This window comes from Actinomadura sp. NPDC023710, from assembly GCF_040639875.1.
GTDB classification, from domain to species: domain Bacteria; phylum Actinomycetota; class Actinomycetes; order Streptosporangiales; family Streptosporangiaceae; genus Spirillospora; species Spirillospora citrea.
Genome location: NZ_JBFAGB010000009.1, coordinates 115343 through 230685, shown reverse-complemented (window position 1 = coordinate 230685; position 115343 = coordinate 115343). Strand labels below are relative to the sequence as shown.

Genomic DNA, 115343 nt, shown 5'->3' with positions numbered 1-115343 from the left:
GTCAACGCGAGGCGGGCGCGCAGATCATCAAGGACCTCATCGGCCACATGGATCGGCGTGGGCTCCAAGGGGAAGTCGTGCGGGGCGGTCATAGCGTGTTTCCTCACTGATGGACGGAAGCAGTGCCGTTGGCCTGTTGGTGCTTGTTCAGCGACGCCGGCGGCACCGACAACATGCTGTCCCCGGCCCTTCACCTGCGCAACCAGGAGATGAGCCTGCGCGACATCGGCAAGCGCCCCGCCACCCGGTCGCGATCACAGCCCGCCGTTGGGCTGGGGCGCGTCCTCGTCCGAGCCGGGCCGGCCCTCGCCGGAAGTGACTCTGAGGATCAGTGCGGCGATGTTCCAGGCGTCGTCGACTCCGCTGTGGTGACGGCCCTCCAGGGGAAGGCCGGCGTGGTCCAGCGCCGCGCTCATGCCCAGCTTCCGGTTGAGGCCGAAGTAGTCGGTGAAGGCTTGTTTGGCGTTGGTGTGCCGCGAGCCGAACGGGTAGGAGACCCGCCCGCCCGAACACTGACGCTCGAACTGCTTGCGGTCGTAGTCACCCCAACTCGCCCAAGCGCGTGACCTCGACCGATGTTCCCGTTCCAGGAGGGCGCACGCCTCCCGGAATTCGACACCGCCCTCGACTTCCGCCTGGGTCAACCCGGTCAGCTCAGTGCAGAAGGCGCTGACCGCAGACCGGACGGGACGGACCAGGATGCGGTGCTTGGCCACCCGCCGCCGCGACTCCACGTCCACGACGCACAGCCCGATCTCGATGATCTCGCTGACCTGACCAGGCGGCGGCCGCCCGTCCCAGCAGGTCGCCTCCACATCGACGACATTGAGAAACCGCCCAAAACTCTCCATGACCAAGCGACGCTATAGGCGGCACCCGCGCCTGGCGACCGATTTCTCACCGCCCGGAACGCTGTGGCTCTGACGAACGCGTCCATCTGCCCCCGTGCTTATTCGCTGGAAGGCCCAGGGTCGGGCCAGGTAGCGTGAGCGGCATGGCACGAGGCATCTGGTCGCAGAAGGTCCGCAGCGCCCGCTGACGGCGGCGCCTTCTCCCTTTCTGAATCCGCGCTCGCCGTCCCGGTTCCCGCCGGGCGGCCGTTCGCCGCTGCCCGGCTCCACTGCGAGCTGCGGAGCACCTGTTGAGCCTCACCCCGATTCCCGAGAGCATGCCCCTGCCCGTCCCGGCGGGCGACAGCGCGCACATCCGCGCCCAGGACGTCGCGGTCACCCGCGGGTCGCGGCGTGTGCTGCACGACGTGTCGGTCACCGTCTCGGCCCGGTCCCGGATCGCCATCGTCGGCGAGAACGGCCGCGGCAAGACGACGCTGCTGCACGTCCTCGCCGGCCTGATCCAGCCCGATGAGGGCACCGTGCACCGCGCCGGCACGATCGGCCTGGCCCGCCAGGAGCTGGCGGCGCACGGCGGCGAGACCGTCGGCACCCTGACGTCCGCCGCGCTGGCCGCGCCGCTCGCGGCCCTCGCCGCGCTGGACGAGGCGACCGCGGCCGTGACCGCCGGTGATCCGACCGCCGACGACCGCTACGCCGCGGCGCTGGAGGCCGCCACCCGGCTCGACGCCTGGGACGCCGAACGCCGCGTCGACGTCGCCCTCGACGCCCTCGGCGCATGCACGGACCGCGACCGCCGGTTGACCACGCTGTCGGTCGGGCAGCGCTACCGGGTGCGGCTGGCCTGCCTGCTCGCCGCTCGGCACGACGTGCTGTTGCTCGACGAGCCGACCAACCACCTCGACGCCGGGGGGCTGGACTTCCTGACCCGCCGGCTCCGTGAGCACGACGGCGGCCTCGCCGTCGTCAGCCACGACCGGGCGCTGCTCCGCGACGTCGCCGACCGGTTCCTCGACCTCGACCCCAGCCGGGACGGCACGCCACGGCTGTACGCCGGCGGCTATGACGCCTGGCAGGACGCACGGCGCAGCGAGCGTGAGCGCTGGGAACAGGACTTCGAGCAGCAGCAGGCCGAGCACCAACGGCTGCACGACGCGGTGTCCAGGGCCCGCGACCGGTTGTCCACCGGCTGGCGGCCGGACAAGGGCACCGGCAAGCACCAGCGCCAGTCCCGCGCCCCGGGCGTCGTTCAGGCCCTGAACCGGCGGCAGGACGCCCTTGAGGCGCACCGCATCGACGTGCCGGAGCCGCCGCCGACCTTGCGATGGCCTGACCTCGGCATCCGAGCGCGAACACCACAACTGCGGGCCCATGACGTCACCGTCGAGGGGCGACTGGCCGCGCCGATCGACGTCACCCTCGACGGCGGCGACCGGCTGCTCGTCACCGGGCCCAACGGTGCCGGGAAATCCACGCTGCTCGCGGTGCTGGCCGGTTCCCTCCAACCCACGCACGGACGCCTCTGGAGAGCGAACGACACCCGAGTCGCCCTGATCTCGCAGGAGACCACCGAGCACGACCCTGAACTCACCGCCCGCGAGGTGTACGCCCACCATGTGGGGCGGCTGGTGGCCCGCGCCGCGCTGCGCGACGCCGACATCGTCCCGCTCGGGGCGCTCGGGCTCCTGGACTCCGCTGCGATGCGCACGCCGACCGCGCGGCTGTCGCAGGGCCAGCAGCGGCGCCTCGACCTGGCCCTCGCGCTGGCCGAGCGACCCGGCCTGATCCTGCTCGACGAACCGACCAACCACCTGTCGTCGGCGCTGGTCGACGAGCTGACCGACGCGATCCGCGCCACCAGCGCCGCCATCGTCGTCGCCACCCACGACCGGCAACTCCTGAGAGACCTCGCCGACTGGCCGCGCCTCGACATCGAACGCCCCGAAGGCCGATGAAGATCTTGCTGGGGTGGTGCGGCCGACCGGCCGCACCACCCCGCGGCCGACCGGCCGGCGGGATCGAGTGTCCAGGTACGCGTCGCTCAGATGGCCGATGGAAGTGCGTGGGGCCGGGTGATCGTCGGCGCGGGGTCACGGTTCGCGGACACCCCCGCCACTCCCACGAGCATCCAGATCGTCCCCGTCGGACCACGGACTCGCAGGTCGGGTTCGAGGCGGCGGCGGTTTTAGCCGGGGGCGCGGGCTTGGAGGCGGGTTTCGAGGCGGCGGAGGACACCGTTGCCCAAGGGCAGCTTGCGGAGCAGGGGGTCGACCAGGCGCATGCCGGGGATGCGGAGGGCTCCGACGAAGGCGACGCGGGTGCCCTCGTCCTCGGGCGCGGCGGCCATGCCCCCATGGAGGAATCTGCTCTGCATCCAGCACCATCCCGGGCGGAGGACGATATCGAACCTGGCGCGTTGTCCCAGGCGGCCGACGGCGATCGCCTCCAGGTGCTCGCCCTCGGCATGAGCGATGCGCATCGTCCGGACGTCGGCGAGCAGCATGGGCAACTCGGTCTCCAGGTCACCCGCGACCGCCCACACCTCGTCCACGGAATGGGCGAACACCTCCTCGGCGTAGGCGGCACCGGGGATGGAGCCGGCCATGATGCGCAGGCGCCTGACCGGGTCGAGATCGGCCGCGGGCCAACGGGGCTCGTTCATCCTTGCCATCCCTTCCGGAAGCTCTTGCGTGCTCGGTGGAGACGCGACTTCACCGTGCCCGTGGAGATGTGGAGCAGTTCGCTCACGGTTCGCTCGTCCAGGCGCTCCACGTCGCGCAGGACCAGGACGGCGCGGTGCTCGGGTGAGAGCCGGTCGAGGAGATCGCCGACCTCGGCGGCCAGGTGCGGATCATCCGGCCGGGGGACGGATTCGAGATCCAGCGGCTCTGCGGGCGCCCCGGCCCGTCGCGCGGTCCGGACGGCTTCGCGGATCGCGATGGCGCGGACCCAGCCGAACAGGGCGGCGGGCTCGCGCAGGCGGGAGATCCCGCGGAACACGGCGATCAGCGTCTCCTGCGCGGCGTCCGGGCCGTCCTGCAGGGCGATGGGCCCGCAGAGCCTGCCGACGTAGGGGGCCAGCAGGTCGAGCAGTTCCTGCATGGCCATGCTGTCGCCGCGCTGGGCGCCCCGGACCAGCGTGGCGATGTGCTCGGGATCGGCCGTCACCCAGCGTGCTCCCGCCTCGTCATATGCGCGTCTGCGCCGGGGCCGGCGCGCGGTCGGGCCGGCTCTGTGGAAGCGGCCTGTGCTGAGCGGTGGCCCCTGGGGTGGGGAAGAGCTCCCGGATGGTCGCGGCGACCAGTTCGGGTCGTTCGTCAGCAAGGTAGTGCCCGCCGGGGACGATTCGGGAGTCGAGCTCGTCGGCATGGTGGGCCCCGCCCGCCAGCATCTCCGGCACGAACGCGAAGTCATCGGCGCCGAGCAGGACCGTCGCGGGCACGGCGAGGCGCTCGCGGCGGAACCGGCCGGTGGCGAGGGCGGGGATGTCACGCAGCACGTACTGCCAGTGCAGGGCGCGCCCCGCATGGGCGCGAGCCCGCGAGCGCACCGATTCCACGAACTCCTCCATCTCCCCCGCGCGCCAGCAGGAGGGATCGGCGACGCCCCGGCGCAGGTGGAACCGCGTGAACCCCGGCCAGTGCCGGAGGATCGCGCCGCCGAGCAGGGGATACTCCCATAGCGCGGTGTGCCACATGCGCCAGGCGTTACGGCGGGTGGCGCCCTGGTCGGGCCAGGGGTGGACGATGTTGAGGGCGAGGAGCCGGGTGAACCGGTCGGGCGCGTCCAGACAGGCCCGGAAACCGGCCCAGGCGCCCCACTCATGCCCGACCAGGCCCGCCCGGTCGAGCGCGAGGGCGTCCATGAGAGCGAGCAGGTCGGCGGCCCGGGCCCGGGTGCCGTACCCCCGGTAGGGCGCGTCCGACCAGCCCGCCCCGCGCATGTCGGGCATCACCAGGCGGTACCGGTCGGCGAGCAGGGGGACCAGATGCCGCCACGCGTACCAGTGCTGCGGGAAGCCGTGCACCAGAAGCAACGGTGGCCCCTCCCCCGCTTCGGCGACGTGGAAGCGCATCCCTCGCGCCTCCACGAACCGGTGCTCGACGCCGTCCACCCGAGGCATCCGCCGAGGTGATCCCATGTACGCCTCCCCTGAGAAATCCGTCTGTCATAGATAGGGGAGGCGCCTGGAGCGCCGAACGTTCCACACGACTTTGGTTGATCTTGCAGGCCGCCCGCACGCGCTCCGCCACGCCCGGCGCTCGCGACCAGGTAGGTCTGTCAACGCACCGGAATGGAGTGTGGCGCGGGGGGCGTTGAAGCAGTGATGACCACCGCTGAGGAACGGCTGATGGCGGATCGTGCCGGCACGTTGAAGCTCATGGCGTCGCTGACCGGCGACTGGGAGGGTGTCGTCGAGGCGTCGGCGCAGACGGGGGTGGACGACGAGCACGATCCGGAGGGCGCCACCATCGCCTTCGAGCGCGCCCGGATCGAGGCGTCCCTGAGCCGGTCCCGCGCGCATCTGGCCGACATCGATGACGCACTGGGCCGGCTCCGCGACGGCACCTACGGCGTCTGCGAACGCTGCGGCGGCCCGGTCGGGGCGGAGCGCCTGGCCGCGCGGCCGGCCACCCGCATCTGCTTCGCCTGCGCCGACGCGTGAACCGTCCAGCGGAGCCCGAAGCAACCGGTGCTGTCGCCGACGCGGCGGCTCGCCCCTAAAGTCGTGTTAGTACGAGATGGTGCACGTATGACCGGTAGATGCCGGAATGGGGTGAGCATGATCAAGGTGCGCTCCTTTGCCGAGACCGACCGCGCGGAGCTGCGCGGGCTGTTCCGGCGCGCGGGCGAAGCGTCCCCGAGCGCCGCCCAGTGGGGTCACGAGGACTCCGAAGCGGCCATCTACCTGAACCCGTACATGGATTTGGCTCCGGACTCGCTCTTCGTCGCCGTGCTCGACGGAGCCCTGGTCGGTTACCTGACGGGGTGCCTCGACAGTGCGAAGTTCCCCAGTGAGAGCGAACGCGTCGGCCGGGCCATCCGGAAGTACCGACTGGCCTTCCGGCCCAGGACCGCCCCCTTCTTCGCGCGCGCGGCACTTGACGCGGCGTCGGTGGCGCTCCGGCGGGAACCCACCGCGCGGGAGTTCCACGACGCCCGGCGGCCGGCGCACCTGCACATCAACCTGACGCCGGAGGCCCGGGGGACGGGTGCCGCCGACGCGCTGATGAACCGTTGGTTCGACCGGCTCAAGGAGACCGGCTCGCCCGGATGCTTCCTGCAGACCCTGGTCGAGAACACCCGTGCCGTGCGGTTCTTCCAGCGCATGGGTTTCGTCGAGCACGGCCCGACTCCTCTCGTCCCCGGCTTCAGATACGGCGGCCGGCGGATGCACCAGCAGACGATGGTCTGGACCCCTTAGACGCCACCTCCTGCACTCCGACCTGTCCATTGGCGGTCACAGCGCGTGGCCGGTGAGCGCGGCGCCGTGAGCCTTGACTCGCGCACCGTCAGAACGGTCGGTCGCGAAGAACCACCGGGCCCGCTCGTCCCCTGATGCGCCGTCGGGTGTGAACGGCGGCGGGAAACCGCCTTCGGCCCGGGAGCGTCGAATCAGGTCTTGTCGGCCCTGCGATGGACGATTCCTGGTGGTGCACTGGTGTGGAGGAAGCGAACGGCGTGGCTGGGCGTCGCAGGCGGACTTCTGGTCGCCGTGGCCGGGCTGGCGGTGGCGAATCCGTTCCGCTGGACCGGGCTCGGGGACCGAACATGGCTCTGGACGTTCGTCGGGGCCGCCGGGCTCGGCACGCTGTGCGCGACGTGCGTGCGGCTCGCGGTCGCGGGACGCGGTCTGGCGCGCCTGACGTCGGCACTGGCGGCGGTCGGCCTGTGCCTGGCGGCGCTGGTCGCCGCCGGGGGCGGCCTGCTGGTCCTCGCCTTCCGGGACGGTGACCAGCGGGTCGTGGCCACGTCCCCCGACGGGCGGTTCGAGGTGGTCGTGCACGACACCAGCAACATCATCGACCCGGTGCAGGGGGCGTACGTGCAGACGACGAACGGACCGTTCAGCCGCCGTGCTTATCTCGGCTGCTTCAACTCCGAATCCGGTGCGTCGGTGGAGTCCGCCCGGTTCGTCGGTCCGGACACGGTCATCCTGGAGGGGACGAAGCGATGGGAGCTGCGCTTCGACTCCGTGAACGTCCGGAGCATCGAGACCGTCGAAGAAGGCGCCTGCACGCGCCAGCTCTATACCGGCTGATGGGGCGCGGGCACGATATAACGGCGGCATGGACTTCAAGCTTGAGCTGGTCGCGGTGCCCGTCTCGGACGTGGACCGTGCCAAAGCGTTCTATACCGAGAAGGCCGGATTCGATCTGGACCATGACCACCGGGTGAGCGAGGAGATCCGGTTCGTGCAGCTGACGCCGCCCGGATCGGCGTGCTCGATCGCCATCGGCAAGGGGCTCGTCGACACGGCGCCCGGGTCCGCGCAGGGGCTGCAACTGGTCGTCTCGGACGCCGATGCCGCCCGGGCGGAGCTCGCCGGACGGGGTGTCGAGGTCAGCGAGGTGCAGGAGTTCCCCTGGGGCCGGTTCGTCTACTTCCAGGACCCGGACGGGAACGGCTGGAGCGTCCAGCAGCTCGTGGCGCAGGGCTGAGCATCGCCCATCCCGCGCCGACCCCTGTGACGCAGGGCATAGGACCGCCTGTCACGGGGGTCGGATCGTCGGTGTCTGGTGTGTGACAGCCCGACATCGAAGGATGGGAACGACATCATGAGCAAGGTCTGGTTCATCACCGGTTCGTCGCGTGGTCTGGGCCGCAGTTTCGTCGAGGCCGCTCTGTCGCGCGGCGACAGGGTGGCCGCGACCGCTCGGAACACCGCAAGCCTGGATGAGCTGGTCGCCGCCTACGGCGAGGCGGTGCTCCCGCTCGCGTTGGACGTGACGGACAGGGGTGCCGCCTTCGAGGGCGTGCGGCGGGCCGCCGAGCACTTCGGCCGTCTCGACGTCATCGTGAACAACGCCGGTTACGCCCAGGTCGGTGCCATCGAGGAGCTGACCGAGCGGGAGCTGCGCGACCAGATGGAGACCAACCTGTTCGGCGCGGTGTGGGTCGTGCAGGCCGCGCTGCCCTACCTGCGAGAGCAGGGGTTCGGGCACATCGTCCAGCTGTCGTCGGCCGCCGGTCTCATCGCGATGCCGCTCGGCGGCGCCTACCACGCCTCCAAGTGGGCGCTGGAGGGCCTGAACGAAGCCCTCGCCCAGGAGGTCGCCGGCTTCGGAATCAAGGTGACCGTGATCGAGCCCGGCGGGTTCGCCACCCGGGCCGGCAAGAACCCCGACCCCCTCGACAACGGCCACATGGCCGACCCCGATCCGGCTTACGGCGCCCTCCGCCGACGCCTCGCCGAGGTCGCCGGGAAACAGCCGACCGGCGACCCGGCCGCCGCCGCCCAGACCCTCCTCAAGATCGTCGACTCCGACGCCCCGCCCCTGCGGGTCCTGTTCGGCCAGGGCTTCTACCCGATGATCCAGCAGGCCTACGCCGACCGGCTCAAGGTCTGGGACGACGGACAGGAGCTGTCGGCCGAGGCTCACGGCAACCTCGATCTCAAGACCCGGTGATCTCGGCGGCCGGCATCTGACGCGCCGAACACGCGCGCGGGTGGCCTCGAAGCGGCGATGGGGCGAGGTGCTGCGCACCCCCCGCGGCCCTTGGCCGGGCCAGATATTGCTTTGCGGGTGAAATGCGCGCCTGCCTAGGCTCCCGCGGGTGGGACGCACTGTCATCGTGGGCGACGTTCACGGCTGCTTCGACGAGCTGATCGAGCTGCTGGAGAAGGTCGGGCTTCGGCCGGACGACCTTCTGGTCAGCGTGGGCGATCTGGTCGACCGGGGGCCGGCGCCCGGAGAGGTCGTCGGCTTCTTCCGCGAGCGTCCGAACTCGGTCGTGGTCATGGGAAACCACGAGCGCAAGCACGTGCGGGGGATCTTCTCCTATGCGCAGGAGATCACGCGATTGCAGATGGGGGACGCCTACGCGGAGGCGGTCGCTTGGATGCGGACGCTTCCGTACTTCTTCGAGGACGAGCATGTGCGGGTCGTCCACGCCGCGCTGGTTCCCGGCGTCCCGCTCGCCGGCCAGCGGGAGGAGATCCTCTGCGGGGCGACCAGCGGCGAACGGCGGCTCGCCACACTTTTCCCGGACGGTCACTGGCACGACCGCTACACCGACGGCAAGCCGGTCGTGTTCGGTCACCACGTCGCCGGGCGGGAGCCGCTGATCCGGGACGGCAGGGTCTTCGGGCTCGACACCGGCGCCTGCCACGGCTGGAACCTGACCGCGCTGTGCGTTCCGGGCTTCACGGTCCACTCGGTGGAGGCGCACGCCGACCACTGGTCGGTGGCCAAGCGCCGATGGCAGTTGCCGGTACTGAAGACCAAGCCTTGGGGTGACTTCGCTTGGGAGGAGCTGAGCGAGAAGATCGCTCGGTTCTCCGGCACGTCCGACGCGGTTTCGCGGGAATGGCTCCGGGCGGTTGAGGAGTGGGCTGCGGGGGTGCGGGCACTGATTCCCGCTCTGGTCGACGCGGCGTGCCGGGCCGCGGGGGTGCTGACCGCGGACGAGATGCGACGGCACCCGGCCGCGTCCGTGCTGTTCCAGGCCCATGGCGGACGGCTCGGGCCGGGCGTCCTGGAGAAGCGGTGCACGACCCCGGGCCGCGTCCTGGAACTGGCGGCCGCGCTGGGGGTCGCCGCACCCGAACCTCCGGACGCCGCCGGGCGATCTCGTCAGGGATAATCTGCTCCTTCGGGACGGTGTCGAACAGCGGAGGGCGCGTGGCCCAGGAGGCGCACCGGGAGCGGATCGGCGGTCGTTACCGGCTCGTCGAGGTACTGGGGTCGGGCGGGTTCGGACGGGTGTGGCGGGCCCATGACGAGACGCTCGGCGTGGACGTCGCCGTCAAGGAGGTGCGGCTGCAGCCGACCGCGTCCGAGGAGGAGCGCGCGGAGTTCCTGACCCGGGCGAAGCGGGAGGCGCGCAACGCCGCCCGGCTGCGGGACCATCCCGGCATCGTCCCCGTGCACGACGTGGTGATCGAGGACGGCGTGCCGTGGATCGTCATGCGCCTCGTCGACGGGCAGTCCCTCCAGGACCGGCTCGACAAGGACGGGCGCGTCCCCGCCGGCGAGGCCGCCGGGATCGCGGCGGCGCTGCTGAGAGCCCTGGACGCGGCGCACAGGGCCGGGGTCGTGCACCGCGACATCAAGCCGGCGAACGTGATGCTGACCCGGGGCGGGGAGGTCCTGCTCACCGACTTCGGAATCGCGGTGCACCATGCGGACACGGCGATGACGGCGTCCGGCGCGCTCATCGGCTCTATGGCCTACCTCGCGCCCGAGCGGCTGCGCGGCCGGAACAACGGCACGGCCGGTGACCTGTTCTCCCTCGGCGTGACCCTCTACCGGTGCGTGGAGGGCGTGTCGCCGTTCCGCCGCGACACCCCGGCCGAGACGGTCACGGCGCTGCTGCGGGACGACCCGCCGCCGCCGAGGCACGCCGGGGCGCTCGCGCGGCTGATCGTCCGGCTGCTCGACAAGGACCCCGGGACGCGTCCCACCGCCGCCGAGGCCCTGCAGCTGATCGGCCCGGCGCCGGCTCCCCGGGGGGAGGCCGCGGCGACCCGGCGGCTGGACCGTGACGAGCCCGGGAAACGGCGGTGGCTCCACTTCGTCGTGGGCCGCCGGGGCCTGGCCCTGACCGCCGCCTCGGTGCTCGCGATCCCGCTGCTTCTGGGGATCGGCTACATCGGGGCCTACGGCGGCACCGCGTACGACGCCAAGGCCGACGAGTGCGTCCACCCGGACGGTCTGGACCTCGACGGGCTCGGCGGGTGGCGAACGCATCCCTGCTCCGTACCGCCGCCGGGAGCGAAGGGCTACCTCGTCACCTACCGCTACGGGTGGGAGACGGCCTGCGCCAGCAGCAACAAGATCCTTGTGCTGCCCGCGCGCAAGGAGAAGGGCACGACCACCCTGTGCCTCGTCCCCGCACGCTAGGCGCGGCGTTAACCATCGCCTTATCGCGGTTCTGCGGGAATGGCAGGATGCGGATACTCGTGGCCGAGGACGAGCGGTTTCTGGCCGATCTGGTGGCGGAGGGGCTGCGGAAGCGGACGATGGCGGTGGACGTCGCCTACGACGGGGCGGGCGCGCTGGAACGGCTCGCGGTCAACGAGTACGACGTCCTCGTCCTGGACCGGGACCTTCCCCTGGTGCACGGCGACGAGATCTGCCGGGAGCTGGCGCAGCGCGAGGAGGCGGTGCGCATCCTGATGCTGACCGCGTCGGGCGCGGTGCACGAGCGGGTGGACGGGCTGAACCTCGGGGCCGACGACTACCTGGCCAAGCCGTTCGCGTTCGACGAGCTGGTGGCGCGGATCCGCGCGCTCGCGCGGCGGAACGCGCCGCCGCTGCCGCCGGTGCTGGGGCGCCGCGGCGTCACGCTGGACACGGCGCGGCGGGAGGCGTCCCGGGACGGACGCCTGCTGGCCCTGTCCCCCAAGGAGTACGCCGTGCTGGAGGTGCTGATGCAGGCGCGGGGCGGCGTGGTGAGCGCCGAGGAGCTGCTGGAGCGGGCGTGGGACGAGAACACCGACCCGTTCACCACCGTCGTCAAGGTGACCGTGAGCAAGCTGCGGGCCAAGCTCGGCGAGCCGCCCGTCATCGTCACCGTCCCGGGAAGCGGGTACCGGCTGTGAGGCCGATGACGGTGCGGGCCCGGATGACGCTGCTGTACGGGGGCCTGTTCGCCGTGATCACGCTGGGCGTGCTCGGCGCCGTCCTGTGGATCCAGAGGAGGATCGTCAACGACCGCGTGCAGGACGTTCCGATGAAGTCCCGGTTCGACGTGGTTCCGTGCGGTCAGGGTCACGGCGTGCCGTGCCCGCCGCAGCGCCCGATCGAGTTCGCGGATCCCGGGCTCCGCGAAGGGCCCAAGGAGGGCGTCGGCCGGGAGCAGTTCCAGGAGAGCCTGGTCGGGTCGCAGCGGCTCGTCATGCTGGTCGCGATCGTGGTGATCGTGGTGCTGGCCTTCGCCGTGTGCTGGTGGCTGACCGGGCGGCTGCTGCGGCCGCTGCACCGCATCACGGCGACCGCGCGCCGGCTGTCGCTGTCCACCCTGGACGAGCGCATCGCGCTGGACGGCCCGCAGGACGAGCTCCGGGAGCTGGCCGACACCTTCGACGCCATGATCGACCGGCTGGAGAAGGCGGTGGACAGCCAGCGCCGCTTCGTCGCCAACGCGTCCCACGAGCTGCGCACGCCCCTGGCCATCCAGCGCACCGCCGTCGAGGTCGGCCTCGCGGACCCCTCGCCGGAGCGGCTCGCCGAGGTGCGGGAGGAGATGCTGCGCAACACCCGGCGGTCCGAGCGGCTGATCGAGGGGCTGCTCGTCCTCGCGCAGGGGGAGCGCGGGCTCGACGCCCGCGCTCCGGTGGACCTCGAAGCGGTGGTCGGCCAGGTCGTCGAGGACAACGCCGCGGACGCCGGGCGCGGCCGGATCAGCGTCGCCGCCGACACGCGGCCGGTCACCGTCGCCGGGGACGAGGTGCTGCTCACCCGGATGGTCGCCAACCTGGTGCAGAACGCGATCCGGCACAACCGTCCGGGCGGGGACGTCAGCGTGGGGCTGTCGGAGGAGGCGCTGGTCGTCCGCAACACCGGGCCGCGCGTCCCGGCCGAGAAGGTGGACGAGCTGTTCGAGCCGTTCCGCAGGCTGCACGCCGACCGGACCGGGTCGTCGCAGGGGGCGGGGCTCGGCCTGTCCATCGTGGCCGCGATCGCGCGCGCCCACGGCGGCCACGTGAGGGCCACGGCGAACCCGGACGGCGGGCTGTCGGTCACCGTGGCCCTCACGTGATCCGTCACTCGCTGCGCAGCACTGCGGCGGTGCGGATGGCGGCGGCCCGGACGGCGGGCGGCCAGGCGCCGAGGACGGCGACGACCAGCCCCGCGCACGCCGGGGGCAGCAGCAGCGTCCACGTGTAGACGTGAATCCAGGAGGTCGCCATCCCGCTGCCGAGCATCTCGCCGGTGAGCACCACCACGCCGTGGTGGGCGAGCACCCCGAGCGGCGCCCCGAGCGCGCCGCCGACGATGCCGAGCGCGGCCATCGAGATCACCATCATCGCGACGACCTGCCGCGGGGTCGTCCCGACGGCCTTGAGCACGCCGAGGTCCCGGCTGCGCTCCCGCGCGCTCAGCAGCACGCTGTTGAGGACGCCGAGCGCCGCCGCCCCGCAGATGATCAGTGAGAACAGCAGGAACAGCCCGTCGAAGACGGCGCCGTTGCCGAGGTCGGGCTCGACCGGCTCGGCGATCAGCCCGGAGGACGGCGCCGCGGCCAGGACACAGCGGGCGTAGTCGGCCGGGTCGGTCCCCGGGGTGAGGATCACCGAGAAGGGATGGGGCTCCTTCGCCTCCGAGACCGAGGCCGAGGGAGGCAGGCTCGCGGTGTCGAGCATCAGCCGGTCGCTGTCGGGGTGCGCGAACGCGCCCACGATCCGGACCGTGACCCGCGCCCCGGATGTCTGGAGGGCCAGGGTGTCGCCCACGTCCAGGTCGTGGAGCCGCAGGAAGGCCTCGGTCGGCACCGCCTCGCCCGGCCCCGAGAACCAGCGCCCGCGGACGAGGCTGTCACCGAGGAACGGGCGGTAGTCGCCGCTGTAGGTCTCGGCCGTGAGGCCGGACGTGAGCCCGGGGATCCGCACGGTCGCCGGGGAGGACGACATCACGTGGGCGGTGCCCGGCTGGGCCCGCAGAAGCGCGGCCAGCCGATCCTCGGTCATGCCGCCGGAGGCCCTCGGGTCGAGCCCCACGGTGACGGAGGTGTGCCCTTCGGTGTCCGCCGTCAGGATCTTCATGACCGTCTGCTGCATGCCGAGGCCCATGGTCACCGCGGTCACACCGAGGCACAGCCCCGCGAGGGTGAGCGCCGTCCTGGCGGGACGGGCGGCGGGCAGCCCGAGGCCCAGCCCGGCCGGGACGGGCAGCCGGGTGCGCAGCAGCCACCGCTGGAGGCGGCGCCCGCGGCCGCGGCGCGACACGGTCCCGGCGCTGATCGCCTGCACCGCCGGGAGACGTCCGGCCCGCAGCGCCGGGAGGACCGCGGCCAGCCCCACGAGGGCGAGGATCCCGGCGCCCCCGGCCAGGTCGAGCATGGGCGCCCCTCCCCCGGCCGACGGCAGGTCGAAGCCCTCCGCCACGCCCGCCGCCGTCCGCCCGGCGAGCAGGTGGCCCGCCACCAGGCCGACCGCGCAGCCGAGCAGCGCCGGGACGGTGACCATCACGACGTACACGGCGGTGACCTGCGCCGGGGTGAAACCGAGCGCCTTCATCACGCCGATGTGCCGGAACCCGGAGACCACCGCGCCGCTGACCACGTTGGCGATGATGAACACCGCCACCGCCATGGCGAGCGCCCCGAAGACGGTGACGAACGGGATCAGCTGGTCGAACTTCTCCTCGAACGACCGCCGGGCGGCGACGTGGGACTCGTAGCCGCGCGCCGGCACCCCCGCGGTCGCGGCCGCCACGCTCTGCCGGACCTCGGACACGCCGTCCGCGCGGTCGAACCGGTAGAGCATCTGCAGGCCGTCCGGCCGCAGCGCGGCGACCTGGGCGGGCGTCACCCAGCCCATGAGACCGTCCGTCGCGGAGTTGGCGAAGCCGACGATGGTGAGTTCGGGCAGGCCGGGAGGCGTCAGCCTGCCGCCCAGGCGGAAGGGTCCGCCGGGCCGGAAGCGGAGCACGATCTCACCGGGGCCGCGCACCCACCGGCCCTGCGTGAGGGTGAGCCTGTCGACGGGACCGCCGGGGTCGGCCCGTCCCGCCACCAGGAGTCCGTCGCCGCCAGGCCCCGCCGGGCCCGGTCCTCGCGGCAGCACCGCCGTCCGGAACGGGCCCGCGGCGGCGGTGACGCCGGACGCGTGGGCGGTGGCGGCGAGCCGTTCGGCGCTCACCCGCGCGGCGTCGAAGGAGACCGTCGCGTGCGCGCCGCGCGCCCGCGCGAAGGCGTCGTCGAAGAGGGATCCGGACGCGGCCAGCAGGCCGAGCCCGAACACGAGCGTCGCCGTGGCCAGCGCCACGACCACGGCGATGCTGACCGACTGCACCCGGCGCCGCCGCACCCCGGCCCGCGACGCCGCCCAGACCGCGCTCACCGGGCGGCCCACGACTCGTCCCTCTCCCGCGCGGACTCCCGGACGATCCGGCCGTCCCTGAACTCGACCAGGCGGGACGCGCACCGGTCGGCCAGGACCTGGTCGTGGGTGACCAGCAGCAGCGTCTGGCCCTTGCGGTTGAGGTCGAGCAGCAGGCCGCTGACCTGCTCGCCGGTCGCGCTGTCGAGCGCGCCGGTCGGCTCGTCCGCCAGCAGCAGCGCAGGACCGTTGACCAGCGCCCGCGCCACCCCGACGCGCTGGCGCTCGCCGCCGCTCAGCACCGCCGGGTAGGCGCCGCGGCGGTCGGCGATGCCGAGCTCGTCCAGCAGCTCCAGCGCCCGGGCCCGCGCCCTGCGCGCCGGGACGCCCGCCAGCCGGGCGGCCAGCGCCACGTTCTCCAGTACGGGCAGGTCGTCCAGCAGGTTGAAGAACTGGAAGATCATCCCGACCCGGCGGCGCCGGAAGCGGGCCAGGGCCGCCTCGCCCATCCCGGTGAGGTCGTCGCCGCCCACCGCCACGGAGCCGGACGTGGGGCGGTCCAGGCCCGCGACCATGTTGAGCAGCGTCGACTTCCCGCTGCCGGACGGCCCCATCACCGCGACGGACTCGCCGCGCCGGATCCCGAGGCTCACCCCGTCCAGCGCGGCGACGTCGCCGAATGCCTTGCGCACGGCTTCAAGCCGTACGACCGTTTCCTCGCGTGTGTTCACGGCCCCCAACGTGGCAGCCGGGAGGTTTCGGCACGGTGAGCGCGGGCGCGTCAGACTCCGAGGCCGCGGCCGATGATCTCCTTCATGATCTCGGTGGTGCCGCCGAAGATCGTCTGGATGCGGACGTCCTGGTAGGCCTTGGCGATCGGGTACTCGGTCATGTAGCCGTAGCCGCCGTAGAGCTGGACGCAGCGGTCCACGACCCGCTTGAGCAGCTCGGTGCTCCACCACTTGAGCATCGCGGCCTCGTCGGGGGTCAGCTCCCCCCTGCTCTCCTTGACGATGCACTCGTCGGTGAAGGACCGCGTGACGGTCAGCTCGGTCTTCATCTCGGCGAGCGTGAACCGGTTGTGCTGGAACTTGCCGATGGGACGGCCGAACGCCTCGCGGGTCTTGCAGTACTCCAGGGTCTGCTCGAAGGCGCTCTCGGCGGCGGCCTGCGCGGTGGCGCCGATGGACAGCCGCTCGCGGGCGAGGTTCTGCATGAGGTAGATGAAGCCCATGCCCTCCTCGCCGAGGAGGTTCTCCTTCGGGACGCGGACGTTGTCGAAGAACAGTTCGGCGGTGTCCTGGGCGTGCATGCCGACCTTGTCGAGGTTGCGGCCGCGCTCGAAGCCCTCCATGCCGCGCTCGACGGCGAGGAGGCTGACGCCCTTGGCCCCGGCGGACGGGTCGGTCTTGGCGACGACGATGACCAGGTCGGCGAGGATGCCGTTGGAGATGAACGTCTTCGACCCGTTCAGGACGTAGTGCTCGCCGTCCTTCACCGCCGTCGTCCTGATGCCCTGCAGGTCGGACCCGGCGGCGGGCTCGGTCATCGCGATCGCGGTGATGATCTCACCGGAGCAGTAGCCGGGGAACCAGCGCCGCTGCTGCTCCGGGCCGCACAGCTGCCGCAGGTAGCCGCCGTTGATGTCGTTGTGGACGGCGAAGCCGGGCCCGTGCACGCCGGCCTTCGCCAGCTCCTCGTTGAGGATCACGTAGTAGCGGTAGTCGGGGTCGCCGCCGCCCCCGAACTCCTCCGGCATGTCGATGCCGAGCAGGCCCGCGCGCCCCGCCGCCAGCCAGACCTCGCGCGAGACGATCCCGTCCTTCTCCCACTGCTCGTGGTGGGGCGCGACCTCCTTGGCGATGAAGGAGCGCACCATGTCGCGGAAGGCCTCGTGCTCCTCGGTGTAGATGTCGCGTCCCATCGGCCGGTCTCCCAACGTCGTGCGTGCCGGCACCCAGCGTGCGCCGGCAGGTAAGTGCCTGCTGATACACGATTAATGTAACACTGGCGCTGTCACATACAGGGAGGCGGCGTGGAGGAAGACGGCGCAGAAGAAGGCGGCGTGCAGGAGGGCGGCAGGGAACTGACCGTGGACGAGCTGGCCTCGCGCGCCGGGGTCACCGTCCGCACCGTGCGGTTCTACGCCGGGCGCGGACTGCTGCCTCCGCCGAGGCTGCGCGGCCGGACGGGCCTCTACGGCGCCGACCACCTCGCACGGCTCGAACTCGTCCGGGAGCTCCAGTCGCTCGGGCTCACGCTCGCCTCGATCGAGAAGCACCTCGCGCGGATCCCGCTGGACGCGCCGGCCGAGGACCTCGCCCTCCAGCGCGCCCTGCTGTCCCCCTGGGCGCCGGAACGTCCGGAGGACCTCGACCGGCACGAGCTGGACCGCCGGGCCGGGCGCCACCTCGACGACGAGACGATCAGGCGGCTGGAGGCCCTCGGGGTCGTCGAGCTGATCTCCGGCGGCCCGGCGGGCGAGGTGCGGGTCCTCAGCCCCGCGCTGCTCGGCGTCAGCGCCGAACTGGCGGCGCTCCCGCTGCCGCTGGACACGCTGATCGCCTCGTACCGGGCGGTGGACCGGCACACGACCGCGCTGGCGGCCGAGCTCCAGCAGGTCTTCCAGGACACCGTCGTCCGGCCGTACCGGGCGGGCGGTCGCGCCCCGCAGGAGCGCGAGCGGCTCATGGAGATGGCCGGGAAGCTCAAGCCCCTGATGATCCAGTCACTGGTCACCTCGTTCCAGCGGGCCGTCGACAAGGCGCTCCGCCGGTCGGTCCCCGACTAGCGTCCCCGGCCCCCGGTCAGGAGTTCTTCCACTCCTGGCCCTCGTACTCGACCAGGCGCGGGTGGACGAGGGTGTTGACGTCCACGTCGCGGCTCCGGCGGTCCTTGGGGAAGACCGCCGCCGCCTGGAGCACCGCCCCGTCGAGGAAGCGCAGGTCCGGAACGTCGCGCGGCAGTCCCAGTGCGGGCGGCCGCTTTCCCGGGGACGCCAGGACGAACCCCCAGTCGCCGAAGCTCGGGACGTCCACGTGGTACGGGGTGGTCGCGAGACCGGCGGCGGCGACGGACTTCTGGATGCTCCAGAACGACTTGGGTGCGAAGTAGGGCGACCCTGACTGCACGACCATCCGCCCGCCCGGCGCCAGGGCCCGCTTCACCATCCCGTAGAACTCGACCGAGTACAGCTTGGCGGTGGAGACATCGTCGGGGTCGGGCATGTCGACGACGACCGCGTCGAACTGCCGGTCCAGGCCGCGCAGCCAGGAGAACGCGTCCGCGTTGACGATCTGGGCGCGCGGGTCCTCGAACGAGCGGCGGTTGAGCGACTCCAGCGGCTCGTACGTCCGGGCCAGGTGGATCATCTCGGGGTCCAGTTCGACCAGTGTCGCGCTCTGGACGTCCTTGTAGCGCAGCACCTCGCGCAGCGCCAGGCCGTCCCCGCCGCCGAGGATCAGCACCCGCCCGTGCGGGCCCGACATCAGCGGGTGGACGAGCGACTCGTGGTACCGGTACTCGTCCACCGAGGAGAACTGGAGGTCGCCGTTCAGGAACAGCCGCAGGTCCGAGGGGCCGAGCCCGGCCTGCCGCGTGATGACGATCTCCTGGTACCTCGTGCGCTTCGAGACCGCGATCGGGGCGTCGTACAGCGCCTGGCGCGCCGACACCTCGAACCCGTCGGCGAGCGTGTACGTCACGCCGAGGACGGCGAGGACGGAGACCATGCCGAGGGCGAGCGCGATCCGGGCGACGCGGCCGACCTCGCGGCGGAACAGCCACATCACGACCGCCATCCCGGCGACGGCGTTCACGACGCCGACGAGCAGCGCGCCCTTGATGTGGCCGAACGTGGGCAGCAGCAGGAACGGGAACGCCAGCCCGCCGATCAGCGCGCCCACATAGTCGGCCGCGAACAGGTCGGCCACCGCCGACCCGGCGTCCTGCCTGCGGATCCGCTGGAGCAGCGTCATCAGCAGCGGGATCTCCGCGCCGATCAGCGCCCCGACCGCGAACGCCACTACGACCAGCGCCGGGACGTACAGGTCGAGCCACGCGAACGCCGCGTACAGCAGGAGGACGGACACGCCGCCGATCAGGGCGAGCACGCCCTCCACGACGGCGAACGCCACCACGGCGCGGCCCTGCAGCGGCTTGGCGGCCAGCGAGCCGACGCCCATCGCGAACACCATCACCGACAGGACGATCGACGCCTGCGTGACGGAGTTCCCGACGAGGTAGCTGCCGAGCGCGACGAGGGCCAGCTCGTACACCAGGCCGCACGCCGCGCACGCGAACACGGCGGCGAGGACCAGCGCGCGCGCCGCCCGCGCCGGGACGCGCAACCTCCCCGGGCCGTCCCGCTCGGGACGGGACGGCTCCGGGGAGGGATCGCCGGACGGCCGGACGGCCTGGTCCAGGTCGCGGGACGTCAGGAGACCGCCCCGGCCACGATCGCGGCGACCCCGAGGTCGGCGGCGGCGACGACCCAGCCCGCCGGGTGGATCGCGGCGCCCGTCCCGCCCGTGTCCACGAGCGTCGCGCCGAGCTTGCCGGGGGTGAGCACGTCCAGCAGGAAGAACGCGACGATCATCAGCACGATGCCGATCCCGCCGAACACGGCGGTGTCGACCAGGCCGTCGGTCAGGTCGCTGTCGCTGGTCACGATCGCGGTGGTGACGATCGCGGCGATGCCGAGGAGCTTGGCGGCCAGCAGGAGCGCGGCGCCCCGGTTGCCCTCGGTCCAGATCTGCCTGCCGAGCCTGCCGGGCGTCGTCACCTCCACGACCAGGTAGCCGAGCGCCATCAGGGCGATGCCGACCGCGCCGTAGGCGAAGGTGGCCCCGATCTCGTGAAGGATGTCGTCGTTCATGTGTCGCTCCTCATCTGCCCGGCCCCGTCATTTGCCCGACCCTGGTCCGCCGCCGCGGAACGACGCGGCGCCGCTCCTCGTCCATCCGTTGCTGCCCGGGCTGCTCCAGCGCCCGCTCACGTGCGAGTAGTGGCGGCTGTAGCCGCTGCGCGGGTTGTCGACCGTGATCCGGCTGCCCGTCCCGTTCGGCAGGACGCCCACGACGAGCTTCGGGTAGCGCATGAAGATGCCGCCGTTGGCACCCATGGTGACCATGTCGTCCACCCGGTCGATCGGCTTGAACTTGCGGCCGATCTCCGAGGCGACCGTCTGGGGGGCCTTCGGCGACCGGTAGGTGTCCGTCCCGGTCCTGGTGTACTTGCCGGCGATCCAGGACGACTGCGACTTCCCGCAGCCGCCGAGCGCCGTGGCGGTCAGGGCGGCGGCGACCACCGCGCCCGCCACCCGGTATCTGCTGTTCATGAGGGTCTCACCAGCCGGCTCCGCGTCATCACGATCTCCCGGGTCTGCGGGTAGGCGTGCCAGGTGCGCCATCCGAGCGCGCCCTCCTGCCCCGCCGTGTCCTCCAAGGCAAGGACGGTGACGGCATGCGGGGAACCGGGGAACGCCCCGGTCAGCGCGTCACCGCGGTCCGCGAGCCGGGCGCACACGGCCTCGACGGCGCGGGCGAACGCCGTCTCGTCGCTGTGCGCCGCGGTCGTCGCGGCGAAGTCGTACGCCCAGCCGGGCACGCTCGTCGTCGCGTGGCCCGGCAGCGGCTCGGCGCGTCCGGGCAGGCACGCCACCGTCTCGCTCAGCGGCCCGGCGATGACCTGGTGGGACGCGCCGAGCAGGCGCAGCTCCACGGTCAGGCCCGCGCGCTCCACCGGCAGGACGGCCAGGGCGTCCATCGGCGGCAGGCCGAGCGCGAACGACAGCCCGTCGGCGCGGGCGTCCTCGTAGGGGGTGTCGAGGGTGGCCTGCAAGATCAGCTACCGCCCGGGTAGATCGTCATCGATCCCGTCGGGACGCGCTCGCCGAGACCCGCCTCCCACTGGCCGCCGCCGTACTGCTCGAACGACAGGTACCTGCCGCGCGGGCCCTCGTAGTCGACGTACTCGACGCGGCCCTGCACGCCGACGCCCGTCGTGCCCTCGCTGGTGTAGTCGGCGGTACCGTGCTCGTCGCGCCGGTACTCGACGCCGTCCACGACGACGCTCTTCTCCCCGGGCCGCAGGTCGCCGATCTCGTACTCGGTCCACCAGACCACTTCGAGGTCGGGATCCTCCTCGACGGAGATCCACACCTTGGTGCCCTCGATCGTGTCGGCGTCCAGGAGGTGCTCGCTCCAGGTGAAGCCGCCCTCCTTCAACCGCAGCGAGCCGCGGACGAAGTAGCGGGTGCCGAGGTACTCCACCATGTCGCCGGCCTTGAGGGCGCGCGGGTCGCCGGCCACCTGGTCCTCGGCGGCGAACGGGTCGCGCGGGACGGCCGGGGCGGGCGCGGGCGCCGGCGCGCCCGAACGGCGCCGCAGCAGGACGACGATGAGCACGACCAAGGCGATCAGGATCAGTGCCAGCAGGATCACTATCGCCGCTTTGCCCACGGCACCTCCATCGTTTCGTCCGTTCTAGGGGGACAGACCTGCGGATCCTACCGACTGTGGCCTTTCAAGCCCATACCGCGATCAGACGTATCGAAGGAAGATGCGGTTTCGTCCGACAACACCGGATTCCGCCCGACGCCCGGACCAGAACCGGGCGGGCCCTGCGGGCACGCGCGCCGGGGCGGGTCAGAGGCGGGTGGTGGCGGCGGCCACGCGGGCGTCGGTGGCGGTGAAGGCGATGCGGACGTGGCGGGCGCCGCCCGGGCCGTAGAACTCGCCGGGGCCGACCAGGACGCCGAGGGACGCCAGGTGGGCGACGGTGTCCCAGCAGGGCTCGTCCCGCGTGGCCCACAGGTACAGGGACGCCTCGGAGTGCTCGATGCGGAAACCGTGCCTCTCGAACGCCTCGCGCAGGGCGGCGCGGCGCCGCGCGTACCGGGCCCGCTGCTCGTCGACGTGGGCGTCGTCGCCGTAGGCCACGGTCATCGCGGCCTGCACCGGAGCCGGGACGATCATCCCGGCGTGCTTGCGGACCTCCAGCAGCCGCTTCACCAGCGCGAGGTCTCCGGTGACGAACCCGGCGCGGTAGCCCGCCATGCTGGACCGCTTGGACAGCGAGTTCAGCGCGAGCAGCCCCTCGTGGGAGCCGTCGCAGACGTCCGGGTGCAGGATCGAGATCGGCGGGTTCCGCTCGTCCCAGCCGAACTCCAGGTAGCACTCGTCGCTGACGACGACCGCGCCGCGCCCGCGCGCCCACACCACGACCTTGCGCAGGTGCTCGGCGGGCAGCACCTTGCCGGTCGGGTTGGACGGCGAGTTCACCCACACGATCTTCGGGGCGACCGGGCCGAGGGACAGCAGGCCGTCCGTCGCGACGGGGTCGGCCCCGGCGAGCCGGGCGCCCACGTCGTAGGTCGGGTAGGCCAGCGCGGGGAAGACGACCTTGTCGCCGGGGCCGGCGCCGAGCAGCGTCGGCAGCCAGGCGACGAGCTCCTTGGTGCCGATGACGGGGAGCACCGCGTCCGGGTCGGCGCCCGTCACGCCCGCGCGGCGCCGGAGCCATCCGGCGACGGCCTCGCGCAGCTCCGGCGTCCCGTAGGTCTGCGGGTAGCCGGGCGCGTCGGACGCGGCGGCCAGCGACCGCCGGATCGGCTCGGGCGTCGGGTCCACGGGGGTTCCGACCGAGAGGTCGACGATGCCGTCCGGGTGCGCCAGCGCCCGCTCCTTGTACGGCGCGAGCCGATCCCACGGAAAGTCCGGCAGCGTGAACAACGCCCATACCTCCTTGGAGAAAACCGCCGGGCCGCGGTCGTCCACGACCACGGCCCGGTTCCCGGCGCAGGCGGGCCCTCGGAACGCGCCAATCGGAGCGCTCCGGACCCGCCCTAGATCAGTCGTCCTGGCTCTGCGGGGGCAGCGCGGCGACGATCGGGTGGTCCTTGTCGATCTTCCCGACCTTGGACGCGCCGCCGGGCGAGCCGAGGTCGTCGAAGAACTCCACGTTGGCCTTGTAGAAATCCTTCCACTGGTCAGGCGTGTCGTCCTCGTAGTAGATCGCCTCAACCGGGCAAACCGGCTCGCACGCACCGCAGTCGACGCACTCGTCCGGGTGGATGTAGAGCATGCGCTTGCCCTCGTAGATGCAGTCGACCGGGCACTCCTCGATGCATGCCTTGTCGAGCAGGTCCACGCAGGGCTGCGCAATGACGTAGGTCACGTCAGTGACTCCTCTCGGATTTCCGGCCCCGCCGCACGTCACGGCTCACCGCAAGCTCGCTGTGAATAGTATGGCCACCCCGCCGCCGTCCATTCGACATGGGGGTCCCTACATGTCCGGCCGCTTCGCCGCACGCCTGGTGGTGGCCATCAGTGGCGCGGACGTGGGTCAGCGGATCTCGCTGCGCCGCCGTCTGCCAACGGGAGAGTACAGCGACGTCGTGGGCGTACTCGAATCATGGTCCGGCGGGACGCTCGCGGTGCGCCGCCGGAACGGCGAGCTCGTCGAGGTCCCGGAGGGGACCATGGTCGCGGCGAAGGTCGTCCCGCCGCAGCCCCCGCCCCGGCGGCGCCCCCGCCGGGAGGAACCCGAAGACGACTAGCGAGGACTCGCCGGGACGGGCGGAGCGGGCGCCAAGCCGCTGGGCGACGGGCCGCTGGGCGCAGGACCGCTGGGCGCAGGGCCTCCGGAAGCCGGCCCGCCGGGAACCGGAGTGTTGGGCGCCGGGGCGGTGGGGGTCGTGCTCCCGGCCGGCGGGCCGGCGGACGATCCGGCAGGCGGCGGGCTCGCCGTGACCCGCGTGGGCGGCGGCGTCCGCTCGCTGTAGGAGGCGCCCGGCACGAGCCGCCGTCCGGTGAACAGCTCCGAGACGGTCACGAACGTGAACCCGCGTTCGCGCAGCCCGTCCACGACCTTGGGGATGGAGTCGACGCTCGGCTTGTGGATGTCGTGGAACAGGACGATGCCGCCGGTCTTCGGCTCCTTGACCCCGACGCGCGTGTCGCGGGCGGCGTCGCGGTAGCGCCAGTCGAGCGTGTCGACGCTCCAGAGCACCAGCGGCATCCCGATCGCGTGTTCGACGCGCTTGTTCGTGGACCCGTAGGGCGGCCGGACCAGCGTGGGCGCGACGCCGGAGGCGTCCTTGACGGCCTTCTGCGTGCGCTGGATCTCAGACCGCACCTCGGCGGACGACAGGGTGGTCAGATTCGGGTGCGACCAGCTGTGGTTGGCGACCTCCTGGCCCTCCAGGGCCATCCGGCGCACGATGTCGCGGTGGGCGCCGACGTTCTGGCCGAGCATGAAGAAGGTGGCGCGCGCGCCATGCTTCCTGAGCGTGTCGAGCAGTCGCGCCGTGTAGGGGCCGGGGCCGTCGTCGAACGTCAGCGCGACGCACTTCACCCGGTCGCAGTCGATCTTCCTGGGCGGGGGCGGCGTCGGGCTCGGCGGCCGCGTCGCCGGTGCCTTGCTCTTGATCGCGCCATGCTCCCCGGCGGTCCGCGCGTGCCGCTCCGCATGGCTGCATCCGGCCGCGAGCAGGATTCCGGCGACGATGACGGCACAATTCCTGATCCGCACCAGGCACCCCCGTAACGTGTCACCTCGGGCGGCTTAATACCCTCCGTAACCGATGCAACACGCCTCCCGATGGTCCGGAAAATCAAGATCGTCCTTGGGACGCACCGGGGGATTCCCCTCCATCACGCGACAGTCCGCTCCCCCCGCACGTCATCAGGCTCGCCACGCCCGGACGCCCCGCCGACGGCCCTGCGGCAGGCACCCCGGTGGCCGAAGGCGGCCATCGAGCGAGGGCGTCCGGACGCCTCCCGCCCCTCCTTCGCGAGCGCCGTCCTCAGCGGACGGGCCAGTCGGGGACTTCGGGCGGCAGGTCCTTGCTGACGCGCAGTGGGAAGGCGGCGTCGCGCTTCTCCAGGAAGGACGAGACGCCCTCGACGGCGTCGGCGGCGGCGCCGAGCGAGGCCATGAGGCGGGAGTCGGCGATGTGCGCGTCCCAGGGGGACGGTGCGGACAGGCCGGACCACATGAGGCGCCGGATCGCGGCGACCGAGACGGCGGAGGTGTTGTCGGCGATCTCGCGCGCCAGCGCGTACGCGGCGGGGAGGAGTTCGCCGGGCGCGTGGACGCGGGAGACGAGGCGGCCGGCGAGGGCCTCCTGCGCGTCGAAGATCCGGCCGGTGGCGGCCCACTCCATGGCCTGCGCGATGCCGACCAGGCGCGGCAGGAACCAGCTGGACGCGGCCTCGGTGACGATCCCGCGCCGCGCGAACACGAAGCCGAACCTGGCCTTCTCGCTGGCGAGCCGGACGTCCATCGGGAGGGTCATGGTCACGCCCACGCCGACGGCCGCGCCGTTGAACGCGCCGATGACGGGCTTGAGGCAGCGGGCGATGCGGAGCGCCACCGTCCCGCCGCCGTCGCGCGGGGTGCCGTCCTCCAGGACGTCGTCCTCCCCCGCGAACATGTCCTTGGACCTGTCCTTGTCGAAGGTGTCGCCGCCGCCGCTCAGGTCGGCGCCCGCGCAGAACGCGCGGCCCGCGCCGGTCACCACGACCGCGCGCACGTCGTCGTCGGCGTCGATCCGGTCGAAGACGTCGAGCATCTCGTTGCGCATCACGAACGTGTAGGCGTTCATCTTCTGCGGCCGGTTGAGCGTGACCGTGGCGATCCCGTCCCGAACCTCGTACTCGATCTCTGCGTACGGCACCCTGCGCACCCTTCTCCAGACCGGCTGTCAGAATCCGATTCTAGGAAGGGGCCCGTCAGGCGCGGGCTTCGGGGAACATCCGGAGCAGGACGTCCCGGCGCCACTCGGCGAGGTCGCGTCCCGGCGGCGGGACGGGCGCCAGCGTGCCGCCGTCCGCCGGTGTGAGACGGATCTCGACGCCGGGCGCCAGTGTGAGACGGATCTCCACTCCGGGCGCCGGTTCGTCCGGGATCTCCCCGGTGGCGGCGAGGCGCTGCGCGAGCGCGGCGAGGACGCGCGCCCAGCCCTGCCCCAGATAGGGCGGAAGCCCGTCGGCGCGCAGTTCCGGGAGGCCCCTGGCGGACAGGCCGGAAGTGCGCAGGGTCAGGCCGTCCGGGCGCTCGGCCCCGACGACGCGGATCTCGGACGTGACGTCCGCCACGGCAACCCCATCTCACCATCGGTCGATGTCCGATAAATTGTGACAGTGAACTGGGCCGTGACGACGTACGACTCCGCCTTCGGGTATGTGTCCGCGCACGGTGCGCCCCTCGTCGACCTCCTCGACCCGCAGCCCGGCGAGAGGGTCATCGACCTCGGGTGCGGCACCGGCTCGTTCAGCGCGGAGATCGCCGAGCGGGGCGCCGAGGTGCTGGGCATCGACGGCAGCCCCGAGATGGTCGCGCAGGCGACCGCCATGCACACCGGGCTGTCGTTCATCGTCGGCGACGCCCACGACTTCACCGTCACCGAGTCCTTCGACGCGGTCGCCTCGAACGCGGCCCTGCACTGGATGACCCGCGACCCCGACGCGGTGATCGGGCGCGTGCACGCGGCGCTGCGTCCCGGCGGCCGTTTCGTCGGCGAGCTCGGCGGCGCGGGCAACTGCGCCGAGCTGATCGTCGCGATGCAGACGGCGTGGCGGGTGTTCGGCCTCGGCGAGCCCGAGCTGCCCTGGTACTTCCCGTCGCCGGCCGCGTACGCGACCAAGCTGGAGGAGGCCGGGTTCACGCTGCGGCTGCTGGAGCACGCCGAGCGCCCGACGCGGATGACCGAAGGCCCGAACGGCGCCGCCGACTGGGTCCGCGCGTACGCCTCCCGCGCGCTGGCCGACGTCCCGCCGGAGCTGGTGGACCCGCTGCTCGACCGCGTGAACGACCTCGCCGCGCCCGCGCTGCGCCGCGAGTCGGGGTGGGTCGCCGACTACGTGCGGCTGCGGTTCGCGGCCGTCCGGCGGTCGGACGGGGCCGCGCCGACGCCGTTCGGGCCGATGGCCGCCGACCTCCCGCTGTAGGCGCCGCCCTAAGGTGGGAGGCATGCTGCGGCTCCACGACCATCGGACGGGACGGACGGAGGCGCTGCCCGCCGGGCGCGGGCTGCGCGTCCAGGTCGTGGACGGCGGGTACCGCCGCGCGGTCGTCGCCGACCTGCTGCGGCGGGTCGCCGGACGGTCCGGGCGCCACGTCCGGGTCGTGAGCACGCCGGGCGCCGCGACGGGCCTGGACGACTACGGCGTCCAGGAGTTCGAGGTGCTGGACGACGTCCTCCCGGACGCCGACGTGTACGTCTCGGAGACGGCCGACAGGGACGCGCTGTGCATGGCCGTCCCGCAGGAGACCGGGACGTCGCCGGATCCGTACACCGCGCGCCTGGCGATGCTGGAGACCCCGTACCGGGAGCCTCTGGAGCTGTCGGCGGAGAAGCTGTCGGCGGCCGCGGAGCGGCTGGACGCGTGGCGCGGCAAGGTCGCCCAGTGGGCGACGTCCCCGGGACGCCCGATGAACCGCGCGTACGCGGCCGAGGCCGAGGCCGCGCTGGCCGACGACCTCGGCAGCCCCGCCGCGCTGGCCGTCCTGGACCGGCTCGCCGCCGACCCGGACGTCCCGCCGGGCGCGAAGCTGGAGACGTTCATCCACCTCGACCTGGTGCTGGCGCTCGGGCTGGTCGCCGCGATCGGCCAGGCCTGATCCGGGGCGCGCTCAGGCGTCCGGGATCTCGACGAGGCCGCCGTCGGCGAGCAGGTCGGTGACCGGCCGCCGGAACACGTGCGCCGTCCCGCCGCCCGGCTGCCCGAACCACGGGACGGCCGTTCCGGTCAGGGTCTCCATAGGCCGCTGCAGCCGGTAGACGCGGTACGGGCGGTCCCGCCACTCGGGCGGCAGCGACCGCTGCGGATACGGCGTGCGCGCCGCGTACGTCACGTTGCCGTCCGGGGCGCCGTAGCGGTCCACCTCCGTTCCCGCGGCCAGCTCCACGACATGGCGGTCGCGCAGGAGCGAGAGCGGCGGCTCACCCTTGAGCGGCGCGAACGGCCCGTCCTCGACGGTGTGGCGGGGGTCGAGCAGCAGCCGCCCGAGCAGGTGCGCGGACGCCTGCTCGGCGTCGTCGAAGACGGCCTCCTTGCGGCGCTCCCCGTCGCGCATCCGGAACACCGACCAGCGGCCCTGCCTCGACACCAGGCACCAGACGCCCTCGGCCACGTCGTCGAGGCAGCGCGCGTTGATGCGGTAGGAGGCGCGGTCGACGCGGAGCTGGTCGAGGCGGTGCTGGAGCGTCGCCGTCCAATCGGGCTCGGCTTCGGCCGGAACGCGTTCGGGCGCGGCGCGCCCGGTGACGGCGGCGTTCGCGGCGTTCATGGTGTCGTCGTCGACTTCGGGGACGCGGAACCCGTTGGCGATGATGTGCGCGACGAGGTCGGGCTCCGGCGGGACGCCGTGCTCGCTCAGGTAGTAGGCCACCGCACCCGACCACACCCACGTCCCGTCGGTGTGGAAGGTCAGCGGCACCGCCGAGCCGCGCGACGGGTCGAGCCGGTCGGGGGCGTTCGAGCGCGCGGCCATGACGGCCGGGGCCTGCCGCAGGTACTCGGCCACGCGCCCGGCCTGGTCCGGCGGGACGGGCGGGCGCGACACGGCGGGACGGCTCCCGTCCGGGCCCGCGTGGTCGAAGATCTTGGCCCGGCGCAGCCCCGACCCCGGCGGGGGCGGCGGCGTGCCGGCCACCGCCATCGGCCGGGGGCGCGGTCCGAGCCGGCGCGCCATCCAGTCCGGGACGTCCTCGCGCGGGAACCGCTCCAGCTCGCGCCGGACGTCGTCGGCGGACGGCTCCTCGTCCCAGCGCGGCTCGTCGTCGTGGGCGAAGCTCGCGCGGCAGCGCACGGCCCCGTCCTCGTACAGGACCTCGAAGTCGATCCGCGACCAGGTGGATCCCTGGAACGCGTGCGTCCCGGCGCGGAGCCGGTCGAGCAGCACGGCGGCGGCGGCGGGCGCCTCCCGGGACGTCCGGGCGCCGTCGGCGTGGTGGCACGTCATCGCGGAGAGCTCGGCATGCCCGCCGACCGCCTGGTAGTGCCCGCAGACCCGCTCCCACAGCGCGGGCGCGTGGTCGGCGATCAGGATCGCGAACCGGTTCGACAGCAGCTCCGTCCGCTCGACCGGGTTCATCGGCTCCGGGGCGGACGCGGGCGGCGCGGCGGGCTCGCGGCCCTCCAGCCGGTCGCGCAGCCAGCCCGGCACGTTCTCGCCGTCCCGCGGCATCACGGTCTGGTCGCGCCGCCAGTACTCCACCGGGATCGGCGGGTCCCACAGCGGGTCGAACTCGTGGTTGTAGAGCGGGCGCACCGAACCCGGCTCGATGATCATGGTCATCGAGAACCAGCTGCCCCGCTCGGGCCGGCACTGCGCGCGGCGCAGGTCCATCAGCAGGCCGGTCAGCTCCTCCGGGACGTCCTCGGCCGCCACGATCCCGCCTTCGCCCGTCAGCACCGTCAGCGCGACGTCGCTCGCGGCGACCGTCGCGGCGCAGTGCAGGTCGAGCCGCCGCCAGCCGGGCGGGGCCAGCCGCCGCGCGAACTCGGCGACCCGGCTCTCGAACTCCGCGACGCGGTCGTCCTGGCCCGTCACCGCGCGTCCCTCCGTCCCGATGGCTCCCCCTATGGCACCTGATCGGCAGGTTAACCGCACTAATCAATGTATTGCGCACCGCCCCGGGCGCTGGCGACGCTCGCGGGAGGCTACTTTCGTATGTCGTGTCCACCGCTGCACCAGCGTCGTCCGTCCCGGCGTCCCCCGGCCCGCCGCACCCCCGGCGTCGCCGCCGTGCCCGCCCGCTGATGTCGGCGGTCGTCACGATCACCGCACTGCTGTGCGCGCTCGTCGGCGGGGTCGGCTGGTACTTCGCCGGCGTCGCCATCGAGGTCGACCACTCCGCCGAGTACCCGCTGACCATCGAGGACATGGGGAACGGCACCGTCACGCTGCCCCGCGAGCCGGGGACGGAGCGGCCCGGCGCGTGGGCCCTGGTCTGGAAGGGCGGGCGCGCCCTGCTCGGGCCCGTCGTCGGCGGGAACGACGAGCACGTCGTCCGGAAGGTGTCCCCCGTGGAGGGCGCCCTGGTGAAGGACGCCCCGGCGATGATCGACCACTGGATGTACGACGGCGACCCCAAGACGGCGCTCGGGCTGCCGTTCCAGGACGTCTCATATCCGTCCGAGGTCGGGCCCATGCCCGCATGGCTCGTCCCGGGGACGTCCCCCAAGAGCACCTGGGTCATCGGCGTCCACGGGCGCAACGCCGACAAGGCCGAGACGTTCCGCGTGATGCGCACCGTCCATGCGCTGGGCATGCCGATGCTGTCCATCGCCTACCGCAACGACGTGGGCGCACCCCCTTCGCAGGACCGCCGCAACCATCTGGGCGACAAGGAGTGGCACGACGTCGTCTCCGCCATGGGCTACGCACGCGCCCACGGCGCGACGGGCGTCGTCCTGTACGGATGGTCGATGGGCGGTGCGATGGCGATGACGACGTTGCAGCGGGACCCGTCGTTCGTGCGCGGGGTCGTGCTGGACTCCCCCGTCCTGGACTGGAACGCCACCCTGGACAAGCAGGCCGACGCCCGCCACCTGCCCGGCTTCATGACGGACATCGCCAAGCGCGTCCTGCAGTGGCGCATCGGCATCGACCTGACCGACTTCGACATGCGCCGGTTCGCGCCCCACCTGCGGACGCCGGTCCTCATGTTCACCACCGAGGACGACGCCACCGTCGCCAACGCCCCCGCCTTCGCCTTCGCCCGGAAGGCGCCGCCCGGCACGGTCACCCACATCCCCACGCCGGGCGACCACACCGAGTCCTGGAACGTCGACCCCGCCGCCTACGAGCGTTCGCTGGTCGCGTTCCTCAGGAGGGTGGGCTGACCTCCAGGAGCGTCTTGCCGACGGTCCCGCGCGACTCGATCGCGGCGTGCGCCCCGGCGGCGTCGTCGAGCGGGAAGCGCTGCCCGATCACCGGCTCGATCCGTCCGGCCGCCGCCTCGCGCAGCGCGTGCCGCGTGAACTCCCGCAACTCCTCCGGCGTGGCCGCGGGCCGGACGAGCGTGACGCCCCGCTCCCGGGCGTCCTCCTCGGGGATGCTCGCCCACTCCCCGCTCGCAAGCCCGAAGCTGACCATGCGGCCGCCCTGCCTGAGCAGGCCGAACGCCTCACGGGCCACGTCCCCGCCCACACCGTCGAACACGACGTCCACCGGCCCGGCCTTCTCCGCCCAGCCCGGCTCGCCGTAGTCGACGGCCTCGTCCGCCCCCAACCTCATGACCAGCTCGGTCTTCCGCGCACCTCGCGCGGCCGCGACGACCGTCGCCCCCTGCGCCTTCGCGAGCTGGACGAGGAGCGTCCCGACCCCACCGGCCGCCGCCTCCACCAGGACGCGTTCGCCTTCGCGGGGCCGGGCCGCGCGCGTCATCATCGTCGCGGTGCGCCCGTCGGCCAGCAGGGCGACCGCGTGGTCGAGCGCCAGGCCGTCCGGCACCTCGAACAGGCCCTCGGCGTCCACGGCGGCCTTCTCCGCGTAGCCGCCGGTGCCGCCGGTACTGCTGACGACACGCCGTCCGACGAGCGTCCCGTCCACCCCGTCCCCGACCGCCGTGACCACGCCGCCGACCCCGTTGCCCGGGATCACCGGCGGCTCCAGCCGCACCGGCATCGGACCGGTGCCCGACCGCATCTGCGTCTCCACGAACGTGATGTTGGCGAACTCGACCTCGACCAGCGCCCGGCCCCCACCCGGCACCGGATCGGGCGCGTCCCCCGCGACCAGCACCTCCGGCCCGCCGAACTTCCTCAACCACACAGCACGCATGTCCGACTCCTCCCATCAGCGCGTTCACCAGGAGCCTGGTACCTCAAGCAAGGTCGAGGTCAAGCGGTCGCAACGAATCCCTTTTCTCGCCCCACGCATCTCTGTAAGCTTTCGCGCGTATTCGGCCCGTTGTCTGCTGCCGCTCAGGGATGGCGATGCGCACCCGGTTGGTACGTTCCTCCCCTCTGGGGTCTCGCCGCGCCGCCTGCCTGTCGGCCGTCCTCGCCGTGTGCACGGCCGCCGGATGCGGCTCGTCCGGCGGCGGCGAACTGGCCCCCAACGGCCGGTTCGACACCGGCGGCACCCCGGCCGCCGCCGGCGTGCCCACCGCGATCCCGACGGAGCAGCTCTTCACGACGGTCCTTGCCCGCTACCGCGCCTATCAGGCCGCGTACCAGGCCGCCTACGAGAAGAACGACCCCGCCGGCCTCACCGACGTCGCCATGGACCCCCTCCTCACCGAGGTCACCGACGACGTCGAGGCCACCAAGGCCAAGGGCCAGATCTGGCGCTTCACGAAGACCCTGAACCCCCGGGTCTACGCGGCCTCCAAGGACCGCACGAAGGTCTACCTGATCGACTGCGTCAACACCGTCGCGGGCTACCGCTTCTCCGCCAAGACGGGCAAGCGGACGGGCGGAGGCAAGGGCGGCGCCTACCTCTACCGGTACACCGTCCAGTACGACGGCGGTTCCTGGAAGGTCGCCGCTTCCGTCCGGGACCGCACATGCTGACATCCCCCAGAGGACACGCGATGTCTCACACCCCCACACGGCACCGCGCGGCGTCAGGCATCACCGTGGCGGCGGCCCTCCTGTCCACCCTCGTGGCCCCGGCCCAGGCCCTCGCCGACGGATGCGGCGGCGCGAACAAGGGTCTCGACTGCAACCTGTCCGGCGTGACCGGCGGACGCGGAGGCGGGGGCGGAGGCGGGACGGGTGGAGGCGGGACGGGCGGCGTCAGCGGCCCGGTGGCTCCACCCGCCCCCGAAGGCCTGACCGACAACCAGGCCGTGGACGGCGTCGACGGCCCCGGAGGCAACGCGCCGCCCGCGGCCGCGCCGCCCGACACCTGGACGCTGGTGCAGCAGGCCAGGGCCTCGGCGCAGTTCCCCGTGCCGACCGTCCACACGGCCCCCAAGGGCAAGACCTTCGTCCGGCTGCGGACGTCCCTGTGGGTGGACGGCTTCGCCGTCGTCCAGACCCAGCCGATCACGGTGGGCGCCCAGACCGTCCAGGCGACGGCGAACCCGTCGTCCGTCACCTGGAACCTCGGCGAGACACAGATCGTCTGCCAGGACGCGGGCAGCAAGGACGGAAAGACCTGCGGCTACACCTACAGGCGCGCCTCGGCCGGCCAGCCGGGCGGCGCCTGGCAGATCACCGCCACCATCACCTGGAAGATCACCTGGACCTGCCAGGGCGCCGACTGCGACGCCGCCGGCGGCGCCCTCGACGACCAGACCATGACCTCCCAGCCGACCCCCCTGGTCGTCAGCGAGATCCAGACCAACACCGGCGGCTGACCCGCTCGCACCCGCTTCTCGGCTCCTTCTACTGGCGGCGGCGCCCTGTCTGCTCATGCTGCCGCTCACTGGAGCGGCCTGCTCGCTTCGCGACGGCGACCCCGACCCCGATCGCCGCGGCCACCGGCCATTCCACGACACCGAACGCCGCCAGGGCGCCCAGCCCCGCGTAGTAGGCCAGCCGGCCCGGCGGCGCGAAGAACGAGGTCACGGCCTTACCGGCCGTCATCATCTCGTCGCCGCTCACCGGAAGAGTCGGCGTCGGCACGTTGACCCTGTGGACGGTGACGTGCGGGGTGACAAGAGGAACGGCGACCGTCCGATGCGCCGTTCCGGTGCCCTCCTTCGACGTGGGGCGCTTCGTGGTGGAAGCTCGGCCCTTGGTCTGGGACCGCTCCTTTTGCGGGGCCCGGCCACGGGTGGTCGTGGGCCTGGTCTTGGTCTTTCCGGTCGCTGCCATATCGGCCTCCTGGAAAAGGGCTGGGCCTCTCATGGTCCGGAGATGGGGCTGCAGTCCGCGTGTCCGTTGAGGTCGGCTACCCGCGACACCAGCGCCGCAATCAGCACGTTGCGGTCCGTTTACGGGGGTTTAAGGATTCTTCTCCGTCGCGTCCAGCGGCCTCAACGGTGCCCAGGCCAAGCGGCCAGGTCCTCGGCGGCTGACGCTTCACCGGGATCCGGACGGCCTCGCCGGACCCGGCCCGGAAGCGGAAGGCAGCAGCCTTGGGGCGACGGCGGCCCCCAGGGTCGCGGCCGCCGCCGCGATCGTGACGATCGTCCAGGCTCCGGGGCCGAGAGGGGTGCAGCCGAAGAACTGGCTGATGCCCGGTGTTTCGACCACGGCGAACAGGGCTGCGGCCGAGACGGCGCAGGTGGCGAGGACCAGGGGTCTGTTCCAGCGGGAGATGAGCGTTTGGCCGAGTTGGGCGCAGACCAGGGCGGCCAGGCCCATGGTGGAGGCCCGGCGGCGTCCTCCGGGGATGAGGCCGGTGAGGCGGCCCGCCTGCCAGGAGGCCAGGGCCGCCGCTGCGGTGGCGGCGCCGCGCACGGCCAGCACCTGTTGCATGTCCTGGCCGGTGAACCCGCGTACCGGCGCGGCGCCGAGTGGTGCCCAGGGGTCGGGTCCGGGGTCGGCGGGGGTGATGGCGACGGCGAGCGACGGCAGCATGTCGGTGAACAGGTTCACCAGGAGCAGTTGCCGGGTGCTCAGCGGGGCGTTGCCGTCCAGCGCCGTCCCCAGGGTGGTGAAGGCCACTTCCCCGGCGTTGCCGCCCACCAGGATCGCGGCGGCGTCCCGGACGCTGTTCCACAGGGCGCGGCCCTCGCGCAGCGCGTCGAGGATGAGTGTGGTGTCGGGCGCGGTCAGGACGAGGTCCGCGGCGTTGCGGGCCGCGCCGGAGCCGCGCCCGGCGACGGCGATGCCGACGTCGGCGCGGCGGATGGCCGCGGCGTCGTTCGTCCCGTCGCCGGTCATCGCGACCACCCGCCCGGCTCGGCGCAGGTCCTTGATGATCCGTACCTTCTGGGCCGGGGTGACACGGGCGTAGACCGTCGCGCGCTGGACGGCCTCGACACGCTCGGCGGCGGACAGAGTGTCGAGTTCGGCACCGGTGACGACATCGTGTGCGTCGGGGATGCCGAGTTCGGCGGCGACGGCGACGGCGGTGTCCGGGTGGTCGCCGGTGATCATGGTGACCTGCACGCCCGCCTCACAGAGCCGCCGTACCGCCTCCTCGGCGGTGGGACGCGGAGTGTCGGCGATGCCGATGAAACCGAGCAGGGCGAGGTCCTCGACGTGCTCGGTGATCTCACCGCGCGCTCCGGCGGCGTCGGGGACGTTCCGTTCGGCGATGGCGAGCACGCGCAGGCCCTGTCCCGCCAGCCGGCGGACGGTCGCGGCGGCGGCGCGGCGCCGGGCGGCGGTGAGCGGCTTGTCCCGCCCACCCTTGGGCCCGCCGTGGACCCGGCTGCATTTGGCCAGGAGCACTTCGGGAGCGCCCTTGACGGCGATGACCGCTCGGTCGTCGTCGTGCCCGAGCGAGGCGGAGAACCCCCGGGTGGTCTCGAAGGGCAGTTCCTCTTCCAGGCGCCACCGGCTGTCGGGTGGCAGGTTCTCCGCGCGCTCCAGGACGGCCCGGTCGGTGGCGTGGGGGGCCTGCCCGCCGCCCGGCGGCGGGCAGGCCCGCGCGGCGACCCGCAGGATGCCCCGGCCGCCCTCCCCGGTCAGGGGCAGCGGACGGGTGGAACCGGACGCGCGGACCACGCGGAGCCGGCCCTCGGTGAGGGTGCCGGTCTTGTCGAAGCACAGGGTGTCCACCCGGCCGAGGGCCTCCAGCGCCCGGGTGGAGCGGACCAGCACCCCCAGGCGTGACAGCCGCCGCGCCGCGGCCAGCTGGGAGATGGTGGCGACCAGGGGCAGCCCCTCGGGGACGGCGGCCACGGCGACCGCGACGCCGGAGCCGAGGCCGCGGCGCAGGGGCCGGCCGCGCAGCATCCCGAGCAGGGTGACGGCCGCGCCGCCCAGAACCGTGGCGGGCAGGGCCCGGTGGGTGAGCTCGGCCAGGTGGGCCTGCATGCTGGAGGAGACGTCCGCGGCGCCGGCGAGGGCCGCGGCCCGTCCTGCCTCGGTGGCCTCGGCAGTGGCGACGACGACGGCCACCGCTTCGCCTGCCACAACGGTGGTGCCCTCGTAGACCATGCAGTGCCGGTCGGCGGGGTCGGGGCCCGGGGAAGGCTCGACGCTCTTGTCGACGGGCACCGACTCACCGGTGAGTGCGGCCTCGTCCACCTCCAGCGATTCGGCCCAGAGCAGCCGGGCGTCCGCGGGGACGACGTCCTCCGAACGCAGCAGGATCACGTCTCCGGTGTGCAGGCGGTCGGCCGTGACCCGGTCGCTCTCTGCGGTCCGCAGCCGCGCGAAGTCCCTCTCACCCGCCGTCTCCCCTGCTTGCCCCTCCACGACCGCCTGCGCGTCGACGCGCAGGCGGCGGGCGTGGATCCGTTGTGTCAGCAGCAGCTCGCCCAGAGCCTTCTCCGCCCGCATGCGCTGGGCGCCGCCGACGAGGGCGTTGCCCGCCACGACCCCGGCGACGAGCAGCGCGTCGACGCTGGAGCCGACCACCGCCGAAGCCGCCGCCCCGAGTGCGAGGACGGGAGTCAGCGGGTCGGCGAGTTCCTGCCGCACGGCCGCGGCGATACGCAACCCCGTGCCGGCGGGCCCGGCCACGGCCCGGCGCAGGAGCGGCACCTTCCCGAGTGCGGCCTGCGTTTCCGCGCCGTTCCCGGCTGCGCGCTCGGCGGCGATGCGCGACAGCCGCCGCCACGCCGCCTCGGCGGTGAGGGCGTGCCAGTCGTCCCGGACGATGGGCAGCGGCAGCGGGCGGTGGTTCAGCCGCCGGGCGCTCACCGCGTTGACCGCCATCGCCGACAACGAGGCCGCGTGCACGGGGGGCACGTCGTGCCAGGACCCGACCACGCGGCGCAGCCCCACTCGACCGGCGCGGCGCCGGCGCGGCCTCCCCGCGATCAGCAGCGCACCCAGCGCGGACGCGCTCAGCGACAACTGTGCGGCACGCTCACTGGCACGCCGCGCCGACCGGACCGCCACCAGCAGCCGCCACGCCTCCGCCAGGCCCGGACCGCACAGCAGGTCGGCGCGCCAGTCGATCGGACGATCATCGCGCAGCACACCGATCCCCACGTCGGCCGCATCGAGCGCCTGGTCCTGCCCGCATGCGACGGCCAGAACCCCATGGCCGTCGCGCTGCAGGTCACCCACGCACCGCACCAGCCGGTCCGCGGCCACCGCGGAGTCATCGCCCCAGGCCAACAGCTCACGGGTGCTGGCATGCTCGGTCAGGACCACCACGTCGGCCGCCTCATGCGCCGCCGAGAGCAGGGCCTCCGCCAGGGGGTCGAGCGAGGATCCGACCCACACCCGGCCGCACCGTCCTCGTTGCTCGTCGAGTAGGTCCAGCGTGACGCCGCACGGGTCGGCGGGGCCGCCGGACGGTGCGTCGGCCGCCCGCTCCAGCCGGCACCCCGCCGCCTCCCGACCGCCCTCGGGCCTCCCCCGCCACGGCCCGGGCCCTTCCAGGTCATCGCGACCGTACCCGGCCAGCAACGCGCTCGCGGCACGCCACACGCCCGCGTCGTCCAGCACGTCACCGGTGGCGACCGCCGACAGCAGCCGCAGCTCCCCATCGCACAGCACGGCGGAGTCGATCACCACCGCGCTGACCCGGTCCAGCCGCCGCAGCGCCCCCGGGTCCAGCTGCACCACGCCCCGCCGCGCAAGGTCATGTGCCAGCACCGCCGCGAACGCCTCCCGCCCGTGCCGTGCCGCCTTCGGCACGGTCGCCAGCAGCAGGTCGGCGACGGCGGACACATCGCGCGTGCCCACCAGAACCCCGGCAGCTCCGATGAGGTGACCCAGCGACGTACGGTCCGCGGCCTTCTCCACCGGCCCGTCCGGAAGCGGGCAAGGACGCTGGGCGCGGCGGCCCCAGTCTTGCGGCCGGCCGCCCGCCAGCCGCGGCTCGCGGGCATCCCACACCTGGCGTCGCGCCTGGATCTCGTAGAGCTGAAAGACCCGGTGGGCGGCGTCAACGGCCACCGGGACGAGCCCCTGCCCGGCCCCGTGCACGACGGCACTGGCCACACCGAGCAGAGCGTCGGCGCGCGGCGCGCCCAGCCGCCGCTCCAGGCCCGCCCGCACCCTGGGCATGGAGTCCGCCACCGACACCGCCGCCACCACCGGCCTCGGCACCGGCGGAAGGAACAGCAGCCGCCCGGCCAGCGCTCCAGCGGCGCCCGCGCAGTCGGCCGCCAGGGCGGACATCGCCGCCGTCCACGCCATCTCGTCGTCCGGTCGACGCGCGTGCGCGGCCTCGTCGAACCGGGCGGCCCCGTGCGCCTCCTCCACGTCCTCGACCGTCGACACCAGGGTGTCGAGGTCCACCGCGCCCTCCGCGTACGCCACCAGGACGTGACCGGTGACCGCGTTGACCTCCGCCAGGTCCACGCCTTCCAGACTCAGAAGCGCATCCCTCAGCGCCTTGGTGTATCGCCGTTGCCGCCTCCCGCCGCCCGCCAGGCCGTTGGCCCGGATGTGCGCCCGCCCACCCCGCGCCCACACCCGGCGGCCGGACTCCCCCGCGGCCAACGCGACCACCGCACCGGACACCCGGGTCGCACGGTCGAACCCCGCCTCCGCCACCGCTCGGACCGTAGAGGCCACGCCCGGCCGGCCGTCCTTCTGGTCCGGCGCTTCCCCGCTCTTTCGCCGGCCTTCAGCGGCTTTCCCGTCCTCGGCGCCCCCGCGCAGGACAGCCGCCCCCCGCCTCCCGACCTCATGGACGGTCCCCGTGGCGACGCGGGCGGTGGTCCCCACGCCGACCGCGGCCGCCCGTGTCCCCGCCACCGCACCGCTGACGGCCAGCGTCGAAGCCATGTCCACCGCCGCGAACGGCACGGCGAGCACCGCCTTGGCAACCGACATCCCCGCGATGCCCACCACACGCTCCCTCAGCCCTCGAAGAACCGGGACCGATCACCTCATCCGCCGCCTGCCGCCGAGTACCCGCAACAAGAGCCCACAAACAGCCAAAGCCCCTGCTCAGCCCGTTTCGGAGCCTCACCGGGCAACCGACTGACCATCCGGGCCGCCGACCGCCGGTCAGCACCGGAGCACGGCCGGGACGGGCCGCATGGTCATCCGCTCCTCGGTTTTCTCGCGGCGGCTCCCAGTCCCGTCATCGCCGCAGCGCACAGGCAGATCGTGGTGAACGACCAGAGGCCGGTAACGGTCGCGCCGACGATGGCGCCGATCATGTACAACAGCCAGACCAGGGCGAGCAGCCTCGAACCGCGTCGCCGATGGGAGTTCTCACTGCTTCCGGCGAACAACCGGGTCACCGTGCTGGTGACCACCGTGGTGGGGACCCCGTTGATGCCGAGCCGCATACCGTGCGTGCTTTGGACGCCCATCGCGGCCGCCGCCAACCCCACACGTGCCCAGTTCGGGCCGGGCACAGCCGCCGCGACCAGCAAGAGCGACTCGGCGCCCACGAGGGGCCATACTGCGGTCACGCGTCCGAGAATGCGTGAATCGAGCCATCCCGCGGCCGCCACGCCGACACAGAACGCCGCGAGTGACGTCAGCGGTTCGCTCACGCCGCGATTCGGGCCGGGCAGGGCGTCGTCGAGCGGGAGGCGTTCGGCGATCCCGATGGCCAGCAGCACGCAGTTGCCCGTTTGGTTGGCGACGAACACGCCGCCCAGCGCGAGGTAGGCGGCGGCGTCCACCAGCCCCGCCACAGTCGTCAGGACCAGGGCCAGTCCGACGGGGCCGATCTCCGGAAGACAACGCTTGCGACGCATGGGTTCAGTCTCACCACCGATCGATGGCCGACACGGGGTGTCGCAGCGAAGGTCCTGAGTCCGGCTGAGCCGGTCAGGTCCCGGGGGATCTCCGCTGGAGTCCGCGGTGGGAGCGCAGGGCCGAGACCGTGGTGCGGTCCAGGGCGATGATGCGGACGTACGAGGCGGTCTTCAAGCGGTGACACCAACGCGCCTTCCCCGCCGCTTCCGCATCGCGGCACGCGCTGCTCTCAGGACACCGCCGCGCCCCCATCGACCGCACCCTGGCCCAAGCGTTCGGCTTGGCGCCGCCAGCCGCGTTCTGCGGGCGGGTGACGCTCCGTCCGCGCCTACCCGGACTCGTTCCTTTGCCAAGCGGGACGGAAATGGGGGCTCGCCGTTCATCGCCGCTTCCAGGAGGCTCAGGGAAGACGAACGGATGAGAACGGGCCCTTTCGCCTGCCACATGCCATGGCTCAGCGAGATTTCCCAGGACGAGTAACGTTCGCGTAGAGAGACCAGTGCGTCGGCCTCGTTCATGACGTGCTTTCAGGGAGGAGCGCCCACACGGCCTTTCCGCCGCCTCCGAGTGGCTGCGTGCCCCATTCCTTGGCGAGGACGTCCAGCATCGCCAGCCCGCGTCCACCCTCACTCAGCAGGTTCGCCGAGCCCGCCACTGGCAGGGTGTTGGAAGAGTCGAACACCTCCACGACCGTTCCCTTGTCCGCCTGGACGACCCGCACGGTCGTGGTCGCGCTCCTGGTGTGCTGCAAGACGTTCGTCACCAGTTCCGACACCACGACCTTCGCCACATAGACGTCCTGTCCCCACGTCCCCAGGACGGCCTCGACCCAGTCCCGAGCCACCTTTACCGACTCGGCCCGAACCGGCACCACGATCTCCGCGGGGCACTCCATGAACGATCACCTCCGATTTCCGGTAACTCCCCGCACAGAATCCACTCCAAGGCGTAACGTCACTACGAAAGGACGACAACACACGCACGCCGGTTTCAGAGGGTGTGAGCCGGTACCAGGAGGTGTCTCACATGGCTGCACGCAAGCCGACCCGTCAGACGATCGCCTTCGGCCAGGAAGTCATCCGCCTTCGCCAGGAAAAGGGCCTATCCCGGCTCGAACTGGCAGAACGGGCTACGGTAAGCCGCAGTTACATCGCCCAGGTGGAGAACGGGACCACCCGGTGCCGCCGGGACTTCACCTTACGTCTCGACAACGCCCTCGGCACCGAGACCACCCTCACCGACACCTGGGACGACATACTCAAGTCCTCCGCTCACCCAAAATTCTTCACCGACTTTCCGAACGCAGAAGCTTCGGCCGCGTTTCTCCGAGCTTTCGAGAACACGCTTGTCTATGGGCTTCTCCAGAACGAGGCGTATGTCAGAGCGCTACTCGTCGACGATGCCGCAGTGACAGCACGCCTGCGCCGCCAGTCCATCTTGAGCGGTGATCGCTCACCCACCCTCTGTGTGGTGTTGGACGAAAGCGTGCTGTATCGGCTCGTCGGCAGCCCCGAAGTGATGCGCAGCCAGTGCGAACATCTTTCGGTCGTCTCCGATCTTGAGCACATCAAGCTCCAGATCGCGCCCATCGCCTACTACCCTGGCGTCCATGCACCCTTCACGCTGGCCACCCAGGAGAACGGTGATGAACTGGTGTATCTCTCGACTCTGAACGGAGGACATACTTCCAGCGATTCGGCCGATACACTCTACGCCAGCAAAGCTTTTGCCACCCTCCAGGCACATGCTCTCTCGGTGGCAGAATCTCGAAGCCTCATTCGAAAGGTCTTGAAGGAACGATGGAGCTGAGCTGGAGAAGGTCTAGCCACAGCGACAACCTCGGCGGCAACTGCGTGGAACTGGCGCTGCTCGGTGAGGACGTGGGCATCCGCGATTCCAAGGACCCGGAGGGACCGAAACTGGCCCTCGGCCCGACCGCGTTTCGTGCACTACTCAAGTATCTTAAGCAGCAGTAACGCGGTCTCGACGTCGTGGAGCCCCGGCCGCTCGCCGGGCTCCAGCACTTCACGTTTCAACATCACGTGCCTACGCTGAAGGCCAGAACCTGCGGTCACACGGAGGGACGTCCAGCAGTGGACCAGGCAATGTGGCGCAAGGCACAGCGAAGCAACGATCAAGGAGGGGCCTGCGTCGAACTCGCAGCCCTTCCGCAGGGCGTGGGCGTGCGGGACTCCCAGAACCCGAACGGACCGAAACTCCTCCTCGCCCCCGCGGCGTTCCGCGCACTGCTCACGGATCTCAAGCAGCGATAACGCGGCTCGACGTCTTGGAGCCCCGGGCGAGTGGCCGGGGCTCTAAGGCGTTCACAGTCGCCACCAGGCGCCCACGCCAGATGCCGGGATACCGTGCGTCCGGCAGTCGTCCGTGACACGGTCCCGCCGCCGCCCGCACCGGCTGAGCGGCGCCCTTCACCATCCAGGTGGGCGCGACGCCGCCGGGGACGGCCGTTCATCCCGAGATCCCCGTACGGCTCAGCGGGCAGAGGGCACCGGCAAGGCGCGCTCGAACAGCACGAGCGGTGCCGACCTCCAGCCTTCTGGCCGCGCTCGGCGTGACCCTAGGAGGGCGTAGGAGTCCTCTGGGTGCCCCTGCCCAGCCCTTCTCCGGGCCGCCTCACCGCCTGACCCTGTGGCGCGTCGCGACGTGTGCCGCTTCAGGCGATCGGTGGTTCTACGCCGCCGGGCGTAGCCGACATGACGCCCCTGAGGGGACGTGGCCCGCGGAACCAGCGAGCCACGATGACGGCCGAAAGGAGAAGTGATGAAGCGATTTGGACGGAATGCACAGGCGTCACTGCTACTGGCGGCCGGCATCGGAACCGCGGTCGCGGGCGCGCCCGCCGTGAGCGCCGCGCCCCGCACGGAGCCGGTCACCGAGCCGGTCACCGAGCCGGTCACCGAGTGGGTCGGGCACAACGCCGCGGCACTGGGCACCATCGACCCGGCGGGGCCCCTGGACGACCAGGCGCCGCTGCTGCGGTCGGTTCGCGGCGCCACCGTCGTCGGCCTCGGCGAGTCGGTGCACGGCACCCGCGAGGAGACGCGGCTCAAGCACCGCGCACTGCGGCTCCTGGTCGAGCGGCTCGGCTTCCGGTCCGTCGCCTGGGAGGAGAACTGGACGACGGGCGTCCAGATCGACCGGTACATCCGTACGGGCGAAGGGGATCTGGAGGCACTGATGCAGCAGATGCTTCCCCAGTACCAGACCGGCGAGGTCGCCGATGTGCTGCGCTGGCTCCACGACTTCAACGCGGGCCGGGCCGACAAGGTGCGCTTCGTCGGGGTGGAGTACTTCCTCACCGGCCCGTCGGCCTACGACGCCGTCCATGCCCATGTCGCCGCGACCGCTCCGGAGCGCCTGGCCGAACTCCGGGGCCACCTGCGGGTCCTTCGCCCACCGAGTGCGGACATGTGGAAGTACGTCACTGAATACATGCAGGTGGCGAACAAGCAGCCGTACATCCGCCACGCCCGCCGACTGCACGACCTGGTCGAAGGGCTGCCGCACCGGCCGGGAGACCGAGCGCACGCCCTGGCCGTGCACAACGCCCGGCAGATCCTGTGGTTCTACGAGCACTACGGCCTTCCCGAGGCCGACCAGCACGGCTACAGGGACGCCCGCGCGGCGCGGAACCTGCAATGGTGGCGCGGATTCAGCGGCGACAAGATCGCTTACTGGTCGGCCGGCGCGCACACCGCCGACGCCCCGCGGATGCGCATCGTCGGGCCTCCCGGCCCGGACATGCGCTTCGCCAGCGCCGGTTCGTATCTGCGCCGCTGGTACGGCCCGCGCTACCGGTCGATCGGCTTCACCTTCGACCACGGGACGGTGAGCCTGGGCGGCGGCAAGACCGTGCCCATGCCGCGTCCCGCTCCGAACTGGTTCGAGAACCCCTTCGGCGGCGTCCGCACCGCGCAGTTCACCCTTGACCTGCGCGCACCGGCGCCCCCGCCGGTCCGCACGTGGCTGGACGCTCCGGTCCAGACCCGGGGCCTCGCCCACACCGGCCCCGGCTCGTACATGACCGGCGGCACCCTGCGGCAGTGGTTCGACGTGATCGTCCACCGCCAGGAGGTCACCCCCGCCACAGCGATCACGTCATAGGCCCCGTACCGAATAGCCCCGGCACCGAGCCGGCACCCGGCGAGGGTCGGCACTTCTCGGCCTCGTCGGCGAGGACGCAGGCGACCGACCGCAGTCCGCCGTAACGCGGCGCAGGCAGCCTGGGCCGGCCCCGGACCGTCACGGAACGAAGACTTTCTCAGGGCCGGCTCAGGGTGGCGCGTCGTTTCGAGCGGACACGGCAGGAGGCTCCGACGCAGACCTGAGAGTGGCGGCTCCGGCTTCGGTGGCCGGTGTCGGTGATCATGCGTACCCTGGCCCGTCAAGATCGAGATGGGGAGGCTGCGGCGTACATGGGGTGGCGGATCGAGGCCGGCGGATACACGGCGGAGCTGACGGACGATCTGGAGATCGTCTACCGCAATCCCAGGGGGCGGAAGCTCAAGCAGCTTCCCGAACAGATGCAGGGCGCGCCGGGCCTGGCCGCGATGTTCCTGGTGCGGCGGTACCTGAAGCGCCACGAGGAGCAGTGCGACGAAGCGGCACGCTCGTGGGCGGCTCAGGGGGTGAGCGTTCCACGCGTGTTGGCGGATGCCGACCCGTTCTGGGCGGAGGCACTCGACGCGGCGGGTGTCACGCTCACCACCGAGCCGGTCGAAGGCGGGCTGTGCGCGCGGACCTACGTCGGCCCTGACGACCGCAGGCTCACCCAGGTGCTTCGCGAGCCGGCCGTCCGCTACCGCGACCTGCTGATGGCGGTGGACGGGTGGGAGCCGGAGGGCCTGTTCGAGACCGGCCTGCACGACCCCTACGGCGACGTGGTCCCCTTCCCCGAGCACATCATCGCGGAGCACCCCGACGCGGAGCGGCTCGCGGTGGAGAAGGTCCACACCCTGGAGGTCCGGACCGGTCGCTGGCGCTACTTCTACAAGCCGTCCGTGGAGGAGATCCTGGCGGGCCTGGAGGAGTCCGCGCCCGCGCTTTTGATCTCCCTCCTGGACGCGGTGGCCGATGCCGCCCTCGACCACGATGAGCCGGACCTGGCCTCCGCCTGGTTCGGCCGCGCACGCAAGCTCGAACGGACGCTGGCGCACCGTCCCGACCCGGAGTGGCTGGCCGGGCGCTACGAAGAGCACGCGCACGTGCTGTCCGCGACGGTCCTGCGGGCCTGGGCACGCGACCTGGGCGCCAGGGACGCGGCCACGCCGGAGGGCCTTGCCCGCTTCCGCGAGGTGGCGGTGTGGCGGGTCGAAGCCGGCGGCGGCGTCTATCCGCAGCTCGCCGCCGACCTCCGGAAGATCGCCAAGGCCGCCGGGCTGGACCCCGAGGAGGAGCTCGCGGCGTTCCTGCGGCCGGTCTTCGCGGCGGGCGAGGTGTTGCTGGGCGACGAGGCGTTCTGGACCGACGCGTTGAAGGGCCGTGCCATGGACCTGGTGTCCGGGCATGAGGCGGCGCGGCGGGTCCTGGACCTGCGTCCGAAATGGCCGACGCACGGACCGCTGTGGCTGAAGCTGCTCGACCGCAGCGGCGCCCTGGCGATGCTGACCGGGGACGCCCCCGGCCTCCAGCCCGGAGACGCCGCCGCCTGGCTGGTCGACTGCGTGCAGGGACACGATCACTGGAGGGACCCGGTCGGCGAGCTCTACGAGGTGGCCGAGCGGATCGGCCCGCGGCTCGCGGCCGACGGGGTGCCGGTGGCGTTCCGCTTCTGGCGGCTCGACGAGACCGGCCGCAGGAGGACGCCCCTGGACATGATCGACATGCTGCTGGAGCAGGGCGTCCCCGTCGCCGACCCGCCGGAGCGCCTCGGCCCCGCGTTCCTGCCCGACCTGGTGGTCGCCCGCCGCCCCGGACTGCGGCACGTCCTGGCGGACGAGCGGTTCGCGCGGGAACTGCGCGCCCGGGCGCGGGGCGACCTCGACATGACCGTCGGGGACAGCGCGTCCAACACCTGGTACGAGCCGCACGAGACCAAGGGGTGGGGCAGGCTCCCGGGGCCGTTCGACAACCCGATCGGCCACGAGGAGGTGCGCGCGTGGTGCGCCCGCGAGCGCGCCCGGCTGCGCGAGGGCGTCGACCTGTACGGGCTGCGGATGCTGCTCGCCCGGTTCGTGCACGTGGGCGCGGCGGTGGACCTGCTCCTCAAGGACGCCGAGGCGGCGCGCGAGTTCGCGGCGGTGGACGTCATGGCGCTGCTCATGGCCGACCTGCCGGACGAGTTCACCCGCGAGCGCGTCGACGGGCTGGTGAAGCTCCTGGTGCCCCACTACATCAACCGCTCGGTGTCGGGGCCGAACTTCGTGGCCCTCTCCGAGGCGCTGCCGGAGCTGAAGGAGCAGGACAGGGCCGCCTTCGACAGGGTCGCGTTCTCGCTGGTCACGGCGGTCAACTGCCGGGTGGGCCTGGAGCGCCTCGTCCGCCGCCTCACTCCGGGGGACGAACCGGAGGCCGAGCCCCGGACGCAGAGCGCCGACCCGGTCGTGCGGCAGTGCGGCTGGCTCATGGACCTGGCGGGCTCCGGCACGCCCGTCTGGGACGGTGACCTGAGCACACCGAGCGCCCGGCTGGACGGCAACGTGGTCGGCCTGGAGTTCCGGCAGAACCACGCCAACACCGCCGCGTACACCGGCGCCCTGTCAAGGTCGAGGCCGAGTCCGCACCAGATGCCGGCCGCCTACGCGACCTATCCCTTCGTGTCGGGCGAGCCGGGCCGCTGGCGGGTGGTGCGCTGCGAACTGCCCGAGGACACGGAGCGCGGCATGGTCTCCCCCGGGACGGCGTTCCGCACGGCCACGTCCGTCGCCCTGGTGGTGGGCGTCGACTATCAGGTGCCCCTCGAACGGGTGCTCCTGGAGTACGCCCCCGAAGGAGAGTTCGCCGAGGAGGGGCCGCTGGCGACGGCCGGGGCGGGCCTGCTCGACGCCTGCGTGCTGGAGCCGGTGCGCTCCGCCGACTGGTTCGCGCGGTTCGACGAACTCTGGCGCGAACGGGACCGTCCTCCGGTGACCCCTGAACTGGCGGCCGTGTTCGCGGAGAAGACGGGGCTGTCGGAGGCCGAGGCGGCCGTTGTCCTCCAGGGGGCGCTCCTGTCCGCGCCGTACCAACTGGCCCCGGACGATCCCGTCCGGCTCGTCCACCCCGGTTCCAGGCCGTCCCGCTGGACGCGGTGGAGCCCGGAGACGGACCGGGCGAGGGAGAGTCTCAGGGCCCTGCGACCGCCCGAGTTCTACACCAGGCTCTACGAACGCCTCCTGCCGGACGACCCGGAGGAGCTGTGGTCGTCGGGCCCGGCGGTGGACCGCGCGGCCGCGTGGTGCTCGCAGGAGGCGGGGGCCCCGTTCCCGCTGCCCAGCGGGCTCCTGCCCCGCGCGCTCAAGGAGATCACCCAGCCCAGGGGCGAGGCTCCGCTGCCACGCGCGCCCCGGGCGTCCCCCTGGGTGTGGCGAAGCGGCCGGCCGTCCCTGCGTCCGTGGGTGCTCATCGGCCGCGTCGCCGCCGGTGGGGACTGCCTCGCGGACGCCTCGGCCTTCTCCGGCGAGCCGGACCCGCTCGCCCTGCCGCGCGTCGCCGCCTGGCTCGCCTACCGGACCCCGGCCGGCGATCCGCTGCGTCCCGCGATCGGCGCCGCGATCTCCCGGCTGCGGGAGGCCGCGGGGCCGCGCACCCTGTTCTCGCTGCAGAGCAACCACCTGATGGGCGCCCCGCCGCCCACCGGCGTGCTCACCGGCCATCCGGCGGTGACGATCGTCGAGGACGACGACTTCAGCCTCAGCCACCTGCGGGTGGATCCGGCCGCGGTGAAGGGGCCGGACGACCCGCTGCTCGACACCCTCGACGACTACTACGACGCGACCCTGCCGTCCCAGGTGGTGCCCAGCGGCTCCGGGCTTCCCGCACTGGCGGACCTGCGTCTCCTGCTCAGCGACGACTTCGCCGCGCTCGGCGCGCACCTGGCCGCCGACGCGGACCTGGCGCCGGGCTGGGAGCAGCACCCGGCACGCTCGGTGCCGCACCTGGTGGAGGAATGCGCGGAGACCCACCGGCTGGGCGAGGACGCGGCGGCCCTCTACCTGATGCTTCTCGCCCTGCCCGACCCGTCCGACCGCAACGTGAAGGAATGGACCGGCTGGAAGCCCGCCCGGTTCAAGGCGGCGGTGGCCGAACTCGGCGGCTCGGGGCTCGTGCTGAACGCCACCCGGGCGCGTGCGGGACGCTCGCTGTTCGTGCACGGCGCGTGGCGGGAGTACAAGGCGCCGCGCCTGCCCATCGAGGTGCCGAAGATCCGCCTGCTGCCGCTGGCGGAGGAGCGCCGCTCCACGGCGAACATGGCCGTCGTCCCGTCCGGCCCCGTCCCCGTCCTCTTCGACCGCGCCTGGAAGAACGCGCGTCCCCACGGACTGCGGTAGACCCGCCCGCTCGCGTCGTGGGCCGGGTCAGCCGCCCGAGCCGGGGTCGGGTTCCGCGCCGGTGATGGCCTTCATCTCCTGGCCCATGACGTCCACCAGGGACCCGCCGTCGGAGTCGCGGTTGGTGAGGATGATGCCGACCCAGCCGCTGTAGGGGTAGATGCTCCAGTTGGCGCCGACACCGGGGTTGCCTCCGGCGCGCTGGTACATCCACTGGCCGTTGACGATGCTGATCGGGATCCCGTACGCGCCGAACGACGCCGGTCCGTGAGGGATCTTGGCCGAGGTGAGCACGTCGGCCCAGGGCCGGTCCAGCACCGTGCCGTCGCCCAGGGCGCGCGCGAACCGGACCAGATCCGGCGCGGTGGCGAAGCCGCCGTCCCCAGGGGCGTCGATGAAGGCGCGGCCCGGGTTCTTGCCGAGCACGTACGGGTTGGGGCTGCCCTTGTCCAGGTTGTGGAGGGCGTCCACCACGCTGCCGTCGGCCACCTTCATGTACGGGTGCGCGATGTGCCTGTCGGTCAGCCACTGCGGCCTGGTGTAGAAGCCCGAGCCGCTCATGCCGCAGCGCTCGAAGATGTTCTCCTGGACGTAGTCCCAGTACGCCATGCCGGCGACGGCCTCCACGATCAGCGCGGAGATGGTGACCTCCGGTTCCGCGTGGGCGGTGTTCGGAGTGCCCGGGACGCCCACCAGTTTCGCCTGCCGGGCGCGCTGCTCGTAGTAATCGTGCACCTCGTCGCGGCTCTGGAAGACGCGTTGCACGTCCTCATCCGGCCCGCCCAGTCCGGAGGTGCCGGACAGCAGGTGGTGGATGTTCACCTTCTCGGCGATGTCCTTGGCGAAGCCGGTCAGGTGGGCGCCCACCGTGTCCGTCAGGCGCAGCTTGCCCTGCTGGGCCAGTTGCAGCATGGCCACGGCGAAGAACGGCTTGCCCGCCGAGCTCAGGCTGAACGCCGTGCCCTCGTGGTTGCGGACCCCTTTCTCCTGGTCGGCCATGCCGTAGCTGCGGGACAGCACCGTCCGGCCCCGGTGCGACAGCAGCACCACACCGGAGAACTCGCCCGCGGCGGCCAACTGCGCCACGTACCGGTCGTAGGCTCCGCCGGGCCGGGTCTCCGGCGGGATCTCATCGCGCCCGGACGGACCGGCCGGGGGCGAGGCGGCGCGGCCGGTCCCGGCGCCCACCAGCGGCACACCGGCCGCCGCGCCGGCGGCGGCCAGGCCGCCCCAGGTGACCAGCCGCCGCCGGCCGATGCCACGTACAGAATCCGGGTCCATGCTCACGGTCCTTTCACCAGCTGATTCCGGCCGCTACCGGCAGGTGGTCGCTGCCGGTGGCGGGGAGCACCCACGAGCTTTCCGGCTTCACGCCGCGGACGAGGATCTGGTCGATCCGCGCCATCGGGAACGTCGCCGGCCAGCTGAAGCCGAAGCCGTCCCCGGCCTCGTCCTGGACCGAGCGAAGCCGCGAGGTGATGCCGGCGAGCGCGCGGTCGTCCTCGGTGCCGTTCAGGTCGCCGAGCAGCACCACCCGCTCGTTCCGTTCGGCGGCGACGGCCTCGGCGAGCGCCTGCGCGCCTCTGTCCCGGTGGGCCGTCCAGAAGCCCGCCCTGGGATTCACGCGCACGGACCCGAGGTGGGCCACGTACACCGCCAACGGCCCTTGTCCCGTGGCCACCGTCGTGCGAAACGCCCGGTTGTAGTGCATCTTGACTTCGGCCGGCTTGGACTCCCCCAGCGGCCCGGCGTCCGTCTTGATGTCGACCGGCCGGGTGCCCGACAGCGGCAGCCTGCTCCACAGCCCGACCGTGCCCTGCACCGTGTGGAACGGGTACGTCTTGGCCAGCTCCCTCTCGTACGTGCCCCTGACCTGCTCGGCCAGCTCCTCCAGTGCCAGCACGTCCGCGCCGGAGGCGGCCAGGTCGCGGGCGGTGCCGATCGGGTCGGGGTTGTCGGCACCGACGTTGTGACTGGCCAGGGTGAGGTCGCCGCCCGCGTGGGACTTGTCGCCGAGCAGCCCGCCGAAGAGGTTCAGCCACACCACGACCGGCAGCAGCAGCGCGGCCACCGCGGAGGCGGAGCGGCGCCACAGCGCCGCTGCCAGCAGCACCGGGACGAACAGGCCGAACCACGGCAGGAAGGTCTCCACCAGGCTGCCGAGGTTCCCGATCCGGTTCGGGATCTCCGCGTGCAGCAGCATGAGAAGGCCGAGCAGCAGCGCCGACGCGGCGAGCACCAGACCGCGCTTCCAGGGCCCCGGCCGGGAGCCGGCGCGGATCGCCCGGCGGACGCCCGCACGCCAGGTCCCGGCACCGGTGTGCCGGTGGTCGGTGCCGGCCTGTTCGGTCTCCACCGTGTCGACCTGCGCCACCGTCTGTGGTCGCTCACTACCGGTCACTGCTGCATCCTCGGACGGTCACGCCGTCGCATCGGGTTCGAGTCACACCGCCAGTCAAGGCGGCGCGGTGTTGCCGGCGCGTATGGGGTTTTCGATATGCGGACGATATGTAGCGGTTCGTAGCATCGAGAGCATGCGTGTGTGGATCGTCGAGCCCGTCCACCCCGGCGGCACTCGTGGATAGGCGCCCAGGGCTCAGCGCTCGGCTGAAGCTCACCCTCAGCTACGCCGGATTCGTCCTGCTGGGCGGCGCTCTCCTGCTGGCCGTGGTCTGGGTGTTCGTGCTGCGCTGGATGCGCGACATCGACCCCGGAGACATCCAGCGGAAGTACGGCATCGTGATCGTCGTCGGGCCCGACCGCTCCGACCTCCTGCAGGGCTTCTATCCCGCCGCGGCCGCGGCGATGGCCCTCCTCCTGGTGTTCGGCCTCCTGGGAGGGTGGTTCCTCGCCGGCCGGATGCTCGCGCCCCTCACCCGGATCGCGGACGCGGCAAGGACGGCCTCCAACGGATCGCTGTCCCACCGGATCCGGCTACGGGGCCGCAATGACGAGTTCCGCGAACTCGCCGACGTTTTCGACGCCATGCTCGAACAGCTCGAATCCCACGTCGACGAGCAGCAGAGGTTCGCCGCGAACGCCTCCCACGAGCTGCGCACCCCGCTGGCGATCTCCCAGACGCTCCTCGACGTGGCCCGCACCGACCCCACGCGGGACCAGGGCGAACTCATCGAACGCCTCCACAGCGTCAACACGCGGGCGATCGATCTCACCGAGGCCCTCCTGCTGCTCAGCCGCGGCGACCGCAGGAGCTTCGCCCGCGAGCCCGTCGACCTGTCCCTCATCGCCGAAGAAGCCGCCGAAACGCTGCTCCCCCTCGCCGAACAGCGCCGGATCACGCTGGACGTCACCGGTGAGAGGGCACCGGCCGTCGGCTCCGCGGCCCTCATCCTGCGGATGGTCACCAACCTCGTCCAGAACGCCGTCGTCCACAACCTCGCCGCCGGCGGCACCGTGACGGTCCACACCGAGTCGCGGCATGACGCGAGCGTGCTGCGGGTCGAGAACACCGGCCGGCCGGTCCCGCCGGAACTGGTCCCGACCCTCACCGAGCCCTTCCAGCGCGGAACGCAACGCATACGCGCCGACGAGCACGCCGGCGTCGGCCTCGGGCTGGCGATCGTGCACAGCATCGTCCGAGCACACGACGGAACCCTCGACCTCGTCCCCCGCCCCGCCGGCGGCCTCCTCGTCACGGTCCGACTGCCCGGGGGGCACGCGGAGGTGTCTCAGCAGGCGTCCTCCCCGGGCGGGGCTTGCAAGATCCGTTGATGGGGGCTCCGCCGGCCGGGTCCGCAACCTCACCCAGGTGGCGCGTTCGCCGAGGGGGGCTCGGCGAAGGCGCCGGCGGCCGCGGCCAGGGCGGCGGTTCTGGCCGCGTGGCCGGGGAGGGCCGGGTCGGGTGGGGTGCGCAGGAGCACCAGGTGGTGGTACAGCGGTGCGGTGGCGGCGATGAGAAGGCGCCGGGCGTCGGTGCGCGGCGGTAGTTCGCCGCGGTGGGCGGCCCGAGTGACGACGATCTCGCAGCGGGTGTAGCGGTCCTCCCAGAGCCGTTGCTGGGCGCGGGCGGCCTTCTCGGAGCGGAACGAGGCGGCGATCAGGGCCGCCATGATCGGCGGCTCGGCGGCCATGGCCGTCTGGATCTCCTGGTTCAGGGCCGCCAGGTCGCCCTCCAGCGAGCCGGTGTCCGGGGGTCCCCAGTCGTCGTCGCCGGCCGCGTCGAGGACGTCGGCGAGCAGGCCGCCGACGTCGTTCCAGCGCCGGTAGACCGTGGCCCGGTGCACACCGGCACGGGCGGCGACGGCCTCCATGGTGAGCCCGTCATAACCGTGTTCGCCGAGCTCCGCGAGGACCGCTTCGAGCACCCGCGCACGGGTGCGGGCGGTTCGGCCGCCGGGGCGGGGCCGGGGCGGTGGCGCGGGCCGGTCGCCCTCCGGTCGCGGCGTTCGGGGAGTCATCGCAGGTGGTCCGGTTGCTCCGGGGGACGGCGGCATGGCAGTATCTTAATGTAACAGTTGTCGCATTAGTGGAGTGATCGATGCTCTTCCGAAGCGTTCGCCCGGCCGCGCGGCCCCTGACGGCCGCCCAGTTCTCGAATGCTCGGGAGTGCTCGCATGCCTACACAGATCACCGCGCTCGGTGTCAGCAAGTCCTACGACGGCAGGCTCGTCCTTGACGAGGTGACCTGCTCCCTGGCCGCGGGCGAGCGCACCGGGATCGTCGGAGAGAACGGCTCCGGCAAGACCACCCTGCTGCGGCTGCTCGCCGGGCGCGAACGGCCTGACCAGGGCCGCGTCGTCGTCCAGGCCACCGGTGGCGTCGGCTATCTCGCCCAGGACGGGCGGCCGGCGCCGGACGCGACCGTCCAGCAGGTCATCGACCGGGCACTGAGCGAACTGCGCGCCGTCGAGGAGCGGATGCGCCGCCTGGAGGCGGCGATGGCCGGGGGCGAGGAGTCGGCCGCGGCCGAGTACGGGGACCTGATGACGGTCTTCGAGCTGCGCGGCGGCTATGACGCCGACGCGCGGGTGGAACGCGCCCTGCACGGGCTCGGGCTGGGTCTGGTCGACCGCGACCGCACCGTGGGCGGTCTCTCCGGCGGGGAACGGGTCAGGTTGCGGCTGGCGGCCGTCCTGGCGGCCGCGCCGGAGGTGCTGCTGCTGGACGAGCCGACCAACCACCTCGACGAAGGCGCCCTGAACTGGCTGGAGGAGCACCTGCGCGCCCGGCGGGGCACCACGGTGGCGGTCTCGCACGACCGGGCGTTCCTCGATCGCGTCGCCACCGGCCTGCTGGAGGTGGACGGCGACCGGCGCCGCGTCGTCCGGTACGGCGACGGATACGCCGGCTACCTCGCCGAGAAGGCGGCGGCCCGGCGGCGCTGGGTCCGGGCGCACGAGCAGTGGCAGGATGACGTCGACCGGCTCCGCCGGGCCGCCGCGACCACCGCCCGCCAGGTGGCCCCCGGCCGGGAGATGAAGGACCGCAACAAGATGGCCTACGACCGGGCGGGCGGGCGGGTGCAGCAGTCGCTGGCCGGCCGGGTGCGCAACGCCGAGGAACGGCTGCGCCGCCTGCTGGCCGACCCGGTCCCGGCTCCGCCGGAGCCGCTGCGCTTCACCCCGGTCCTGCGGGCCCGCCGGCTGCGGGGGGCGGTGATCGAGGCCGCCGGCATCGCCGTCGCCGGCCGGCTCGGCCGGACGAGCCTCACCGTCGCGGCGGGCGACCGCCTGCTGGTCACGGGGCCGAACGGAGCGGGCAAGAGCACCCTGCTGCGCGTCCTGGCCGGAGAACTCGCTCCCGACGGCGGAAGCGTCACCCGTCGCGGCCGGATCGCCTACCTGCCCCAGGAGCCGCGCCCCGGACGCCCGGACGAGACCCTGCTGGCCGCCTTCGCCCGCGGACGGCCGGGAGAGCCCGCCGAGCACGCCGAACGGCTGCTGGCCCTCGGCCTGTTCGAACCCGATCGGCTCACGGTGCCGACCGGCCGGCTGTCCACCGGGCAGCGGCAGCGGCTCGCCCTGGCGCGGATGCTCGGCGAGCCGGCCGATGTCCTGCTGCTGGACGAACCCGCCAACCACCTGTCACCCGCCCTGGTCGAGGACCTGGAGAACGCCCTGGCCGACTACGGCGGCACGCTCGTCATCGTCAGCCATGACCGGCTGCTGCGCCGGCGCTGGAAGGGCGGTCACCTCGCCCTGCAGGCCACCCCGGCGCCCGCCGTCTGACGCTCTCCACGCCAGCGACCACCTCTTCAGTAAGGAAACGATCGTCATGCCGCTTGTCCCCGCCGACCCGACCGTCGTGCATCCGATGCCCGACCAGCCGCGGGTGGTACTGCTGAAGCCGCTGGTCACCTCGCCGCTGATCGAGGTCGGGGAGTTCACCTACTACGACGACCCGGACGATCCGACCGCGTTCGAGACCCGCAACGTCCTGTACCACTACGGGCCGGAACGGCTGGTGATCGGGAAGTTCTGCGCGCTGGGCGAGGGCGTGCGATTCATCATGAACGGCGCCAACCACCGCATGGACGGGCCCTCGACCTTCCCCTTCCCCATCATGGGCGGCTCCTGGTCCGAACACTTCGACCTCATCACCGGCCTGCCCGGACGGGGCGACACCGTGGTCGGCCACGACGTCTGGTTCGGCTACCGGACCACGGTGATGCCCGGCGTCCGCATCGGCCACGGCGCGATCATCGCCTCCGGCTCCGTCGTCGTCGACGACGTCCCCGACTACGGCATCGCCGGCGGCAACCCGGCCAGGCTCATCCGCCGCCGCCACGGCGACGCCGACGTCGACCGCCTGCTGGCCCTGGCCTGGTGGGACTGGCCGCTCCAGCACATCACCGAGCACGTCCGCACGATCATGTCCGGCCGCATCGACGACCTGGAGGAAGCGGCGGCCCGCATGAAGTGAGGCACCCTCAGCCCGTTCGCCTTCCGACCCTGAATCGAGTCGTCAGCATGCCTGCTCCGTCCCACCACGTCTCGTTCGCCGACTGGCTCGGCGCCCACGCCGTCCCGCTCGCCCACCTCGACCGTGAAGCGCCGCTGGACGACCTGGAGCCGCTGCGCGGCATCATCGGCGACGCCCGTGTCGTCGCGATCGGCGAGAACTCGCACTTCATCACCGAGTTCTCGCTCCTGCGCCAGCGCATCCTGCGGTTCCTGGTCGAACGCTGCGGTTTCACCGTGCTGGCCTTCGAGTACGGCTTCAGCGAAGGCTTCCCGCTGGACGCCTGGGGCCGGGGAGAGGGGCCGGACGGTGATCTGTCCGCCCATCTCGCGGCGGCGATCCCGGTGGGGGTCGAAGAGCCACTGCGCTGGATGCGCGGGTACAACGCCACGAGCGGGATCCCGGTGCGCTTCGCCGGGATCGACATCCCGGCGGCGGGCGGGTCCCTGCTCCCCGCCCTGACCCCGGTCGCCGAGTACCTGCGCCAGGTCGACCCCGAGGTCCTCCCGTTGATCCAGGAGGCCATGCGGATCGCCGGGTCGTTCGCCGGCGCCTCGGCGGCCGCGGCCGCGCCGGCCTGGACACGCCTGGCCGCCGCCGAGCAGGACGCTCTCAGCGCGATCCTGACGCGCCTGCTCATCCGGTTCCGCGCCGTCGCACCGCTGTACCTGTCCCGTGGCGACCAGCACGGTTATGACGTCGCCCTGCGTCGCCTGGAAGCCGCCTGCCACGCCGACTACGGCTTCCGCGCCATGGCCGGCCTGTACGCCGGCAACGGCCTGACCGCCGACACCTCGGCCCGGGACGTCTTCATGGCCGGGTCGGTCCAGTGGCACCTGGACCACTACGGGCCCGGCACCCGCATCGTGCTGGCCGCCCACAACGCCCACATCCAGAAGACGCCGGTCTCCTTCAACGGCCACCTCACGGGGCTCCCCATGGGACAGCATCTGCACAACGCCCTGGACGACGACTATGTCGCCCTCGCCCTGACCAGCATCACCGGACACACCGCCGACATGCGCCCGGACGAGAACGCGCGCTTCGGCTTCGCCGTCGACGCCACCGCGCTGCGGCCGCCCGAGCCGGGCAGCATCGAGGCCGCCTTCGCCGACGCCGGGCTCGGACCGAGCATCGCCGATCTCCGCCCGGCCCGTGCGCACGCTTCCGGCGGCCCCGACCGCATCCGGATTCAGAGCGCCTACGTGGAGACTCCCGTCCTCCACGCTTTCGACGCCGTCGTCAGCACTCCGTCCTCCACCGTCGCCGACGGCCTTGAGAGCGCGTGAAAGCCGTCTCCGGGCTCAGGCACCGGAGCCGGTGGGTTCGACGTCTCGTTCGGGCCGGCTGATCTCGGCCCACACCTCGTCGAGGGAGAGTCCGAGGACGCAGGCGATCGCGGCGATGGTCGAGAAGGCGGGGGTGGCCACGCGTCCCGACTCGATCTTCCGGAGCGTCTCCGGCGAGACGCGTGCGTCGAGCGCGGTGGCGAGCATCGAGCGCTCTCCCCTGGCCCGGCGCAGGAGGGCGCCGAGGCGCTGCCCGCGTTCGACCTCCGCGGGAGTGAGCGGCAACCTGACCATGGCCCCTATTCTAGTACCGGTATAGTATGGCCGGTATAGTTATTGGTTGCATAAGATGGGCGCCGCATGATCGAGATCCTGAACCCCAGCGAACTGGCCCGAGCGAAGGACACCGGCGCCCTGGTCGCCGGCATCCTGCAGACGCTCAAGAGCCGCACCACGGTCGGCACGAGCCTTCTGGACATCGACCGGTGGACCGAGACCATGATCGTCGAGGCGGGGGCGCAGTCCTGCTACGTCGACTACGAGCCGTCCTTCGGACGCGGGCCGTTCGGCCACTACATCTGCACCGCCGTCAACGACGCCGTGCTCCACGGGCTGCCCCACGACTACGCGCTCGCCGACGGTGACCTGCTGACGCTCGACCTCGCCGTCTCCCTGGGAGGAGTCGCCGCGGACTCCGCCATCAGCTTCATCGTGGGCGAAGCACGGCCGCCGGAGAGCGTCGCGCTGATCAGCGCGACCGAACGCGCCCTGACCGCCGGGATAGCCGCCGCGGGACCCGGGGTTCGCATCGGGGACGTCTCCCATGCCATCGGCTCGGTCCTCCACGAGGCGGGCTACTCGATCAACACCGAGTTCGGAGGTCACGGCATCGGCTCCACGATGCACCAGGACCCCCACGTGTCGAACACCGGACGCCCCGGCCGCGGATACAAGCTGCGCCCCGGTCTGCTGCTCGCGCTGGAGCCGTGGATCATGGCGGACACCGCCGAACTCGTCACCGATGCCGACGGATGGACGCTGCGAAGCGCGACGGGCTGCCGGACGGCCCACAGCGAGCACACGATCGCCATCACCGACGACGGAGCCGAGATCCTCACCCTGCCGAGGTAGGCGCCGAACGCCTGCCTAGCCGGAGAATGTGCCCTTGCGAGCGTTCTGCCAGGATGCGCTGTCCAGCAAGTGGACGTCGTAACGCTCCTGTACCTGCGCGAGGACCTCGGGAGAGTCCTGCCCCTTGGCGACACGCTGCAGCATTCGGAAGTAGCCGAACCGCTGGACGCCCGGGGTGATCCCTATCAGCAGATCGGTGTCGAGGCCTCGTGCGGCCCCGAAGGCATGCGGCAGACCGGGCGGGATCACCAGGAAATCTCCCCGGCCGAGAGACTGGATGACGTCGCCGAGAAGGAACTCGGCCGTGCCGGCGAGGACGTAGAAGAACTCCGTCGAGCGCAGGTGGCGATGCGGCAGCGCACCGTCGGCTCCGTCGGCGAGGGTGAGACGGCTGGCGCTCAGGGCCGCGCCGGTCTCCTCGCTGTCGGTCAGAAGCCCGAACTCCCCGCCGCCGGGCAGGTCGAGGACCTCTCCGTCGCCGCCCCGGACGAGCAACGCGCTCTCGCCCGGCTGAGGTGTGCTGGTCATCGGAAGTCTCCAGGTACGGTCACCGGGCTTCGCTCAGGGCTTGATGCTGAACGGGCCGAGCGAGTTGTAGTCCAGCCGCAGCGACTCTGCCATCGCCCATGCGTTGGGCAGCGTGAACACGTCCGCACCGCCCAGGCGATCCAGCCACCTCGGAACGACCTCGTCGGCCGCCTGTGCGGCCACCGCGTCCAGGTAGGCGCGGAACACCGCCCAGCCGTTCTCGGTGTCGACGGGCCCCATGGTCGATTCGAGGTCAACGCTCGACAGCGCCGCCTCGGTGGTGGTGCGCAGGTCGTTCATGTACTCGATCTGGGTACGCACGTCCTCGGGCGTCCCGGGGCGGTTGACGTGGCCGCCGACCAACTGGTCGAAGTCGTATCCGAGGACCTTGTCGTACAGGGCGAACACCCCGGGCATGTCGGCCGACAGCGCCAGGTTCGAGAACGGCACCCAGCCGGGGAAGATGACGTCGACCAGCATCACGACCCGCTGGTTCGGGAGGTAGATCAGGCTGTTCCCCTCGGTGTGGTTGGGGCCGGGGTAGTCCAGGTGGACGATGTGGCCGCCGGCCTCGATGGTGAGGGTGTGGTCGAAGACCTCCGTGGGGAGAGGCCGATCCGGGTCGGCGAGCGCCTCCAGCCGCTGGGCGACGATGCTCTGGGCGTAGCGGGGGACGGAATCGGGGTAGATCGACATGCCGCCGACATGATCGCCGTGTTCGTGGCTGTAGATCACGTGCGAGATGGGCTTGTCGGTCACCCGCTTGATGGCACGCAGGATGTCGTGCCCGAGCGTCGGGGGCGCGTCGACCGCTATGACCCCTTCGTCATGGACCACGAACATGTTCCCGTACTGGCCGTCGCTGAGCCAGAAGACGCCGTCGGCGATCTCCTTCATGACATACCCGGCGTCCGGGATCTCAGGTCCCTTCGCGTTCTGCGGCAGCGGGGCCGTCGGACGTTCCCTCCTCCGCTGCGCCGATGCGGAGAAGTGAGACATCGTCGTCATGATCATCCCTTCGCTCGCCATCTCAGGGCCTTGTCGGCCCAGCCTTTCCGGTCACCGCGCACTGCCTAACCCAACGAAACTGAAAGTCGAGTAAATTCGGGCCCGGAATCAGTGCCTTCCATGGCCGCCGCGGTCACCGGCCCGGCAGGCGAGTGGTGATCTCCTGGAGGAACCAGGCGTTGCCGTCCGGATCGTCGAAGGAGGCGAACGAGCCGTAGCTCGTGCGCTCGGGGTCCGGCCCGGGGACCCGTCCCCCGGTCCCGGCGTGGTGGAAGACGCCACCGGCGTCGTGGAACACCTCGCCGACCTTCGCACCGCGCCCGACCAGTTCGGTTCGGGCGGCTTCGATGTCGTCCACCACCAGGTGCAGCCCATGCGCCGAGCCGGGCACGTCCGAGGTGACGCCGGTTCCGAAGATGACCGAGCACGCCGACCCCGGCGGCGTCATCTGCACCACCCGGAAATCCTCGCCGGTGGCGACGTCGGCGTCCTCGCGCCATCCGAGCGCCTGGTAGAAGTCCTTGGCGCGGTCGACGTCGGTGACGGGCACCACGACGACCTCGAGTCTCATGTCCACGTTGCCGCTTCCCCCTCCCACGCCACAACTGCCCTGATACCCACCGTCGCACCGAGAGTCGCCAAAGCTAATAAATCCGCTTTAAATAGCCACAAAGCCTCGACAATGGAAGTTTTGGTCCACTCCTGCGGGCGATGGTGACGGCGCCCGCCTTCCTTGCCACTGCCTCGTCCAGTCGGCTCCCGTGGTGCCGGACGGCGGGCTTGGAGCCGGAACCCGCGAGGTGCTGTGAGGTGGTGCGGTTGGCACGGCTGGTGGCGGTCAACGTCGGTATGCCCAAGGACGTCTCCTGGGAGGGGCGGACGGTGCGCACCGGAATCTGGAAGGAGCCGGTGCGCGGCCCGGTCATGGCACGTCGTCTGAATCTGGACGGGGACGGGCAGGGGGACCTGGCGGGCCATGGCGGTGAGCAGCGCGCCGTGATGGTCTACCAGGTGGACTCCTACCGGTACTGGGAACGGGTCCTCGAACGTGATGATCTGGTGCACGGGCACTTCGGGGAGAACTTCACCGTCGAGGGCCTACCCGATGATCAGGTGTGCATCGGGGACCGCTACCGGATCGGCGAGGCCGTCTTCGAGGTCACCCAGCCCAGGGTGACCTGCTACCGGGTCGGCCTGCGCCTGGGCGAACCGCAGATGGCGGCGCTGCTGGTCGCGCACCACCGTCCCGGCTTCTACATGAGAGTGATCACCGAGGGCGCGGTGGAGGCGGGGCAGGAGATCGTCAAGGTCGCCGACGGGCCGGGCGCGATGAGCGTCACCGAGGTCGACGGGCTGCTGTACCTGTCCGAGCATCCCCGTGACCGTCTGGAACGCGCGTTGCACGTCGAGGCGCTCAGCCCTGGCTGGCAGGACTCGTTCCGGGCCCTGCTACGGCGGGGCGACGACGGGCTCGGCGGGAATGTCGGATTGACGGCCGAAGCAACGGTGCCGCCGCCCGCCTGGGCGGGATTCCGGGCCCTGCGGGTGGCCCGCATCCAGCGGGAGAGCAGCAGCATCGTCTCCGTGTGGCTGGCCGCCGAGCAGGGCGGTCCGCTGCCGCCCGCACTGCCCGGCCAGTTCGTGACCGTCATGCTGGACGCCGACGCCCACGGACCCGCGCTGGTACGCGGCTACTCGTTGTCGGGCAGGCCCGGGGACCAGGAGTACAGGATCAGCGTCAAGGCCGAGCCGCACGGTGCCGCCAGCATGCGGCTGCACCGGTATCTGAAGGTCGGCGACATCCTCCAGGTGGCCGCGCCCCGTGGGACGTTCGTGCTCGCCGCCGGCGACGGCCCCGTGGTGCTGGTGTCGGCGGGAGTGGGCGCCACCCCGGTCCTGGCGATGCTGCAGGCTCTGGCCGAGTCGGGGACCACACGACCGGTGTGGTGGCTGCACGGTGCCCGGGACGGCTCCGAACACGCCTTCGCCGCCGAGGTTCGCTCCCTGCTGGCCAGGCTTCCCCACGCCCGCCTGCGTGTGTGCTACAGCCGCCCGCGCCCGCAGGACCGCCTCGGCACCGACTACACGGACCCGGGTCACTTGGACGCCGCCCTGCTGCACAGCGCCGGAGTGCCGGCCGACTCCGAAGCCTACGTCTGCGGCCCGCCTTCGTTCATGGCCGCGCAGACCGGTGCGCTCGCCGAGCAGGGACTAGCCACCGACCGCATCCGCACCGAGACCTTCGGCACCGTGGCCTCCATCACACCGGGCGTCACCGCCTCCACCGCCCGGCCGCCTCATCCGCCGGCGGGACCACCGGGCGCCGGACCGGCGGTGACGTTCGCCCGCAGCGGCATCCGGGCTCCCTGGGACGAGAGCGGGTCCAGCCTGCTGGAGTTCGCCGAGGCATGCGACGTCCCCGTCCGCTGGTCCTGCCGCACCGGCGTCTGCCACACCTGCGAGACGGCCATGCTGTCGGGCGAGGTGACCTACGACCCGGCCCCCATCGATCCTCCCGCCGACGGCAACGTCCTGATCTGCTGCTCCCGCCCGACAACGGAGATCGTCCTGGATCTGTGAGGAGGTGCGGAGGGACGGCCCGCCTGCATCGCGCTCCCGAGAGGAGGAGAACGTCATGGAGTACCTCGTCCAGTTCCAGGTCGACGTCCCCGCCGGGACCTCCGACGCCGAGATCGAGCGGCGCCGGGACGCGGAGGCGGCCGCGGCGGCCGACCTGGCGGCACAAGGGCACATCGCCCGCATCTGGGCCGTGCCCGGCACTTCCCCGATCATGGGGTTGTACCGCGCCGACGACCGGACCCAACTCGACGCCCTGCTCCGGGGTCTACCGCTGTACGACTGGATGCGCATCACCGTCACACCGCTCGGCCCCCACCCCAACGACCCCGCCCGCGCCGCCGCTCCCGGCCCCGCCGGCGGCCGCCTGCCCGAACCCCGGCTGACGCTGGTGTACCGGCTGGAAGCCGCTCTCGATGCGCCGCTGGACCTGGGCGAGGTCGCCGCGGGGCATCGGCGCATCGTCGCCCTGACCGGCGGAACCTTCACCGGACCCGACATCCGGGGGATCCTGCTGCCGGGGACCAGCGCCGACTGGCAGATCGCGCTGGCGGACGGTACCGCGCTGGGCGACATCCGCTACACCCTGCGAACCGACGCCGGCGACCTGCTCTACGTCCGGTCGCGGTCGGTGCGTCACGGGAGCGCGGAGGTGCTCGCCCGGCTCGGCCGCGGCGAGGACGTCGACCCGGGTGAGTACGTCTTCCGGGCGGCCACCGAGATCGAAACCGCCGCCCGCGGTCTCGACTGGCTGAACAAGGGCGTCTTCGTCACCGTCGGCGGACGCCGCTCCGCGGAGGTCGTCTACGAGACCTACCTCGCCGGATGACCGACCGGCTCCACGGCGCCGGTTCGTCGGGAGCTCTTCATGGCAGGTTGGTGACCATGGACATCAACTGCGTGATCGTCGACGCCGTCGACCCGGATCGGCTGGCGGCCTTCTGGAGCGAACTGCTCGACCGGCCGATCACCGGGCGTACCGGCCCGTACGTCTGGCTGGAGCGCAGGAACGGGCTGGGCGTGGGCTTCCAGCGCACCGACGGCTCCAAGTCCGCGAAGAACCGGCTGCACCTGGATCTGGAGTCGGAGGATCCGGCCGCCGAGCAGGCCAGAGTGGAGGCGCTGGGCGGACGGCGACTGACCGAGTACGACCCCGGGGGCTTCCTCGTCATGGCCGATCCCGAGGGCAACGAGTTCTGCATCATCCCGAAAGGCCCGTTCGAACTCGACGACGAAGGCCGGGCCGACTACCTGACGGCGGGCGCGCAGGCCACCTGATCCCAGGGCATGTGCCGGTGGTGCGGCCAGTCGGCATGGACGAGCAGCGGCACCGGCTACGCAGTGGTGGACCCCGATGGGTCATCGTGTACGACGCCTGCACCGCCGAGCCCTGACCCGCCGGGGGCCGCCGCCACCTGGCCGTCCACGGAGGGGCCGGGACTGCGCTGGTAGGCTCTCGGCCGATACGTGGGCGGCAGTGAGTGACGTAGTGGCCCGCCCCGGCGTGACGCCGCCGGTTCCGGACCGGCGCAGGATCCTGTCCGCCCGCACGTCCCACAGTTAGGTTCCCGGTGTCGTTCTCCCCTTCGACCGTCCGCCGCAACTGGCTGTTCTGCGCGGTGCTGCTCGTGGGCGTCGTGCTGCGGGTGCTCGCCATGGTGGGGTTCCGGGGCGTGCTGTGGTTCAACGACAGCTACGACTTCGTCCGGATCGCGGACGACCCGTTCCCGCACCCGCTGAGGCCGTCCGGGTACGGGCTCTTCCTGTGGGTGTTGAAGCCGTTCCACAGCCTGGCGCTGGTGACGGTTCTCCAGCACGCGGCGGTCCTCGGGCTGGCGGTGCTCGGGTACCGGATGCTGGTCCGCGACTTCGAGGTCCGGCGGACCTGGGCGGCGCTGGCGGTCGCGCCGATGCTGCTGGACGCCTTCCAGGTCGAGCTTGAGCATCTGCTGCTGTCGGACACCCTGTTCACCGCCCTGGTGTTCGGCGCGATGCTGCTGCTGGCGAAGCCGGGAGAGGCCGGGTGGCGGCGGGCCGCGCTGGTGGGCTCGCTGCTCGGCGTGGCGGCCGTCACGCGGTCCGTGGGGGTGCCGCTGTTCCTGATCGCCGTCCTCTACCTGCTGCTCAGGCGGACGCGGTGGCCGGTGTACGTGGCGCTCGCCGTGACGTTCGCGCTGCCCGTCGGGGCGTACGCGACGTGGTTCCAGCGGGACCATGGCCGGTTCCAGATGACCGGCGTGGACGGCGTCTTCCTGTGGGGGCGGACGGCGGCGTTCGCCGACTGCGACGCGTTCACGCCCCCTCCGGACCTGGCGAGGCTGTGCCCGTACGGCGCCAAGGGCGACCGGCCCGCCTCGTCCCACCAGATCTGGGAGGACAACTCGCCGACCGGCTGGTCCAACGGACGGGCGTTCGACCAGGAGACGAACGCGCGGGCGCAGCGGTTCGCGGTGTGGGCGATCAAGAACCAGCCGCTCGACTACCTGCGCGTGGTCTCCTACGACTTCTTCGTCCGGACGTTCTCGTGGCACCGGTCGCGTTACCCGACCGTGGGCACCGAGGCCAGGTACCACTTCCCCACGAAGCCCACGGCGCGCAAGCCGGAACTGCCCGTCTACGGGGGCGGCGCCCGGGGGGCGGTCGTGTACGAGTACTCGCACGGAACGGGCCGCACGCACGTCGTCGAGCCGTACGCCGGTGTGCTGCGCGGTTACCAGGAGCACGTGAGCGTGCCGGGGACGGTGCTCGGCGTGGTGCTGCTCGCGGGCGCGGCCGGGATCGTGTGGCGACGGGCGCGCGCGCGGACGGCGCTGTTCTGGACGTCCGGTGTCGCCCTCCTGGCCATCCCTCCGATCACAGTCGACTTCGACTACCGCTACATGCTGCCCGCCCTGCCGTTCGCGTGTTTCGCCGCCGCGATGGCGTGGGGCCGCCGCCGTCCGGTCCCGGCCGCGCCGGAGGCCGAGCCGGCCCCGGCCGCGCCCGAGGCGCAGCCGGCGGACGCCTGACACGGTGCCGGATGAGTACGAGAGCGGATACCGCCGCGTCGCGGCCGTCGGGATCATTGGGCGCATGCGCCGATACGTGATCCCGCTGGTCGTCCTGCTCGCCGCCGGCTGCGGGCAGGTGGGCCGGAGCCCGGAAAAGATCGCTGCGGCGGACGCGCGGAAGGCCGCCGAGCGGGCCGGGGACCGGGTCCACGACTCCCGGGTGCGGCCCGCGCAGGACGTGGGGCACCGGGCGGCGGACCTCGACGGCGTGGAGGTCATGCGGGTGACCGGTGTCTCGACCGCCGGGGACGGGGTGCGGCTCGTGCTCCGGACGTCCGGGACGGCGCCGGACGGCGGCTGGTTCGCGACCTCGACGATCACCGTGCGGAGATGCTTCGAGATGCGGTTCTCGACCACCACCGAATGGCAGCACTACGGGACCCGGCAGGTGGCGTGCCCGTCCGGGGGCCCGCTCACGTTCAAGCCGTGGCCGAAGTCGCCGGAGATCCCGTTCGAGCGGCTGCGCAAGGCGCTGCCCCGCGTCCCGAAGGGGGGCGGGGCGGACGAGGCGAAGGTCCGCGCGGCGGTCGCCTCGCTGCGGCTCGACCCGGCGATCCGACGCGAGTTCGCGACCGAGGGCGACGTGGTCGGCGTGGCCCTCATCGTGAGGCCCTACGGTTCGGACGCCTTCGACTGCGTCCTGGCCCGCGTCGCGCCGGGCCGCACCAGCGTGTGGACGCCGCCCCGCATGCAGCGGATGGCGGGCGAGGGCGGCTGCGGCGCCGGCAACGCCGTCGACCCGCTGCCGCCGCCGCACTGAGGCCGCACCGGTCGGCGTGGGAAGCCGGGGGGCGTCATCCGTCCTGAAGGCCGAGGCGGGCGGCGGCGACCTTCTTCGGGACGACCATCCGCCACGCGTCGATGACGAGCTCTTCCATCTCCGCCTCGTCCAGCGCCGCCGTCCAGGCGTGCACCCAGTTGAAGCGCATGTCGGATTCACCGGGCAGGTGGAACTTCTCCGGCTCCGATTCGACGAGGGAGAGCCGCTCCTCCTTGGGGAACGCGAAACCCATGACGGTCTCGTCCCGCGAGAAGGCGACGTAGACGATGGAGCCGACGCGGAACTTCACCCGGTCCCTGATCAGGTGCTCGGACGTGCGGGGCAGCGTCATCGCGAGGGCCCGCACCTGCTCGACGGTGATCATCATGTCCTCCTGTGGCCGCGCCGCCTCCGGTGCGGTCCTCCCAGCAAAGCACCCCACAACGCATGATCTTGTTAGGTTTGTCGGGTGAACGAACTGGTGCGCTGGCAGACCGAGAACGGGACCATCGTCGTGGAGACCGACGACCTGGAGCCGGGCTTCCAGTCGGTGTCCCGCACCGGCGATCTGATCTACGACGCGGCGGGCCGGCTGGAGGACGCGTTCCAGCACGTCCGGGAGGCGGCGCAGGCGGCGCTCGCGTCGCTGCGCGGAGGCGACCTGGACCCCGACGGCGTCGAGCTGGAGTTCGGCGTCAAGCTGAACGCGGCGGCCGGGGCCGTCATCGCGAAGACGACCGTCGAGGGCCACCTGAAGGTCAAGATGACGTGGGGGCAGCCGCCGCGCGCCGCGGAGGGGGCGTAGCCGCGACGTGGACGACTGGCAGTGGCGCGCCTGGGTCGGCCCGCCGTCCGGCGGCAAGTTCGGCGCGGCGTTCCTCGTCACCGCGACGCGGCTGCTGACCTGCGCCCACACCGTCCACGGCCGGGACGAGGTGCGCGTCGGGTTCCCCGGCCTGCTGGAGGACCTGCCCGCCAGGGTCGTGCGGCGCGGCGGCTGGAGGCGGCCGGGCGACCCCGGCGACGTCGCCGTCCTCGAACTGCGCGAGCCCGTCGCGCTGACCCCCGCCACGCTGGCCGCGCCGGACGGCCTGCACGCGGGGAGCCTCGGCGAGCGGACGTTCGGGGTGTGCGGGTTCCCGCGCCGTCCCGACCAGAACGAGCGGCACGCGTCCGTGACGACGTTCCCGCATCGCGGGATGCGGCACGAGTGGTGGGAGCTGAAGACCGGCCAGGGCGACTGGCTGGAGGAGGGGTACAGCGGGTCCGCCGTGTACGACACGGCGACGGGCGAGGTCATCGGCATGGTGACGAACGCCGAGCTGCGGGACGGAGGCCGGGCCGACCTCGGCTGGATGCTGCCCGTCGAGCACATCCGTACGCACTGGGAGGAACTGGACGACCTGCTGCCGCTCCGGTGGCTCACCCCCGAGGCCCGCCGCGAGCTGCGGGACCTCCTGGACGGCGTCCGCTACACCGACCCGCTCGCCGCCGACCTCGAACGGATCACGGGTCGGCGGGCCTTCGGCGGTTTCCGGTCGGCGTGGGGCTCGGTGCGCTACGTGGCCGAGGGCTGGGAGCCGGACCGGCTCGTCCGGTACGTGGCGGCGCTCGGGCCGCACCTGCCCGGCTCCGCCCGGCGGCGGCTCGCCGCGTGGTCCGCGCGGCACCTGCCCGGCGCCGCGCCCGCCGCCCCGCGCTCAGGACCCGCATCGGTGATCGTCCGGCTGGAGCGGGCCACGTTCGACAACGCCTTCGACGTGACCGTGCACACCTGGATCGACGGCGCCGAGGGGCCGGGACGGCCGACCGAGCGCGTCCCGGACCGGCGGGTGCGGCCGGTGGTCGAGGCGGGCGTGGCGGCGCTCGCGCCCGCGCTGTTCGGCCGCGAGTGGATGATCGAGTTCGCGGTGCCGGAGGGCTGGCTCGGCAAGCCGTTCGAGCAGTGGTACGTCGACCCGCGCAACAGGATCCCCATGCGCAAGTACCCGGTGGTGGTGCGGGACGTGGAGCGGCTGCGGCCCGACTCGATCCGCCGCGACCAGGCCCACCACCGCTGGCGGCTGCTGAACGAGCGCGGCCGCAGCGACCCGCGCCCCATCGCGTGCGACGCCCCGCGCAAGGGCAGCGACTTCCAGGACTGGCTGGAGGCCAACATCGACTTCTGCGTCCTGGTGTACGGGTCGCGTCCGGTGAAGAGCTGGCTGACGGCCGCGCTCAACAACGGCATCCCCGTCATGATGTGGACGCGCACCCCGTGCGACGCGTCCTCGCACGGGGACTGCCGGGGGCACCGCGTCCTCGACGAGCTGACCGCGGCGGTCGGCGACCGGCACCCGGGCGACCTGCCGCGGCTGGCGCTCGCGCTGCGCAAGGCCGCGCTCGTCGCCCCCAAGGACGCACCGCACTGCGGGCGCGACCTGACGCTGCTGTGGGACGATCCGTCCCGGCTGCCCGACCCCCCGCTCGCGATGGAGGTATAGGTGCCCGACTGGCTGCTCTACACAGGGAGCCGAAGCACGCACGACGGCATCGACCGCCTGCCCCCTCCGCCGCGCTGGCGCGCGTTCGACGGCGAGCCCGTCATGGAGACCCCTTCCGGCGGTTCCGGGAACGAACACCAGGCGACCACGTACCGTCCGTCCGACGATGCCGTGCAGCAGGTGAACGCCGCCCTGTACCTGCGCCGCCCGCTGCTGGTGACGGGGCCGCCCGGCACCGGGAAGTCCACGCTGGCCTACGCCGTCGCCCACGAACTGGGTCTCGGGCCCGTCCTGCACTGGCCCATCACCAGCCGGACCACGCTCCGCGACGGCCTCTACCAGTACGACCCGCTCACCCGCCTGTACGCGGCCGGACGGGGCGACGCGGCGGGACGGGACGACGCCGCCCGCGAGGAGGACATCGGCCGCTACATCCGCCTCGGCCCGCTCGGCACGGCGCTGCTGCCCTACCGGCGGCCGCGCGTCCTGCTGGTCGACGAGATCGACAAGAGCGACATCGACCTGCCCAACGACCTGCTCACCATCTTCGAGAAGGGCGAGTACGAGCTGCCCGAGCTGACCCGGCGGGCCGACCCGGTCGCCGAGGTCATGACCGCCGACGGGCCGGGCGGGCGGGTCACCGTCACCGCCGGGACGGTCCGCTGCCGCGCGTTCCCGCTGGTCGTGATGACCAGCAACGGCGAGCGCGAGTTCCCGCCCGCCTTCCTGCGGCGCTGCGTGACCGTGGAGCTGCGGCAGCCGTCGGACGAGGCCGAGCTGTCGGCGATCGTCCGCGAGCACCTCGGGTCGCTCGCCGACCAGAGCGACGACCTCGTCCGCCGCTTCTTCGAGCGCTCCGCGTCCGGCACGCTGGCCACCGACCAGCTCCTCAACGCCGTCTACCTGTGCCGCCACGCCGACACCGAGGACCGCCGCGCCCTGGCCGACCGGATCATGCCCTACCTGACCGGGCCCGTCGATGACGATTGACCGGCTCCGGGACGCCCTGTCGGCCATCGGGCCGCCGCCGGACGCCCGCGAGCTGAGCGAGATGCTCTGGCTCGCCTGCCACATCTCCCCGGCCGGGGAGCAGCCCTCCGCCGTTCCGCCGGTCCCACCTCCGGTCGTGGACGAGCCGGTGGACGCCCCTGCGCCGCCCAACCCGCCGGAGCCCCCGGCCCCGCGCCCGTCCGAACCGCTGACCGGGCTTCACCCGCGCCAGGACGCCGGAGCGGAGCCGGTGGGCCGCGCGTCCGAGGTGCTCGTCCCGACCGCGCCGATGCTGGCCGACCCGCTCGGCGTCCAGCGGGCGCTGCGCCCGTTGAAACGGCGCGTCCCGTCCCGGCACCGCGTCGAGGTGGACGAGGACGCCACCGCCGCGCGCATCGCCGACACACGGCTGTGGACGCCCGTCCTCGTCCCGTCCCCCGAGCGCTGGCTCGGCCTCGACCTGGTCGTCGACACCGGCCACACCATGCGGCTGTGGCGCCCCCTCGCCCGCGAGCTCGCCGAGACGCTGCTCCGCCAGGGCGCGTTCCAGGACGTCCACCTCAGCTACCTCGACGGGAAAGGCCGCGTCGCCTCCACGCCCGAGGCACCGCCCCAGGACCCGGGAACGCTCCTGGACGCCTCCGGGCGACGGGCCGTGCTCGTCCTCAGCGACTGCTCGGGGCCCCACTGGTGGAACGGACGCGCCGTGCAGGCCGTGCGCCGCTGGGCGCAGGCCGGACCGACCGCGATCGTCCAGCCCCTCGCCGAACGCCTCTGGCGCCGCACCGCCGCGCCGACCTCACCCGGCCTCGCCGTCCTCCCCCGCCCCGGCGCCCCGAACACCGACCTGCGCTTCGCCCCCTACGACGGCGCCGCCGGGCCCGGCGTGCCCGTCCCCGTCCTGGAGATCGCGCCGCGCTGGTTCGGCGCGTGGGCCCGGCTCGTCTCCGGCTCCGACCCGCAGCCCGCCGCCGTCGCGACGCTGCCGGCCCGCCCGTCGGGGGCGGCGCCGGTGCGGCGCGAGCAGGAACTGCCGGTCGCCGAGCGCGTCCGCCGCTTCCTCGCCACCGCGTCCCCGGCCGCCGCCGAACTGGCCGCCCACGTCGCGGTCTCCGTCCCGTCGCTGCCGGTGATGCGCCTGATCCAGCACCGGGTCCTCGGCGGCTCCGGCCCCGGGCAGCTCGCCGAGGTGCTGCTGAGCGGCCTGCTCCGCCCCGCCGACGGCGCGCGCTACGCGTTCGTCCCCGGCGCCCGCGAGGCCCTCCTCGACACCCTCCCGCGCCCCGAGGCCCTGCACACCCGGCACGTCCTGGAAGCGGTCTCCGCCGAGATCGAGCGCCGCGCCGGCACGACCGCCGAAACGTTCCGCGCCCTCCTCCCGGCCGACGGCGGCCCGGTCGTCCTCACCGCCGAAACCGACCACTTCGCCCTCCTCACCCCGCAGACCCGCTCCCACCTCGCCCCCGGCCCCGCCCCCGCTCCTGCGGCTTCTGCCCCCGACCTGCTGGAACTTCTCGACTCCCCGGTCGAGGAACTGATCGGGGACGGCTGGGACCGCGGCCCGCGCCCCACGGTGATCGGCGTGGACGGCGAGGACCTGGTGTCGGTCGACGTCCTGCACGGCAACCCCGACCTGCCGCACGGCCTGATCACCGGCCCTGAGGCGTTCCGGGAATCGCTGCTGCGGACCCTCGTCCTCAGCCTGGCGCTCGACCACTCCCCGAACATCGTCAACTTCGCGTTCGTCGACCACAGCCCGGCCACGTCCTTCCCCCTGGTGCATCTCCTTCCCCACGTCGCAATGGCCCTCCATACCCAGTGGACGGACCCGTCTGCGCTGGACCGGCTCCCAGAGGCCCTGGAGACCGAGCGAAAGCGCCGCGCGACCGTCCTCCAGGACGCCGGGGTCACCACCTGGGACGAGTACCAGGCGGCCGTCGCGGGCGGGCGGCCGCTCGATCCGCTGCCCGCCCTCGTCGTGATCATCGACGACACCGGGCCCATGCTGGACGCGCGGCCCGAACTCCTCGATCCCCTCGCCGCGCTCTGCGAGGAGGGACCGGCCCAAGGGATCAGGTTCGTCTTCTGCTCGCCGAACGACTCGCCCGCGCCGCCGGGCATCGCCGGGTTCGCGGGCTGGAACGTGGGCTCTCCGAGCCGCATGGGCGAACACCTCGCGTCCGTGCACATCTTCGCGCAGGAGGCCCGCCCGGCCTTCGAGCCCGCACACATCCCACTCGACGCGGTCGATCCGATTCTGGGGCTGATGGCGCGCCGCGGTCCGGAGGCGCGTCTCCTCTCCCGGCCCGAGGACCCCGCGAATCCCGAGCACGTGGAGCCGGTTGACCCCCTCCAGCTCACAGGCGAGCCCGAGCTCGACGTTCTGCGGTTGAACGGGGGCGGGTCGAGGGAGTTGTTGCACGAGACATGGGCACTGCCCGCCGACATGCCGCGCAGCCCGGCGATCGGTCACCGGCCGGACGGCCATCTCCTCAGCCTCTATCCGCTCGATCCCTCATCGGGCATTCCGCACGGTCTGGTCGTCGGCAGCCCGGAGGCCCGCCAGAAGGTCGTTCGCGCCGTCACCTTGGCCCTCGCCGCAGGGCACTCCCCGGCGGACCTGCAGTTCGTCTTCGCGGGGCTGGGCGAACATCCCCTGGGCGCGCCCATCGACCTTCCGCACGTCCGTTACTCGGAGGAAGAGCTGCTGGGCTCGCCGGAGAGACTCCGGCGGTTCTTCGAATTCCTGTCCGACGAGCTCGAATCACGGTTCCCGGCCCCGTCGCCGAACGTGCCGGCGGCTTCGAGTCTCGGCACCGGCCAGCTCACGGACGACGAGCTGCACCAGTTGTACGAGCGGTTCCGCCGGGACCCTCACTCGGTCAGCCAGGCCTGGTGGGACTTCTTCGAGGACTACCAGCCCGGCGAACAGCCCGTCGCCCCGCCGCCTTCGCCGGCCGAGACGCGGCCGCGCCTGCTGGTCGTGGCCGACCTGTCGCTCACGTTCCCGCCCGGCAGGCGCGAGGTGGGCGAGACGCTCATCTCACTGGCGCAACGGGGCAGGGCCCTCGACGTCCAACTGCTGCTCACCTCGTCCACCGTCGAGAACACCACGATCTGGGACCGCTTCCTGCCCCTCCTCGGCTGGCGCATCGCGGCGAGCCGCCTACCGCCCGACCAGCTCCAACGCGTCCTCGGACAGGCGGGTCTCCAGTTCCCGGACGAGCGAACGGCCTACCTCCTCGCCGGAGGCGGCTCCCCCCAACCGTTCACCGTGGCGCCGGAGCCTCCGCAGGAGGCCGTGGAGGACTTCGTCCGCCGAACGCGGCAGTCCTCGCCGGCCGTCCCGGCGGGCACCGCGCCGGAGAGCACCGGCCTGGAGGCCGTCAACCGCCTGCTCGGCGACCTGGACGAGTTGATCGGGATCGGCCTTTGGACGCGCGAGGGCGGACGCGTCGACCCCATGGCCGTGCGGGCCCTCCGGGACATCCTCCGAGCAGACGCGGAGACCGCGCGTTCGGGCGATCCCCTCACGCTTCGTCACCTGGTCTTCCCGACCGCCTACAGGCCGGAGATGATGGTGGCGGCGGAGCTTTACGTGGAGCAGCTCAACGAACTCGGGGTCCTGGCGCAGAGCGGCCCTCCCTTGTCCCAGGACGACGTGCCGATCCTCTGGTCCTTCGACTCCGTGGAACGGTGGCCGGACCTCCTCAGCGCCGTCCGGAGCCGCGTCCTCTTCCTCCATCTCGACGACCCGGGAGCGATGCCGCCGGACGACTCGTCGGTCCGGGCGCTCTTCACCCCCTTGCTGTCCGCGCTGCCCGAGGAACCGGAAGGCCCCCTGGTCGTCCTCTGCGGGGAGCCGGAGCAGTTCGAGAAGCTTCGCCGAGCCGTCCCCGAACTCGCCCGCCGCATCAGATGGATTCACACCTTCGACACCGCGGCCCCGGCGGGTGCCGCCCAGCCCTCGCGGAGTCGGACCGTGCGGCTCGGGAGCGACCCGGAGACGGGCGAGTCCGTGCTCCTGGACTTCGACGTCGATCGCCATCTGCTCATCAGCGGCCCGAGCGATACGGGTAAGTCGCCCCTGGTGCACATGATCGCCGAGAAGCTCGCCTCGGGCGGCACCGAGCGGGACCGCCTCGTCTACGTCCTGGACACCTACATGAGCCCGCATGACCTGGCGGACGCGGAGGCGCGGAGACAGGCCGGCGTACGGTACACGGCGTCGCCGGAGGAGTTCGGCGGGCTGCTGGACGAGGCCGTACGGAGCGCTGGGATTCCCCTCGGCGGCACGGGTCCCGAGGTGTACGTGCTCGTGGCGCACCGCCGGCGCCCGGTCACGGACGACCCGCTCGCGGCGGCCGTTCCCGTCCTGCGGACGATGCGCGAGCACGGCGTCCACCTCGTCCTCGCCCACCACCAGATCACGGCCGGGGAGCCGCTCGACCCCGTGGTCGCGCTGCTCCGGAGACTCGGCGCGCCCGCCCTGCTGACCGGCCGCGTGGGCGGCCAGGAAGCGGATCTCTGGGACGTGCCCACGACCTTGCAGGGCCCTCTGGAGCCGGGCGAGGCCCTGCTGGCGCATCCCGGGCGGCAGCGGCTCGTCCGGCTCGGCCACCCCACCGGATGATATTGGATCGAGCTGTCCATAACGTGTTACGGTGATCCCATGGCACGGCCGAGGAAGTTCGACGAGGGGCTGGCCGTGGAGGCGGCCATGCGGGCCTTCTGGGCGGACGGCTACGAGGCGACGTCGACGCAGGAGTTGTGCGCGGCGACCGGTCTCGGACGCAGCAGCATCTACAACACGTTCGCCAGCAAGCGCGACCTGTTCGTCAGAGCGCTGGCGCACTACATGGAGGTGCGGACCACCCGGCTCATCGACCACTTGCAGGGCGGCGAGGGCACGGTGCGCGAGCGTCTCCGGGCGGTCATGGACTGGGCCGCCGAACCGGACGGGGACGACCCGTCCGGCTGCCTGGTCGTGAACGCGACGGTGGAGCTCGGCCCGCACGATCCCGAGATCGCCGAGCGCCTCGAACGGGACCGGCGGCGGCGCTTCGCCACCCTCAAGGCGGCGATCGAGGGCGGGATGCGCGACGGCGAGATCGACGCCGCCAAGGACGCTGGCGCGCTGGCGCACTTCATGATCTCCACGATCAGCGGCATCCAGGTGGCCGCGCGCGGCGGTGCCGGTCCCGACACCCTCAGGTCCATCGCGGACACCGCGATGCTCTCCCTCTGACCCGGGCGGCCGGTGAGCCGCCCTTTTTCACGCCCGAATTTTGTACTGATCTATCCAATACACAGGAGGACAACGATGCCACTGGCCGTCTACGTGCTGGGCGTGGCCATCTTCGCGCAGGGCACGTCGGAGCTGATGCTGGCGGGGCTCCTGCCCGGCATGGCGCACGACCTCGGCGTGTCCGTGCCGACCGCCGGGTGGCTGATCTCGGCGTTCGCGATCGGGATGCTGGCCGGGGCGCCGCTGCTCGCCGTCCTGACGCTGCGCTGGCCGCACCGGCGGGCGATGCTGGCGTTCCTCGCGGTGTTCGCGCTGACGCACGTGGTCAGCGCGCTCACGCCGGGGTACTGGACGCTGTTCGCGATGCGGATCGTCGGCGCGTTCGTCTACGCGGGGTTCTGGGCGGTGGCGGCGGCGACCGCCGTGAGCCTCGTGCCGCGCGACGCGCGCGGGAAGGCGATGGGCGTCGTCGCGGGCGGCCTCACGGTCGCGGCGATCGTCGGGCTGCCCGCGGGGACGATGGTCGGGCAGCATCTCGGCTGGCGGGCGGCGTTCTGGGCGGTCGCGGCGATGTCGGCCGCCGCGATGGCGGGGGTGGCCGCGACGATCCCCGCCGCGCGTGCGGACGCCGCGCCGCCCCGGGTGCGGGACGAGGTGCGCGCGATGGCCGTCCCCCGCCTGTGGCTGCTGTACGGGACGACGGCCCTGGCCACGAGCGGGCTCCTCGCCGTCTTCGGCTACCTGGGCGCGCTCCTGACGGAGACGACGGGCATCGCGGAGGCGTGGGTCCCCGGCGTGCTCGCGCTCTACGGCGTCGGCGCGCTCATCGGGATCACGCTCGGCGGGCGGACGGCCGACCGGTGGGCCGTCCCGACGCTGTACGCGGGCTTCGCAGGGCTCACCGTCGTGTCCGTGCTGCTCGCCCTGGCGGCGCGGTCGCCCCTGCCCGTGGTCGTCCTGGTGTTCCTCCTGGGGTTCGTCGGATTCGGGACGAATCCGACCCTCAACTCGCGGGCGTTCGGGATGGTGGACGGCGCGTCGACGCTGGTCGCGGCCGGGAACGTCGTCGCGTTCAACATCGGCATCACGGTGGGCCCGTGGCTCGGCGGGCTCGCGATCGGCGCGGGGAAGGGCTACCCGTCCACGGCCTGGATCGGGGCGGCGCTGGGCCTCGCGGCGGTCGGCACCGTGGTGATCGGCACCCTGACGCGCGGGGAGCCCCGGCCGCGCTCCGCCGAGGAGGCCGAGCCGGCCGGGTCCACGATCAGCGTGTGAGATAGCCGGCGGTCAGGAGCAGGAGGCCGCGCGGAAGGCCCACAGGGCGCGCCGCCCCGGGTGCTCCGCCAGCGTGAAGATGCGGTGGCGGCCCCGGTGGCACGACAGGTCCTCCGGTCCGTAGGAGATCGTGCGGCCCCGCACCGGGGCCCAGCCGCGGCCGGTGTGGCGGGTCGAGAAGAGCCGGCCGCGCCTGCCGCCGCGGCTCTGGGTGAACCACCACTGCCCGTGCGTCCTGACCGCGCCCTGGACCCTGTCCACCGGGAGCCGTGCGCCCCCGTCGGCGCTCGCGGTCCCTCCTCCGGCCAGCGCCTCCAGCGGCCAGGTGACCACCCGTCCCCGCGGCCAGTTCGGGCGGCAGTACTCGCCCGCGATGAGGACGTGCGGCCACGTGGTGCGGTCGACCGCCGTCCACGACATGCGCAGCGGGCCCGAGCCCCTGCACTTGGCGCCGACCCGGCCGCGGGCGAACTCCCAGTTGCTCGTCTGCGCCATCACGTACCGGAACCCGTGGGCGTAGTAGGTGCCGCCGTACAGCCCGATCCGGTCGGCATGGCCGGTCGAGCCCGCCTTGCTCGCGGTCAGGTCGAAGATCTGCCGCATGTCGAACTCGCGCAGCCCGTGCCTGGTGTCGGCGACGTACAGCTTGTTGCCGTACCAGGCGATGCCGCCCGCGTGGACGCCGACGTCGGTGTAGGTGGGCCGCCCGCCCCGCATCACCGGCGCGACGAGCAGGACGTGCCGGTACACGCGCCGGTCGGGGTCGACGAACGTGACCCTGACCCGGCCGCCGTTGTGCCAGGACACGAGGATCGGCCGGACGCCGCCCGCCCACGCTCCGCCCGCCGCCGCGTCCGAGACGGACGTGACGCCCTGCGGAACCCAGGCCCTGGCGGTGCTGTCCGCCCTGGTGAAGCAGTAGACGAGCGAGTCGGCCGGGACACCCGCGGCCCGGCCGCATCCGCCGCCCAGCCTGGCGTGGCCGGACGAGCGGAGCAGCGGGCCGACGCCGGTCCGGCGGAGCCTGCCGCCGAGCGCGCCGATCGTCCCGCTCCGGTCGGTGCCGCGCCGCAGATCGAAGTCGCGCGGATCCAGGGGCGCCGCCACGGTCCATGCCCGCGCCGCGGACCCCGCCGGCGACTCCACCGGCGCAGGTGCGGCCGCCGCCTCGGCGACACCCGGGGTGGCGGCCGCGAGGACACCCGCCGCGACGACAGCGACCCCCGGCCACCGGACTGCCGTCACCGTGCGTTGCAAGATCATCACAGTGCGCTACATACCCAGGCCGGACGCTACGGACGACCCCGACAAGACCTAGGGAAAGGCAACTTATGTTTCGCGGCCCATTACTTCGGGGGCGTCGACCCGTCCCCCGCTCCCGACGTCACGGACGGGACGGTCCCCACCCGGGGACCGTCCCGTCCGGGATGGGTCAGCGCAGGGCGCACGTCCCCGAGTCGGACTTCGACGGGTCGCTCTCCGAGGTCCCCGTCAGGCTGAGCCGCGCGTGGCGGGAGGCGCCCGGCTTCGCCTTCGCCCAGACCTCCACCTTGGTGCGGCCGCCCGCCTGGGCGGTGGCCAGCTCGTTCGGCAGGGACGTCGTCCAGCCGTCACCGGACACGGCCGCCTTGAGGCGGAACACGTCGGAGCCGTGGCGGCCGTCGCCGCCCCGGCCCGTGTTGGTGAGCGTCATCGTGCACTTCGTCCAGCCCGCGCCGGTCGGCCGGGCGGGGCCCGAGTCGACCCGCACGCCGCGCCGCTGCGGCCCGGCGCCGTCCAGCGAGCCGACCGCGACCGTGTAGGACAGGACGCCCTTGCGGTCCCGCCTGAGGTTCAGGACGTAGAAGTGCAGCCGGTTCGCCTGGTCGACGTACTCGTACTCGCTGCCGGAGTTCGCCCCCGCGTGGTAGAGCGCGTCGGAGAGCTGCCGGTAGTCGCCGATCGTCATCTTCTTCGGGGTGCCGTCGGGCAGGACGAAGTCGACCTTGTCGATGTCCTGCGGGTTGGCGTCCTCGACCCAGATGAACGGGGCGCGGTCCTGGTCCTTGGTCTTGGCCAGCAGGACACCGGAGTCGGGAGTGAAGGAATCCGTGCCCATCCGGTCGACGACTTCGAGGGTGTAGTTGTCATAGCCGCCGCCGTCGCACAACGGGTCGGCGGCGGTGTCGCACGCCGGGCTCCTGTCACCGCCCTCACCGAGCTTGACGTTGATGCCGGTGAGGCCGCCCTTGCCCGGGTCGACCGACCGGGCGGTCACATTGGCGACGACCATGCCGGACGCGGCGAGCGCTTCCCGGCTGAGCTGGAGCACGTCGTCGTTGTTCACCATGCCGAGCTTCAGCTTGTTGCGGAGCATGTGCTGGGCGCCCATGGACCCGCCGCCCGTCGCCGGGATCGTCCACCGGCTGTGCGGGCCTCCCGGCCCGTTGAACGTGCCGCGGCTGAGCATGTCCCACGGGCCGCTGTAGGCGCGGCGCGGCGGGTCGCCGTAGGGGTTGTTGTAGTTGTCGCCGATGCCGAGGATGTGGCTGAACTCGTGGGCGTAGACCGACATGCCGGAACTCTCGGCCTGCGTCGAGGAGACGCCCGGGATGGCGTTCGGCCAGATCGTCGAGCCGGCCTGCCAGGACGTCCAGGGGACGTACCGGGTCTTCACCCAGTTCGTCAGGGTCGGGTCGCCCGGGCCCCACTCGTTCGGCACCTGCTCCTTCGTGCCGAACTTCATCTCGCCGAACTCCTGCCAGGTGGACGACTCGTCCTGCCCGGCGCTGAGGAAGAAGACGAAGTCGAACTTGTTCGCCGCCTCCTCGCCCACGTCGGCGACCCACGCGTCCCGCGCGTCCTTGCGCAGGTCGCGGTTGCAGGTGTCGCCGGTCGGGCATCCCGTCCCGCCCTGCATGCCGTCCACGCCGTACTCGTGGTCCTTGGCGGGCATCTGGTAGGCGCCGAACCCCGTCAGGTTCACGCCGAACCGGCCGCCGGAGTCCTCCATCCAGTACTCGTGGAGGGTGTGGCCGTGGTTCAGGTCCTGCGGCTTGTTGAGGAAGTCCTGGTAGAACTTCGCCACCTGCGCGCGCGGCACGTCGCCGACCTTGACCGGGTTGCCGAAGACCGACGAGTTCACCGGCTGCGTGACCTCGAACGGCTGATTCGGGTAGTCGGCGAGGACGACCGCGACGTTGAAGTTCTTCACCGAGCCCTTGCGGGCCGGGTCCGCCCACGTGGTTCCAGGGATCGCCCTGTAGTCGTCCCAGGTCATCGTGTCGGGAAGCTCGTAGTTCTGGGGGTCGATCGGGCGCGGGGCGGCCGCCGCGAACGCGCGGGCGGACGGCTGCTCCCGCTGCCACGGCTGCGTCTGCGGCCAGTGCCGCATCTGCCAGGGGTTCGCGGTCGGTTTCGGGACCGGGGGCCCCGGCTGCGCGGCGGCCGGCACGGCCGCGAGTCCCACGACCAGCCCCAGCGCCGCCGCGGGCACCAGCAGAATCTTCTTGGCGCGCATGTCTCCCCTACCTCAGGTGGGTTGCGGGGAGACGGTAAGGACGGGCGGCCCGGCCCGGCTACGGCCGACATACACGATCTTGCGCCGGATGCCCTGGCATCTCGCGCCGTGCGCCCAGGTCAGAGCGGAAGTTCGCGCTCCGCGACGACGATGCCGTCCTCGTCGCTGTAGAGCCAGTCGCCCGGACGGAACTCCACGCCGCCGAACGCCACCGGCACGTCGGTCTCGCCCGCGCCGTCCTTGGCGCTCTTGCGCGGATTGGACCCGAGGGCCTTCGCGCCGAGGTTCAGCCCGCGCAGCGCCGCCACGTCCCGGACCGCCCCGTTGATCACGACCCCGGCCCAGCCATGGGCCACCGCCGCCGCCGCGATCATGTCGCCCATCAGCGCGGACGCCAGCGACCCGGCGCCGTCCACGACCAGCACCCGGCCCTCCCCCGGGGTGCCCAGCCGCCGCTTCACCAGGCCGTTGTCGCGGTGGCAGCGCACGGTCGCGACCGTGCCGGCGAACGCCGTGCGCCCGCCGTACTGCCGGAACTGCGTCTCGCAGCTGCGCAGCTCGTCCCCGAAGTCGTCGATGAGGTCGGCGGTCGCGAAGTCCATGGCGGCAGCCTACTAGTCGGTAATCTCTCAGCCGTAGGGCGCGTCGGTCGGGCGGCCGATGAGCCGGGACAGCACGATCGCCGTCTTGGTCGCGGTGATGTTGTCCTCGCGGCGCAGCCGTTCGAGGGCCTGCTCCAGATGCTGGATGTCGCGGGCCCGCACGTGCACGAGCGCGCTGGCGTCACCGCTGATCGTGTACGCCGCGACGACCTCGGGGTGGCCGCGGACGCTGGAGTAGATCTGCTCGGGGGACGTCGCCCCGGTGCAGAAGATCTCGATGAACGCCTCGGTCGTCCAGCCGAGCGCGGCCGGGTCGACCACGGCCGCGAAGCCATTGATCACACCGTCCGCGCGGAGCCGGTCGACGCGCCGCTTCACCGCGGGGGCCGACAACCCCACCTTGTCGCCGATCTGCGCGTACGAGGCGCGCCCATCCTCCAGCAGCCGCGCAACGATTCGCCGGTCGAGTTCGTCAAGACGCAACAAATAACACCCCCCAAGTCGGTTTTCATCATTGGTCGGTAGTCATTTCCGAACATACGCTGGGTACAGACCGGCGGCCACCTGACCCGCCCGGCCTCCTCCCCCTCGGCACCGGGAACGCGCCCGGTGTCCCAGCCATGCCCCGGCCGAACCGGCCGGGCCTAGCCGCGAAGGAGCGTCGTGACGCCGACCGACCAGCTGCGAGCGATGTCCGAGGACCACAGCGCGCACAACTACCACCCCCTCCCCATCGTGGTCTCCGAGGCGGACGGCGTCTGGCTGACCGACGCGGAGGGCCACCGCTACCTGGACATGCTGGCCGCCTACTCCGCCGTCAACTTCGGGCACCGCAACCCGCGGCTGACCGAGGCCGCGCGGCGGCAGCTCGACCGCGTCACGCTGGTGAGCCGCGCCTTCGACCACGACCAGTTCGGCCCGTTCGTCGCCGAGCTGGCCGAGCTGTGCGGCAAGGACATGGTGCTGCCGATGAACAGCGGCGCCGAGGCCGTCGAGACGGCCCTGAAGACGGCCCGCAAGTGGGGCTACGAGGTCAAGGGCGTCCCCGCCGGCGAGGCGAACATCATCGCCTTCGAGGGCAACTTCCACGGCCGCACGACCACCATCATCAGCTTCTCGACCGACCCCGACGCCCGCGACTCCTACGGCCCCTACACGCCGGGCTTCCGGACCGTCCCGTACGGGGACGTCGAGGCGCTCAAGGCCGCGATGGACGAGAACACGGTCGGCGTGCTGATCGAGCCGATCCAGGGCGAGGCGGGCGTGAACGTCCCGCCGAGCGGGTTCCTGCGCGCCGTGCGCGAGCTGTGCACGGCGGGCGGCGCGCTGATGATCGCCGACGAGATCCAGTCGGGCCTCGGCCGCACCGGCGCCACGTTCGCGGTCGAGCACGAGGACGTCGTGCCCGACGTCTACATCCTCGGCAAGGCCCTCGGCGGCGGCATCATGCCGGTGTCCGCGGTCGTCGCCGACCGGGACGTCCTCGGCGTGTTCAAGCCGGGCCAGCACGGCTCGACGTTCGGCGGAAACCCGCTGGCCTGCGCCATCGGCCGCGAGGTCGTCGCGATCCTGAAGACCGGCGAGTACCAGGAGCGTTCCCGGACGCTCGGCGCCCACCTGCACGACCGGCTCGGCCGGCTGCCGAGCGACCTCGTCCGCGAGGTGCGCGGCCGCGGCCTGTGGGCGGGCGTGGAGCTGTACGGCAGGGCCCGTCCGGTCAGCGAGCGGCTGATGGAGCTCGGCGTCCTCGCCAAGGAGACCCACGAGACCACGCTCCGCCTCGCCCCGCCGCTGGTCATCGAGCGCGACGAGCTCGACTGGGCGCTCGACCAGCTGGAGATCGCCCTCAAGGGCTGACCGCCGGGCCCACCGACCGGGCAGGGGACGCCGCCGGTCAACGGCGCCCAGCGGCGCTCCCTGCCGACCAACCCCTGGTTTGCGTCATCGCAAACCTTGGTCTCCCCCAAGCCTCGGCCAGCGCCCGCCCGGCGCGGCCGACTCCGCCGCGTCCCGCCGTGAGGGTGTGGGGATGCTGCGGAACAGGAGTCGGCGCCGGGTGATCATGGGGTGCGGGGGGCTGGCGGTGGGTCTCGTGCTGCTCCTCGCGGGAGGCCTGTACTTCCTGCAGCGCTTCTACGACGGCGAGGTCAGGCGGGTCTCGGGCGCGCTGCCGACCGCCGGCGGGCGCCCGTCCCCCAGCGGGGGCGGCGAGAACTGGCTGCTGATCGGGTCCGACCGGCGCGCCGACATGCCCTCGATGGGCGCCCGCGCCGACACGATCATGCTGGTGCACCTGTCCGGGCGCGGCGACCGGGTGTCGGTGATCGCCATCCCCCGGGACGGCTGGGTGCCCGTCCCCGGACACGGCCTCACCAAGATCAACTCAGCGTTCGCCCACGGCGGGCCGCCGCTGCTGATCCGGACGGTCGAGCAGCTCACCCGCGTCCGCGTCGACCACTACGCCGCACTGGACTTCAGCGGGTTCGTGAAGATGACCGACGCCCTCGGCGGCGTGGACGTCACCGTCGCCAAGACCACCCACGACCCCATGCACGACCGGACCTGGCAGGCGGGACGGCACCACCTCGACGGCGTCGAGGCGCTCGACTTCGTCCGGCAGCGCTGGAACCTGCCGGGCGGCGACCTCGACCGGATCAAGCGGCAGCAGGCGTTCCTGCACGCGCTCGCCGCCAAGGCGCTGGACACCCGCAACCCGATCAGGATCGACCGGTTCGTGCGGGCCGCGACGCGCTCGGTGGCCGTGGACGACTCGGTCACGTCGGGAACGCTGCGCCGGCTGGCGCACCGGCTCCTCCGGACCTCGCTGATGGAGTACCTGACGGCCCCGGTCGACCAGACGGCGGAACGCGACGGGCAGAGTGTCGTCCTCCTGGACGAGGCTGAGGCCGGAGAGCTGTTCACCGCCGTCCGGGAGGACCGGGTCGGCGACTACGTCTCCCGCAACGGTGCCGCCAACGCCGTGGACTCCGTCCGCTGACCTGCCCTGATATGCCCGTTTTCCTAAGAAGGTGACGAAGGCGGTCCGAGTGGATTAGTCTACGTGGACTAATCGAGTTCGACCATGAAGGCCGCAGGAATGTCCCGACCCCTCACGCCGCTCGCGCTGACCGTGCTGCGCATGCTGTGCGACGGGCCCATGCACCCGTACGAGATGCAGCAGCGCATCCGCGACCACGCCTACGACCAGGCCGTCAAGATCACGCACGGGGCGCTCTACCACTCGGTGGAGCGGCTCGCCGGCGGCTGCCTGATCGAGCCGCTGGAGACCAGCCGGGAGGGCCGACGACCCGAGCGCACCGTCTACGCGGTGACCAGCGCCGGCCGCGACGCGGCGCAGTTCCGGCTCGCCGAGCTGCTCGCCCGTCCCGCGGAGGAGTTCCCGCTCTTCGGCACCGGGCTGGCGTTCATCAACCTGCTCCCGGAGGACGAGGTCGCCCGGCTGCTCCGCAAGCGGAGCGTCGCACTGGAGGCGGCGCTCGCGGGTCACCAGGCCGCGCACGACTCGCTCCGCAAGCAGGGCATCGAGCGCTACAAGCTGATCGACCAGGAGTGGCATATCGCGCGCGTGCGCTGCGAGCTCGACTACGTACGGGGGCTCGTCGAGGACCTGCGGTCCGGCCGGCTCACCTGGAAGGACACCGAGCCGCGGGCGATCTGCCATCCGCGGCCACGGCCACGACGCACTGACGATATGGGGGCCTGATGAAGAGGTGGAGCGGAAATCCCTGGGCGATCCTGCTGACGCTCTCGCTCGGATTCTTCATGACGCTGCTCGACCTGACGATCGTGAACATCGCGATCCCGAGCATGATCGACAAGCTTGACGCCTCGCTGGACGAGGTGCTGTGGGTCGTCAACGCCTACATCCTGGTCCTGGCGGTGCTGCTCATCACCGCCGGCCGCCTCGGCGACCTGTGGGGCAAGAAGAACCTGTTCATCGCCGGTGTCGCGCTGTTCACGCTGTCCAGCCTGGCGTGCGGGATCTCCCAGGACCCGGCGCAGCTGATCGCGGCACGCGCCGTGCAGGGGCTCGGCGCGGCGCTGCTGATGCCGCAGACCATGTCCATCATCATCAGCGTGTTCCCGCCGGAGCGGCGCGGCGCCGCGCTCGGCGTCTGGGGCGCGGTGGCGGGCGTGTCCACCATCGCCGGGCCGACGATCGGCGGGCTGCTGGTCACCAGCCTGGACTGGCGGTGGATCTTCTTCGTGAACCTGCCGATCGGCATCCTCGTGCTGGCCATGGCCGTGCCGATCCTGCCCGGCCACACCCGCACGGTCCGGCACCGGTTCGACGTCGCGGGCGTGCTGCTGGCGTCCGCCGCCCTGTTCTGCCTCACGTTCGCGCTGACCGAGGGCCAGAAGTACGAGTGGAACGAGGGCATCTGGGGCCTGATCGCCGCCGGGCTCGGACTCTTCGTGATCTTCGTGGTCTACCAGCGGGGACGCCAGGACCGCGAGCCGCTCGTGCCGTTCTCGCTGTTCAAGGACCGCAACTTCACGATCCTCAACCTCGTCGGCGCGGCCGTCTCGGTCGGCATGATCGGCATGTTCCTGCCGATGACGATCTACCTGCAGTCGGTGCTCGGCTTCAGCGCCCTCAAGGCGGGCCTCGTCATGGCGCCGTCGTCGCTGGTGTCGATGTTCCTCGCCCCGGTCGCGGGCCGGATGTCCGACCGCATCGGCGGCAAGTTCATCCTCATGACCGGCCTGACCCTCTACGCCGTCGGCATGGCGTGGATCGTGCTCATCGCCGATGTCGGCACGAACTGGACCGCGTTCATCGCCCCGCTGGTGGTGTCCGGGCTCGGCATCGGCGGCGTGTTCGCGCCGATGGCCACCGAGGCGACCCGGAACGTCCCGCCGCACCTCGCGGGCGCCGCGTCCGGCGTGAACAACACGATCCGGCAGGTCGGCTCGGTGCTCGGCAGCGCGGCGGTCGGCGCCGTCCTGCAGAACCAGCTCGCGTCGTCGCTGCGGGACCAGGCGGCCGCCCGGTCGGCGGCCCTCCCGCCCGACGTGCGCGGCGGCTTCGTGAAGGGCTTCGCGGGCGCCGCCAAGGGCGGTCTGGAGGTCGGCGCCGGGCAGAGCGGGGCACAGCAGCAACTGCCGCCCGGCGTCCCGCCGACCGTCGCGCACCGCATCCAGGAGCTGGCCGGTCAGGTGTTCTCGCACGGCTTCGTCCACGCGATGAGGCCGACGATGTGGCTGCCGATCGGCGTGGTCCTGCTCAGCGCCGCCGCGTGCCTCACCCTCAAGGGCCACAACGCCGGCACGCCCGTCCGCAAGGACGCCGAGCCCGCCTCCGTGGCGAGCTGAGACCCCCTACCCGCGAGAACGGCCCGCCTTGCCGAGCATCCATTCGCCCGGCGGGCGGGCCGGCGGCACCAGCATGATCCCGATCACGGCGGCGACCATGCCGCCGATGACGAACACGTACCCGGGCAGCGTCGCCGGGACGACGAGATCGCCCTCGGGGCGGCGCATCTGCAGGATGAACACCACGACGCCCCAGACCAGCGCGGGGATCAACGCGCCGAGCCGCCCTCCCATCGCCTTCCCCGACGCCCACGCCATCGCGAAGACCAGCGCGACCAGGACGAGGGCCACGAGCGGGACGGCACCGAGGGTCCAGTCCTGCGCGAACGAGCCGAACACGCCGAACACCCCGCCGAGGACGCCGAGCGCGGCGTAGGCGGCGCCGGACACGAACGCGTCGCCGGGGCCTTCGCCGTCGGCCGGCCGCAGGGCGGACGCGCCGGCGCCCTCCGCGGGCTCCGCGGGCTCGGCGGGCTCGGCGTCGACGCCCTCCGCGGGCTCGGCCGCGGCGGCCTCCGCGACGTCGGCCTGGGCCTCGGCGTCCTGCGCGCCGGCGTCCGCCGGGAGGTCGTTCTTGGCGAGCCGCACCCGGGCCTGGTCGTCCTTGTCCACGGACGCCAGCGTACCGGGGCCCGTCAGTCCCCCGCGCTCGCCAGACCGGCGAACAGGTCCCGCTCGCGGCGGCCCGGACCGACCGGGCCGAGCTCGCCCGCCTGGAGGATGAAGTACTCGGTGCCGAACGCCTGCTGCCCCAGGTTGTTCGACAGCGCGAAGAACGGCCCGACCTGTTCGGGCGCGACCGTGATCTGGGTGTGGTGGGCGCGCAGCGCCGCGAGCTTGGCGGGCAGGTGGGGGCGGGCGTCCACGACCGTGGTGACCTCCCCGTCCGGGACGCCGGACCCGAGTTCCTCCAGCCCGGCGACGCGGGCGAACGGCAGCCGGGCCTCGCGCATCACCGCGATCGCGCGGGCGAGGACCGTGCGCGGCGCGGCATAGGCGTAGACCTTGGCCGCCCGCCACGGCTCGGCGCCGTCCTCGTGGGCGGGGTCGGCTGCCAGCTCGAACGCCCGCCATGTGACGCGGTGCGCCTGGATGTGGTCGGGGTGGCCGTAGTTGCCGCGCTCGTCATAGGTGACGATCACCTGCGGGCGGACCTCCCGGATGACGGTCACGAGATCCCGCGCGGCGGTCGTGACGTCCGCCTGCCAGAAGCAGCGCGGGTCGTCGTTCGTGGGGGCGCCCATCATGCCGGAGTCGCGCCAGCGACCGGCACCGCCGAGGAAGCGGTGGTCGCGGACGCCGAGCGCCTCGCAGGCCGCGGCGAGCTCGCCGATCCGGTACTCGCCGAGGGCGTCCTCCTTGTCGGAGGCCAGGTGGCGCAGGTCTTCGGGGATGACCTCGCCCTCCTCGCCCAGCGTGCAGGTGACGAGGCAGACGTGGGCGCCCTCGGCGGCGTATTTGGCCATGCTCGCCCCGGTCCCGATGGACTCGTCGTCCGGATGGGCGTGGACGAACAGGATCCGCGGCTCCTTCATAGTCCACGAGCCTACTCAGGGCCCGGCATCGCGGCGATGACCGCCCTGCCCCGCGCATCCCGGCGGGGCGCCGCCGGGCCCCGGTCAGCCGCCGGTGCCGGCGCCGCCCGCTCCGGTGCCGCCGTCGCCGCCGCCGTTCCCGCCGCCGGTGCCCCCGGTGCCGCCCGTACCGCCTCCGGGATTGGTGGGCGTGCTCGGCGGCGTCTCGGTGGTCGGCGTCTCGGTCGGGACCTCGCTGGTCGGCGGCTCCTGCGTCGGCTCGGACGTCTGGGGCGGCGGCGTGTTCCGGCGCGTCCGGGTGCGGGTCGGCGTCGGCTGCTCGGGCTCCTCCGACGTCGGCTCCTCCGAGACCGACCCGGAGTCGCTGACCGTCGGGGTGGGCGGGGTCTCCTTGTCGCCGCTGCCGCTCCGGGACGCCATGAACAGGCCCACGACCAGTGCCAGCACGGCGATCGCGGCGATGGCGCCGAAGATCGGCGCCTTGGACTTGCGCTCGGGCTCCCAGCCGCCGTCGTACCGGGCACGGCCGGCCCCGGTCGGGGGCCCCACCGGCGGGAGGGTCCCGGTGTAGTCGCGGGGGGCGACAGGGGGCGCCCCGCGGCCCGGGTGGGTGGCGCCCGCCATCATCCCGGCGCCGGCGAGGCCGCCCGCGGCGAGCGTGGACCCCTCCGCCAGCATCGTGGTGGCCTGGGCCGGGTCGTCCATGCGGGTCTGCCCGGCGCCGCCCGGGCCGCTGCCGATCAGCGCCATCATGATCTGCTGCGCGGTCGGCCGCCGCTCCGGCTCCTTGACCAGGCAGGCCGCGATCAGCCGGTGCAGGTCGGCGGGCACGCCGTCCAGCGACGGCGGCTCGTGCATCACCCGGTTGATCACCGCGACGACGGTGTCGTCGCCGAACGGCGGGTGCCCGGTCGCGGCGAACACCATCGTGGTGGCCCAGGCCCACACGTCCACGGCCTCGGTGAGGGTGGCGCCCGCCACCTGCTCGGGCGCCATGTAGGACGGGGTGCCGATCGCCTTGGTCGCGTTGGTCTGCCCGGTGTCCAGGGCCCGCGCGATGCCGAAGTCGATGACCCGGGGGCCGTCCGGCGCCATGATCACGTTGTGCGGCTTGAAGTCGCGGTGCACGATCCCGGCCTGGTGGATCGCGACCAGCGCGGTCGCGGTGCCGATCGCGAGCCGGTCGAGCGGCGCCCCGCCGATCGGGCCGGTCTCGGTGACCTGCTTGTACAGCGACGGCCCCGGCACGTACTCGCTGGCGATGTAGGGCTGGTCGCCCGCGACGTCGGCCTCCAGGACCTGCGCGGTGCAGAACCGCGCGACCTGCTTGGCCGCCTGCGCCTCCCGGACGAACCGGTTGCGCGCCATCGTGTCCCCCGCCAGGTCGGCGCGCAGGAGCTTGATCGCGGCCTGGTTCCCGGAGGCGTCGACCCCGGCGTAGACGACGCCCTGGCCGCCCTCGCCGAGCCGGTCGACGATCTCGTAGGAACCGAGCCGCCGGGGGTCTCCCGGCTGCAGCTCAGGCATTGACAACTCCTCAGCCCGCGAACGAAGAAAGTGCTTGGGGAAGCTTTGAGCTTACGCGAGCGCGGACACGGGCACGGAACATTCCCGTCCACCACGCGACGACCCGTGATCTTAGGGGGAGGAGGCCGCCGTGCGCCGCCGTTCCGGACCGTGCTGGCAGACTCGGATGCCATGAGCATCAGCTTTCCGCGGCAGAGCGCCCGCACGCGACGGTTCAGCCTCGGCGTTCCGCGCGCCTTCCAGATCGCGCCGGACGGGTCGCGCGTCGCCTTCCTGCGCACCCGCGCGGGCGACGATCCGGTGACCTGCCTGTGGACGCTGGACACCGCCACCGGCGAGGAGGAGTGCGTCGCCGACCCGGCCGCGCTGGACGTCCCGGGCGAGGAGGACCTGCCCGCCGAGGAGCGGGCCCGGCGCGAGCGCGCCCGCGAGCAGGCGGGCGGCATCGTCGGGTACGCGACCGACCGCGCCATGGGCCAGGCCGTCTTCACCCTGGGCGGGCGCCTGTACGCCGTCGACCTCGGCACCGCGCTCGTGCGGGAGCTGCCCGCCCGGCCGCCCGTCTTCGACCCGCGCCCCGACCCGGCGGGCCGCCGCGTCGCCTACGTGTCGGGCCGCACGCTGCGGGTCGTCGAGCTGGACGGCGGGGAGGACCGTGCTCTCGTGGAGCCCGAGTCCGACCAGGTCTCCTACGGCCTCGCCGAGTTCGTGGCGGCGGAGGAGATGGACCGGATGCGCGGCCACTGGTGGTCGCCCGACGGCGGGACCGTGCTGGTCGCCCGGGTGGACGAGACCCCCGTGCACCGCTGGCACATCGCCGACCCGGCCAACCCTGACCGGCCGCCGGTCGAGATCGCCTACCCGGCGGCGGGCACCCCGAACGCCCTGGTGTCCCTGGTGCTGCTGAAGGTGGACGGCGGGCGGATCGCGGTGGACTGGGACCGCGGCATGTTCCCCTACCTCGTGACCGCCGTCTGGGACCGGCACGGCCTGCTGATCGTCGTGCAGCCCCGCGACCAGCGCTCCCAGCGGGTGCTGCGGGTCGATCCGACCAACGGCGAGACGGTGCTGCTGCACACCGAGCACGACCCCGTCTGGACGGAGGTCATCCCCGGCCTGCCCGTCCGCACGCACGGCGGCGCCCTGGTGTGGGCCACCGAGGACGCCGAGACCGACACCCGCCGGCTCACCGTCGCGGGCGAGCCCGTCACGCCCGGCGGCCTGCAACTGCGTTCCGTCCTCGGCGTGGACGGCGAGTCGATCCTGTTCACCGCCTGGGAGGAGCCTACCGAGGTCCACCTCTACTCCTACGAGAGCGGCGAGGTGACGCGGCTCAGCGAGGGGCCTGGCGTCTTCGGCGGCACCCGGTCGGGGGACGTCACCGTCGTCTCGGGCGCGCGGCTGGACCGCCTCGGCTCGCAGGCCGAGGTGCGCACGCCGACCGCGGTCCACCCCGTCGCCTCGTTCGCCGAGACCCCGGTGATCACCCCGCGGGTGGAGCTGCTGCGCTCCGGCGACCGCGAGCTGCGCACCGCCGTCGTGCTGCCCACCGGCTGGGAGCCCGGGCACGGCCGCCTGCCCGTCCTGATGGACCCCTACGGCGGCCCGCACGCGCAGCGCGTCCTCGCCGTCCAGCGCTCCTACTGCGAGGCGCAGTGGCTCGCCGACCAGGGCTTCGCCGTCGTGATCGCGGACGGTCGCGGCACCCCCGGACGCGGCCCCGCCTGGGAGCGCGCCGTGCGCGGCGACTTCGTCGGCCCCGTCCTGGAGGACCAGATCAGCGCGCTGATCGAGGCGGCCCGCAAGCACCCCGCGGCCCTCGACCTCGACCGCGTCGGCATCCGCGGCTGGTCGTTCGGCGGCTGGCTCGCGGCCCTGGCCGTCATGCTCCGCCCGGACGTCTTCCACGCGGGCGTCGCGGGCGCGCCCGTCACCGACTGGCGCCTGTACGACACCCACTACACCGAGCGGTACCTGGGCCACCCCGACGAGGAGCCGGAGAACTACGCCGACAACTCCCTCCTCGGCAAGGCCGCCGACCTGAAGCGGCCACTGATGATCATCCACGGCCTGGCGGACGACAACGTGGTGGCCGCCCACACCCTGCGCCTGTCCTCGGCCCTCCTGGCCGCCGGCCGCCCCCACACCGTCCTCCCCCTGTCTGGCGTCACCCACATGACCCCACAAGAAGTGGTCGCCGAAAACCTCCTCCACATCCAAGTCCACTTCCTCAAAGAATCCCTAGGCGCACAGTGACCGCAGGGGGAGGCTTTCAGCTTCTCCAGGAGGCCCATAGGGCTGCGTAGGAGCCCTGGGCTGCCAGGAGTTCTTCGTGGGTGCCCAGTTCGGTGATGCGGCCGTCCTCCACCACGGCCACGCGGTCGGCGTCGTGGGCGGTGTGGAGGCGGTGGGCGATGGCGACGACGGTCCGGCCGTCCAGGACGGCGGCCAGCGAGCGTTCCAGGCGGCGGGCGGCGCGCGGGTCGAGGAGGGACGTCGCCTCGTCCAGGACGAGCGTGTGCGGGTCGGCGAGGACGAGACGGGCCAGGGCGAGCTGCTGGGCCTGGGCGGGCGACAGGGTCTCGCCGCCCGAGCCGACGACGGCGTCGAGGCCGGGGCCGTCCCAGTCGACGGCGGCCAGGACCTGGCGGATGTCGTCGTCGGAGGCGCCCTCGCGGGCCATCACGAGGTTCTCGCGGAGGGTGCCGCGGAACACGTGGTGCTCCTGGGTGACCAGCGCGACATGGCCGCGAAGGTCGTCCAGGGACAGCTCGACCAGGGGGACGCCGCCGCCCGCGCCCACGGTGACCGCGCCCGCGCGCGGGCCGTCGACGCCGGCGAGCAGGCGGCCGAGCGTCGACTTGCCCGCGCCGCTGGGCCCGACCATCGCCAGACGCTCGCCCGGCCGCAGGTCGAGGTCCACGCCGTGCAGGACGTCGTGGCCCCGGCGGTAGGAGTAGTGGACGTCGCGCGCCGCGATCCGCTCGCCGGTGGGCCGGGCCCCGTTCGGCGCGCGGTCGGGCGGGACGTTGCCGACGCCGAGCAGCCGGGCCAGGGACGCGCCGCCGAGCTGGAGCTCGTCCAACCACTGCATGAGCGTGTCCACCGGCTCGATGAGCTGCTGGGCGTACAGGGTCGCGGCGGTCACCTGCGCGAGCGTCGCCATGCCGTTGATGTAGAGCAGGCCGCCGACGAGCAGCGTCGACACGACGGGCAGGACGAAGCTCATCTCCATCACCGGGAACAGCACCGTGCGCAGCCGCAGGGTGTACCGCTCCACCTTGTAGGACGCCGCGATGTCGGCGTCGCCGCGCTCGTGCCGGCGCTCGGCGAGCCCGAGGGCCTCCACGGTCCGGGCGCCCTGGACGGTCTCGGTCAGCCCGTCGGCGATGCGCGCCCACGACGCGTTCTCCCGCAGGTAGCCGTTGTGGGCGCGGGGCAGGTACCAGCGCATCACCGCCACCAGCAACGGCACCGCGACCAGGGCGGGCAGCGCGACGAGCGGGCCGTTCAGCATCAGCGCGGCGACGGTGAACCCGCCCACGACGACGGCGACGAGGGTCTCCGGCATCGCGTACCGGACGGAGGTGCTCAGCGTGTCCACGTCGCGGGAGGCGCGGGTGACCAGGTCGCCGGTGCCCGCGCGCTCGACCGTGGACAGCGGCAGGGCCATGACGCGGTCGACGAACTCCTCGCGGAGCTCGGCCAGCACCCGCTCGCCCAGCTTCGCCGACGCCAGGTAGGCGTACCGGATCAGCACGCTCTGGACGATCACGAACCCGGCGATGGCCAGCCCGGTGGTGTCGATGTCGGCGCCGCCGTCGCGGACGCCCTCCACCAGCGAGCCGAGCAGCCGCGGCGTGACGAGCCCGGTCAGGGCGGCCAGCGCGTGCAGGGCCAGCACTCCGGCGAGGTCGCGCGGGTGCCGGAGGACGAGCCGCCGCGCATAGGCCCGCACCTGCGCGGGCGTCGCGACGGGCAGAAGCTCGGTGCTCACGTTCCCGCCCTTTCCGCGGTCTCGCCTCGGGTGACGGTCGCCGCGTAGCGCGGCTCGGCGTCCAGCAGTTCCCGGTGGGTCCCCTCCGCGACGACCAGGCCGTCGCGGACGAAGGCGACGTGGTCGGCGCGGTCCAGCATCAGCGGGCTCGTCGTGCACACCACGGTGGTGCGGCCCGCGCGCGCTTCGCCGAGCCTGCCGGCGATGCGCGCCTCGGTGTGCGCGTCCACCGCGCTGGTCGGCTCCACGAGGACGAGGACGTCGGGGTCGGCGGCGAGCGCCCTGGCCAGGCGGAGGCGCTGCTGCTGGCCGCCGGAGAACTCCCGTCCGGCCTCGGCCACGTGCGCGTCGAGCCCGGCCGAGTCGACGACGTCCTCGGCGCAGGCGGCGCGGACCGCCGCCCGGAGCACGGCCTCGCCCGCGCCGGGCGCGAGCGACTCGGCCAGCGGGCCGGAGAACAGCCGGTCCTCGTTGACCGCGACCAGGATCCGCTTCCGGACGTCCTCGACCGCGCGCAGCGGGACGCCGCCGAAGTCGACCTCGCCGCTCTCGTACCGGCCGAGTCGGTCGGCGACGGCCTGCGCGTCGCGCGGATCGGCCGCGGCGATCGCGGTGACCCGGCCCGGCCGCACGACCAGCCCCGAGGCGATGTCGACCAGCTCGGCGTCCGCCGCCGGACGGGCCGTCCCGGTGGCGGGAAGCTCGGGGTCGAGCCGCAGCAGCGCGGTGACCCGGCCCGCCGCCACCAGCCCCTTAGTGATCTTGCTGGCGGCCTCGCCGAGGGTCTTCAGCGGGACGATCAGGAACACCGCGTACCCGTAGAACGCGACCAGCTCGCCGACGCCGATCTCCCCCCGCGCGGCGAACCGGGCGCCGGCCCAGGTGACCAGCGCGATCAGCAGGCCGGGCAGCAGCACCTCGGCGCCGTTCATCCGCGTCTCGGCCCGCGCGACCGCCACCCCGGCCCCGCGCACCCGCTGCGACTCGGCGCGGTAGCGGCCGGAGTACAGCGCCTCGCCGCCGATGCCCCGCAGCACCCGCAACCCCGCGACCAGGTCGGTGGCGTGCGTGGTCAGCTCGCCGACCAGCTCGCGGTGCGCCTGCTCCCGCTCGCGGTAGGGGCGCAGCAGCGGCGCCGCGGCCACCAGGATCAGCGGGACGCCGACCAGCACGATCAGGCCGAGCGGCGGCGACGTCGACAGCAGGATGCCGGCCACGACGACGATCGCGACCACGGCGCCCGACCCGCGCGCGACGATGTCGATGGTGTCGCCGATGTGCGACACGTCGGAGAGGCCGACGCTCACCACCTCGCCGGCGCTCAGCCGCTTCGGCAGCGTCGAGCCGAGGCGGGTGGACTGCCGGGTGACGAGCTGGACGGTCCGGTACGCGGCGGAAAGCCAGTTGAACACGGCGCACCGGTGCCGGAGCACGCCCGTCACGGCCTGCGCCACGCCGAGGCCGAGCAGGACGGCGGCCCACGTCACGAGGGCGCCCTCGTCCCGCGCCGCGACGCCGTCGCCGATGGCGCGGCCGAGCGCGGCGGGCATGAGGGCCTGGCTGAGCATCCAGGCCACGCCGAGGAGGGCGCCCGCGGTCACGCTTCGCCACTGGACGCGCAGCAGCGAGAGCAGGTAGCGCGCGGGGGATCCGCGATCGGCGCGGGAGGCGCTCCAGGGATCGAGGGACGTCGTTCGCCCTCGCGCAACGTGGTCGGGGCCGCCAGGATCTTTCACCGGCAACGGCTTCACGCGACGAAGGTTATGCAGCGGAACCCTTGGCGCACGACTGGTTTTTCAGCAGCGGAAACTGGTTTCGGCCCGTCCGGAAACACCGACAAAGGCGGGCTCGGGGGGTGCGCCGGGACGCTGCGACACGCTAAGGTCGTCACCGTACGGAGCGATGCTTCCTCCGCTCCATGAGCCGGGACACATGGCGGCTAGGCCCACGCCGCCGCCCCGGCGCGGCCCGTACCGTTCCCCGCTACCGCAGGGACGAGCGGGACGACGCGGTCGTTGCCAGTGCCGTCGCCAGCCCGACATTCCGGAAGCCCTGTGAGCACCATCAGTCACCAGACGCATCCCCTCACGCCAGGTACCGAGGACAGGATCGAGCTGCTCCTCATCGACGACGACCCCACCGACGTGCTCATGGTGGAGAAGATGCTCGCCGACAGCGGCCTGGACGCGGGGATCACCGTCGCGAGCGACCTGGACGCCGCGAGGCGCATGCTGACGCGGCGCACCCAGTGCATCATCGTCGACCTCTCCACGCCCGACATCGACCGGCTGGAGGGGCTGCGGCGGGTGCTGGCGCTGTCCGGCCCGGCCGCCGTCGTCGTGCTGACCGGCCTGGACGACGGCCGCCTCGGCGTCCAGGCCGTCGCCGCGGGCGCCGAGGACTACCTGGTCAAGCAGGAGGTCGACGGGCCGCTGCTGGCCCGCGCGATCCGCTATGCCATAGAGCGCAAGCGCTCGGAGGAGACCGAGCGGCGGCTCGTCGAGGCCCGCATCCTCGGCCGCGAGAACGCCCGGCTGGAGCGCGGCCTGCTGCCGGTCCCGCTGATCGAGGACCCGACGCTGCGTCACCACACCCGCTACCGGCCCGGCCGGCGGCGGGCGCTGCTCGGCGGCGACTTCTACGACACCGTGCAGACCGAGGGCGGCGCCGTCCACCTGGTGATCGGGGACGTCTGCGGCCACGGCCCCGACGAGGCGGCCCTCGGCGTCCAGCTCCGGATGGCGTGGCGGACGCTCGTCCTGGCCGGGCACACCGGCGAGCAGCTGCTCGGCACCCTGGACACCGTCCTCGGGCACGAGCGGCGCAGCGAGGAGATCTTCACCACCCTCTGCATGGTCACGATCGCGCCGTCCCGGCGGACCGCCCGGATGCACCTCGCCGGCCACCCCGCGCCGCTGCTGTTCCGCGGGGCGCCGGGCGCGGGCGGCGAGGTCGCGGCGCTCCCCGACTACGCCCACGGCCCGGCGCTCGGCCTGGTGCCCGGCGCCGAGTGGCCGACCACCGAGATCGACCTCGGCGAGTCCTGGGGCCTGATGCTCTACACCGACGGCCTGATCGAGGGCCGGATCGGCGAGGGCTCGGACCGGCTCGGCACCGACGGCCTGGTCGGCCTGGCCCGCACCGCGCGCACCCGGGGCGCGGCCGGACGGTCGCTGATCGACGCGCTGGTGGCCGAGGTGGAGCGGCTCAACGGCGACGCCCTGACCGACGACCTCGCCGTGCTGCTGCTGTCGCGGCAGGCCGAAACGGACCGGCCAGGGCGCTGACCACAAGCCCCTGACCTCCGTCAATGTCGCCTGAGTCACTCCCAGGCAGAGTTCCCGCACCCCCTGTGAAGTCCCTCACGCGCACCGGTGTCACGGAACGGACACAAGCCGCGTGCGGCGTGTGTTCATAGCCTGCGGCTATCGCCACAAGTGCGCTCATGACTTGGAAAGAATCACCGAACCGGACATAGCGTGCAGGTCGTGGCTATAGCGATACCTGCGATCTACCGATCGACCGTCGGCAAGAAGGCCGTGATGGCCGTCACCGGCGGCATCCTCGTGCTGTACCTGGTCGCGCACATGATCGGGAACCTGAAGATCTTCCTCGGCGCGGAGGAGTTCAACCACTACGCGCACTGGCTGCGCACGATGGGCGAGCCCGCGGTGCCGCGGCGGACGGTGCTGACGATCATCGAGCTGGTGCTCGGCGCCTCGGTCGTGCTGCACATGTGGTCGGCGGTGTCGCTCGGCAAGCGCGCGGCGCACGCGCGTCCGGTGAAGTACCAGTCGAAGAAGAAGTCGCACGCGCAGGGCTACGCCGTCCGCACCATGCGGTACGGCGGCGTCATCATCGCCGTCTACATCATCTGGCACCTGCTGGACCTCACGTTCTTCGTCGTGAACCCCAAGGGCGCCGACGCCACCCCCTACCAGCGGATGGTCGCCGACTTCGACCCGTCCCGCTGGTACATCACGGTCTGGTACGTCGTCGCGATCCTGCTCGTCGGCCTCCACCTCAACCACGGCATCTGGAGCGCGTTCCAGACGCTGGGGCTCCGCAGCCCGCGCAGCCACAACGCCCTGAGGGGCCTCGCCGCGACCACCGCCGCGCTCGTCACGCTCGGCTTCGTCGCCGTCCCCGTCTCCATCACGTTCGGATGGGTGAGCTGATCCCATGACAGACGGCTTCTACAAGTCCGGCGAGCCGATCGCCGACGCCAAGGCTCCGGCGGGCGCCATCGAGGAGCGCTGGACGACCCGCAAGTTCGAGGCCAAGCAGGTCAACCCGGCCAACAAGCGCAAGAAGAAGATCATCATCATCGGCACGGGGCTGGCCGGCGGCTCGGCCGGCGCCACCCTCGGCGAGGCCGGCTACCACGTCCAGCAGTTCTGCTTCCAGGACTCCCCGCGCCGCGCCCACTCGATCGCCGCGCAGGGCGGCATCAACGCCGCCAAGAACTACCGCAACGACGGCGACAGCGTGTACCGGCTGTTCTACGAGACGGTCAAGGGCGGCGACTTCCGGTCCCGCGAGTCCAACGTGTACCGGCTCGCCGACATCTCCCGGCAGATCATCGACCAGTGCGTCGCGCAGGGCGTCCCCTTCGCCCGCGAGTACGGCGGCCTGCTCGACAACCGCTCCTTCGGCGGTACGCAGGTCTCCCGCACCTTCTACGCGCGGGGGCAGACGGGCCAGCAGCTGCTCCTCGGCGCCTACCAGGCGCTGATGCGGCAGGTGGACGCCGGGAACGTGGAGCTGTACCCGCGGCACGAGATGCTCGACCTGATCATGGAGGACGGGCGGGCGCGCGGCGTCGTCGTCCGGAACCTGATCAACGGCGAGGTCAAGCACTACACGGCGGACGCGGTGGTGCTGGCCTCCGGCGGCTACGGCAATGTGTACTTCCTGTCCACGAACGCGATGGGCTCGAACGTCACCGCGTCCTGGCGCGCCCACCGGCACGGCGCCCTGTTCGCCAACCCCTGCTACACCCAGATCCACCCGACGTGCATCCCGGTCAGCGGCGACCACCAGTCGAAGCTGACGCTGATGTCGGAGTCGCTGCGCAACGACGGCCGGGTGTGGGTGCCGAAGAAGGCCGGCGACACCCGCAGGCCGTACGACATCCCCGAGGACGAGCGCGACTACTACCTGGAGCGCATCTACCCGTCCTTCGGCAACCTCGTCCCGCGCGACATCGCCTCCCGCGCCGCCAAGAACGTCTGCGACGAGGGGCGCGGCGTCGGCCCCGGCGGGCTCGGCGTCTACCTCGACTTCGCCGACGCGATCGCGCGCCTCGGCCGGGACAAGGTCGAGGCCAAGTACGGCAACCTCTTCGAGATGTACGAGCGCATCACCGGCGAGAACCCCTACGACACGCCGATGCGCATCTACCCCGCCGTCCACTACACGATGGGCGGCCTGTGGGTGGACTACGACCTGGAGTCCACGATCCCGGGCCTGTTCGTCATCGGCGAGGCGAACTTCTCCGACCACGGCGCGAACCGGCTGGGTGCCTCCGCGCTGATGCAGGGCCTCGCGGACGGCTACTTCGTCCTGCCGAACACCATCGGCGACTACATCGCCCGCAACAGCCTCCCCCCGGTCGCCGAGACCGCGGTCAGCGAGGCCGAGGAGCGGGTGCGGACGCGCATCGAGCGGCTGCTGTCGATCGACGGCGACCGCACCGTCGACTCCTTCCACCGCGAGCTCGGCCACATCATGTGGGAGTACTGCGGCATGGAGCGCACCGAGGAGGGGCTGCGCAAGGCGCTGGACCTCATCCCGGCGCTGCGCGAGGAGTTCTGGACGCGCGTCAAGGTCACCGGCAGGGGCGAGGAGCTGAACCAGCAACTGGAGAAGGCGGGCCGCGTCGCCGACTTCTTCGAGCTGGCCGAGCTGATGGTCGTCGACGCGCTGCACCGCGCCGAGTCCTGCGGCGGCCACTTCCGGGCCGAGAGCCAGGACGAGGACGGCGAGGCCAAGCGCGACGACGACAACTTCGCCTACGTCGCCGCCTGGGAATGGGCCGGGGAGGACGCGCAGCCCGTCCTCCACAAGGAGGCCCTCAACTTCGACTACGTCAAGCCCACGCAGAGGTCGTACAAGTAATGAAGCTCACACTGCGCGTCTGGCGCCAGAGCGGCCCGCAGGACAAGGGCGGGATGGTCGAGTACAAGCTCGACGACGTCTCCCCCGACGCCTCGTTCCTGGAGATGCTGGACGTCCTCAACGAGAAGCTCATCGCCTCCGGCGAGGAGCCGGTCGCGTTCGACCACGACTGCCGCGAGGGCATCTGCGGCATGTGCTCGCTGGTCATCAACGGCACCCCGCACGGCCCGGAGCGCGCCACGACCACGTGCCAGCTCCACATGCGCAAGTTCAAGGACGGCGAGGTCATCGACATCGAGCCGTGGCGGGCCAGGGCGTTCCCGGTCGTCAAGGACCTGGTCGTCGACCGGTCGGCGTTCGACCGGATGATCCAGGCGGGCGGCTACATCTCCGCGCCGACCGGCACCGCCCCGGAGGCGCACGCGACGCCCGTCCCGAAGCCCGACGCCGACCGCGCGTTCGAGGCCGCCGAGTGCATCGGCTGCGGCGCCTGCGTCGCGGCCTGCCCGAACGGCTCGGCCGCCCTGTTCCTCGGCGCCAAGGTCACCCACCTCGGCCTGATGCCGCAGGGCCAGCCCGAACGCTGGGACCGCGTCGTGTCCATGCTGGACACCCACGACGAGGAGGGCTTCGGCGGCTGCACCAACACCGGCGAGTGCACCGTCGCCTGCCCGAAGGGCATCCCGCTGGACGTCATCGGCCGACTGAACCACGACTACCTGAAGGCCACCGCCGGCGGGAAGAAGCGGTAACCGCCGCCCCTCGTTCTCGGTCCCGCCCGGAGCACCGGGCGGGACCGTTCTACTGTGTCCGCATGAACGTCACGCTTCTCCCCTACCACCAGGACGAACGGCTCCCCGACGCGTCCTTCCCCCTTTCCGGTCTCGATGTCGTCCCCGTGACGCCGGACCTGCCCGACGGCGACGTGTGGCAGCGCGTCGCGGCACTGTTCGAACCGGTCGTCGCCGAGGTCGCCCGCCAGATCGACGGCGGTTCGATGCCGCGCGTGGTGTCGGGCGACTGCCTGACCTCCGAGGCCGTCCTCGCGGGCGTGCAGAAGGCCGGGGTGGACGCCTCCGTCGTCTGGTTCGACGCGCACGGCGACGTCCACACGGTGGACAGTTCGACGTCCGGCTACCTCGGCGGGATGCCGCTCCGGCAGATCCTCGGCGCCGACACCGCTCTCCTCCCCGACCGGCTGGGCCTGCGCACGCTGCCGGAGGACCGCGCCGTCCTGGTGGACGCCCGCGACCTCGACCCGGCCGAGGCGGAGTTCCTCGCGTCCTCGCAGGTCCGGCGGTGCCCGGTCGACGACGTGGTGCTGCCCCCCGGTCCGCTGCTGCTGCACATCGACGTGGACGTCATCGACGCCGGCGAGATGCCCGGGCTGAAGTTCCCCGTCGGCGGCGGGCCGTCCTACGACGCGGTCGTCGCGTCCGTCCGGCGGATCATGGCCACCGGCCGCGTGGCCGCCCTGGACGTCGCCTGCCCCTGGCATCCGCCGGAGGGCGACGACGACGCCGTCCGCACCCGGCTGCTGAAGGATCTCCTGACCGCCTGATCCGACCGCCGACCGGTCCGCTGAAGCGCTTCGACAGGCGCTGATCTTGCCGTAGCATGCTGCTGCACATGCATGAGGGGGTGCATATGCATGAGCTAATGCACTGTGCAGGCGGCGCCGGCCCGGCGGTGCACCGGACGATCCTGTGCCTGGACGTCGAGGGCTACGGGCGCCGCACGAACGGGGACCAGCTCGCCGTGCGGGCGGGCTTGTACCGCGCCCTGCGGCGGGCCCTCGACGAGTCCGGCGTGCCCGCGGCCTCCTGCTACTGCGAGGACCGGGGCGACGGGGCCATGATCCTCGTCCGCCCGGACGTGCCGAAGGAGCTGCTGGCCGGCGCGTTCCCGGCGCGGCTGGCCGCCCTGCTGGAACGGCACAACGGCGGCGCCCCGCCGGACGCCCGCATCAGGGTCCGCGTCGCCGTGCACGCCGGCGAGATCCACCACGACGACCACGGCGTCGCCGGCACCGCGATCAACAAGGCGTTCCGGCTGCTGGCCGCCGGCCCCCTCAAGGACGCGCTGCGCAACTCCCCCGGCGTCCTCGCCCTGATCACCTCCGGCTGGTTCTTCGAGGAGGTCGTGCGGCAGAACCCCGCGTGCCGCGCGGCCGCCTTCCGTCCCGCGCAGGTCGCGGTCAAGGAGCTGCGGGAGCAGGCCTGGATGCGGCTGCCGGACTCCTGGCCGCATGCGGACAGCGCCCGGACCCTCCGGCTGCTCGCCCTGCACCCCGGCGCGGAGATCTCCGTCCCGGCCGCGGCCGTCCTCATCGACGTCCCCGACGCCGAGGCGCGGCTCCTGCTCGGCGACCTCGGCCTGGTGGAGCGCGGCGAGGGCCGGTACGGCATGCCCGCCCCCGATCCCGGCCGCGACCCCGGCCCCGCGCTCGCGCCGCAGGAGCGCTCGGCCGCCGTCCGCCGCGTCCTCGCCTGGTATCTCGGCACCGCCGACAACGCGCGCCGCCTGCTGTGCCCCGACCGCATCACCGCCCCGCCGCTGCCGGACGAGCCGGGCCGCGCCCTCCGCTTCGCCTCCGCGGACGAGGCCCGGCGCTGGTGCGAGACCGAGCGGCCCAACCTGGTCGCCGCCGCCCGCGCCGCCGCCGACGAGGGCCACCACGACATCGCCTGGCGGCTCCCCCTCGCCCTGTGGACGTTCTTCTTCCTCCGCGGCCCCTGGACCGACCGGAGCGAGGCGCTCCGCAACGGTCTCGCGTCCGCGCGCCTCCTCGGCGACGACCGCGGCATCGCCTACGTGCTCGGCGGCCTCGGCTACGCCAGCCAGAGCCGATGGCGGTTCGAGGAGTCCGTCGAACTGTTCACCGCGGCGTGCGAGGTGTTCTCCCGGCTCGGGGACGTGCGGGGCGAGGCGTGGACCCTGCACGGGCTCGGCTACGCCTGCCGCCGCCTCCAGCGGTACCGCGAGGCCGTCGCCCACCACCACCGGTCGGTACTGCTGGCCGCCGCGGTGGGCGACCGCCGCAACACCGGACGCGCGCTGACGGCCCTCGGCTACGCCTACGCCGGGCTCGCCGACTTCGGCTCGTCCCTGGACCACTTCCAGCAGGCCCACGGCATCGCGCTGGAGGCCGACGGGCGGACCCTCGGCTGGACCCTGCACGGCCTCGGCTACGCCCACCACGGCCTGCGCCGCCTGCACACCGCCATCGTCCACTACGAGAAGGCGCTGAACGTCTTCCGCGAATTCGGCGACCGTCCGGGCCAGGGCGAGACCCTCTACAACCTCGGCCGCGCCCACATGCAGATGTCCCGCCCCGACGCCGCCCGCGACTGCTGGCTGCTCGCCCTCGCCATCTTCGAGGACCTCCGGACCCCGCAGACCGAAGGCGTCCTCGCCCGCCTCCGCTCCCTCGATCCGAGATCATGAGGAGATGACCCTCCAGCAGCACATGCGCCGGGCCGCCGAAGACGCCCTGCGCTCGTTCCCCGAGGCACTCCTCCCCGACATCTACGTCATCTCGCTCCGGATCTCGCACGGCGAGTTCTCGACCGTCCACGAACTCTGGGACTACCCCTACGACCCGTACATGGCGATCGGCTACAACACCGAGAGCAACGTCCGGCAGAACCTCGAAGGCTCCTCCGCGGACCCGCTGGAGGTGCGCTGGAACTACGCCTGCATGCTCCTGGAGGAGTCCGGGCCGGCGGGACACCACCCCGCCGACCCCGAGGGCACCGCCCTCTACCTCGACGAGGTGAAGCGCCTCGGCCTCTGGTACGAGCCGGACGAAGACGCGGAGGCCGAGCAGGACGAGCAGGACGAACGGCTCTGCGCCCACTTCGACGACCTCTGCATCGACGCCGCGCGGCACCTGCACTCCACGGGCCTCGTCCAGAAGGTGCTGGGTCGCGAAGTGCCGATCATCCTCTTCGACATGTTCCGCATCATCGAACCCGGCGCCACCCAGGCGGCCAACCCGCCCCACCTCGTCCCCGCCGGCTACCTGACCTTCCAACAGGGCTGACGGACGTCGGGCCGGGGCTATGGGCGGGGAAATCGGCATCGGCGACCGGCCTGGCGCCTGTCCGGAAGGTACAGGGGAAGGATGGGGTTACTCGCCCATCCTCACCTCCTCGTTCTACTGGGCGTGCCGAATTCCAAAGCCGGAGACCGCCTGAACCGCGGCCCTGGTCAGCTCCGCCTTGTTTCCGAGGTTGAGCTTGCCGCGTATGCGCTTGACGTAGGTGTCCACCGTGTGACGGCTGATCCCGAGATGCCGGGCGATCTGGCCGTGCGTGTATCCGTTCGCGATGCAGTCGAGGACCTGTTGTTCGCGAAGTGACAGCTGGTCGGTCGCCGCCGGAGTCTCCAGGAACGACGACACCTCGTTCGGAATCACCATCCGTCCCGCCGCCGCCGTCCGGACGGCGTCCAGGAGGGTGTTGACCGGAGCATCAGGATGCAGGACGCCGCGGGCTCCGGCGCGTAAGCACCGCACGGCCTCCTCCCTTTCCTCGGGCCCGCGGGCCCAGCTCAGAATGAGGACCGAGGTCTTGTGGGACAACTCCGTGATCTGCCGTCCGCGCGCGACGCCGTCGGACGGACAGAATCCCAGAAGGACGACGTCGAGTGTGTTCGACGGTACGCCGTTCGTGTTCGATTGAGAAACCTCAATTGTCACTTCTTGCGCTTTATTGAACACATATCGTAGTCCGTGCAGGATGACAGGTCGTGGATCGATGATGCCAAGACGGATCACTTCACCCCCAACGATTGCGGGCTTCTGCTCTTCGCGCGTGCCGGGCGAACCTCATCCGGGCCACGTCAAAGAAGAGTAAGTTTCCGTAAGGGAACTCGTGAGGAAGGTGTTTTCTGCAGGGGTTTCAGATTGTTCCGCATCCAATGATCTATGAGGTGCGCCAGTTATTCAAGGCTCCCGAGCAACAAATGAGACGACTCTTCCGGGCCATCGAATAACTGCAGGTAGATCAACCTCCGGCACGAATCACGGCCCGCTCACACCGATCCGTGCCGTCTCGATCCGCTCGGTCCGCGGATTCGCAGCCGACCCGTCCGGCGGTGGACGCCCGTCACACCGCCGAGGCGGTCGGCCCGACCACCGGACCGCGGAGCGCGTGGGCCGGCGCGGCACCGTCGTCCACCGCATTCATCGCCGGACCTTCGATTCGCCATCCGGTCATGAGGAATCAGCGCTTCGTTTCAGCCTGGTCACCTTCGAACACGAAGTGTGGCAGGCGCTCTCTCGGCCCGTCAGGGAACAGGGCCGGCCAATTCACGTCCACACCCTCCACCCACAGGCGGCCCAACGCCGTCAGCACGCCGGCCACGTCCGAATCACGGGCCGCCGTTGTGGGAAGGGTGCTCAGAATCGTGCCGTCCGGTCGTCGGCCGGGATGTTGCTGGACCAGCGTGCCGAGCGTTCGGCCCGCACCGACCTCCACCAGTATCGGTGCCGGCAGACGCCAGAGCTCGGCCAGCTCGTCCTCGAAGCGGACGGTCCGGGACATGTGCTGTGCCCAGTATTCGGGGCTGGTCGCCTGGACCTCGGTCAGCCACGTTCCGGTGACATTCGACAGCAGCGGGATGGTGGGCGGACGCAGCGGGAACCCGGCGGCCAGTTCACGCATCCCCTCCTCGAACGGCTCGAGCATCGCCGTGTGGAAGGCGTGCCGGGTGGGCAGCCGCAGGCTGGCCACGCCCTCGGCCGCGAGCCGCCTTTCCAGGCGTTCCACCGCCGTGATCCGGCCGCCGACCACCGAGAGCCGCGGACCATCGGCCGCCGACAGCGACAGCTCACCGTCGAGGTGGTCGGCGAGGTGGTCGGCGCCGAGCATCACCGCGACCATCGCACCCTCGGGTGCGGTCTCGATCAGCTTCGCCCGGCGCGCCACCAGTTCCAGCGCGTCCTCCGGTGCCAGCACCTCCGCCGCACACGCGGCGACGTATTCCCCCAGGCTGTAGCCGGCCAATGCCGTGGGACGGATTCCCGCACCCATCAGGAACCTGGCCAGCGCGTACTCGACGGCGAAGACCAGGGGCTGGGCCGTCGCGGTCCGGTCCAGCTCGCCGGACCGTTCGTCCCGGCCGAGCAGCCGGGCCAGGTCGAGTCTGCCGTGCGGCCCGTCCGCCGGCGGCGCGGCCTCGCGGTTCTCCGGATAGAGGATTTCACGCAGATCCCGGCCGAGCTGGTTTATGAGGACCTCGGCGCAGTGGTCGAGCGCGCTACGGAAAAGGGGTTCGCTCCGGTAAAGGCCGGCCGCCATCCCGGCATAGTGGTCACCGACCCCGGGGAAAAGAAAGGCGAGCGGACGCTCCGCCGTCGTCGCGTGTCCGATGTGCGTCTCGCGGGCGGCCGGGGCCTGGAGCCGCCGCGCCGCGTCGGCGCAGTCGCGCGCCACCAGCGCCAGGCGGTGCGGTAGCCGCGGCCGGTCATGGACCAGGGATCCCGCCACCGCGGCGAGCGGAAGGCTCGGCCTGCCGGCCAGGAACCGAGCCAGCCCGCGTGCGGCCGCGGCAAGTTCGTCACTGGACGAGGCTGACAGGACGACGAGCTCGTAGGGCCTGGTCACACTGTTCCTCTCGTGCGGGGCCCCGGGGACGGCCCCTCAGGGCGGTCCCCGGGGCTACGGTGGTCTGAGCGGGATCAAGAAGAGCCGGGGACCGCCTGGGAATCCATCTGCCTGCGCAGGCTCAGTGGCCGCATGTCCGTCCACACCTGGTCGATGTGGGCCAGGCACTCAGGCTTGGTTCCCCGGGTGCCCTCCGCGCGCCACCCCGCCGGGATCTCCCGGTCCTCCGGCCAGATCGAGTACTGCTCCTCGTGGTTGGTCACGACCCGGTAGGTCCGCTCGTCGTCGTCATCGAACATTTCCCTCTCCTCTCGCGTTCTCCAGAAATTCCATGCCGTTCAGTCGTGCTCCACCCGGCCGGCATGCGCATCCCCCGGAAGGGATTCGTCGGCGTCCCACAGGTGGTGCATTTCCGCGCAGGTCTCCAGCAGTTCGTCCAAGGTGCCGACGGCGGACATCTCACCGTCGACGAGCACCACGATCTGATCGGCCCGGCGGAGGATGGACGGCCGGTGCGAAACGGCCAGGATCGTGGCGCCGCCGTGGTCCAGAAGCCGGTCCCACAACCGGCGCTCGGTGGTGACGTCCAGCGCGTTGGACAGGTCGTCGAAGACCATCAGGTCGGTACGGCGCACGGCCATCCGGGCGGCGGCGATCCGCTGCCTCTGGCCCCCGGACAGGCGCAGACCTCGCGGCCCGATCACGGTGTCGAGGCCCTTGTCCAGACCGGCGATGTCGTCTTCGAGCACGGCGAGGCGCACCGCCTCGGCCACCTCCGTCGGCGAGGAGGGGGCACCGAGCGTGATGTTCTCCCGGATCGTGCCGCTGAACAGCCGGGGGACCTGCGGCACGAAACTCGACCGCGGCGGGGTCAGGAACGTCTCGGGATGGTCGACGGGCACGCCGTTCCAGAGGACCGTGCCGCGCTCGGCGGGGAGCAGCCCGAGGAGCACCTGCAGGAGGGTGCTCTTGCCGGATCCGACCCTGCCGGTCACGACCGTGACCGTGCCGGCGGGCAGGTGGAGATCGATGTCGCGGACGCCGCGTGAGGTCCCGGGGTAGCGCGAGGTGAGGCCACGGGCCTCCAGCAGGCGCAGCGGCGCGGAACGGTCTTCGCGGGGTGCCGGCCGCGGCGGCTCGCGCCGCAGGTGGGTCCGCGTGCGGGCGATCACCGCTGATTCGTCGTCGGCGAGTTCGGCCACCCGGCGCGTGGAGAGTTCGGCCTTCTGGAACCGGGCGAAGAACATGCCCAGCGCGGTCACCGCCTCGGTGATGAACTGGATGTAGAAGACGAAGAGCGCCAGGTCGCCCACGGTGAACTCGCCGCCGCGCATGCGCGCCGCTGCCAGCAGCAGCACGAACCCGGTGCCGAGCGCGGCCGTGCCGTTGAACAGGGACGTCTGCACGGTGGTCAGGAGCACCTCGCGGGCGGCGAGACGCAGCCTGACGGCGTTGGCCTGCCGCAGCCGCGCGACGAACCGTTCCTCGGCACGTCCGACCTTGATCGCCTGAACCCCGCCGACCGCCTCCCCGACGACGCTGCTCACCTCCGCGGCCGCCCGGCGACCGGCGTTCTGGCATTCGCGCAGCGGCCTTGCCAGCGCCCGGCTCGCCAGCACCATGACCACCACCGGGACGACGAGCCCCAAGGTCACGACGGCGTCGATACCGAGCATGATGATCAACGCCGCCACGGCGATGATCAACCGGGAGAGGTTGGACGCCGACCAGATCGCGAAGACGCCGACCTCGTCGGTGTCGGCGCCGAACCGGCTGACGGCGTCGCCGCCGGTGCGGTCCAGCGCTCGCCCGGCGGGTTTGCGCAGGATCGCGCGCAGCGCGTTGACCTGCAGGGCCGCGCGGATCCGGTAGGTGAAGTGCGGTTCGACCCGGCTGAGGATCACGCCGTACCACACGGTCACCTTGGTGGCCTCCGCGGCCGCCACCAGGGCGATGAGCGACCAGGCCGACGTGCCGGCCGGATCGGTGCCGCTGAGGGTGTCGAAGACCATCTGGAGCAACAGTCCGGTGGCCAGGAGCGCGCCCCGCAGCAGGATCCACAGTCCGGTCAGGCCGAGGTAGGTGGGCGCCGAACGGGACAACAGCGGGATCAGCAGCGCCCGCCGGACGGGACGTCCCCGGGGGGGCGCGGGCGGCGGCTCCGGCCGGCGTGTCCGCGGTGCCCTCATGCCAGTGCCTCGTTGGCGGCGAGCAGGCGGGAGAACCGCGAGGACGGATCCGCGACCAGCCGGTCCCGTGGGCCGTGCTCGGCGACGCGGCCATCGCTGAGCAGGAGCACCTCGTCGACGGTGCCGAGGGTTTCGAGCCGGTGCGCCACGATGATCGCGGTGCGTCCGGCGAGCAGGCGTTCCATGGCCGTCTCGAAGACCCGCAGGCTCGCCGGGTCCAGTCGCGACGTGGCCTCGTCCAGGAGCACCAGGCCGGGGTCCTGGATCAGGACGCGGGCGAAGGCCAGCAACTGCTCCTGGCCGGCCGACAGCCCGGTGTCGCCCGGGCCGAGGAGGGTGTCCAGCCCCGCGGGCAGGCTCTCCAGCCACTGCCGCAGCCCCACCTCCGCGAGCGCCTCGCGTACCCGGGCGTCGTCGACCGTGTCATCGAAGAGCGTGACGTTGTCGCGGACCGTGGCGGCGAACAACTGGACCTCCTGCGTGACCAGGCCGACCTGGTCGCGCAGTGAGGCCACCGAGATCTCCCGCAGGTCGCGGCCGTCGAACCGGACCGTCCCCTGGGTGGGGTCGGCGAACCGGAACAACAGGCGTATCAGGGTGCTCTTTCCGCTGCCTGTACGGCCGACTATGGCCAGCCGGGTCTTCGGCCGGAGGCGCAGGGAGATATCGCGGAGCGCATCTTCTTCGGGCCTGTAGCTGAACGAGACGCGCTCGAACTCCACGGCGGGCGCCCCCGCGGGCAGGGTGGCTTCGCCGGTGCGGACCACGCTGTGCTCGTCGAGCAGGCCGTGGATGCGCCGCAGCGCCCCCAGCGCGGCTTCGAGATCATGAAACTGCGAGGTGATCACCAGCATGGGGGTCTGCACCATGACCGCGTAGACGACCAGGGTGTAGGCCGCGCCGAGGGTCATCTGGCCGGACGTGTAGAGCCATACGCCGGCCCCGAGGGCCATGACGAACCCCGCCGACGCCAGCGACTGCGCGGCCGCGGGCCAGCGCACCCCCAGCAGCGCGGCGCGGCGACTGGCCCAGAACAGCGTTCCGGCGTAGGTCCAGAAGCCGTGCACGGTGTGTTCCTCGGCTCCGTTGGCCCGCAGATCGGGAAGTCCGTTCAGGCGTTCCTCGAAGAACCCGAGCAGTTTCGCGTTGGCCTCCCGCTGGGCCGCCATCGCCGGCACGGCGGTGCCGACCAGTCTCCGCAGCAAGAAGAAGGAGGCGGTGACGAACGGCGCGTACACCAGTCCGATCCGCCAGTCCTGGACGAACAGCGCGACCCCGATCCCGACCACCAGCAGCACGTTGGACAGGACCAGCAGGAACATCTGCGAGAAATAGTTGGCCAGCTTGCTCACGTCCCCGTCGATCCGGTCGATCAACTCTCCGGGGGCGTGCCGCTCATAGAAGGACATGTCCAGCCGGAGGCAGTGCTCGGTCAGATCGGCGCGCAACTCGTTCGTCGCGCTCCAGGCCACCCGGGCGCCCCGGTATTCGGCGACGATCCAGATCACCTGCGCCACCACCGCGACCGACAGGTAGATCGCGCCGAGCCCCAGCAGATTCGACAGCGGGGCACCGGAGCGGACACCGTCGATGAACCTCCCCAGCAACTGCGGGTTGGCCACCTGGAGCGCCGTGTAGACCAGTGTCGTCACCGCGAGCACGGCGGCGACGGCCCGGTGCGGCCCCAGGTAGGTGCGAAGGGTTCTTGCGGCGTTCGATCCCACGGTGCCGTCCGCGTTCCCGGTACTCGAAGGCTCGGCACTCGCATGCGCCATACAACGGTTCCTTCAGACGATGGATTCTTTGAGCATTCGGGGCGGTCGCCCCATGGCCATGATGTCGGTCGACGCCCCTCGGTCAGCGGTCTTCGGTCAACGCGGTCAACAGCGTGTCCAGCCGGTCCTGGTCGAGTCCCGACTCGGGGAAATCGGAGGGCGTGTAGCCCCCGGCCTCCGGCCGGGTGCAGTGCGAGATCAGTTCGCGGAGGCCGGCGATGGTCTCCTCGGCGAGGCGCTCGACCGCCTGGTCGCTGTAGTGCGCCGTGCTGTAGGAGAAGGTGATGTCCAGGTGCCCGTCGATGGTGATCGCATCGATGTCGAGCAGGTGCGGGCGCGCGTTCTGCGGGTGGAACGCGGGCGGCGGCGATTCCGGTGCCCGCCGCAGCCGCAGCGCCGGTCCGTCATGGGCGCCTGGTTCCGTGTGGTCACCGGCGATGGCGGTGTCGAACTGGCCCAGGTAGTTGAAGCCGACGCGTGGCGCCGGCCGTGCCGCGAGGGTCGGTGCGTGCGCCGAATGCAGATGGCGCAGCAGACCGTAGCTCAACCCGTGATGCGGCACCGCGCGCAACTGCTCTTTGACCGCCTTGAGCGCCGTTCCGGGATCGTCGCCTGGGGGCAGGCTGAGCGTCACCGGGGCGATGGAGGTGAACCAGCCCAGGGTGCGGGACAGGTCCGCTCCGTCGACCAGATGCTGTTCCCTGCCGTGGCCCTCCAGCCACAGCGACACGTGGTTCGACGCCGTCGACCGGGTCAGCGCCCGCGTCAGCGCGGTGAGCAGCACGTCGTCGATATGGGTTCGGTAGGCCCGCGGAACTTCGCGCAGCAGCAGCCGGGTCTGCTCCACGTCCAGGCCGACCGTGGTGCGCGCCGTGTCCTCCTCGCGGGCGTGCTCCGGTGGCTGCGGCAGGTCCGGCTCCGGACCGGCGGGGTCCGCCGACGTCTGGGAGAGCCAGAAGTCCAGGTCGGCCTCTGTCTCGGGGGCGTGCGCCAGCTCGCGCAGGGCCCGCGCCCAGGCGGAGATCGGCGTGGTCGCGGACGGCAGGCGAACCGGCGCCCCGGCGGCGGCCTGCCGGAATGCCGTGTGGAGATCCTCCAGGAGGACGCGCCAGGACACTCCGTCGATGACCAGGTGATGGGCCAGCAGAGCCAGCCGGCGCCGGTCCGGCCGGCCGCCGTCGATCACCAGCACCCGCAGCAGGGGCGGTCTGCCCAGGTCGAACTCGGCGGCCGCCTCCAGCGCCGCGCCCAGCGCCGCGTCCCAGTCGTCGCTCTCGGCCACGTCGACCAGGGTGACCGACTCGTCGGTCGCGGCGCGGTCCACGGCCCGCGCCTCGGCGTGCCATCGGCCGTGCGGGCCGCTCCGGTCGAAGCGCAGGCGAAGGGCCTCGTGCCGGTCGCCGAGGGCGGCGACCACGTCCCGGAGGTGCTCGGCGATCCGGGCGCAGCCGGCGTCGGCGTCCAGCGCGAACAGCCATCCCTGGTTCCAGTGCCCCGGACGGGTGAGTCCCTGCTCGAAGAACCAGTGCTGGACGGGCGTGAGGGGCAGGTCGCGGGCTTCGGCGGCCGATCCTTTCCGGGCGTGCCGCACGCCGATGGGGCGGGTCATGGGCTCGGCCACGGCGGCGAGTTCGCGGACGGTCTGCTTGTCGAAGAACTGCCGCGGCGTGATCCGCAGCCCCTCCTGAGCGGCCCGGGAGACCACCATGATGCTGAGGATCGAGTCGCCGCCGAGTTCGAAGAAGTTGTCCAGCGCGCCGACCCGGTCCACGCCGAGCACGTCGGCCCATATCGCGCCGAGGGTCTTCTCGGCGGGGTCGCGCGGCGGGACGAACTCCTGCGCCAGCTCGGGACGGACGCCGTCGGGGGCCGGCAGCATCGCCCGGTCCACCTTGCCGTTCGCGGTCAGGGGAAGGGCGTCCAGCCAGACGAACACGGCCGGGACCATGTAGTCGGGCAGCCGCGCGGCGAGGTGGTCGCGCAGCTCCGAGACCGGGACCGGTTCGGCGCCCCGCGCCGGCAGCACGTAGGCCACCAGCCGCCGTGAGGAGGTGTCCTCCTGGTCCTGGGTCGTCACCACCACGTCGCGGACCGCGGGATGACCGGAGAGCACCGCCTCGATCTCCCCCAGCTCGATGCGGAACCCGCGGACCTTGACCTGGTGGTCGGCCCGGCCGACGAACTCCAGGCATCCGTCGGGCATCCAGCGGACGAGGTCTCCTGTCCGGTACAGCCGGCCGCCGCCGGCGCCGAACGGGTCCGGCACGAACCGTTCGGCGGTCATTCCGGGCCGTGCCAGATAGCCCCGGGCCACTCCCGAGCCGCCGACGTACAGTTCGCCCGGGACGCCCGCGGGCACCGGGCGCAGCTCTGGATCGAGCACGTAGCCCCGTGTTCCGGTGAGCGGCCGGCCGATGGGCACCCGGGTGACGTCGGACCGGTCCGGCACGGGCCAGATCACGCACGACACCGATGTCTCGGTGGGGCCGTAGACGTTGGCGGCCTCGGCGTGGCAGACCTCGCGGAAGGCGTTGACCAGGCCGGCCGGCAGGGCCTCACCGGCGATCAGGACGAGCCTCAGATGGTGGCCGAGGCGGCGCCGGGGGTCGGCGAGCACGGTGTTGAGCAGCGACGGCACGTAGGACACGACGGTCACCTTGTGCTCGTCCATCACCTGGGCCAGGCGTTCGGGGTCCTTGGCGTCGGTGTCCGGCACCACCAGAGCGGCGCCGGTCAGGAACGGCCAGAAGACCTCCCAGACCGACGCGTCGAATCCGACCGAGGTGCGCTGCGCGATCCGGTCGTCGGGCCCGATCGGGAACGTGCGCTGCATCCAGCCCAGATGGTTGAGGACCCCGCGGTGGGTGGTCATGACCCCCTTCGGGCGGCCGGTCGAGCCCGAGGTGCAGATGATGTACAGCAGGTTGTCCGAGGACACACCCGCCTCCGGCGGGGTGGCCGGTGCGCGGCCGATCTCTTCCGCCTCGGCCTCCAGCCTCATCACCCGCGCCGCGCCGCCTCGCGGCAGCCGGTCGGCGGCGGTACCCCCTGTCAGGACGAGCCGCACGCCGGTGTCGGCGATCAGGGAGGCGATGCGGGCCTCCGGGTACTCCGGATCCAGGGGCACGTAGCAGCCGCCCGCCTTCACCACGGCCAGCAGCGCCACCAGCAGTTCGACCGAGCGTTCCAGACACACGGCGACCGGCACGTCGGGGCCCACGCCCGCGGCGCGGAGATGGTGTGCCAGCCGGTTGATGCGCGCGTCGAATTCGCGGTAGGTCAGGCGCTGCTCTCCGCAGATCACCGCGAGCGCGTCGGGGCGCCGGCGGGCCTGGTCGTCGAGGAGTTCGGGGACGGTGGGGCCGAGAAGGTCGGGCTCGCCTCCATCGGCCCAGTCGCGCAGCAGCCGGTCTCCTTCGGCGGAGGTGAGATGCCGCAGTCCCCCGACCGGGCGGTCCTGGTCGTCGGCGAGGCCGTCCGCGATGCCGGTGAGGAGCGTGCGGAGGTGTCCGAGCAGCCGCTCCGCCGCCGGATCGGACAGGCGCCGCCGGTCATGGTGAAGGCGCACCTCCAGATCATCGGTCCCCGCCACGACGAGCGTCACGGGGTAGTGGGGCCGTTCGTGAGCTCGGACGCCGGTGACGCGGAGGTCCTCGTCGGTGCCGAGCCATCCGGTGCGCACCGGGTAGTTCTCATAGGCGACGATGCTGTCGAACAGTGCGGTCCCACCGGGGACATCGCTCCAGCGCTGCACCTGGGCGAGGGGACTGTAGTCGTATCGCCGGCCGGCGGCCAGGTCCTTCTGCAGAGTGGCCAGCCACCGCAGGAGCGGTGCGGACTCGTCGACGCGGACCCGGATCGGCAGGGTGGCGCTGAGCAGGCCCACCATCCGCTCGACGTCCGGCACCTGCGGCGGACGGGTGGACACGACCGAGCCGAACACCACGTCGCGCTGCCCGCTGTACCGGCTGAGCAGCAGCGCCCACGCGCCGTGGACGACCGTGCCCAGGGTGAGGTGCCGGCGCTTGGCCAGGTCCTCCAGCCGGGCCCGCAACTCGTCCGGCAGGACATCGGTGATCTCGCCGAAGCCGGGCTCGCCCCGCGCCGCCGGATGGCCGACGGACATCGGCGTGGGTTCGCGGAACCCGGCCAGATGCTCCCGCCAGTGCCGCTCCGCCGCGGCAGGGTCCTGCCCGTGCAGCCACGCCACGTACTCCCAGTGCGGCGGGCCCGGTGCGGCCTCCTCCGTGCCGTCGGCGTCCGCTCGCCGGTACCGGGTGAACGCGTCGTCGACGACCAGCTGGACCGACCAGCCGTCGAGCAGCAGATGGTGGAACGTCAGGACGAGCCACCAGTCCTCGTCCGTGAGCCGCACCAGCACCATGCGCATCAGCGGGGCGCGGGCGAGTTCGAACGGCCGGGAGCGGTCGTCCTCCAGCAGCCCGCTCAGCTCCTGCTCCCGCTCCTCGTGGGACACCGCGCGCCAGTCCAGCTCCGTCCAGGGCACCGGGACGGAGGTCCGTACGACCTGGAGAGGCTCATCGGTGCCCTCCCAGACGAAGGCCGTGCGGAGGGCCGGATGCCGGTCGGCCACCCACTGCCAGGAGTCGCGCAGGCGCGACGCGTCCAGCGGACCGCGCAGCGTGAACACGATCTGGTTGACGTAGAACCCGGCGGCCGGATCACCCACGCTGTGCAGCAGCATTCCCTGCTGCATCGCCGTGAGCGGGAAGACCTTTTCCACTTCACCGTTGTCGATCATCATGATCCTTCGCTGAGCCGGTCCTGCTCGCGCATGACGGAGAGGATGTAGTCGAACGTGTCCCCGTCGATCCGGGTGACGGGGAACCGGTCGTCGCCGGAGGCGTCGGGGACGCCGGGACGGTCCGGTCCGGACCATCGGGCGAGCCGGGCCAGATCCGCGATGGTCTGCTTGTCGAAGAACTGCTCCGGCGTGATGTGCAGCCCCTCCCGGGCGACCCGGGAGACGACCATGATGCTGAGGATCGAGTCGCCGCCCAGCTCGAAGAAGTTGTCGAACACGCCGACCCGGTCCACCGCCAGCACACGGGTCCAGGCATCGGCCAGGATCTTCTCGGCGCGGTCACGAGGCGGCACGAAGCGCCCGCCCGTCTGCTCCCTGGTGACCTCGGCCGCCGGCAGTGCCGCACGGTCCACCTTCCCGCTGGCGGTGAGCGGCAGGGACGCCAGCCACTGGAAGGCCGACGGGACCATGTACTCCGGCAGCCGGGCGGCCAGGAACTCCCGCAGGCGGGGGACGGGGACCTCCGAGCCGTCGCCCGCCGGCACCAGGTGCGCCACGAGGCGCGTCGTGTCGGCGCCGTCCCGCCGGGTCGTGACCACCACGTCGCGGACGGCGGGGTGTTCGGCCAGCACGGCCTCGATCTCGCCGAGCTCGATGCGCAGTCCCCGCACCTTGACCTGGAAGTCGGTGCGGCCGAGGAACTCCAGTTCTCCGTCCGGCAGCCGGCGGACCCTGTCCCCGGTGCGGTAGAGGCGCCCGCCGTCGTCGGTGAAGGGGTCGGGGGCGAACCGTTCGGCGGTGGTCCCCGGCCGGTTCAGATAGCCGCGGCCGACCTGGACGCCGCCCAGGCACAGCTCCCCCGGCACGCCCACCGGGACCCGCTGCCCTTCGCCGTCGAGCACCTCGGCTCGCGTGTTGCTCACCGGCCGGCCGATCGGGACGGTCCGCTCGGCCGGATCGCAGGGATGCCAGGTGACGTCGATCGTCGCCTCGGTCGGCCCGTACAGGTTGTGCAGGGCGACGCCGGGCAGGACCTCGGCGAAGCGTCGCGCGAGCTCCGCCGGCAGGGGTTCACCGGAACAGATCACCCGCCGCAGGCAGGCCGGGCGGCCGAGTTCCCGCACCCGATCCAGGAACGGGTTGAGCATGCTCGGCACGAAGTGCAGGGTCTGCACGTCCGCACGCGTGACGAGTTCAAGGAGACGGTCCGGGTCGCGGTGCCGTCCCGGCTCGGCGACGATCAGCCCGGCCCCGGCGGTGAGCGGCCAGAACAGCTCCCACACCGACACGTCGAACGTGAACGGCGTCTTGTGCAGGACGCGGTCCCGCGGTCCGAGCGGGAAGGCCTCCTGCATCCAGCGCAGCCGGTTCACCAGGCTCCGGTGGCTGATGCCGACGCCTTTCGGGCGGCCCGTCGAGCCGGACGTGTAGATGACGTAGGCGAGTTCGTCCCCGGCCTCGGCGCCGTCGCCCGTGAACGCCGGTGCGCCCGCCTCCACGGGCGTGTCGAGGTCCCCGTCGTCCCAGTGCAGCAGCGTCGCCCCGGCGCCGGTCAGGTCGTCCGCATGGTCGTCGGAGGTCAGGACGACGGTGGCGCCCGAGTCCTCGACGGCGAATCGTCGGCGGGACGCCGGGTGATCGGGATCCAGGGGGAGGTACGCGCCGCCCGCCGCGAGCACGGCGTGCACCGCGACCACCAGCTCCACGCCGCGGTGCAGGCATACCCCGACCACGCTCTCCGGGCCGACGCCGGCGCGGCGCAGCCGTCCCGCCAGCCGATCGACCGCGGCGGCGAACTCGCGATAGGTGATCCGGCGCTCGCCGAACCCGAGCGCGAGCGCGTGCGGCGAAGCCGCCGCCTGCTCGGCCACCA

General features: G+C 72.4%; 98 protein-coding genes (2 of these 98 running past the window's edge). 50 read left to right on the top strand and 48 right to left on the bottom strand.

The window, feature by feature from the left end:
• Together AB0H37_RS13400 and AB0H37_RS13395 are read right to left on the bottom strand one after the other, a co-directional pair.
• Positions 1–92, bottom strand: the 5' portion of a protein-coding gene (locus AB0H37_RS13400; RefSeq protein ID WP_329094557.1) for an epoxide hydrolase. Its footprint begins 1144 nt before the window's first position; only the first 92 of its 1236 coding nucleotides appear in the window; its start codon is at positions 90–92; its stop codon lies off the left edge, out of view.
• Positions 93–254: 162 nt separating this feature from the next.
• Positions 255–851: a 3'-5' exonuclease gene (locus AB0H37_RS13395; RefSeq protein WP_360612667.1), complete on the bottom strand. Its 597-nt coding sequence runs from the start codon at positions 849–851 to the stop codon at positions 255–257.
• Positions 852–1168: 317 nt separating this feature from the next.
• On the opposite strand from AB0H37_RS13395, the gene AB0H37_RS13390 reads away from it, so the two are divergent.
• Positions 1169–2806, top strand: coding sequence for an ABC-F family ATP-binding cassette domain-containing protein (locus tag AB0H37_RS13390; RefSeq protein ID WP_360612715.1), 1638 nt, complete (start codon positions 1169–1171; stop codon positions 2804–2806).
• Positions 2807–3036: 230 nt separating this feature from the next.
• Here AB0H37_RS13390 and AB0H37_RS13385 read toward each other — a convergent pair whose 3' ends face one another.
• From AB0H37_RS13385 to AB0H37_RS13375, 3 genes are read right to left on the bottom strand one after another with little or no spacing between them, the layout of a single operon-like run.
• The gene (locus tag AB0H37_RS13385; protein WP_360612665.1) at positions 3037–3513 is read right to left on the bottom strand and encodes a hypothetical protein; all 477 of its coding nucleotides are present in this window, start codon (positions 3511–3513) and stop codon (positions 3037–3039) included.
• Positions 3510–4019 carry a sigma-70 family RNA polymerase sigma factor gene (locus AB0H37_RS13380; RefSeq protein WP_360612663.1) on the bottom strand — a complete coding sequence of 170 codons (510 nt, stop codon included), beginning with the start codon at positions 4017–4019 and terminating at the stop codon, positions 3510–3512. The genes AB0H37_RS13385 and AB0H37_RS13380 overlap by 4 nt, the downstream gene beginning before the upstream one ends.
• Before the next feature lie 19 nt (positions 4020–4038).
• Entirely contained in the window at positions 4039–4992 is a 954-nt protein-coding gene (locus AB0H37_RS13375) for an alpha/beta fold hydrolase (protein WP_360612661.1), read from the bottom strand.
• Between the two features lie 210 nt (positions 4993–5202).
• Here AB0H37_RS13375 and AB0H37_RS13370 point away from each other — a divergent pair, with 210 nt between their 5' ends.
• The 9 genes from AB0H37_RS13370 (at position 5203) to AB0H37_RS13330 (ending at position 12779) form a co-directional block, all read left to right on the top strand.
• On the top strand, positions 5203–5517 hold the full coding sequence (locus AB0H37_RS13370) for a TraR/DksA C4-type zinc finger protein (RefSeq protein ID WP_329094563.1): 315 nt from the start codon (positions 5203–5205) through the stop codon (positions 5515–5517).
• A gap of 117 nt (positions 5518–5634) precedes the next feature.
• Positions 5635–6276 (top strand): GNAT family N-acetyltransferase, encoded by a 642-nt coding sequence (locus AB0H37_RS13365; RefSeq protein ID WP_360612659.1) that lies wholly within the window; start codon positions 5635–5637, stop codon positions 6274–6276.
• 237 nt (positions 6277–6513) lie between these two features.
• Positions 6514–7113, top strand: coding sequence for a hypothetical protein (locus AB0H37_RS13360; RefSeq protein WP_360612657.1), 600 nt, complete (start codon positions 6514–6516; stop codon positions 7111–7113).
• Between the two features lie 28 nt (positions 7114–7141).
• Positions 7142–7513 carry a glyoxalase superfamily protein gene (locus tag AB0H37_RS13355; RefSeq protein ID WP_179832923.1) on the top strand — a complete coding sequence of 124 codons (372 nt, stop codon included), beginning with the start codon at positions 7142–7144 and terminating at the stop codon, positions 7511–7513.
• A 117-nt stretch (positions 7514–7630) separates the two neighbouring features.
• Positions 7631–8482, top strand: a complete 852-nt coding sequence (locus AB0H37_RS13350) for an SDR family NAD(P)-dependent oxidoreductase (RefSeq protein ID WP_360612655.1) — start codon at positions 7631–7633, stop codon at positions 8480–8482.
• A gap of 148 nt (positions 8483–8630) precedes the next feature.
• Complete coding sequence (locus AB0H37_RS13345) at positions 8631–9659, top strand: metallophosphoesterase family protein (protein ID WP_360612653.1); 1029 nt, start codon at positions 8631–8633, stop codon at positions 9657–9659.
• 38 nt (positions 9660–9697) lie between these two features.
• Complete coding sequence (locus AB0H37_RS13340) at positions 9698–10918, top strand: serine/threonine-protein kinase (protein WP_360612651.1); 1221 nt, start codon at positions 9698–9700, stop codon at positions 10916–10918.
• Positions 10919–10965: 47 nt separating this feature from the next.
• The gene (locus AB0H37_RS13335) at positions 10966–11619 is read left to right on the top strand and encodes a response regulator transcription factor (protein WP_179832919.1); all 654 of its coding nucleotides are present in this window, start codon (positions 10966–10968) and stop codon (positions 11617–11619) included.
• A gap of 5 nt (positions 11620–11624) precedes the next feature.
• Entirely contained in the window at positions 11625–12779 is a 1155-nt protein-coding gene (locus tag AB0H37_RS13330) for a HAMP domain-containing sensor histidine kinase (RefSeq protein ID WP_329098375.1), read from the top strand.
• Positions 12780–12783: 4 nt separating this feature from the next.
• Here AB0H37_RS13330 and AB0H37_RS13325 read toward each other — a convergent pair whose 3' ends face one another.
• From AB0H37_RS13325 to AB0H37_RS13315, 3 genes are read right to left on the bottom strand one after another with little or no spacing between them, the layout of a single operon-like run.
• Positions 12784–15093 carry an FtsX-like permease family protein gene (locus AB0H37_RS13325; RefSeq protein ID WP_360612648.1) on the bottom strand — a complete coding sequence of 770 codons (2310 nt, stop codon included), beginning with the start codon at positions 15091–15093 and terminating at the stop codon, positions 12784–12786.
• Positions 15078–15791 (bottom strand): ABC transporter ATP-binding protein, encoded by a 714-nt coding sequence (locus AB0H37_RS13320; RefSeq protein ID WP_329094571.1) that lies wholly within the window; start codon positions 15789–15791, stop codon positions 15078–15080. The genes AB0H37_RS13325 and AB0H37_RS13320 overlap by 16 nt, the downstream gene beginning before the upstream one ends.
• 50 nt (positions 15792–15841) lie before the next feature.
• Entirely contained in the window at positions 15842–16984 is a 1143-nt protein-coding gene (locus tag AB0H37_RS13315) for an acyl-CoA dehydrogenase family protein (RefSeq protein WP_179832915.1), read from the bottom strand.
• A gap of 111 nt (positions 16985–17095) precedes the next feature.
• Between AB0H37_RS13315 and AB0H37_RS13310 the strand changes: the two genes are divergently transcribed.
• The gene (locus AB0H37_RS13310; RefSeq protein ID WP_329094572.1) at positions 17096–17851 is read left to right on the top strand and encodes a MerR family transcriptional regulator; all 756 of its coding nucleotides are present in this window, start codon (positions 17096–17098) and stop codon (positions 17849–17851) included.
• Positions 17852–17867: 16 nt separating this feature from the next.
• Here the strand turns inward: AB0H37_RS13310 and AB0H37_RS13305 are convergent, their stop codons facing one another.
• The 7 genes from AB0H37_RS13305 to fdxA form a co-directional block, all read right to left on the bottom strand.
• On the bottom strand, positions 17868–19409 hold the full coding sequence (locus AB0H37_RS13305; protein ID WP_360612646.1) for a polyamine aminopropyltransferase: 1542 nt from the start codon (positions 19407–19409) through the stop codon (positions 17868–17870).
• 86 nt (positions 19410–19495) lie between these two features.
• Positions 19496–19936: a DUF350 domain-containing protein gene (locus tag AB0H37_RS13300; RefSeq protein WP_360612644.1), complete on the bottom strand. Its 441-nt coding sequence runs from the start codon at positions 19934–19936 to the stop codon at positions 19496–19498.
• A gap of 27 nt (positions 19937–19963) precedes the next feature.
• Positions 19964–20398 (bottom strand): DUF4247 domain-containing protein, encoded by a 435-nt coding sequence (locus tag AB0H37_RS13295; protein ID WP_329094575.1) that lies wholly within the window; start codon positions 20396–20398, stop codon positions 19964–19966.
• Positions 20395–20901 carry a DUF2617 family protein gene (locus AB0H37_RS13290; RefSeq protein WP_179832911.1) on the bottom strand — a complete coding sequence of 169 codons (507 nt, stop codon included), beginning with the start codon at positions 20899–20901 and terminating at the stop codon, positions 20395–20397. Before AB0H37_RS13290 ends, AB0H37_RS13295 begins: the two co-directional genes overlap by 4 nt.
• A 2-nt stretch (positions 20902–20903) precedes the next feature.
• On the bottom strand, positions 20904–21521 hold the full coding sequence (locus AB0H37_RS13285) for a DUF4178 domain-containing protein (protein WP_329094576.1): 618 nt from the start codon (positions 21519–21521) through the stop codon (positions 20904–20906).
• A 186-nt stretch (positions 21522–21707) separates the two neighbouring features.
• The gene (gene dapC / locus AB0H37_RS13280; RefSeq protein WP_360612713.1) at positions 21708–22793 is read right to left on the bottom strand and encodes a succinyldiaminopimelate transaminase; all 1086 of its coding nucleotides are present in this window, start codon (positions 22791–22793) and stop codon (positions 21708–21710) included.
• Between the two features lie 118 nt (positions 22794–22911).
• Complete coding sequence (gene fdxA / locus AB0H37_RS13275) at positions 22912–23238, bottom strand: ferredoxin (protein WP_067890974.1); 327 nt, start codon at positions 23236–23238, stop codon at positions 22912–22914.
• A 112-nt stretch (positions 23239–23350) separates the two neighbouring features.
• Here fdxA and AB0H37_RS13270 point away from each other — a divergent pair, with 112 nt between their 5' ends.
• Entirely contained in the window at positions 23351–23620 is a 270-nt protein-coding gene (locus tag AB0H37_RS13270) for a hypothetical protein (RefSeq protein ID WP_179832909.1), read from the top strand.
• Here AB0H37_RS13270 and AB0H37_RS13265 read toward each other — a convergent pair.
• The 3 genes from AB0H37_RS13265 to AB0H37_RS13255 all read right to left on the bottom strand — a co-directional run bounded on the left by AB0H37_RS13265 (position 23617) and on the right by AB0H37_RS13255 (position 26162).
• Complete coding sequence (locus AB0H37_RS13265; RefSeq protein ID WP_360612640.1) at positions 23617–24594, bottom strand: polysaccharide deacetylase family protein; 978 nt, start codon at positions 24592–24594, stop codon at positions 23617–23619. The two genes, AB0H37_RS13270 and AB0H37_RS13265, sit on opposite strands and share 4 nt — an antisense overlap.
• Before the next feature lie 274 nt (positions 24595–24868).
• A complete protein-coding gene (locus AB0H37_RS13260; RefSeq protein ID WP_360612638.1) occupies positions 24869–25741 on the bottom strand; it encodes a crotonase/enoyl-CoA hydratase family protein in 873 nt (290 codons plus the stop codon).
• A 55-nt stretch (positions 25742–25796) separates the two neighbouring features.
• Complete coding sequence (locus tag AB0H37_RS13255; protein WP_360612636.1) at positions 25797–26162, bottom strand: hypothetical protein; 366 nt, start codon at positions 26160–26162, stop codon at positions 25797–25799.
• A gap of 45 nt (positions 26163–26207) precedes the next feature.
• Here AB0H37_RS13255 and AB0H37_RS13250 point away from each other — a divergent pair, with 45 nt between their 5' ends.
• Both AB0H37_RS13250 and AB0H37_RS13245 read left to right on the top strand, forming a co-directional pair.
• A complete protein-coding gene (locus tag AB0H37_RS13250; RefSeq protein ID WP_179832906.1) occupies positions 26208–27014 on the top strand; it encodes a class I SAM-dependent methyltransferase in 807 nt (268 codons plus the stop codon).
• Between the two features lie 22 nt (positions 27015–27036).
• Entirely contained in the window at positions 27037–27687 is a 651-nt protein-coding gene (locus AB0H37_RS13245; protein ID WP_179832905.1) for a hypothetical protein, read from the top strand.
• 12 nt (positions 27688–27699) lie between these two features.
• Here the strand turns inward: AB0H37_RS13245 and AB0H37_RS13240 are convergent, their stop codons facing one another.
• Complete coding sequence (locus AB0H37_RS13240; RefSeq protein WP_360612634.1) at positions 27700–29622, bottom strand: TNT domain-containing protein; 1923 nt, start codon at positions 29620–29622, stop codon at positions 27700–27702.
• A 125-nt stretch (positions 29623–29747) separates the two neighbouring features.
• Here AB0H37_RS13240 and AB0H37_RS13235 point away from each other — a divergent pair, with 125 nt between their 5' ends.
• Positions 29748–30917, top strand: coding sequence for an alpha/beta fold hydrolase (locus AB0H37_RS13235; RefSeq protein WP_329094583.1), 1170 nt, complete (start codon positions 29748–29750; stop codon positions 30915–30917).
• Here the strand turns inward: AB0H37_RS13235 and AB0H37_RS13230 are convergent.
• Positions 30901–31857, bottom strand: a complete 957-nt coding sequence (locus AB0H37_RS13230; protein ID WP_360612632.1) for a zinc-binding dehydrogenase — start codon at positions 31855–31857, stop codon at positions 30901–30903. The two genes, AB0H37_RS13235 and AB0H37_RS13230, sit on opposite strands and share 17 nt — an antisense overlap.
• A 155-nt stretch (positions 31858–32012) precedes the next feature.
• Here AB0H37_RS13230 and AB0H37_RS13225 point away from each other — a divergent pair, with 155 nt between their 5' ends.
• Both AB0H37_RS13225 and AB0H37_RS13220 read left to right on the top strand, forming a co-directional pair.
• Positions 32013–32591 carry a hypothetical protein gene (locus tag AB0H37_RS13225; protein WP_360612630.1) on the top strand — a complete coding sequence of 193 codons (579 nt, stop codon included), beginning with the start codon at positions 32013–32015 and terminating at the stop codon, positions 32589–32591.
• Between the two features lie 20 nt (positions 32592–32611).
• A complete protein-coding gene (locus tag AB0H37_RS13220; protein WP_360612628.1) occupies positions 32612–33382 on the top strand; it encodes a hypothetical protein in 771 nt (256 codons plus the stop codon).
• 28 nt (positions 33383–33410) lie between these two features.
• Here AB0H37_RS13220 and AB0H37_RS13215 read toward each other — a convergent pair whose 3' ends face one another.
• The 4 genes from AB0H37_RS13215 to AB0H37_RS13200 all read right to left on the bottom strand — a co-directional run bounded on the left by AB0H37_RS13215 (position 33411) and on the right by AB0H37_RS13200 (position 40659).
• Positions 33411–33842, bottom strand: coding sequence for a hypothetical protein (locus tag AB0H37_RS13215; protein ID WP_360612626.1), 432 nt, complete (start codon positions 33840–33842; stop codon positions 33411–33413).
• A 207-nt stretch (positions 33843–34049) separates the two neighbouring features.
• On the bottom strand, positions 34050–38897 hold the full coding sequence (locus AB0H37_RS13210; protein ID WP_360612624.1) for a cation-translocating P-type ATPase: 4848 nt from the start codon (positions 38895–38897) through the stop codon (positions 34050–34052).
• A gap of 197 nt (positions 38898–39094) precedes the next feature.
• Positions 39095–39763: a YoaK family protein gene (locus AB0H37_RS13205; protein WP_360612622.1), complete on the bottom strand. Its 669-nt coding sequence runs from the start codon at positions 39761–39763 to the stop codon at positions 39095–39097.
• Between the two features lie 515 nt (positions 39764–40278).
• On the bottom strand, positions 40279–40659 hold the full coding sequence (locus AB0H37_RS13200) for an ATP-binding protein (RefSeq protein ID WP_360612620.1): 381 nt from the start codon (positions 40657–40659) through the stop codon (positions 40279–40281).
• A 131-nt stretch (positions 40660–40790) separates the two neighbouring features.
• On the opposite strand from AB0H37_RS13200, the gene AB0H37_RS13195 reads away from it, so the two are divergent.
• The 5 genes from AB0H37_RS13195 to AB0H37_RS13175 all read left to right on the top strand — a co-directional run bounded on the left by AB0H37_RS13195 (position 40791) and on the right by AB0H37_RS13175 (position 48253).
• Positions 40791–41573 carry a helix-turn-helix transcriptional regulator gene (locus AB0H37_RS13195; protein WP_360612619.1) on the top strand — a complete coding sequence of 261 codons (783 nt, stop codon included), beginning with the start codon at positions 40791–40793 and terminating at the stop codon, positions 41571–41573.
• The gene (locus AB0H37_RS13190) at positions 41564–41740 is read left to right on the top strand and encodes a DUF397 domain-containing protein (protein ID WP_360612617.1); all 177 of its coding nucleotides are present in this window, start codon (positions 41564–41566) and stop codon (positions 41738–41740) included. Before AB0H37_RS13195 ends, AB0H37_RS13190 begins: the two co-directional genes overlap by 10 nt.
• A 129-nt stretch (positions 41741–41869) precedes the next feature.
• Entirely contained in the window at positions 41870–42037 is a 168-nt protein-coding gene (locus AB0H37_RS13185; protein ID WP_360612615.1) for a DUF397 domain-containing protein, read from the top strand.
• 508 nt (positions 42038–42545) lie between these two features.
• Positions 42546–43889, top strand: a complete 1344-nt coding sequence (locus AB0H37_RS13180) for an erythromycin esterase family protein (protein ID WP_360612614.1) — start codon at positions 42546–42548, stop codon at positions 43887–43889.
• Positions 43890–44200: 311 nt separating this feature from the next.
• Positions 44201–48253, top strand: a complete 4053-nt coding sequence (locus tag AB0H37_RS13175; protein ID WP_360612612.1) for a hypothetical protein — start codon at positions 44201–44203, stop codon at positions 48251–48253.
• A 27-nt stretch (positions 48254–48280) separates the two neighbouring features.
• On the opposite strand, the gene AB0H37_RS13170 is transcribed toward AB0H37_RS13175, so the two are convergent.
• Complete coding sequence (locus tag AB0H37_RS13170) at positions 48281–49534, bottom strand: serine hydrolase domain-containing protein (RefSeq protein ID WP_360612610.1); 1254 nt, start codon at positions 49532–49534, stop codon at positions 48281–48283.
• A gap of 13 nt (positions 49535–49547) precedes the next feature.
• Complete coding sequence (locus tag AB0H37_RS13165; protein ID WP_360612712.1) at positions 49548–50534, bottom strand: endonuclease/exonuclease/phosphatase family protein; 987 nt, start codon at positions 50532–50534, stop codon at positions 49548–49550.
• 296 nt (positions 50535–50830) lie between these two features.
• Between AB0H37_RS13165 and AB0H37_RS13160 the strand changes: the two genes are divergently transcribed.
• Positions 50831–51985 (top strand): HAMP domain-containing sensor histidine kinase, encoded by a 1155-nt coding sequence (locus AB0H37_RS13160; RefSeq protein ID WP_329094597.1) that lies wholly within the window; start codon positions 50831–50833, stop codon positions 51983–51985.
• Positions 51986–52014: 29 nt separating this feature from the next.
• Here the strand turns inward: AB0H37_RS13160 and AB0H37_RS13155 are convergent, their stop codons facing one another.
• Entirely contained in the window at positions 52015–52578 is a 564-nt protein-coding gene (locus AB0H37_RS13155; protein ID WP_360612608.1) for a TetR/AcrR family transcriptional regulator, read from the bottom strand.
• Between the two features lie 249 nt (positions 52579–52827).
• Here AB0H37_RS13155 and abc-f point away from each other — a divergent pair, with 249 nt between their 5' ends.
• From abc-f to AB0H37_RS13140, 3 genes are read left to right on the top strand one after another with little or no spacing between them, the layout of a single operon-like run.
• A complete protein-coding gene (gene abc-f / locus AB0H37_RS13150; RefSeq protein ID WP_360612606.1) occupies positions 52828–54441 on the top strand; it encodes a ribosomal protection-like ABC-F family protein in 1614 nt (537 codons plus the stop codon).
• Between the two features lie 46 nt (positions 54442–54487).
• Positions 54488–55135 (top strand): CatB-related O-acetyltransferase, encoded by a 648-nt coding sequence (locus tag AB0H37_RS13145; RefSeq protein ID WP_329094600.1) that lies wholly within the window; start codon positions 54488–54490, stop codon positions 55133–55135.
• A gap of 47 nt (positions 55136–55182) precedes the next feature.
• The gene (locus tag AB0H37_RS13140) at positions 55183–56463 is read left to right on the top strand and encodes an erythromycin esterase family protein (protein WP_360612603.1); all 1281 of its coding nucleotides are present in this window, start codon (positions 55183–55185) and stop codon (positions 56461–56463) included.
• Positions 56464–56478: 15 nt separating this feature from the next.
• On the opposite strand, the gene AB0H37_RS13135 is transcribed toward AB0H37_RS13140, so the two are convergent.
• The gene (locus AB0H37_RS13135; RefSeq protein WP_179832886.1) at positions 56479–56757 is read right to left on the bottom strand and encodes a helix-turn-helix transcriptional regulator; all 279 of its coding nucleotides are present in this window, start codon (positions 56755–56757) and stop codon (positions 56479–56481) included.
• Between the two features lie 66 nt (positions 56758–56823).
• On the opposite strand from AB0H37_RS13135, the gene map reads away from it, so the two are divergent.
• Entirely contained in the window at positions 56824–57594 is a 771-nt protein-coding gene (gene map / locus AB0H37_RS13130) for a type I methionyl aminopeptidase (RefSeq protein ID WP_179832885.1), read from the top strand.
• A 15-nt stretch (positions 57595–57609) separates the two neighbouring features.
• On the opposite strand, the gene AB0H37_RS13125 is transcribed toward map, so the two are convergent.
• From AB0H37_RS13125 to AB0H37_RS13115, 3 genes are all read right to left on the bottom strand, one after another.
• Positions 57610–58122, bottom strand: coding sequence for a cupin domain-containing protein (locus tag AB0H37_RS13125; protein ID WP_360612600.1), 513 nt, complete (start codon positions 58120–58122; stop codon positions 57610–57612).
• Between the two features lie 33 nt (positions 58123–58155).
• The gene (locus AB0H37_RS13120) at positions 58156–59130 is read right to left on the bottom strand and encodes an MBL fold metallo-hydrolase (protein ID WP_179832883.1); all 975 of its coding nucleotides are present in this window, start codon (positions 59128–59130) and stop codon (positions 58156–58158) included.
• Positions 59131–59263: 133 nt separating this feature from the next.
• On the bottom strand, positions 59264–59701 hold the full coding sequence (locus AB0H37_RS13115; protein WP_360612710.1) for a VOC family protein: 438 nt from the start codon (positions 59699–59701) through the stop codon (positions 59264–59266).
• Between the two features lie 239 nt (positions 59702–59940).
• On the opposite strand from AB0H37_RS13115, the gene AB0H37_RS13110 reads away from it, so the two are divergent.
• From AB0H37_RS13110 to AB0H37_RS13090, 5 genes are all read left to right on the top strand, one after another.
• Positions 59941–61710 (top strand): MOSC and FAD-binding oxidoreductase domain-containing protein, encoded by a 1770-nt coding sequence (locus AB0H37_RS13110; protein WP_360612598.1) that lies wholly within the window; start codon positions 59941–59943, stop codon positions 61708–61710.
• Between the two features lie 55 nt (positions 61711–61765).
• Positions 61766–62536: a muconolactone Delta-isomerase family protein gene (locus AB0H37_RS13105; protein ID WP_360612596.1), complete on the top strand. Its 771-nt coding sequence runs from the start codon at positions 61766–61768 to the stop codon at positions 62534–62536.
• A 56-nt stretch (positions 62537–62592) separates the two neighbouring features.
• Positions 62593–62985, top strand: a complete 393-nt coding sequence (locus AB0H37_RS13100; RefSeq protein ID WP_360612594.1) for a VOC family protein — start codon at positions 62593–62595, stop codon at positions 62983–62985.
• Between the two features lie 293 nt (positions 62986–63278).
• Positions 63279–64715: a hypothetical protein gene (locus AB0H37_RS13095; protein ID WP_360612592.1), complete on the top strand. Its 1437-nt coding sequence runs from the start codon at positions 63279–63281 to the stop codon at positions 64713–64715.
• A 64-nt stretch (positions 64716–64779) separates the two neighbouring features.
• On the top strand, positions 64780–65517 hold the full coding sequence (locus AB0H37_RS13090) for a hypothetical protein (protein ID WP_329094608.1): 738 nt from the start codon (positions 64780–64782) through the stop codon (positions 65515–65517).
• Positions 65518–65551: 34 nt separating this feature from the next.
• Here AB0H37_RS13090 and AB0H37_RS13085 read toward each other — a convergent pair whose 3' ends face one another.
• The gene (locus AB0H37_RS13085; protein ID WP_329094609.1) at positions 65552–65905 is read right to left on the bottom strand and encodes an MmcQ/YjbR family DNA-binding protein; all 354 of its coding nucleotides are present in this window, start codon (positions 65903–65905) and stop codon (positions 65552–65554) included.
• 81 nt (positions 65906–65986) lie between these two features.
• Between AB0H37_RS13085 and AB0H37_RS13080 the strand changes: the two genes are divergently transcribed.
• The 6 genes from AB0H37_RS13080 (at position 65987) to AB0H37_RS13055 (ending at position 75513) form a co-directional block, all read left to right on the top strand.
• Positions 65987–66322: a CU044_2847 family protein gene (locus tag AB0H37_RS13080; RefSeq protein ID WP_179832875.1), complete on the top strand. Its 336-nt coding sequence runs from the start codon at positions 65987–65989 to the stop codon at positions 66320–66322.
• 7 nt (positions 66323–66329) lie between these two features.
• A complete protein-coding gene (locus AB0H37_RS13075) occupies positions 66330–68000 on the top strand; it encodes a trypsin-like peptidase domain-containing protein (protein WP_360612589.1) in 1671 nt (556 codons plus the stop codon).
• A complete protein-coding gene (locus AB0H37_RS13070) occupies positions 68001–68990 on the top strand; it encodes a MoxR family ATPase (protein WP_329094611.1) in 990 nt (329 codons plus the stop codon). It abuts the gene before it with no gap.
• On the top strand, positions 68980–73623 hold the full coding sequence (locus AB0H37_RS13065; RefSeq protein ID WP_360612586.1) for an SAV_2336 N-terminal domain-related protein: 4644 nt from the start codon (positions 68980–68982) through the stop codon (positions 73621–73623). The genes AB0H37_RS13070 and AB0H37_RS13065 overlap by 11 nt, the downstream gene beginning before the upstream one ends.
• Before the next feature lie 39 nt (positions 73624–73662).
• Positions 73663–74238 (top strand): TetR/AcrR family transcriptional regulator, encoded by a 576-nt coding sequence (locus tag AB0H37_RS13060; protein WP_329094613.1) that lies wholly within the window; start codon positions 73663–73665, stop codon positions 74236–74238.
• Positions 74239–74313: 75 nt separating this feature from the next.
• Positions 74314–75513 (top strand): Cmx/CmrA family chloramphenicol efflux MFS transporter, encoded by a 1200-nt coding sequence (locus AB0H37_RS13055; RefSeq protein WP_360612584.1) that lies wholly within the window; start codon positions 74314–74316, stop codon positions 75511–75513.
• A gap of 12 nt (positions 75514–75525) precedes the next feature.
• Here AB0H37_RS13055 and AB0H37_RS13050 read toward each other — a convergent pair whose 3' ends face one another.
• The 4 genes from AB0H37_RS13050 to AB0H37_RS13035 all read right to left on the bottom strand — a co-directional run bounded on the left by AB0H37_RS13050 (position 75526) and on the right by AB0H37_RS13035 (position 80097).
• Complete coding sequence (locus tag AB0H37_RS13050; protein WP_329094616.1) at positions 75526–76776, bottom strand: hypothetical protein; 1251 nt, start codon at positions 76774–76776, stop codon at positions 75526–75528.
• Between the two features lie 169 nt (positions 76777–76945).
• Positions 76946–79012 carry a M6 family metalloprotease domain-containing protein gene (locus AB0H37_RS13045; RefSeq protein ID WP_360612582.1) on the bottom strand — a complete coding sequence of 689 codons (2067 nt, stop codon included), beginning with the start codon at positions 79010–79012 and terminating at the stop codon, positions 76946–76948.
• Positions 79013–79131: 119 nt separating this feature from the next.
• Positions 79132–79614 carry a ribonuclease E activity regulator RraA gene (gene rraA, locus AB0H37_RS13040; protein ID WP_360612580.1) on the bottom strand — a complete coding sequence of 161 codons (483 nt, stop codon included), beginning with the start codon at positions 79612–79614 and terminating at the stop codon, positions 79132–79134.
• Between the two features lie 27 nt (positions 79615–79641).
• Positions 79642–80097, bottom strand: coding sequence for an Lrp/AsnC family transcriptional regulator (locus AB0H37_RS13035; protein WP_179832866.1), 456 nt, complete (start codon positions 80095–80097; stop codon positions 79642–79644).
• A 207-nt stretch (positions 80098–80304) separates the two neighbouring features.
• Between AB0H37_RS13035 and rocD the strand changes: the two genes are divergently transcribed.
• The 4 genes from rocD to AB0H37_RS13015 all read left to right on the top strand — a co-directional run bounded on the left by rocD (position 80305) and on the right by AB0H37_RS13015 (position 84951).
• The gene (gene rocD, locus AB0H37_RS13030) at positions 80305–81471 is read left to right on the top strand and encodes an ornithine--oxo-acid transaminase (protein WP_329098382.1); all 1167 of its coding nucleotides are present in this window, start codon (positions 80305–80307) and stop codon (positions 81469–81471) included.
• Positions 81472–81643: 172 nt separating this feature from the next.
• Positions 81644–82612, top strand: coding sequence for an LCP family protein (locus tag AB0H37_RS13025; protein ID WP_360612578.1), 969 nt, complete (start codon positions 81644–81646; stop codon positions 82610–82612).
• A gap of 99 nt (positions 82613–82711) precedes the next feature.
• The gene (locus AB0H37_RS13020; protein ID WP_329094624.1) at positions 82712–83338 is read left to right on the top strand and encodes a PadR family transcriptional regulator; all 627 of its coding nucleotides are present in this window, start codon (positions 82712–82714) and stop codon (positions 83336–83338) included.
• Positions 83338–84951 carry a DHA2 family efflux MFS transporter permease subunit gene (locus AB0H37_RS13015; RefSeq protein ID WP_360612576.1) on the top strand — a complete coding sequence of 538 codons (1614 nt, stop codon included), beginning with the start codon at positions 83338–83340 and terminating at the stop codon, positions 84949–84951. The genes AB0H37_RS13020 and AB0H37_RS13015 overlap by 1 nt, the downstream gene beginning before the upstream one ends.
• A gap of 6 nt (positions 84952–84957) precedes the next feature.
• On the opposite strand, the gene AB0H37_RS13010 is transcribed toward AB0H37_RS13015, so the two are convergent.
• The 3 genes from AB0H37_RS13010 to AB0H37_RS13000 form a co-directional block, all read right to left on the bottom strand.
• On the bottom strand, positions 84958–85563 hold the full coding sequence (locus AB0H37_RS13010) for a DUF6113 family protein (protein ID WP_360612575.1): 606 nt from the start codon (positions 85561–85563) through the stop codon (positions 84958–84960).
• A 23-nt stretch (positions 85564–85586) separates the two neighbouring features.
• On the bottom strand, positions 85587–86486 hold the full coding sequence (mshB, locus tag AB0H37_RS13005) for an N-acetyl-1-D-myo-inositol-2-amino-2-deoxy-alpha-D-glucopyranoside deacetylase (protein ID WP_360612574.1): 900 nt from the start codon (positions 86484–86486) through the stop codon (positions 85587–85589).
• Between the two features lie 84 nt (positions 86487–86570).
• Positions 86571–88013 carry a serine/threonine-protein kinase gene (locus AB0H37_RS13000; RefSeq protein WP_360612572.1) on the bottom strand — a complete coding sequence of 481 codons (1443 nt, stop codon included), beginning with the start codon at positions 88011–88013 and terminating at the stop codon, positions 86571–86573.
• Positions 88014–88184: 171 nt separating this feature from the next.
• Here AB0H37_RS13000 and AB0H37_RS12995 point away from each other — a divergent pair, with 171 nt between their 5' ends.
• Positions 88185–90269, top strand: a complete 2085-nt coding sequence (locus AB0H37_RS12995; RefSeq protein ID WP_360612570.1) for a prolyl oligopeptidase family serine peptidase — start codon at positions 88185–88187, stop codon at positions 90267–90269.
• 16 nt (positions 90270–90285) lie between these two features.
• Here the strand turns inward: AB0H37_RS12995 and AB0H37_RS12990 are convergent, their stop codons facing one another.
• Entirely contained in the window at positions 90286–92010 is a 1725-nt protein-coding gene (locus tag AB0H37_RS12990; protein ID WP_329094635.1) for an ABC transporter ATP-binding protein, read from the bottom strand.
• On the bottom strand, positions 92007–93761 hold the full coding sequence (locus AB0H37_RS12985) for an ABC transporter ATP-binding protein (protein WP_329094637.1): 1755 nt from the start codon (positions 93759–93761) through the stop codon (positions 92007–92009). The genes AB0H37_RS12990 and AB0H37_RS12985 overlap by 4 nt, the downstream gene beginning before the upstream one ends.
• A gap of 303 nt (positions 93762–94064) precedes the next feature.
• On the opposite strand from AB0H37_RS12985, the gene AB0H37_RS12980 reads away from it, so the two are divergent.
• From AB0H37_RS12980 to AB0H37_RS12950, 7 genes are all read left to right on the top strand, one after another.
• Positions 94065–95297, top strand: a complete 1233-nt coding sequence (locus tag AB0H37_RS12980; protein ID WP_360612567.1) for a SpoIIE family protein phosphatase — start codon at positions 94065–94067, stop codon at positions 95295–95297.
• 201 nt (positions 95298–95498) lie between these two features.
• Positions 95499–96188 (top strand): succinate dehydrogenase cytochrome b subunit, encoded by a 690-nt coding sequence (locus tag AB0H37_RS12975; protein WP_329094641.1) that lies wholly within the window; start codon positions 95499–95501, stop codon positions 96186–96188.
• Between the two features lie 4 nt (positions 96189–96192).
• Entirely contained in the window at positions 96193–98130 is a 1938-nt protein-coding gene (locus AB0H37_RS12970) for a fumarate reductase/succinate dehydrogenase flavoprotein subunit (protein WP_179832856.1), read from the top strand.
• Positions 98130–98882 (top strand): succinate dehydrogenase/fumarate reductase iron-sulfur subunit, encoded by a 753-nt coding sequence (locus AB0H37_RS12965; protein WP_329094644.1) that lies wholly within the window; start codon positions 98130–98132, stop codon positions 98880–98882. The genes AB0H37_RS12970 and AB0H37_RS12965 overlap by 1 nt, the downstream gene beginning before the upstream one ends.
• Positions 98786–99691, top strand: coding sequence for an arginase family protein (locus AB0H37_RS12960; protein ID WP_360612564.1), 906 nt, complete (start codon positions 98786–98788; stop codon positions 99689–99691). Before AB0H37_RS12965 ends, AB0H37_RS12960 begins: the two co-directional genes overlap by 97 nt.
• A gap of 98 nt (positions 99692–99789) precedes the next feature.
• Positions 99790–101577 (top strand): tetratricopeptide repeat protein, encoded by a 1788-nt coding sequence (locus AB0H37_RS12955; RefSeq protein ID WP_360612562.1) that lies wholly within the window; start codon positions 99790–99792, stop codon positions 101575–101577.
• Between the two features lie 4 nt (positions 101578–101581).
• Complete coding sequence (locus AB0H37_RS12950) at positions 101582–102175, top strand: hypothetical protein (protein WP_329094650.1); 594 nt, start codon at positions 101582–101584, stop codon at positions 102173–102175.
• A 114-nt stretch (positions 102176–102289) separates the two neighbouring features.
• Here the strand turns inward: AB0H37_RS12950 and AB0H37_RS12945 are convergent, their stop codons facing one another.
• The 7 genes from AB0H37_RS12945 to AB0H37_RS12915 form a co-directional block, all read right to left on the bottom strand.
• Positions 102290–102910, bottom strand: a complete 621-nt coding sequence (locus tag AB0H37_RS12945; protein ID WP_179832852.1) for a response regulator transcription factor — start codon at positions 102908–102910, stop codon at positions 102290–102292.
• 448 nt (positions 102911–103358) lie between these two features.
• Positions 103359–104741 (bottom strand): acyltransferase domain-containing protein, encoded by a 1383-nt coding sequence (locus AB0H37_RS12940; RefSeq protein ID WP_360612560.1) that lies wholly within the window; start codon positions 104739–104741, stop codon positions 103359–103361.
• Positions 104742–104815: 74 nt separating this feature from the next.
• Positions 104816–105040: an MbtH family protein gene (locus tag AB0H37_RS12935; protein ID WP_179832850.1), complete on the bottom strand. Its 225-nt coding sequence runs from the start codon at positions 105038–105040 to the stop codon at positions 104816–104818.
• Positions 105041–105079: 39 nt separating this feature from the next.
• A complete protein-coding gene (locus AB0H37_RS12930) occupies positions 105080–106930 on the bottom strand; it encodes an ABC transporter ATP-binding protein (RefSeq protein ID WP_360612558.1) in 1851 nt (616 codons plus the stop codon).
• Positions 106927–108705: an ABC transporter ATP-binding protein gene (locus AB0H37_RS12925; RefSeq protein ID WP_329094657.1), complete on the bottom strand. Its 1779-nt coding sequence runs from the start codon at positions 108703–108705 to the stop codon at positions 106927–106929. Before AB0H37_RS12925 ends, AB0H37_RS12930 begins: the two co-directional genes overlap by 4 nt.
• A gap of 82 nt (positions 108706–108787) precedes the next feature.
• Positions 108788–113470 (bottom strand): amino acid adenylation domain-containing protein, encoded by a 4683-nt coding sequence (locus AB0H37_RS12920; protein WP_360612555.1) that lies wholly within the window; start codon positions 113468–113470, stop codon positions 108788–108790.
• Positions 113467–115343, bottom strand: the 3' portion of a protein-coding gene (locus AB0H37_RS12915) for an amino acid adenylation domain-containing protein (protein ID WP_360612553.1). It continues 3994 nt past the right edge of the window; 1877 of the gene's 5871 nt are visible here — the last part of the coding sequence; its start codon lies off the right edge, out of view; the stop codon is at positions 113467–113469. Before AB0H37_RS12915 ends, AB0H37_RS12920 begins: the two co-directional genes overlap by 4 nt.

Bases quoted from the DNA above. Each gene is read 5' to 3' on its own strand.
- AB0H37_RS13395 (WP_360612667.1), bottom strand. From the start codon at position 851: ATGGAGAGTTTTGGGCGGTTTCTCAATGTCGTCGATGTGGAGGCGACC.
- AB0H37_RS13390 (WP_360612715.1), top strand. From the start codon at position 1,169: ATGCCCCTGCCCGTCCCGGCGGGCGACAGCGCGCACATCCGCGCCCAG.
- AB0H37_RS13385 (WP_360612665.1), bottom strand. From the start codon at position 3,513: ATGAACGAGCCCCGTTGGCCCGCGGCCGATCTCGACCCGGTCAGGCGC.
- AB0H37_RS13375 (WP_360612661.1), bottom strand. From the start codon at position 4,992: ATGGGATCACCTCGGCGGATGCCTCGGGTGGACGGCGTCGAGCACCGG.
- AB0H37_RS13370 (WP_329094563.1), top strand. From the start codon at position 5,203: ATGGCGGATCGTGCCGGCACGTTGAAGCTCATGGCGTCGCTGACCGGC.
- AB0H37_RS13365 (WP_360612659.1), top strand. From the start codon at position 5,635: ATGATCAAGGTGCGCTCCTTTGCCGAGACCGACCGCGCGGAGCTGCGC.
- AB0H37_RS13355 (WP_179832923.1), top strand. From the start codon at position 7,142: ATGGACTTCAAGCTTGAGCTGGTCGCGGTGCCCGTCTCGGACGTGGAC.
- AB0H37_RS13350 (WP_360612655.1), top strand. From the start codon at position 7,631: ATGAGCAAGGTCTGGTTCATCACCGGTTCGTCGCGTGGTCTGGGCCGC.
- AB0H37_RS13335 (WP_179832919.1), top strand. From the start codon at position 10,966: ATGCGGATACTCGTGGCCGAGGACGAGCGGTTTCTGGCCGATCTGGTG.
- AB0H37_RS13330 (WP_329098375.1), top strand. From the start codon at position 11,625: ATGACGGTGCGGGCCCGGATGACGCTGCTGTACGGGGGCCTGTTCGCC.
- AB0H37_RS13315 (WP_179832915.1), bottom strand. From the start codon at position 16,984: ATGGGACGCGACATCTACACCGAGGAGCACGAGGCCTTCCGCGACATG.
- AB0H37_RS13300 (WP_360612644.1), bottom strand. From the start codon at position 19,936: ATGAACGACGACATCCTTCACGAGATCGGGGCCACCTTCGCCTACGGC.
- AB0H37_RS13295 (WP_329094575.1), bottom strand. From the start codon at position 20,398: ATGAACAGCAGATACCGGGTGGCGGGCGCGGTGGTCGCCGCCGCCCTG.
- AB0H37_RS13270 (WP_179832909.1), top strand. From the start codon at position 23,351: ATGTCCGGCCGCTTCGCCGCACGCCTGGTGGTGGCCATCAGTGGCGCG.
- AB0H37_RS13245 (WP_179832905.1), top strand. From the start codon at position 27,037: ATGCTGCGGCTCCACGACCATCGGACGGGACGGACGGAGGCGCTGCCC.
- AB0H37_RS13230 (WP_360612632.1), bottom strand. From the start codon at position 31,857: ATGCGTGCTGTGTGGTTGAGGAAGTTCGGCGGGCCGGAGGTGCTGGTC.
- AB0H37_RS13225 (WP_360612630.1), top strand. From the start codon at position 32,013: ATGCGCACCCGGTTGGTACGTTCCTCCCCTCTGGGGTCTCGCCGCGCC.
- AB0H37_RS13220 (WP_360612628.1), top strand. From the start codon at position 32,612: ATGTCTCACACCCCCACACGGCACCGCGCGGCGTCAGGCATCACCGTG.
- AB0H37_RS13215 (WP_360612626.1), bottom strand. From the start codon at position 33,842: ATGGCAGCGACCGGAAAGACCAAGACCAGGCCCACGACCACCCGTGGC.
- AB0H37_RS13205 (WP_360612622.1), bottom strand. From the start codon at position 39,763: ATGCGTCGCAAGCGTTGTCTTCCGGAGATCGGCCCCGTCGGACTGGCC.
- AB0H37_RS13200 (WP_360612620.1), bottom strand. From the start codon at position 40,659: ATGGAGTGCCCCGCGGAGATCGTGGTGCCGGTTCGGGCCGAGTCGGTA.
- AB0H37_RS13195 (WP_360612619.1), top strand. From the start codon at position 40,791: ATGGCTGCACGCAAGCCGACCCGTCAGACGATCGCCTTCGGCCAGGAA.
- AB0H37_RS13190 (WP_360612617.1), top strand. From the start codon at position 41,564: ATGGAGCTGAGCTGGAGAAGGTCTAGCCACAGCGACAACCTCGGCGGC.
- AB0H37_RS13185 (WP_360612615.1), top strand. From the start codon at position 41,870: ATGTGGCGCAAGGCACAGCGAAGCAACGATCAAGGAGGGGCCTGCGTC.
- AB0H37_RS13180 (WP_360612614.1), top strand. From the start codon at position 42,546: ATGAAGCGATTTGGACGGAATGCACAGGCGTCACTGCTACTGGCGGCC.
- AB0H37_RS13175 (WP_360612612.1), top strand. From the start codon at position 44,201: ATGGGGTGGCGGATCGAGGCCGGCGGATACACGGCGGAGCTGACGGAC.
- AB0H37_RS13170 (WP_360612610.1), bottom strand. From the start codon at position 49,534: ATGGACCCGGATTCTGTACGTGGCATCGGCCGGCGGCGGCTGGTCACC.
- abc-f (WP_360612606.1), top strand. From the start codon at position 52,828: ATGCCTACACAGATCACCGCGCTCGGTGTCAGCAAGTCCTACGACGGC.
- AB0H37_RS13145 (WP_329094600.1), top strand. From the start codon at position 54,488: ATGCCGCTTGTCCCCGCCGACCCGACCGTCGTGCATCCGATGCCCGAC.
- AB0H37_RS13140 (WP_360612603.1), top strand. From the start codon at position 55,183: ATGCCTGCTCCGTCCCACCACGTCTCGTTCGCCGACTGGCTCGGCGCC.
- AB0H37_RS13135 (WP_179832886.1), bottom strand. From the start codon at position 56,757: ATGGTCAGGTTGCCGCTCACTCCCGCGGAGGTCGAACGCGGGCAGCGC.
- map (WP_179832885.1), top strand. From the start codon at position 56,824: ATGATCGAGATCCTGAACCCCAGCGAACTGGCCCGAGCGAAGGACACC.
- AB0H37_RS13125 (WP_360612600.1), bottom strand. From the start codon at position 58,122: ATGACCAGCACACCTCAGCCGGGCGAGAGCGCGTTGCTCGTCCGGGGC.
- AB0H37_RS13120 (WP_179832883.1), bottom strand. From the start codon at position 59,130: ATGACGACGATGTCTCACTTCTCCGCATCGGCGCAGCGGAGGAGGGAA.
- AB0H37_RS13115 (WP_360612710.1), bottom strand. From the start codon at position 59,701: ATGAGACTCGAGGTCGTCGTGGTGCCCGTCACCGACGTCGACCGCGCC.
- AB0H37_RS13105 (WP_360612596.1), top strand. From the start codon at position 61,766: ATGGAGTACCTCGTCCAGTTCCAGGTCGACGTCCCCGCCGGGACCTCC.
- AB0H37_RS13100 (WP_360612594.1), top strand. From the start codon at position 62,593: ATGGACATCAACTGCGTGATCGTCGACGCCGTCGACCCGGATCGGCTG.
- AB0H37_RS13090 (WP_329094608.1), top strand. From the start codon at position 64,780: ATGCGCCGATACGTGATCCCGCTGGTCGTCCTGCTCGCCGCCGGCTGC.
- AB0H37_RS13085 (WP_329094609.1), bottom strand. From the start codon at position 65,905: ATGATGATCACCGTCGAGCAGGTGCGGGCCCTCGCGATGACGCTGCCC.
- AB0H37_RS13065 (WP_360612586.1), top strand. From the start codon at position 68,980: ATGACGATTGACCGGCTCCGGGACGCCCTGTCGGCCATCGGGCCGCCG.
- AB0H37_RS13060 (WP_329094613.1), top strand. From the start codon at position 73,663: ATGGCACGGCCGAGGAAGTTCGACGAGGGGCTGGCCGTGGAGGCGGCC.
- AB0H37_RS13055 (WP_360612584.1), top strand. From the start codon at position 74,314: ATGCCACTGGCCGTCTACGTGCTGGGCGTGGCCATCTTCGCGCAGGGC.
- AB0H37_RS13050 (WP_329094616.1), bottom strand. From the start codon at position 76,776: ATGATCTTGCAACGCACGGTGACGGCAGTCCGGTGGCCGGGGGTCGCT.
- AB0H37_RS13045 (WP_360612582.1), bottom strand. From the start codon at position 79,012: ATGCGCGCCAAGAAGATTCTGCTGGTGCCCGCGGCGGCGCTGGGGCTG.
- rraA (WP_360612580.1), bottom strand. From the start codon at position 79,614: ATGGACTTCGCGACCGCCGACCTCATCGACGACTTCGGGGACGAGCTG.
- rocD (WP_329098382.1), top strand. From the start codon at position 80,305: ATGTCCGAGGACCACAGCGCGCACAACTACCACCCCCTCCCCATCGTG.
- AB0H37_RS13025 (WP_360612578.1), top strand. From the start codon at position 81,644: ATGCTGCGGAACAGGAGTCGGCGCCGGGTGATCATGGGGTGCGGGGGG.
- AB0H37_RS13020 (WP_329094624.1), top strand. From the start codon at position 82,712: ATGTCCCGACCCCTCACGCCGCTCGCGCTGACCGTGCTGCGCATGCTG.
- AB0H37_RS13015 (WP_360612576.1), top strand. From the start codon at position 83,338: ATGAAGAGGTGGAGCGGAAATCCCTGGGCGATCCTGCTGACGCTCTCG.
- mshB (WP_360612574.1), bottom strand. From the start codon at position 86,486: ATGAAGGAGCCGCGGATCCTGTTCGTCCACGCCCATCCGGACGACGAG.
- AB0H37_RS13000 (WP_360612572.1), bottom strand. From the start codon at position 88,013: ATGCCTGAGCTGCAGCCGGGAGACCCCCGGCGGCTCGGTTCCTACGAG.
- AB0H37_RS12995 (WP_360612570.1), top strand. From the start codon at position 88,185: ATGAGCATCAGCTTTCCGCGGCAGAGCGCCCGCACGCGACGGTTCAGC.
- AB0H37_RS12970 (WP_179832856.1), top strand. From the start codon at position 96,193: ATGACAGACGGCTTCTACAAGTCCGGCGAGCCGATCGCCGACGCCAAG.
- AB0H37_RS12965 (WP_329094644.1), top strand. From the start codon at position 98,130: ATGAAGCTCACACTGCGCGTCTGGCGCCAGAGCGGCCCGCAGGACAAG.
- AB0H37_RS12955 (WP_360612562.1), top strand. From the start codon at position 99,790: ATGCACTGTGCAGGCGGCGCCGGCCCGGCGGTGCACCGGACGATCCTG.
- AB0H37_RS12950 (WP_329094650.1), top strand. From the start codon at position 101,582: ATGACCCTCCAGCAGCACATGCGCCGGGCCGCCGAAGACGCCCTGCGC.
- AB0H37_RS12935 (WP_179832850.1), bottom strand. From the start codon at position 105,040: ATGTTCGATGACGACGACGAGCGGACCTACCGGGTCGTGACCAACCAC.
- AB0H37_RS12930 (WP_360612558.1), bottom strand. From the start codon at position 106,930: ATGAGGGCACCGCGGACACGCCGGCCGGAGCCGCCGCCCGCGCCCCCC.
- AB0H37_RS12925 (WP_329094657.1), bottom strand. From the start codon at position 108,705: ATGGCGCATGCGAGTGCCGAGCCTTCGAGTACCGGGAACGCGGACGGC.
- AB0H37_RS12920 (WP_360612555.1), bottom strand. From the start codon at position 113,470: ATGATGATCGACAACGGTGAAGTGGAAAAGGTCTTCCCGCTCACGGCG.